88 protein-coding genes, 2 tRNA genes and 2 pseudogenes (1 of these 92 running past the window's edge) are annotated in these 115,343 nt (G+C 45.4%); 36 read left to right on the forward strand and 56 right to left on the reverse strand.

Annotated features, from left to right (window positions below; genetic code table 11):
• Positions 1-63: 63 nt before the first annotated feature.
• The 7 genes and pseudogenes from ACK8P8_RS19600 to ACK8P8_RS19630 all read right to left on the reverse strand — a co-directional run.
• Positions 64-1,977, reverse strand: a pseudogene (locus tag ACK8P8_RS19600) (TraG family conjugative transposon ATPase); the annotation flags it as partial.
• The gene (locus tag ACK8P8_RS19605; RefSeq protein WP_005800979.1) at positions 1,974-2,300 is read right to left on the reverse strand and encodes a DUF4133 domain-containing protein; all 327 of its coding nucleotides are present in this window, start codon (positions 2,298-2,300) and stop codon (positions 1,974-1,976) included. The gene ACK8P8_RS19605 and the pseudogene ACK8P8_RS19600, both read right to left, overlap by 4 nt.
• Before the next feature lie 11 nt (positions 2,301-2,311).
• Positions 2,312-2,608, reverse strand: a complete 297-nt coding sequence (locus ACK8P8_RS19610) for a DUF4134 domain-containing protein (protein ID WP_005800977.1) — start codon at positions 2,606-2,608, stop codon at positions 2,312-2,314.
• 162 nt (positions 2,609-2,770) lie between these two features.
• On the reverse strand, positions 2,771-3,397 hold the full coding sequence (locus tag ACK8P8_RS19615) for a hypothetical protein (RefSeq protein WP_007665445.1): 627 nt from the start codon (positions 3,395-3,397) through the stop codon (positions 2,771-2,773).
• Positions 3,398-3,400: 3 nt separating this feature from the next.
• Positions 3,401-3,844 carry a DUF3408 domain-containing protein gene (locus tag ACK8P8_RS19620; protein ID WP_007665444.1) on the reverse strand — a complete coding sequence of 148 codons (444 nt, stop codon included), beginning with the start codon at positions 3,842-3,844 and terminating at the stop codon, positions 3,401-3,403.
• A 1-nt stretch (position 3,845) separates the two neighbouring features.
• Positions 3,846-4,616 (reverse strand): ParA family protein, encoded by a 771-nt coding sequence (locus tag ACK8P8_RS19625; protein WP_005800973.1) that lies wholly within the window; start codon positions 4,614-4,616, stop codon positions 3,846-3,848.
• 14 nt (positions 4,617-4,630) lie between these two features.
• Positions 4,631-4,807: a hypothetical protein gene (locus ACK8P8_RS19630; RefSeq protein WP_157448664.1), complete on the reverse strand. Its 177-nt coding sequence runs from the start codon at positions 4,805-4,807 to the stop codon at positions 4,631-4,633.
• 412 nt (positions 4,808-5,219) lie between these two features.
• On the opposite strand from ACK8P8_RS19630, the gene mobA reads away from it, so the two are divergent.
• The 8 genes and pseudogenes from mobA to ACK8P8_RS19670 all read left to right on the forward strand — a co-directional run bounded on the left by mobA (position 5,220) and on the right by ACK8P8_RS19670 (position 14,550).
• On the forward strand, positions 5,220-5,642 hold the full coding sequence (mobA, locus tag ACK8P8_RS19635) for a conjugal transfer protein MobA (protein ID WP_005800972.1): 423 nt from the start codon (positions 5,220-5,222) through the stop codon (positions 5,640-5,642).
• Positions 5,627-6,862 (forward strand): conjugal transfer protein MobB, encoded by a 1,236-nt coding sequence (gene mobB / locus ACK8P8_RS19640; RefSeq protein WP_007665440.1) that lies wholly within the window; start codon positions 5,627-5,629, stop codon positions 6,860-6,862. Before mobA ends, mobB begins: the two co-directional genes overlap by 16 nt.
• Positions 6,863-6,879: 17 nt before the next feature.
• Complete coding sequence (gene mobC / locus ACK8P8_RS19645) at positions 6,880-8,892, forward strand: conjugal transfer protein MobC (RefSeq protein WP_007665437.1); 2,013 nt, start codon at positions 6,880-6,882, stop codon at positions 8,890-8,892.
• A gap of 119 nt (positions 8,893-9,011) precedes the next feature.
• On the forward strand, positions 9,012-10,067 hold the full coding sequence (locus ACK8P8_RS19650) for a hypothetical protein (protein WP_007665435.1): 1,056 nt from the start codon (positions 9,012-9,014) through the stop codon (positions 10,065-10,067).
• Positions 10,068-10,070: 3 nt separating this feature from the next.
• A complete protein-coding gene (locus tag ACK8P8_RS19655; RefSeq protein ID WP_005800967.1) occupies positions 10,071-10,637 on the forward strand; it encodes a hypothetical protein in 567 nt (188 codons plus the stop codon).
• 177 nt (positions 10,638-10,814) lie between these two features.
• On the forward strand, positions 10,815-12,272 hold the full coding sequence (locus ACK8P8_RS19660) for a DUF3945 domain-containing protein (protein ID WP_215710454.1): 1,458 nt from the start codon (positions 10,815-10,817) through the stop codon (positions 12,270-12,272).
• Between the two features lie 4 nt (positions 12,273-12,276).
• A pseudogene (locus ACK8P8_RS19665) lies at positions 12,277-12,472 on the forward strand (hypothetical protein).
• A complete protein-coding gene (locus tag ACK8P8_RS19670) occupies positions 12,469-14,550 on the forward strand; it encodes a type IA DNA topoisomerase (protein ID WP_007665430.1) in 2,082 nt (693 codons plus the stop codon). Before ACK8P8_RS19665 ends, ACK8P8_RS19670 begins: the two are co-directional and overlap by 4 nt.
• A 113-nt stretch (positions 14,551-14,663) precedes the next feature.
• Here ACK8P8_RS19670 and ACK8P8_RS19675 read toward each other — a convergent pair whose 3' ends face one another.
• The 14 genes from ACK8P8_RS19675 to ACK8P8_RS19740 form a co-directional block, all read right to left on the reverse strand.
• The gene (locus tag ACK8P8_RS19675; protein WP_215710453.1) at positions 14,664-15,182 is read right to left on the reverse strand and encodes a dihydrofolate reductase family protein; all 519 of its coding nucleotides are present in this window, start codon (positions 15,180-15,182) and stop codon (positions 14,664-14,666) included.
• Positions 15,183-15,581: 399 nt separating this feature from the next.
• Positions 15,582-15,860, reverse strand: a complete 279-nt coding sequence (locus ACK8P8_RS19680; RefSeq protein ID WP_007665427.1) for a helix-turn-helix domain-containing protein — start codon at positions 15,858-15,860, stop codon at positions 15,582-15,584.
• Between the two features lie 12 nt (positions 15,861-15,872).
• Positions 15,873-17,915, reverse strand: a complete 2,043-nt coding sequence (locus ACK8P8_RS19685; protein WP_215710452.1) for a bifunctional DNA primase/helicase — start codon at positions 17,913-17,915, stop codon at positions 15,873-15,875.
• Entirely contained in the window at positions 17,878-18,237 is a 360-nt protein-coding gene (locus tag ACK8P8_RS19690; RefSeq protein WP_044155343.1) for a helix-turn-helix domain-containing protein, read from the reverse strand. The genes ACK8P8_RS19685 and ACK8P8_RS19690 overlap by 38 nt, the downstream gene beginning before the upstream one ends.
• Before the next feature lie 210 nt (positions 18,238-18,447).
• Complete coding sequence (locus ACK8P8_RS19695) at positions 18,448-19,308, reverse strand: RteC domain-containing protein (protein ID WP_410026161.1); 861 nt, start codon at positions 19,306-19,308, stop codon at positions 18,448-18,450.
• Between the two features lie 142 nt (positions 19,309-19,450).
• The gene (gene arsB / locus ACK8P8_RS19700) at positions 19,451-20,497 is read right to left on the reverse strand and encodes an ACR3 family arsenite efflux transporter (RefSeq protein WP_007216076.1); all 1,047 of its coding nucleotides are present in this window, start codon (positions 20,495-20,497) and stop codon (positions 19,451-19,453) included.
• 12 nt (positions 20,498-20,509) lie between these two features.
• On the reverse strand, positions 20,510-20,938 hold the full coding sequence (locus tag ACK8P8_RS19705; protein ID WP_041505344.1) for an arsenate reductase ArsC: 429 nt from the start codon (positions 20,936-20,938) through the stop codon (positions 20,510-20,512).
• A 4-nt stretch (positions 20,939-20,942) separates the two neighbouring features.
• Positions 20,943-22,655, reverse strand: a complete 1,713-nt coding sequence (arsA, locus tag ACK8P8_RS19710) for an arsenical pump-driving ATPase (protein WP_410026162.1) — start codon at positions 22,653-22,655, stop codon at positions 20,943-20,945.
• A gap of 25 nt (positions 22,656-22,680) precedes the next feature.
• Positions 22,681-23,007, reverse strand: coding sequence for an arsenite efflux transporter metallochaperone ArsD (gene arsD, locus ACK8P8_RS19715; RefSeq protein ID WP_005655270.1), 327 nt, complete (start codon positions 23,005-23,007; stop codon positions 22,681-22,683).
• A 34-nt stretch (positions 23,008-23,041) separates the two neighbouring features.
• Positions 23,042-23,749, reverse strand: a complete 708-nt coding sequence (locus tag ACK8P8_RS19720) for an aromatic aminobenezylarsenical efflux permease ArsG family transporter (RefSeq protein WP_007665416.1) — start codon at positions 23,747-23,749, stop codon at positions 23,042-23,044.
• Position 23,750: 1 nt separating this feature from the next.
• Entirely contained in the window at positions 23,751-24,194 is a 444-nt protein-coding gene (locus ACK8P8_RS19725) for a nitrophenyl compound nitroreductase subunit ArsF family protein (RefSeq protein WP_007665414.1), read from the reverse strand.
• Positions 24,195-24,203: 9 nt separating this feature from the next.
• Positions 24,204-24,437 carry a thioredoxin family protein gene (locus ACK8P8_RS19730; RefSeq protein WP_005800948.1) on the reverse strand — a complete coding sequence of 78 codons (234 nt, stop codon included), beginning with the start codon at positions 24,435-24,437 and terminating at the stop codon, positions 24,204-24,206.
• Between the two features lie 77 nt (positions 24,438-24,514).
• Positions 24,515-24,841: an ArsR/SmtB family transcription factor gene (locus ACK8P8_RS19735; protein ID WP_005800946.1), complete on the reverse strand. Its 327-nt coding sequence runs from the start codon at positions 24,839-24,841 to the stop codon at positions 24,515-24,517.
• Positions 24,842-25,261: 420 nt separating this feature from the next.
• Positions 25,262-25,843 (reverse strand): DNA-3-methyladenine glycosylase I, encoded by a 582-nt coding sequence (locus tag ACK8P8_RS19740; RefSeq protein ID WP_186978569.1) that lies wholly within the window; start codon positions 25,841-25,843, stop codon positions 25,262-25,264.
• 138 nt (positions 25,844-25,981) lie between these two features.
• On the opposite strand from ACK8P8_RS19740, the gene ACK8P8_RS19745 reads away from it, so the two are divergent.
• Positions 25,982-26,509, forward strand: a complete 528-nt coding sequence (locus ACK8P8_RS19745; protein ID WP_227215084.1) for a GNAT family N-acetyltransferase — start codon at positions 25,982-25,984, stop codon at positions 26,507-26,509.
• A gap of 508 nt (positions 26,510-27,017) precedes the next feature.
• Here the strand turns inward: ACK8P8_RS19745 and ACK8P8_RS19750 are convergent.
• Positions 27,018-28,100 carry a trypsin-like peptidase domain-containing protein gene (locus tag ACK8P8_RS19750; protein WP_227215082.1) on the reverse strand — a complete coding sequence of 361 codons (1,083 nt, stop codon included), beginning with the start codon at positions 28,098-28,100 and terminating at the stop codon, positions 27,018-27,020.
• Positions 28,101-28,121: 21 nt separating this feature from the next.
• Positions 28,122-29,480 carry a type III secretion system chaperone family protein gene (locus tag ACK8P8_RS19755; protein WP_227215081.1) on the reverse strand — a complete coding sequence of 453 codons (1,359 nt, stop codon included), beginning with the start codon at positions 29,478-29,480 and terminating at the stop codon, positions 28,122-28,124.
• A gap of 188 nt (positions 29,481-29,668) precedes the next feature.
• On the opposite strand from ACK8P8_RS19755, the gene ACK8P8_RS19760 reads away from it, so the two are divergent.
• The 8 genes from ACK8P8_RS19760 (at position 29,669) to ACK8P8_RS19795 (ending at position 44,389) form a co-directional block, all read left to right on the forward strand.
• Positions 29,669-32,995, forward strand: a complete 3,327-nt coding sequence (locus tag ACK8P8_RS19760; protein WP_369860910.1) for a TonB-dependent receptor — start codon at positions 29,669-29,671, stop codon at positions 32,993-32,995.
• Positions 32,996-33,000: 5 nt separating this feature from the next.
• Positions 33,001-35,244: a sensor histidine kinase gene (locus ACK8P8_RS19765; protein ID WP_303178441.1), complete on the forward strand. Its 2,244-nt coding sequence runs from the start codon at positions 33,001-33,003 to the stop codon at positions 35,242-35,244.
• 164 nt (positions 35,245-35,408) lie between these two features.
• Entirely contained in the window at positions 35,409-38,273 is a 2,865-nt protein-coding gene (locus ACK8P8_RS19770) for an ATP-binding protein (protein WP_369860909.1), read from the forward strand.
• A gap of 29 nt (positions 38,274-38,302) precedes the next feature.
• Positions 38,303-39,502 (forward strand): class I SAM-dependent methyltransferase, encoded by a 1,200-nt coding sequence (locus ACK8P8_RS19775; protein WP_369860908.1) that lies wholly within the window; start codon positions 38,303-38,305, stop codon positions 39,500-39,502.
• 128 nt (positions 39,503-39,630) lie between these two features.
• Positions 39,631-40,839 (forward strand): MFS transporter, encoded by a 1,209-nt coding sequence (locus ACK8P8_RS19780; RefSeq protein ID WP_099291974.1) that lies wholly within the window; start codon positions 39,631-39,633, stop codon positions 40,837-40,839.
• Between the two features lie 114 nt (positions 40,840-40,953).
• Positions 40,954-42,492 (forward strand): glutamine/gamma-aminobutyrate antiporter GadC, encoded by a 1,539-nt coding sequence (gene gadC / locus ACK8P8_RS19785; RefSeq protein WP_099291973.1) that lies wholly within the window; start codon positions 40,954-40,956, stop codon positions 42,490-42,492.
• 114 nt (positions 42,493-42,606) lie between these two features.
• Entirely contained in the window at positions 42,607-43,569 is a 963-nt protein-coding gene (glsA, locus tag ACK8P8_RS19790) for a glutaminase A (RefSeq protein WP_186978564.1), read from the forward strand.
• Positions 43,570-43,711: 142 nt separating this feature from the next.
• Positions 43,712-44,389 carry an ion transporter gene (locus tag ACK8P8_RS19795; protein ID WP_369860907.1) on the forward strand — a complete coding sequence of 226 codons (678 nt, stop codon included), beginning with the start codon at positions 43,712-43,714 and terminating at the stop codon, positions 44,387-44,389.
• Between the two features lie 15 nt (positions 44,390-44,404).
• Here the strand turns inward: ACK8P8_RS19795 and ACK8P8_RS19800 are convergent, their stop codons facing one another.
• The 3 genes from ACK8P8_RS19800 to ACK8P8_RS19810 all read right to left on the reverse strand — a co-directional run bounded on the left by ACK8P8_RS19800 (position 44,405) and on the right by ACK8P8_RS19810 (position 48,304).
• Entirely contained in the window at positions 44,405-45,922 is a 1,518-nt protein-coding gene (locus ACK8P8_RS19800; RefSeq protein ID WP_369860906.1) for a PAS domain-containing sensor histidine kinase, read from the reverse strand.
• A gap of 174 nt (positions 45,923-46,096) precedes the next feature.
• Positions 46,097-47,494, reverse strand: a complete 1,398-nt coding sequence (gene gad, locus ACK8P8_RS19805; RefSeq protein WP_369860905.1) for a glutamate decarboxylase — start codon at positions 47,492-47,494, stop codon at positions 46,097-46,099.
• Positions 47,495-47,629: 135 nt separating this feature from the next.
• Entirely contained in the window at positions 47,630-48,304 is a 675-nt protein-coding gene (locus tag ACK8P8_RS19810) for a pentapeptide repeat-containing protein (RefSeq protein WP_369860904.1), read from the reverse strand.
• Between the two features lie 232 nt (positions 48,305-48,536).
• On the opposite strand from ACK8P8_RS19810, the gene ACK8P8_RS19815 reads away from it, so the two are divergent.
• The 3 genes from ACK8P8_RS19815 (at position 48,537) to ACK8P8_RS19825 (ending at position 52,899) form a co-directional block, all read left to right on the forward strand.
• Positions 48,537-50,183 (forward strand): AMP-binding protein, encoded by a 1,647-nt coding sequence (locus tag ACK8P8_RS19815; protein WP_369860903.1) that lies wholly within the window; start codon positions 48,537-48,539, stop codon positions 50,181-50,183.
• Positions 50,184-50,475: 292 nt separating this feature from the next.
• The gene (locus tag ACK8P8_RS19820; protein WP_369860902.1) at positions 50,476-51,057 is read left to right on the forward strand and encodes a DUF4251 domain-containing protein; all 582 of its coding nucleotides are present in this window, start codon (positions 50,476-50,478) and stop codon (positions 51,055-51,057) included.
• A 192-nt stretch (positions 51,058-51,249) separates the two neighbouring features.
• On the forward strand, positions 51,250-52,899 hold the full coding sequence (locus ACK8P8_RS19825; protein WP_099291966.1) for an AMP-binding protein: 1,650 nt from the start codon (positions 51,250-51,252) through the stop codon (positions 52,897-52,899).
• A gap of 40 nt (positions 52,900-52,939) precedes the next feature.
• Here ACK8P8_RS19825 and ACK8P8_RS19830 read toward each other — a convergent pair whose 3' ends face one another.
• The 8 genes from ACK8P8_RS19830 to ACK8P8_RS19865 all read right to left on the reverse strand — a co-directional run bounded on the left by ACK8P8_RS19830 (position 52,940) and on the right by ACK8P8_RS19865 (position 64,972).
• Positions 52,940-54,067, reverse strand: coding sequence for a metallophosphoesterase (locus ACK8P8_RS19830; RefSeq protein ID WP_369860901.1), 1,128 nt, complete (start codon positions 54,065-54,067; stop codon positions 52,940-52,942).
• A 67-nt stretch (positions 54,068-54,134) separates the two neighbouring features.
• On the reverse strand, positions 54,135-55,502 hold the full coding sequence (locus ACK8P8_RS19835; protein ID WP_369860900.1) for a DUF4302 domain-containing protein: 1,368 nt from the start codon (positions 55,500-55,502) through the stop codon (positions 54,135-54,137).
• A gap of 5 nt (positions 55,503-55,507) precedes the next feature.
• Positions 55,508-56,368: a zinc-binding metallopeptidase gene (locus ACK8P8_RS19840; protein WP_227215065.1), complete on the reverse strand. Its 861-nt coding sequence runs from the start codon at positions 56,366-56,368 to the stop codon at positions 55,508-55,510.
• A 25-nt stretch (positions 56,369-56,393) separates the two neighbouring features.
• Complete coding sequence (locus ACK8P8_RS19845; protein ID WP_369860899.1) at positions 56,394-57,953, reverse strand: RagB/SusD family nutrient uptake outer membrane protein; 1,560 nt, start codon at positions 57,951-57,953, stop codon at positions 56,394-56,396.
• Between the two features lie 33 nt (positions 57,954-57,986).
• Positions 57,987-61,598, reverse strand: coding sequence for a SusC/RagA family TonB-linked outer membrane protein (locus ACK8P8_RS19850; protein WP_369860898.1), 3,612 nt, complete (start codon positions 61,596-61,598; stop codon positions 57,987-57,989).
• Between the two features lie 147 nt (positions 61,599-61,745).
• Positions 61,746-62,936, reverse strand: a complete 1,191-nt coding sequence (locus ACK8P8_RS19855; RefSeq protein WP_410026163.1) for a FecR family protein — start codon at positions 62,934-62,936, stop codon at positions 61,746-61,748.
• A 99-nt stretch (positions 62,937-63,035) separates the two neighbouring features.
• The gene (locus tag ACK8P8_RS19860; RefSeq protein ID WP_099291959.1) at positions 63,036-63,599 is read right to left on the reverse strand and encodes an RNA polymerase sigma factor; all 564 of its coding nucleotides are present in this window, start codon (positions 63,597-63,599) and stop codon (positions 63,036-63,038) included.
• A 443-nt stretch (positions 63,600-64,042) separates the two neighbouring features.
• Positions 64,043-64,972, reverse strand: a complete 930-nt coding sequence (locus ACK8P8_RS19865) for a calcium/sodium antiporter (RefSeq protein WP_369860896.1) — start codon at positions 64,970-64,972, stop codon at positions 64,043-64,045.
• 156 nt (positions 64,973-65,128) lie between these two features.
• On the opposite strand from ACK8P8_RS19865, the gene ACK8P8_RS19870 reads away from it, so the two are divergent.
• The gene (locus tag ACK8P8_RS19870) at positions 65,129-66,391 is read left to right on the forward strand and encodes an Nramp family divalent metal transporter (RefSeq protein WP_369860895.1); all 1,263 of its coding nucleotides are present in this window, start codon (positions 65,129-65,131) and stop codon (positions 66,389-66,391) included.
• A 5-nt stretch (positions 66,392-66,396) separates the two neighbouring features.
• Here ACK8P8_RS19870 and ACK8P8_RS19875 read toward each other — a convergent pair whose 3' ends face one another.
• The 8 genes from ACK8P8_RS19875 to ACK8P8_RS19910 form a co-directional block, all read right to left on the reverse strand.
• Complete coding sequence (locus tag ACK8P8_RS19875) at positions 66,397-66,954, reverse strand: RNA polymerase sigma factor (protein ID WP_099291954.1); 558 nt, start codon at positions 66,952-66,954, stop codon at positions 66,397-66,399.
• Between the two features lie 430 nt (positions 66,955-67,384).
• Entirely contained in the window at positions 67,385-70,069 is a 2,685-nt protein-coding gene (locus ACK8P8_RS19880; RefSeq protein WP_369860894.1) for a zinc-dependent metalloprotease, read from the reverse strand.
• 87 nt (positions 70,070-70,156) lie between these two features.
• Positions 70,157-71,032, reverse strand: a complete 876-nt coding sequence (locus tag ACK8P8_RS19885; protein ID WP_369860893.1) for a putative zinc-binding metallopeptidase — start codon at positions 71,030-71,032, stop codon at positions 70,157-70,159.
• 20 nt (positions 71,033-71,052) lie between these two features.
• On the reverse strand, positions 71,053-72,438 hold the full coding sequence (locus tag ACK8P8_RS19890; protein WP_369860892.1) for a RagB/SusD family nutrient uptake outer membrane protein: 1,386 nt from the start codon (positions 72,436-72,438) through the stop codon (positions 71,053-71,055).
• A 29-nt stretch (positions 72,439-72,467) separates the two neighbouring features.
• Entirely contained in the window at positions 72,468-76,094 is a 3,627-nt protein-coding gene (locus tag ACK8P8_RS19895) for a SusC/RagA family TonB-linked outer membrane protein (protein ID WP_410026164.1), read from the reverse strand.
• Positions 76,095-76,178: 84 nt separating this feature from the next.
• Positions 76,179-77,318, reverse strand: coding sequence for a FecR family protein (locus ACK8P8_RS19900; protein WP_369860890.1), 1,140 nt, complete (start codon positions 77,316-77,318; stop codon positions 76,179-76,181).
• A gap of 235 nt (positions 77,319-77,553) precedes the next feature.
• A complete protein-coding gene (gene rocD / locus ACK8P8_RS19905) occupies positions 77,554-78,765 on the reverse strand; it encodes an ornithine--oxo-acid transaminase (RefSeq protein WP_369860972.1) in 1,212 nt (403 codons plus the stop codon).
• A gap of 128 nt (positions 78,766-78,893) precedes the next feature.
• Positions 78,894-83,336, reverse strand: a complete 4,443-nt coding sequence (locus ACK8P8_RS19910) for a translocation/assembly module TamB domain-containing protein (protein ID WP_369860889.1) — start codon at positions 83,334-83,336, stop codon at positions 78,894-78,896.
• A gap of 299 nt (positions 83,337-83,635) precedes the next feature.
• Between ACK8P8_RS19910 and tsaD the strand changes: the two genes are divergently transcribed.
• From tsaD to ACK8P8_RS19965, 11 genes are all read left to right on the forward strand, one after another.
• On the forward strand, positions 83,636-84,682 hold the full coding sequence (tsaD, locus tag ACK8P8_RS19915) for a tRNA (adenosine(37)-N6)-threonylcarbamoyltransferase complex transferase subunit TsaD (protein ID WP_369860888.1): 1,047 nt from the start codon (positions 83,636-83,638) through the stop codon (positions 84,680-84,682).
• Positions 84,683-84,913: 231 nt separating this feature from the next.
• A complete protein-coding gene (locus ACK8P8_RS19920; RefSeq protein ID WP_186978544.1) occupies positions 84,914-85,843 on the forward strand; it encodes an NAD(P)-dependent oxidoreductase in 930 nt (309 codons plus the stop codon).
• Complete coding sequence (locus ACK8P8_RS19925) at positions 85,843-86,472, forward strand: SagB/ThcOx family dehydrogenase (protein ID WP_369860886.1); 630 nt, start codon at positions 85,843-85,845, stop codon at positions 86,470-86,472. Before ACK8P8_RS19920 ends, ACK8P8_RS19925 begins: the two co-directional genes overlap by 1 nt.
• A 444-nt stretch (positions 86,473-86,916) precedes the next feature.
• On the forward strand, positions 86,917-88,104 hold the full coding sequence (locus ACK8P8_RS19930; RefSeq protein ID WP_186978542.1) for an MFS transporter: 1,188 nt from the start codon (positions 86,917-86,919) through the stop codon (positions 88,102-88,104).
• Positions 88,105-88,303: 199 nt separating this feature from the next.
• Positions 88,304-89,056: an outer membrane lipoprotein-sorting protein gene (locus ACK8P8_RS19935; protein WP_099291944.1), complete on the forward strand. Its 753-nt coding sequence runs from the start codon at positions 88,304-88,306 to the stop codon at positions 89,054-89,056.
• Between the two features lies 1 nt (position 89,057).
• Positions 89,058-90,272: an ABC transporter permease gene (locus ACK8P8_RS19940; RefSeq protein WP_099291943.1), complete on the forward strand. Its 1,215-nt coding sequence runs from the start codon at positions 89,058-89,060 to the stop codon at positions 90,270-90,272.
• Complete coding sequence (locus ACK8P8_RS19945; RefSeq protein WP_410026165.1) at positions 90,269-91,501, forward strand: ABC transporter permease; 1,233 nt, start codon at positions 90,269-90,271, stop codon at positions 91,499-91,501. The genes ACK8P8_RS19940 and ACK8P8_RS19945 overlap by 4 nt, the downstream gene beginning before the upstream one ends.
• Positions 91,502-91,591: 90 nt before the next feature.
• Entirely contained in the window at positions 91,592-92,275 is a 684-nt protein-coding gene (locus ACK8P8_RS19950; protein WP_410026166.1) for an ABC transporter ATP-binding protein, read from the forward strand.
• Positions 92,272-93,429 carry a hypothetical protein gene (locus tag ACK8P8_RS19955; protein ID WP_410026167.1) on the forward strand — a complete coding sequence of 386 codons (1,158 nt, stop codon included), beginning with the start codon at positions 92,272-92,274 and terminating at the stop codon, positions 93,427-93,429. The genes ACK8P8_RS19950 and ACK8P8_RS19955 overlap by 4 nt, the downstream gene beginning before the upstream one ends.
• 105 nt (positions 93,430-93,534) lie before the next feature.
• Positions 93,535-93,616: transfer RNA gene (locus ACK8P8_RS19960), tRNA-Tyr, on the forward strand.
• A 5-nt stretch (positions 93,617-93,621) separates the two neighbouring features.
• A tRNA-Gly gene (locus tag ACK8P8_RS19965) sits at positions 93,622-93,694 on the forward strand.
• Positions 93,695-93,825: 131 nt separating this feature from the next.
• Here the strand turns inward: ACK8P8_RS19965 and ACK8P8_RS19970 are convergent.
• The 3 genes from ACK8P8_RS19970 to ACK8P8_RS19980 form a co-directional block, all read right to left on the reverse strand.
• A complete protein-coding gene (locus ACK8P8_RS19970) occupies positions 93,826-94,023 on the reverse strand; it encodes a hypothetical protein (protein WP_099291938.1) in 198 nt (65 codons plus the stop codon).
• A 202-nt stretch (positions 94,024-94,225) separates the two neighbouring features.
• Entirely contained in the window at positions 94,226-95,260 is a 1,035-nt protein-coding gene (locus ACK8P8_RS19975; protein WP_410026168.1) for an AI-2E family transporter, read from the reverse strand.
• 116 nt (positions 95,261-95,376) lie between these two features.
• On the reverse strand, positions 95,377-96,045 hold the full coding sequence (locus tag ACK8P8_RS19980; protein WP_410026169.1) for a Crp/Fnr family transcriptional regulator: 669 nt from the start codon (positions 96,043-96,045) through the stop codon (positions 95,377-95,379).
• Between the two features lie 221 nt (positions 96,046-96,266).
• On the opposite strand from ACK8P8_RS19980, the gene hcp reads away from it, so the two are divergent.
• Positions 96,267-97,910, forward strand: a complete 1,644-nt coding sequence (hcp, locus tag ACK8P8_RS19985; protein WP_099294445.1) for a hydroxylamine reductase — start codon at positions 96,267-96,269, stop codon at positions 97,908-97,910.
• 155 nt (positions 97,911-98,065) lie between these two features.
• Here the strand turns inward: hcp and ACK8P8_RS19990 are convergent, their stop codons facing one another.
• The gene (locus ACK8P8_RS19990) at positions 98,066-98,851 is read right to left on the reverse strand and encodes a C40 family peptidase (RefSeq protein WP_186978537.1); all 786 of its coding nucleotides are present in this window, start codon (positions 98,849-98,851) and stop codon (positions 98,066-98,068) included.
• A gap of 133 nt (positions 98,852-98,984) precedes the next feature.
• Here ACK8P8_RS19990 and ACK8P8_RS19995 point away from each other — a divergent pair, with 133 nt between their 5' ends.
• Entirely contained in the window at positions 98,985-99,680 is a 696-nt protein-coding gene (locus tag ACK8P8_RS19995; protein ID WP_099291934.1) for an SIR2 family NAD-dependent protein deacylase, read from the forward strand.
• A gap of 118 nt (positions 99,681-99,798) precedes the next feature.
• Complete coding sequence (rlmD, locus tag ACK8P8_RS20000) at positions 99,799-101,202, forward strand: 23S rRNA (uracil(1939)-C(5))-methyltransferase RlmD (protein ID WP_186978536.1); 1,404 nt, start codon at positions 99,799-99,801, stop codon at positions 101,200-101,202.
• A 57-nt stretch (positions 101,203-101,259) separates the two neighbouring features.
• Here rlmD and ACK8P8_RS20005 read toward each other — a convergent pair whose 3' ends face one another.
• Complete coding sequence (locus tag ACK8P8_RS20005) at positions 101,260-103,275, reverse strand: LruC domain-containing protein (protein ID WP_410026170.1); 2,016 nt, start codon at positions 103,273-103,275, stop codon at positions 101,260-101,262.
• 381 nt (positions 103,276-103,656) lie between these two features.
• Between ACK8P8_RS20005 and ACK8P8_RS20010 the strand changes: the two genes are divergently transcribed.
• Positions 103,657-104,226 carry an AAA family ATPase gene (locus ACK8P8_RS20010; protein WP_186978576.1) on the forward strand — a complete coding sequence of 190 codons (570 nt, stop codon included), beginning with the start codon at positions 103,657-103,659 and terminating at the stop codon, positions 104,224-104,226.
• A gap of 224 nt (positions 104,227-104,450) precedes the next feature.
• On the opposite strand, the gene ACK8P8_RS20015 is transcribed toward ACK8P8_RS20010, so the two are convergent.
• From ACK8P8_RS20015 to ACK8P8_RS20055, 9 genes are all read right to left on the reverse strand, one after another.
• The gene (locus ACK8P8_RS20015; protein WP_186978534.1) at positions 104,451-104,894 is read right to left on the reverse strand and encodes a LytR/AlgR family response regulator transcription factor; all 444 of its coding nucleotides are present in this window, start codon (positions 104,892-104,894) and stop codon (positions 104,451-104,453) included.
• 133 nt (positions 104,895-105,027) lie between these two features.
• On the reverse strand, positions 105,028-105,171 hold the full coding sequence (locus tag ACK8P8_RS20020) for a hypothetical protein (RefSeq protein WP_176554903.1): 144 nt from the start codon (positions 105,169-105,171) through the stop codon (positions 105,028-105,030).
• Positions 105,172-105,266: 95 nt separating this feature from the next.
• Positions 105,267-107,270, reverse strand: a complete 2,004-nt coding sequence (locus ACK8P8_RS20025; protein ID WP_186978533.1) for a TlpA family protein disulfide reductase — start codon at positions 107,268-107,270, stop codon at positions 105,267-105,269.
• Positions 107,271-107,314: 44 nt separating this feature from the next.
• Entirely contained in the window at positions 107,315-108,241 is a 927-nt protein-coding gene (locus ACK8P8_RS20030) for a hypothetical protein (RefSeq protein WP_186978532.1), read from the reverse strand.
• 12 nt (positions 108,242-108,253) lie between these two features.
• Entirely contained in the window at positions 108,254-109,738 is a 1,485-nt protein-coding gene (locus ACK8P8_RS20035; protein WP_186978531.1) for a RagB/SusD family nutrient uptake outer membrane protein, read from the reverse strand.
• Positions 109,739-109,760: 22 nt separating this feature from the next.
• Positions 109,761-113,336, reverse strand: a complete 3,576-nt coding sequence (locus ACK8P8_RS20040; RefSeq protein ID WP_255469647.1) for a SusC/RagA family TonB-linked outer membrane protein — start codon at positions 113,334-113,336, stop codon at positions 109,761-109,763.
• A 105-nt stretch (positions 113,337-113,441) separates the two neighbouring features.
• Positions 113,442-114,611: a FecR family protein gene (locus ACK8P8_RS20045; protein WP_186978530.1), complete on the reverse strand. Its 1,170-nt coding sequence runs from the start codon at positions 114,609-114,611 to the stop codon at positions 113,442-113,444.
• 93 nt (positions 114,612-114,704) lie between these two features.
• Positions 114,705-115,256 carry an RNA polymerase sigma factor gene (locus ACK8P8_RS20050; RefSeq protein WP_186978529.1) on the reverse strand — a complete coding sequence of 184 codons (552 nt, stop codon included), beginning with the start codon at positions 115,254-115,256 and terminating at the stop codon, positions 114,705-114,707.
• 22 nt (positions 115,257-115,278) lie between these two features.
• On the reverse strand, positions 115,279-115,343 hold the 3' portion of the coding sequence (locus ACK8P8_RS20055; RefSeq protein WP_186978528.1) for a lytic transglycosylase domain-containing protein. 1,516 nt of this gene lie beyond the right edge of the window; 65 of the gene's 1,581 nt are visible here — the last part of the coding sequence; its start codon lies off the right edge, out of view — the gene reads right to left on this strand; its stop codon occupies positions 115,279-115,281.

A 115,343-nucleotide genomic window follows, 5' to 3' on the forward strand; every position in this document is an offset into this window, starting at 1 on the left:
ATGTACACTTACCTAATCCCTTGCTAATGGGATTGTTACTTACGCAGCCTTGACGGGCGCACCTTTGATATTGTCCAACTCAAAGACTATAAAGCGTTTGTGCAGCAAATCCAGTTCTTGGTCGGAGTTTAGCAGGTAATCATATTCGCCACCCCGGTAGTAGGGTTCGAGGACATTCAGGAAACCGTCTATATCGAAGTCCTTTTCCCGAACGTTCTTTTCTGCCAGCTTTTGGCGGTATTCGTCCCGTACATACTCATAAAAGGTGTTAAAACAGGGCTTAACCGTCCGGTTGCTGGTAATCCGTTCGATATAGGCACTTACAGCGTTGGACAGGGCGACTTCTTCCGAACGTGTCGGTGCTTCATCGTTCCTTTTCCACAGGGTAAGTATTAACGTCTTGATGCTTTCCTTTTTCTCGATGTCGAAAATGCCATCTTCCACGTAAAACGGGTTAAAGGCTATCGGGTTTTCGTTGGTATAGGTGAAGTAAACCCCATCTTCCCCGTGTGTGCGGTTGTGTATCAACTGGCACAACCCCAAATAACTGTTACCCGTGTCCACCAAAAGCACGTGCGCCCCTTGCTCGTAATATTGCCTTACCATGTGATTGGTGAAGAAACTTTTGCCGCTACCACTCGGCCCCAAAATAAATTTGTTGCGATTGGTCGTAATACCTTTTTTCATGGGCAGGTCTGAAATGTCGATGTGCAGCGGCTTTCCGCTTACCCTGTCCACCATCTTGATGCCGAACGGCGACAACGAACTTTTGTAATTTGTTTCTTCGGTGAAGAAACATAGAGCCTGCCCCAAAAAAGTGTAGAAACTTTCTTCCGCCGGGAAGTCCGCTTCGTTTCCGGGTATTCCCGCCCAAAACAATGTCGGTGTGTCGGTGGTATTGTGGCGTGGTTTACATTCCATCAGTGCCAACTGGCTGCCTACATCGTTCCTGATACGCTTTAGTTCGTCCCGGTCGTCCGACCATGCCATAACATTGCAGTGGCAGCGCACAGAGATAAGCCCTTTGCTATGTGCTTCGTTTAGGTATTCTTCTATCCACTGTTTATTCACCTGATTGGCACGGGAGTAGCGGGAAAGCGAGTGCATATTCCTTGCGGTTTGCTCGAAGTTTTTCAGGTTTTCGGTGTGGTCGTCCAAAAAAATAAACTGGTTGTACACGTGATTGCAGGAGAGCAACACGCCAACGGGTGCGGCAAATGACAGGCGGCAGTCCGAACGGTCGGTGGACAGTTTTTCATAACGGCTGTCCGTACCGACCTTTCCCGGCAAATCTTCCACGTCCGAAAGGGTATGCAGGCATAGTATATCATCCCCGATACGCATATCTTCCGGGTTAAGCTGCATATCTTTCAGGGTGGTGGTGTCCGTTTGTGAAAGCGAGAAATATTTTTCAATAATTCCCGCTTGCCCGTTCTGTCCGGTGATTTCCGGCGTTTCCAGCCGTGTAAGGGTGATAAATCCGCTGTCGTTCATAATCTTTTCAAACTGTCCGACCGCTTCGAGGAACTTATTTACCGTTTCCTTATCTTCTATCTCTTTAGGTATAATCCTACCCCGGCAAAGGGTGGAAAAGTCGCTTTGTCGGCGGCTTTTCTCCTTTGTCGTTTTTGTAAGGAACAGGTAACAGTAATGGTTCAGGAACGGGCGTTCGTTAAAATGACGTTCAAACGAACGGCTTAAAAAACTAAGTTCATCCTTTTGTATATCCGGCTGGTAGTTCTCTTTGATGAAAAAATCCTGTTTGTGGATGATGGAGAAGTCCGGCAATACCTTGATAGCCTTGTACCAAGCCGAATGTATCGCTTCATATTCCGTACTGGTGACGGTGAACAGTTCCGGTAGTTCTACCGAGAAAGCGACCGTAATATCCGCATCTTTGGACACGATGCAGCCGTTTTCCACCGCCAAAAGCGGGAACTTCCGTTCCAATGTGGTAGCCTTTAATGTATTTCTCATTCTTTCTTGCTTTTATAGGTAAATAGTCGGGGAATAGTCCTGCGGTTGATGATAAAGCGGGGATGCCGTTTGCGGGCTGCAATTTTCATCAGCCCGTGTGTGCCGTAGCGTTCATTTAACCGAAAAGTCTGCCATACGAGCAGCAGGGCGGCAGTAACGCCGAACCCGATGCACACCCACTGGTTTACACCTGCCATGAACAGGATAATGAACACTACGAACACGGCAAGCAAGCCGCCCGCAAAGATGAAAAGGTACTGGCTTTTCAATCCTTTAAACTCCACAGGTTTTCCGATACCCCGGTTTACTGGATATTCAGACATAATACATTCTTTTATAAGAAGAAAGAACGTAGGATAGTGGCTGCCACGATAAGGAATATACAAGCCCCAAACCAGCTTGCGGCGACCTTGCTGGTGTCGGGGTCGCCTGATGAAAATTTGTTATAGACTTTTACGCCACCAATCAATCCGCAAACCGCACCCACGGCATACACCAACTTTGTTCCGGGGTCAAAGTAGCTGGTTATCATATTGGTAGCTTCTGTTATACCCGCTTGTCCGTTTCCTTGCGCATACGCACCCATAACAGCGGCAAGGAGAGCCGCCGAAAGAAAGATTTTCTTTTTCATTTCAATTTTGTTTTTAAGCACCGGGCTGGCAGGTGGATAGTCCGCCATGCCCGGCAAGATGAATAAATAAGAATTTTAGTGGTTGGGATAAATCCCGTTTTTTTGCTGTTGGCTGCCAATCAACCGTAATCCCGTTCTTTCATGCTGTTGTACATTTAGAGGTTATAAAAACTCGTTCATATCGAATTTCCGGTATTCTTCGTTTGTCCCGGCTGTTTGCGTGTCGGTGGTCGGTATTGCCGCCGCTTCGTTCCGTTTCAGGAGTTCCGCTACCTTTTCCAATTCGCCGTTGATGTTTGCCACCACTGCATCGTAAAGGTTTGTTCCGGTTATTTGTCCGAGTGTTTCGGCTGCCTGCTGTTTGTCTGCTTCGGCAGGGTTCGGAGTATTTACCGTGCGTACAGCTTCGACCAGTTTTTCAAACTCTACACCCGTAGCCTGTCCCGTTTCATCGTCTGCCATGTACCCGGCGATTTCCTCGTCCTCGTAGTCCGGTTCTTCCGCCGCTTCAAAGGTCATTTCAAAGTCGGTTTCTTCGTTTTCTCCGCCAGCATCGGGCGCAAATGTAGTATCATTTTCAACCGCTTGCGGGAAGTGTCCCAAGATGTCCCCGTTTGTCCTCATTAGTCCACTGCGGAAATGGCTTTCACCCACCAGCGAAGCGGTATTTTCCCGCTTTTTCCTTTCCGGCTGGGGAGCTGTCCGGTTGTTTACAGCCACACGGCGATACCATCCCCACAGGGCAAGGTAATAAACCGCCAGTCCGATGATGATGCAGTATAAGACCATATGCTAAAAAGGTTTGTGAAAATGACTTTCGTACAAGGTGTTTATTTCATCCTGAAATTGCTCGAAATGGCGCAGCAGAATATTTTCCACGTAGCTGCTGGCAGTCGCTTTGCGCCCGCCGATAACCGTTACAATACGCATCAGCTTTTCATGCGTGGTGCGGCTGACGTACAAAGGCTGTCGGTCGGACAATTCCACTTTTTGGAAATAGGTTTCCCGATAGTCACCCGTTCCATTTTTCCGTTTGCGGGCGGCTGGTTTTTCCGTTTGCGGTTGTTCTGTCACCTGTACGACTTCTGCCTGCCTTGTTTCTTTCTCCACTTCCGGCGCATCTTCCTTTGGTGTTGCATCCGGCTGGTCATCCCGTTTAGCGGGTATGCCTTGCGAGATAATTTCTTTCATGAAATTTTCGTCTATCTGCGGTTTTCCGCTGTTCTGTTTTGCCATATCATTTCAATTTGATGTAATACGCTATTTCTGTTACCAGTTCTTCCAAGTTGCTGCCCCTTACCAGCATCCGGCTGGCAGGAAAGAGCGTGGAACGGAACACTGCTTTTTTATCCGTCACCAGTTCTTTTTTGTATCTTTTGGTATCGGGTATAAAAGTTTTCATCAGGGGCAGTTCCAATTCCCGTATAGTGTTGTCATACACGGTGTACAGGTCTGTTTTTTCCCTACCGTCCACCATGTTCCAAAAGAGGTACAGCCCGGCAAGGCGGCAGGCTTCGTTCCGTACCAGCAGCTTGTTGATAGCCACCGCAAACGACAGGCTGCTTTCCAGCACCACTTTGTCGGCGGCTATGGGGGTGAAAATGTAGTCCATACCGGACAGGGAGTTTATTACACCCTCACTGTTTACCGTTCCGGGCAGGTCGAAAAAGACAATATCCGGCACGTTTGCGGCAGCGGTTATATATTCGTCTGCCGTGGCTATCGCTTTTTCGGGGGAACTGCATAGCACGGGATAGGCTTTCTTTCCCAACCGGGTAAATTGTTCATACGCCATGCGCTTGTAATCTTCATCTTCGCCCACCATTTCAGCATCCCGTTTGCGCATCCCGGCGATGGAGTGCTGCGGGTAGTCGCAATCCACGACCACCACGTCATACCCTTTCAGGTAATACAGGTAACTTGCAGCCAGCACGGTAAAAGTGGTTTTGCCTACTCCGCCCTTTTGGGTGGAAAAGGCTACATAAAGGGGTGTTTTCTCGTTTTCCATAATGCTTTCACTTGTTAATGACTGATTATTATATTGTTTTCATTTTTCCTTTCCTGATTGACAGCTTTCTTTCTTGTGTTCACGCTTTCTTGCCATCCATCTTGCTTTGCAGCCATTGGGAAAGATTGTTTTCTTGCTTTCATTCTTTCCTGAAATCCTGCTATCCTGATGTCTTGAAATCTTGTTGCCAACCTTTTTTCCTATCCGGCTTCAAAGGCTGCTTTCTGTCTTTCAATCCAGTTTTCAATCTTGAAATCTGCTACAAATAAAAGAAGAAAAAACACCCGTTTCGAGAAGTGTCCGCAGATGTCCCCATTTGTCCTTATTTGTCCAACAATATGCTATTTTACAGCATTTTAAATCACCGTTACTTTGCAACGGAGTAACAAACCGGAAAGGGCAGGCAGGTGAAAACGGGCGTGTGTGCCGCAGGGTTTACCGTTGCACGCTAACCCCAATCCGTCCGTGACGGATTTTGATTTTCGCAGAGAAAATAGCAAGGTGTGTTTCGTGGCACACGAAACCGTTTTTCGTGCCTCAAAACGCCTTGCCCCTGTCGGGGATAAAAATTACTCCGAAGTCGTAATTTTTAAAGAAAGAAGTATGGAAACAAAGAAGCAAAACAAGGGCGGTCGTCCCACCCTTGATGACCCGGCGAAGCATCGCCATGTGTTGTACCTGAACGACCGGGAGAATGCCCGGTTTCTCTCCCAGTGGGAGCAGTCCGGCGTGACGAGTAAGTCCCGTTTTATTGCCGCCCGTCTTTTCGGCGAACCGTTCAGGGTGGTGAAAGTGGACAAGTCGGCAGTCGAATATTGCGCCCGGCTGACTGAATTTTACGCCCAGTTCCGGGCGGTGGCTGTCAATTACAACCAAGTGGTAAAGGCATTGCACAGCAATTTTTCCGAGAAAAAGGCACTGGCTTTTCTCTATAAATTGGAGAAAGCGACTACTGAACTGGCAGTGTTGAACCGCCAAGTGATTGAACTTACCAACGAGTGTAAAGAACTATGGTTGCCAAAATAAGCACGGGCAGTTCCATGTTCGGCGCACTTGCGTACAACCAAAACAAGGTGGATAACGAGGATGCCAAAGTGCTTTTTTCCAATCGTATGTTACTGAACGAAGATGGAAATTTCAGTATCGGCGAGTGTATGCACAGCTTTGAAATGCAGATGCCCGTTCAGCTTTCTACCAAGAAACCAATCGTTCATATCTCTATCAACCCGCACCCGGAAGATGTACTTTCCGACCAGCAACTTACAGACATTGCACAAGAGTATATGCAGAAATTGGGTTACGGCAATCAGCCTTATTTGGTGTATAAACATGAAGACATCGACCGCCACCATATACACATCGTAGGCTTACGGGTGGACGAGAACGGCAAACCGCTGAATGACAAATTCGAGCATCGGCGCAGCAAACAAATCACCCGTGAACTGGAAAAGAAATATGACCTGCATCCGGCAGAGCGAAAAGAGCGAACCGAACGCCCCGAACTTAAAAAGGTGGATTATGCAGCCGGGGACGTGAAGCACCAAATCGGTAACGCCGTGAAAGGTGCTTGTTACGGCTACCGTTTCCAGTCGTTCGGGGAATATAAAGCCCTGCTTGCCTGCTATAATGTTTATGCCGAGGAAGTCAAAGGGGAAATAAGCGGAAAGCCTTATCAGGGCATTGTTTATTCCGCCATGAATGACAAGGGCGAAAAGGTCGGTAACCCGGTGAAAGCATCCCGTATCGGTAAATCGGTGGGTTATGAAGCACTGGAAAGGCGTATGCAGAAATCCGGTGAAGTGATAAAGGACAAGAACCTGAAAGAGCGTACCCGCCGCACGGTCGCAGCCGTGATGAAAACTGCCGATAACCGTAAGGAACTGGAACGGCAGCTAAAGCAGCAAGGCATAGACGTTCTGTTCCGGCAGAATGACAGCGGACGTATTTACGGTGTTACGTTCATAGACCATGATAATCGGGTAGTGCTGAACGGTTCACGCTTGGGTAAGGAATTTTCGGCGAACGTGTTTAATGAAACGTATTCCGCCGATACCCATTCGCAAAAACCGGAACTTACCTTGCCGCAGGAACGGCAACCGTTTGCCCCCAAAGAGCAACCGACACCCGGTTTTTCCTCTGTCGGCATAGGTGGACTTTTAGGCGGAGCATCCGGCGGGGACGAGCCGCAAGATACCACCAGCCAAAAGAGAAAGAAGAAAAAGAAACGCAACAGACGAATTTACTAATTTAAAAAATTATAATTATGCAACAAGAAGATGATTTGCGGGGACTTGCCCGTGTGATGGACTTTATGCGTGCCATCAGTATTCTGTTTACCGTGATAAATGTTTACTGGTTTTGTTATTCCAGTTTGAAAGACTGGGGTATCACCATCGGCGTGGTCGATAAAATCCTGTTGAACTTCCAGCGGACAACCGGGTTATTCTCCACTATCCTTTGGACGAAACTTTTTGCAGTGGTGTTCCTTGCCCTTTCCTGCATCGGTACAAAGGGAGTGAAAGAGGCAAAAATAACGTGGACGAAGATTTATTGTTTTCTTTCGGTCGGTTTTATCCTGTTCTTCCTGAACTGGTGGTTGCTTGACCTGCCACTGCCACCAGTGGCAAACACAGCTTTTTATATCGCCACGCTTGCAGCAGGTTTTCTTTGTTTATTGGTTGCAGGAATATGGATGTCCCGTTTGCTCAAAAGCAACCTGATGGAAGATGTTTTCAATACCGAGAATGAAAGTTTTATGCAGGAAACAAGATTGATAACCAACGAATATTCGGTAAACCTACCGACACGTTTCTATTATAAAAAGAAATGGAATAACGGGTGGATAAACATTGTAAATCCATTCCGGGCAAGCCTTGTATTGGGTACGCCCGGTTCGGGAAAATCGTATGCCGTGGTAAACTCGTACATAAAACAGCAAATAGAAAAAGGCTTTGCACTCTATCTCTATGACTACAAATTTCCCGATTTGTCGGAGATAGCTTACAATCACCTGCTTAACCATTTAGACGGGTATAAGGTGAAACCGAAATTTTATATTATCAATTTTGACGACCCACGGAAAAGCCACCGATGTAACCCGATAAATGCGGCTTTCATGTCGGATATAGCGGATGCCTACGAAGCCAGTTATACTATCATGTTAAATTTGAATAGAAGCTGGATTGCCAAACAGGGCGACTTTTTTGTAGAAAGTCCCATCATCCTGCTTGCCGCTATTATATGGTATTTGCGTATTTACAAGAACGGGAAGTATTGTACATTCCCGCACGCAATCGAGTTTCTGAACAAGAAATATGCCGATATTTTTACTATCCTGCGCAGTTATCCCGAACTGGAAAACTATTTAAGTCCGTTCGTAGATGCTTGGGAATCAGATGCACAAGAGCAGTTGCAGGGGCAAATTGCATCGGCGAAAATTCCGCTTTCCCGTATGATAAGCCCTGCCCTGTATTGGGTAATGACAGGTGATGATTTTTCGCTGGATATAAACAACCCGGCAGAACCCAAAGTGCTGGTAGTGGGTAACAACCCCGACCGTCAGAATATCTATTCCGCCGCTTTGGGATTGTACAATAGCCGTATTGTGAAGCTGATAAACAAGAAAGGACAGCTTAAAAGTTCCGTAATCATAGACGAGTTGCCGACCATCTATTTTCGGGGATTGGACAATCTGATAGCCACCGCAAGGTCGAACAAGGTTGCCGTACTTTTGGGCTTTCAGGATTATAGCCAATTAACAAGAGACTACGGCGACAAGGAAAGCCGGGTAATCCAAAATACAGTCGGTAACGTTTTCAGCGGTCAGACAGTAGGCGAAACGGCGAAAATACTTAGTGAACGTTTCGGAAAGGTACTTCAAAAACGGCAAAGTATGACTATTAACCAGCGGGAGAAATCAACGTCCATCAGCACACAGATGGACAGCCTGATACCAGCCAGTAAAATAGCCAATTTGACACAGGGAATGTTCGTGGGTGCAGTGGCGGATAATTTCGATGAACGCATTGAGCAAAAGATTTTCCATTGTGAAATCGTGGTGGATAATGAAAAAGTGAAACGTGAAACCGCCCGTTACGTGAAATTGCCGCAGATAATCGACTTCACGGACAAGGACGGCAACGACCGGATGCAGGAAGAAATACAAGCCAATTACGACCGCATCCGGCAAGAAGTCCGACAGATTGTAGAGGATGAAATCACCCGTATAAAGAATGACCCCGATTTATGCCACTTGATTAAAGACTGTGAGGAATAATATACTGATTTAGTTGATTTTGTACTTATATACCTTATTATCAACAAAAAACAAATACAAAAAAATGATAATGACAGAAATATGCCTACTTTTGTATTATAAATTTATAGATATATACTATGGGCTTTGAAAATAAAGAGGAATTTAGACCAATTCTTACTACTGCTAAAGAATTATTAATAGCCAGTGGTGAAGTGGAGCTTGTGAAAATATTGAATAGTGCAGAATTATCGGTAATACAGACAAGTTATGATAATTGGAATGGTGGTATATATTACTATACCATGTATGTAAATGTTAGTGTTCCTGATTTTGTAAGATTGCAATCTTGTAATATTGAAGATATAGAGAAACGCATTTTAGAAGCTATAAACACTGCTTCTCGTTCTATTGATGATGAAGTGGTGGGGCAAGTTTTGATAACACCAAAATCTGTTGCTAAAGTGGATTGGAGTTTATTAGATGGTATATCAAAAAAAGATTTAGAAAATAAAATTGAATATTTAAGAAATGTAATGGTTTCTGTTGCAACAGGTGGGCAGAGAATACAAGATGTTGAAAAAGAATACTCTCAAATATACAATCAGGTTGCTATTTCTCTTAAAAAAATAGATGTTGAAAATCCTAATCCATTTAAAAGTTTATGGGACTGGTATGGAAAATGGCGTAATGATTTTCCTAAATACCAAGAAAGAAGAGATTATATTAGAAAAATGTACGAACCTGTTGTGTCTTTATTTTCAGAAAATGAAGATAGCAGAATAGTCGATATAAAAATTGATTTATCAGACTGGGATAAAATAAAGCGTAATATCATAGAAATTAAGAAAAGAGAAGCACAAGCGGTTGTTGAAGAACAATATCAGGCGGTTGGAATGCTATGTCGAGAGGTGATAATTTCATTAGCGCAAGCAGTATATATTCCCGAAAAACATATTTCTTTAGATGGGGTAGAAATAAGTAAAACGGATGCAAAAAGAATGTTAGACGCATATATTGCTGTAACTCTTGCAGGAAAAGAAAGTGAAGAATTGCGTTCTTATGCAAAAGTTACCAATAAATTGGCTAATGTATTAACACATAAAAGGACAGCGACTAAGCAGGAAATGTTATTATGTACTTCTGCCACATTAGCATTGATTAATTTAATAGGTGTTCTTGAAGAAAAATTTTAAGTTATGGGATTATATGTACAATCTTTAAATAATATTCCGCAATCAGCACATAGAGATTATTATATCTATTTGTTAGATTATGGGTGGAGCGAACCATTAGGAAATGCTTTAATGAATAACTACGAAAAAATGGCTCAATTAGCGGCTGAAAATGATGCAGTTGTTATTCGTGGAACTCATAGAGTTCATTTTGAAGATGAAGTTTTATCGTGGCATCATATTAATGGAGAAAATGCAGAAGATTTACTTCCAGCTATACTTATTACTAATAGACATCCTTATCTGTTTAAAGAAAGCTATGGAAATACAAATTCATGTATTGAAGATGATTTAAAGATGATATTAGTTCCTTTGAAGAAATTTTGTTCGACAACAACTGATGTAATATCGTTGGTAGAAAAAATGTTTAATGATATAAAAGCACATAAAGACCTTAAAGATTTTAGGGTATATAAAGAAATGAAAAAAGGGTTGGGGCATGCCCTTGCTGATGCTATTATTCTTGAACCAAATTTTGGTGGTATAGGTTTTAGCTTTTCTAAAATGATTAATTATTTTAGAAAAAAATAAATTTTTCAAATGTTTATTAGAAAAGCAGCTTGATACATTCAGGCTGCTTTTTTTGTGGACTTCTGCGGACAAGTAAAGACTAATGCGGACACCTGCCGCCTGTTTCTCAAATATAGCATATTTAGTCCTTACTTTTGACCGGGACTTTTCCCGTAAACCACTAAAATTCCTGTAATTATGGATGAAAACAGAATGAAACCGTCCGTTTCGGACGGACAAAAAAACGATGTCCTGCTTGTACATGACAAGCGGGCAGGTACGGTGAACGTTGTTAAAGGAGTAGATACGGACGGCAATTTACAGACCGTCCCACCTACGCAAAAACACGCCAGCGAGTTTATGCGGGTAGATAACAATTCCGACCCGTTTACCAATTTCTTTTCCAATTTTTACCGAAAAATCAACGACACCGAGGGACTGGGCTTTTTCCGGTGTAACTTTTCGGTGGTGGAACAGAACGCCGAAGCCATCCGGCAAGGCAACAAACAAGGTGAAATGCTTCGTGTCCCGAAACCCGATTTCCACGAGTTCCCCAAGAACCAGTACCGCATCGACCCAGCAAAAATTGACTGGGAGAGCCTGAAAAAAATCGGCATTACCGAAGAAACCCTGAAAAAAACAAAGAACCTTGACCGGATGCTGCGGGGATATAAGTCCCGTAATTTATTCCGGGTATCAGGTCAGGCAGGCGATTTCTACCTGACACCTACCGATGCAAAAATTTCATTGTACACGGCACAGGACGGTACGGTCAAATTCAAACTGCACGGCATCCAAAATGATGAAAAGCAACTGCAACGCCCGTTCCATGAATACAAGTTCAATGACAAGGAACAGAAAAATTTACAGGAAACGGGTAATTTGGGCGAAGTCGTAAAAATCAAAGACCCGAAAAGTGGAGAACAAATTCCGGTATTCATCAGCCGGGACAGGGAAACGCACGAACTGGAATATATGCGTGCGGATAAACTGCGCATCCCGGACGAGATTTGTAAAGCTAAAATTACCGACCAGCAAAAAGAAGATTTTGCAGCAGGTCGCCCCGTAAAAGTGGACGGTATGACAGACAAGGACGGTAAGACATTCTCTGCCACCTTACAGGTCAGTGCCGTGGAACGTGGCATTGAATTTTTGCCGAAAGGGTTTCAACAAAACCAGCAGCAACAGCAGGGACAAAACCGCAAACCTTATCAATGGGTGGATGAAAACGGGAATATCCGTGCGCCGAAAACCATTGGCGGCGTTCCTCTTACTGAAGAACAACAGAAGAAATTCGCCGCTGAAGAAGCCATTTATGTAAAAGGGATGGAAAAAGACGGGCAAGACCAGCCTTATAACGCTTATATCAAATTCAATCGGGAGAAAGGCAAACCGGACTTTTCCCGTGCCAACCCGGATAAGGCACAAGCAAAAGAAATCGTTCCGGCAACAGAGAGCCGCACGCAGGTAGCCGTCAATTCAGACGGTAAAACCAACGAAGCGACTAAGCACCAAAAAGAGCCGCTAAAGCAGGGACAACAGAAACCTACTGCCGGGCAAAAACAGAACCGGGTGAAGAAAGAGCAGCAGGAACAGAAAGCGGACAAATCGCTGAAAGCCGACAAGCCCAAGAAGTCCAAAGGAATAAAATTATAAAGGTATGCAGCTAATCTATATTATAGCTATTCTGTTTGTCGTTCCTGATTTTCTTTATAGTCTTTTCTCTGAAAATCGACTGGAAAGAAATTGACAGGAACAACCGACAGTATTACGTGAATGGCTATCATATTTATTATGACCGTAAAATTTTACGGAAAATCAATTCAGTAACAAACCATAAAAAAGAAACGATATGATTGCATTGATAGCAGAAAAACCGAGTGTTGCCAAAGATATAGCCCGTATAATCGGTGCTACGCAGAAAAATGACGGCTACCTTTCAGGTAACGGGTATCTCGTTACCTGGGCGTTCGGTCATTTAATCCAGCTTGCCATGCCGGAAGCCTACGGCGTTGCCAACTTCCGCAGGGAAAGCCTGCCGATTATCCCGCCAGAGTTCCGGCTAATTCCCCGGCAGGTGAAAGCCGATAAAGGCTATAAAGCAGACCCCGGTGTATTGAAACAACTGAAAGTAATAAAAGAGGTGTTCGACCAATGCGACAAGATAGTTGTTGCCACTGATGCAGGGCGAGAGGGAGAACTTATCTTCCGGTATATTTACCTACATTTGGGTTGCCGTAAACCTTTTGTACGCCTATGGATTAGCAGCCTAACCGACAAAGCCATCCGGGAGGGCATGGAGAAACTGCAACCGGGCAGCCAGTACGATAACCTTTACCGTTCTGCACAGGCACGCAGCGAAGCCGATTGGCTGATAGGTATAAACGCCACCCAAGCGTTAAGTGTTGCAGCCGGGCAGGGCGTGTTTTCACTGGGACGTGTACAGACCCCTACGCTGGTAATGATATGTAACCGTTTTTTGGAGAATAAGGATTTTGTACCGACCAAATTTTGGCAACTAAAAGCCGCCACTGCCAACGGCGGGGTCAGTTTTTCCGCCCAGTCGTGTGCCAAGTGGGAGCAACAGCCGGAAGCCATTGCAGCATTGCAAAGGGTAAAAGCTGCCGGACAGCTTACGGTAAAATCCGTTGAAAGAAAAGAAACGAGCCAAGAACCGCCGCTTTTGTATGACCTTACCACTTTACAAAAGGAAGCCAACAGTAAACTGAACTTTTCGGCAGATAAAACGCTTTCCATAGCGCAAAGCCTTTATGAAAAGAAAGTGATGTCCTACCCAAGAACCGGAAGCCGTTATATATCGGAAGATGTGTTCGAGCAGATGCCGCAACGTGTCGCCCTGTTGGAACAATACACCCGGTTTGCCGGGTATGCTGCCAGCCTGAACGGTTGCGCCCTTAACCGCCATAGTGTTAATGATAGAAAAGTGACCGACCACCACGCTTTAATTGTCACCGAGAACTTGCCGGGTGACCTTTCCACGGACGAACGAGCCATTTACGAACTGGTTGCAGGGCGTATGCTGGAAGCCTTTTCAGGCAAATGCGTAAAAGATGTTACTTCCGTCCTGCTTTCAGCGGATGATACCGATTTTACCGTTAAAGGGTCAGTGATGAAAATTCCCGGTTGGCGTGGAATATTCAGCGAGCCGGAAACGGCAGAAGATGGTGAAAACGCCATGCTGCCGGAACTCCAAGAGGGTAACATATTACCGCTTTCCGGCGTGGACTTGTTGGAAAAACAAACCAAACCCAAACCGCTGCACACAGAGAGTTCACTATTGGCGGCTATGGAGAATGCAGGCAAGGAACTGGAAGATACCGAATTGAAAGCCAGCATGAAAGATGCCGGGATAGGCACGCCAGCAACAAGGGCGGCTATAATTGAAACATTGTTCGCCCGGCAGTACATCGTTCGGGAAAAGAAAAGCCTTGTTCCCACAGATAAGGGACTTGCTGTTTATAAAATAGTAAAGGACAAAAAAATAGCTGACGTAGAAATGACGGGTATGTGGGAAAACGCCCTTTCCAAGATTGAAACAGGCGAAACCGATGCTGCCACATTTCATAAGGGCATAGAAGTGTACGCCCGGCAAATCACAGCGGAACTGTTAGACGTGCAGCTATCCTTTGCCAGTGGCGAAACCTGCCCTTGTCCTAAATGTGGAAACGGTCGTATTCTTTTTTACCCTAAAGTTGCCAAATGTTCAAATGTAGATTGTACGCTTACCATTTTCCGGAACAAATGCGAAAAGGTACTGACGGATAAACAAATTACCGAACTGGTATTAAAGCGGAAAACCGGAATAATCAAAGGTTTCAAAGGCAGGAACGGGAAACCGTTTGATGCTTCGCTGATGCTGGACGAACAGTTTAATATAGGTTTTGTGTTCCCTGACAAGAAAGGGAAGAAATAACTAAAAAACACTATCTTTGCCACCGAAGTTCCGTTACCAATAGGTTTTTAAGCTATGAATAACAGGAATTTTAGTGGTTGCGCCCGGAGGGAAACCGGGCGCATTTTTTTTTATTACAAATTTTTATCAAACTGATATGTCGAGCAAACCACACCGCCATCCAGTACCTTGCTTTCTGACAGCTTCCATTCTGAACCGAATGTTTCTCCCAAAAATCCAATGCCTTTTCCCAACATAACAGGAACAGTGTACACCGTTAGACTATCCAACAATCCCGCTTTTATCAGCGAGGTAAGCAATTTTCCGCCACCTATCACTAATATATCACTATCCTGTTTTAGTTCATCTATTTTAAAAAAAGGATTGTCTAACAGAAATTCCACATTGTAATTTCGGGTAACATTATTGTGGTAGTGGGACACCACAAAAGACCGTTGGCTTTTGTACGGCCAACCACCCCAATGTTTGAAAAGATATAGATAAGTATTTGCCCCCATCAGCAAATTATCCGCCATTTCATATTCTTTATTCAATAAAAATTTGACCTCTTGGGGTATCCAATCCAATTCTTTGTCGGGCGGTGCAATAAATCCATCGAGAGATACGGCAATATAGCTTTTTATCTGCTTCATATAATAAGGTATTAAACAGTTGATAATCTTTATCCAAACTGCCCGCCAATACCTCAAAAAAGAAGCGTGAACTTACACTGCTCCAAAGTAGAGGTACTGGCAATACCTTTGAAACGGGACAGGCAAGCCCACGCTATGACAAAGCATAGCATAAGCATTGCGCTGAAATCTCGTTTCATTTTGAAAAGTGCCAGTTTTCTACTTTGAGATATTCGGCGAACGAATATGTTATATATAAAGACGACTTCCCAGTTATTTGTTCAATCGCCGTTATTCTCTTATGTTACTTTTGCAAAGTTAAGGAAAAGCCCTGATATTCGCAGTATAAAATAAAGAAATCCTGCCTTAATCGTTATATAAAGCAGGATTGGAATATAACAAAACAATCTGTCAGAAAGCCTAATCCGTTCGTTCACGGATTAGCTGGTGTACATCACTTTCACGGTAATAACATCGTCCGTCCAGTGTCAGATAGGGCAATATCCCTTTCTTGCGGTAACGTTGCAAAGTTTTAGCACTCACTTTCAACAGTAGGCATAAATCCTGATTGTCCAGTAAGCGTTCGCCGTCTAAATAATTATGTCCGCCTACCAAGCGGTCTATCTTTTTGTCCTGCATATCGAACCTATCCATGATACGTTCCATCCATGCTACGAAATCTTCTCTATTTATATACATAGGGCTGCCGGATTAAATTAAACCAATCATGTAATAACTTTGGTTGGACGGGTCTTTAATGATAATGTCCCGTTCCCGCATAAAGCGGATATAACTTTTTGCGGTACGTTCTTTTACGTCCAAAACCTGCTGCAACTGTTCGCAAAGGTCTATATAGGTGATATGGGTTTGCCGCCCGAAAATATCACGGGCAACGCTTACCAACTCCTTTTCTTTGCGTTTTTCCTTTTCTTCACGTGGCTTTTCTCCTTTGTAAACGTGCATCCCGGCTACCTTGTCCCAAGCAAAGAGCATCAGGGGAACGTCCAACGGGCTGCCGTCCCTTACTTTCAGTGCTTTCACCACCGACTGCGTGGGTTCTTCGTCCTTTTCTATCGACAAAATGGTAGCTGCTTTGCGCTGTAATTCACTACCCAAGTGTCCACGTAGTTTTAATCCGTTTGGAACGAAGTGCAGCACGCAAAGAATACAGGTATTATAAATTCCAGCTAATCGGTATAATTCATCTATTACTGCTACACTTTCCGCTTCATCATTCGCACTTTTTACAAGGTCGGCGATGCCGTCAATAACTACCAACTGGATGCCGCCGTACTGGTAATAAAATTTATCCATACTTTGAACAATAGCGTGCAGGCGTTCTTTACGGGACATACCCGTCAGGCAGAATGCTTTCAGTTCTTCCGGCTTATCCGGTTGCTTGGCACGGGCTAACAAGTTGCTTACGTTCTTGAATAGTTGCACTTCCGACTGTTCCGTATCATATAACAAAACCGCCTTATGTTTGCCGTTAGTTGCTATCTGTATGCCGAGTGTGTCCACTTCTGCCCCTGCCGGACAGATACACCCTGCCACCATTGCAGCAACATAATTACTTTTTCCTGTACCTTCGCCGCCAGTGATGCCGAACAGGTTGCCTTGTGTTCCCAGCGGAACGTCCCCGGCGGAGATTATCACCTGCGCTTTTGCCGGTGGATTATTAAAGTCTATTTCGCACGATTTAAGCATAATCAATGTATCACTATAAAGGTTGTCTAAAAAATCAATGAACAGTTTAAGGAAATTTTCACGGGTATTTCCCGCTTTGAAATAATCGGAAATATCCTTTTCCTCTTTCGTGCCGGGAAGTGGCAAAAGCAGCCGTTTTACCCCAAATTCTTCCAACTGTTTTTCCTGCTTTCGTGCGCTTTCCTTGCCCGTCTTATCGGTATCATATAGCAAGATTATATGTTTGAAGCGGAACGTTAGTTTATAAATCAGGGTAGGCGGGATAGTCACCGTTTCACTGTTAAAGCAGATAGCGTGAAAACCGTGTGCTGCCATTGCCATGACATCTTTTTCACCACCCGTGATAAATAATGTATCACCTTTTGCGGGTAGTTGTTCCAGCCCGAAACAATAATTTTCACCGAAGCTGCCGCCATACAGAAAGCGGGTTTTCGAGAATGGACGATATAGTTTTATATATCGTTTACTTTTATACCCGTACATCGGTTCTGCCACGGACGAAGTATAAGTAAACGGTGTACCATCCGCCGTTTCACTTTGAAAATCCCGCAGAGAACAAACCTTATACAGTTCTAAAATCTCCGGGGTGATGCCGTATTGTTGCCAGTACATCAATTCGGCAAGCGGAAATTTTTGTTCTCTGAACTGATAGGGTTTACTTTCCTTTTCGGGTGTTTCTTTCGATATTAGTTTCTCCGTCCGGTAAGAAGTACGGGTAACAGGTATCGGGTTGCCTGCTACCAGCCCAAGCCCCAAATCCCGGTCGATGGTTTCCAATATTTCCACAAAGTCCACCGGATTGTTACAATCCAGTCCTTTGAGTTGCCCCACGAAAAAGAAACAATCACCGCTATAACTGTCGTTGCCGAAGTCTTTCATTTTATAGTTACCATTCCGGCGGTCGAAATAGATATTGCACGATGCCTTGTTATCCTCATAAAGAGGGTTCAGGAAATTGCGACCTATCCGCCAGTTACCCGGTATATAGTGCTTGAACACGGATAGCCCGTTATTTGTCCTTTCTAAGATTTCTTCTTTCCTTAACATATAGCTGATGGTTGGTTATCAGGTCTTGAATGTTCTCTTTGTTACTTCTTATCAGGCGTTCTTCCAGCATCCGTTTTACTTCGCTGATTTTGTAGAAGTAACGCCCTCGGATATTGGAATACGCAATAGTTCCAGCCACCCGCAGGCGTTGAAGTGTCTTTTCGCTGATTTTCAGGAAAGTGCAGACTTCGTAACTGTCCACCCAAATTTCATCCTCATTAGTGCTTTCCGCTTCCATGTGGTTGAAAATGTAATCCGCAATAGCGGTAATTTTGTTGTCTAATTCCTTATAGGCTTTTGACTCGAATGTTATTATCTCCATATTGCTAACTAATTGATTTGCCGCAAAGTTGGAGCGTTTGAAAAAATAAATCTTCCAACCTTTTTCCAAGTTGGAAGATTTATTTTTCGGAGTAATTACAGGTAAAACAAGGAAAAAATCACCTGTTTTTCGCAATAATAAAGAAAAAATAGAGTATGGAGCGAGTGAAAACAAAAACAACCAAGTTGGCAGGAACTTGGTTGTTTTTATTTATAGGTTATCATCTTCATCCATCTTTTTAAGCAGGCTTTTTATTAAGCTGTTTAGAAATGAAGTCCGGTCTTTTTTTCTGTCTTTCATGGTTATGTAAGTTCGGTAATAGTCGCCTAAGTCGATTTGAAACGATGCTTCCATAAAAGTCATAATTTCTTTTATATCCGCTTGTCCGTTATTCAGAATACCCGCCGCATATATAGCGTAGCCTAATTCTACGGCTGCTATTTTTGTTGCAGTCCACCGGAAAGGGTGTTCCGGCAAGAAAGACCGACTTTTTGCGATGATTACTTGCTTATCAACTCCATGTAACTTTTTATTCAGATAAATACAAAGCATATCATTCGCTAATATTTGTGCTGCTTTGTGGTCGTAACAAGTGGAAAATTCCGGGTCACGGTCATAAGGTACACAATTCGGACATAGCTTAAAATCAATATGCCCCCGTACAAAATAATGACTATCTAAGTGGGTCGCTTTAGAACGGTAATATTGGTAAAAATCCAAATTACTTTCAAAATAGGAAGTCAATTCATCCAATCTGTCGTTATAATACTTTTTTAAGACTTCAATGCTTCCATACGGTTTTCGCATTTCGGTATTGTAAATCTCTGTAAAATATAATAATCTACTCAATACTTCCGGTTTGATGTGTTTGAAGAAATAAATTTCTTCTTCCTTGTTACTGAAAGGATGATTGACAATACAAGTTCTCATATCTTCGAGTGACCGTTGCAGAAACTCTACGACATCGAGAACTACCTCTATTGAAATATTCCAGTTATCAACATCTATTTTTTCATAGATAGTACAGTCTATGTTTTTTATAAATTCTTCAAAATTAATTTCATTGTTCATGTTATTACGGTTGTCTTAATGCCGAAAAATGTATCTTTATTCTGACTTTTGTAAAAGGCAGAATGCCGGAAACGTTAGGAACAAACATTTCCAGCACCAAGCCTTTTTACGATAAAGTTAGATTAGGACTTTTGCCCTATTGTTATTTTGTAGCCGGAAACCAGCTTCGTGTGTTATTGGCAATCCTTACTAACATCAACATCACCGGAACTTCGACCAGCACGCCCACCACCGTAGCCAATGCAGCCCCGGATTGTAAACCAAAAAGAGAAATAGCCACAGCAACCGCCAATTCAAAGAAATTACTTGCCCCAATCATTCCGGCAGGTGCGGCAACATCATGGGGTAATTTCCACCATTTCGCCCAACCGTAAGCAACGAAGAATATCAGAACCGTTTGCAACACAAGCGGAACTGCAATCAATAAGATATGCAGGGGATTGTTCAGTATCGTTTCTCCTTGAAATGAAAACAGGATAATAAGCGTTAATAGCAATCCACCTACCGTATAATTATTAAATTTCTTAATAAATACGTTATTGAAATATTCCACACCTTTGCGGCGGATAACCATTATTCGGGTAATGACCCCGGCAGCAAGTGGTATCACAACAAACAGCCCCACGGATAGCAACAGAGTGTCCCACGGGATAGATACGCCACCAACTCCCAGCAGGAAAGCAACGATAGGGGCAAACGCTACCAATATGATTAAATCGTTCACTGCCACTTGTACCAGCGTATAAGCGGCATCCCCTTTAGTAAGGTAACTCCACACGAACACCATAGCTGTACAAGGTGCAGCCCCCAATAATACCGCCCCGGCTAAATATTCTTCGGCTAATCCGGCAGGTATAAAGGCTTTGAAAACCACATAGAAGAACAAATAAGCTATTCCGAACATGGTAAATGGCTTTATCAGCCAATTTGTAACGCAAGTGACTATTATTCCTTTCGGACGCTTGCCAACATTCTTAACACTTTGAAAATCCACTTTTAGCATCATCGGATAAATCATTAACCAAATCAGGATTGCCACGGGTATAGACACGTTGGCATATTCAAATTTGCTTAATGTTTGCGGAATTGCCGGAAGCCATTGTCCCACGGCAATTCCAATAATGATGCACAAGGCAACCCAGATAGTCAGGTATTTTTCAAAAAATCCAATTCCTTGTTTCTTTTCCATAACAACAACTATTTAGCTTAATTGTGGTCTTAATTCTTTCAGGTAGAAGTCATAGAAACGGGCTTTTATCTCATCCCGTACCCGATGAAATTCACTGTTTATAAACTCCGGCGTTCCGGTTGCTTCCGAGGGGTCGTCAAATCCTATATGCAGCCTATTTCTTACTTCACCCGTAAACATCGGGCAGCTTTCGTTTGCCCCACCACAGACCGTAATAACATAGTCCCATTCCTGCCCTATATATAGGTTTACACTTTTAGGGGTATGGTGGGCTAAATCTATACCCATTTCATCCATAACCTTTACCGCCATCGGATTAACCTTTTCAGCAGGTTTTGTTCCTGCTGAAAAGACATCCAGTTTATTGTCAAATGATTGTAAAAAGCCATGTGCCATTTGGCTGCGGCAGCTATTCCCTGTACAAAGAATTAAAATCTTCATGTTTTTAGTTATTTTTCCAAGCTATCAGGGCAGCATTTCCCTTTGACAATTCTTCTACTTTCTTAATCCAAACCAATTCATTTTGCGCCTTTGCCCGCAAGAAAGAATTTTCGGTGTCAGTTAATGACAAGCAAGCATTCACGACCCACCATTTATTATTAATCCCGGCACGTTGTAAATCCATTTGCAAACGTTCGGCTTCAAATACGGGTGTTGCTTCGGGCAGGGTCACAATAACGACTTCTGTTTCCTGCTGGTTTCTCAAACGTGGTAACAGCTTTCTTACGGAAGCGGGAGTGTCGCCATGTGTACGTTGTACTTCTTTATGGTAACTTTCCGTTGCATCCAGCAATAACAAAGTGTGTCCGGTGGGTGCGGTGTCAATTACTACGACTTCATTTTCTGCTTTATCGACAATTTCAGCGAAAGCCCGGAATACTGCAATTTCTTGCGTACACGGTGAACGTAAATCTTCCTCTATATATTCCATATCTTCGGCAGTCATTGTTTCCGCAGCTTTACTGCGAACCTCGTTTTTATAGGCTTCCAACACTTCCGCTTCGTCAATCCGGCTTACCGTAATGCCAGCCTGAACAGCAAGGTTATAATTCAGATGGTTTGCCGGGTCAGTGGTGGTAAGATGCACCTTTGCACCCAGTTTTGTTAATTTCAGGGCTATTTCAGTGGCTAAAGTGGTTTTTCCCACGCCGCCTTTTCCCATAGTAAAAACAACCCTTTTTCCTGATTGATAGAGGTCGTTTACCAGTTCATCCATCCCTTTGGCATCGGTAATCCGCTGATAGTTCGCATCATTTATTAAATTATCATTGTAAAGCATCCGGCGGATATTCGCAATATTAGATAAATTGTATGACCGTAAAGGAACATAATAAGACGGATATTCCAGCAGTTCCGCAGGGGTCTGTTTCAGGGCATTTTGCTGCCTGTCATATATCTGTTTCGATACGTTATCGGCTTCATCTAATTGCAGCAAAAGCCCGTTGATTACCAATAGCTGGTTTTTAATTCCCAGTAATTGCAATTCATGTGAAGAACGGGCGGCTTCTTTTAATGGTGCGATTTCAGGACGGCTAACCAATACTAAGCGGGTTGCGTTTGCATCCGAAAGTGTTTCAACTGCCTGCTTATAGATACCTTTCCGTTCTTCCAAACCGGATAATTGACCTAAGCAAGATGCACCGTGCGTACTCTCACTAATAAATGTACTCCACGCTGATGGTAGTTGTAACATTCGTAACGTGTGTCCCGTGGGGGCTGTATCAAAGATAATATGGTCGTATTCTTTTGCTTTATCGGCATCCGTGATAAAATCGGAAAACTGGTTGAAAGCCGCAATTTCTACCGTACAAGAGCCTGAAAGTTGTTCTTCCATATTCTGAATTACACTTTCGGGCAGTTGTCCCCGGAAAGGAGCAATAACGCTTTCCCTGTATTCGGCTGCGGCTTGTTCCGGGTCGAGATTAACGACCGTTAAGCCGGGTACTTCTTGAATATCCGTGCCGTGTCCGTTCAGTGTTTGATTAAACACATCTTGCAGGTTTGAAGCCGGGTCTGTACTGATAAGAAGTATTTTCTTTCCATTATCTGCCAAGCCTACCGCAGTAGCACAAGCAATCGAAGTTTTTCCTACACCGCCCTTTCCGGTGAAGAAAAGGTATTTCGTCAAATCTATATCTGATAAATTAAATGTTTTCATTTTTATATAATTAGCTGGTGAATACTCATTTTACTGGCATAAAATCCAAATTGATACCCGTCCATTCACTCATTTGTTTGGTGGTAGGATAGGTTTTTGAAACAGCGATTTCGCCGTCCACTAAAGTAATAGGCAGTGCATCCGCCCCATGTTTTTGCAGATGCTCGTTTACTGTTTTATTACTTACATACACTTGCGGTTCGTCACGTAAATTGTGACGGGTAACGATGATACCCTGTTTCTTCAATGTTTCAATAACAACCGCAATACGCATTAATTCAGGGTCAATATTTGTTCCACAAAGACCCGTAGGGCAACACATTGCCGGGTCGAAAATTTCTATCTTTTTCATACTGTTTTTATTTAAAATGATACTCTATGTTTATTTATAGATAAAAGACTACTGCATAATAAATTCCTACCGCAATAAAGAGGATGGCAACTATTTTACGAAACCATTTCTCGAATATTTGCATCCGGTTATAAAACTTACCCAGTCCGGCAACACTGTACGCTAAAATCCATGCAACAAGGATTACGGGTAATCCCGTAGCAATAGCGTAAATTACAGGTAAGAGATACCCACCCGTTTCCGCTGCTGACAAAGGCATAAGCATACCGAAATAAAATACTCCACTGGTAGGACAAAAAGCAAGGGCGAATAAAATACCCAATAGCATAGCCCCCCAACCGCCTTTCGTCCTCTTTTTCAAACTTTCACCGCCGATATTGATTTTCGGTAGATTGAGTTTTATTATATCGAGCATAAATATTCCAATGATAATTAACGCCGGAGCAATCAGCATTTCCCCGTACTTGCTTACGGCTTTTTGAACCATAAACATACTTGCTCCCTCACGGAGAATAGGGATAAGGATAAAGCCAAGAACCGTATAGCTTACTATTCTGCCGAAAGTATAAAGCAATCCGTTTATAAATATCCGGTGATGGTTTTCTATGTCCTTACTAATAAATCCTATTGCCGTTATGTTGGTCGCTAACGGACACGGGCTGACCGCCGTTAAAATCCCCAATATAAAAGCTGTAATAGCAGGAATAGAACTGTTATCTAATAGCGATTGAAGAAAATCCATCTTACAACTGTTTTAACAATTCGTCAATCTTGCTTTTAATTCCCTCTTTAAACTTGTCCGGTGCATTTTTCGCATTGGAAAAACTAAACTCGGTCATGTTGTTTACATTCTCTTTGCCGTCTTTCCAGCCGTTTACAAACAAAGACGACCATGTAACTTCGTACTTGTCTGCAATCGCTTCATTTTCTTTCTTTGAAATATCTATCACTTTATAGATAATTTTACCGTCTGCTTTTTCTTTTGAATAAAGGCTATCCAAAAGGGCTACTGTATTTGTTTCTATCGCCCGGCAAGTGATACACCGTTGCGCTCCATGAAAATAAAGAACCTCTATGCGGTTAGACTGTATTTCTTCCGCTTGATTTTCTCCGGTCTTTTTCTTTGAACCGTTACCACAGGAAACTAAGACCAGCGTTGCAATCAGTAGATAAAATAATTTTCTCATAGTTCATTTTTATTTGGTTATCAACTCTTTTACTTCTGCAAGGGATAACTTTTTCCCGGCTGATACGACTTTCTCGTCAATCACCAAAGCCGGAAGCCCTAAAATGTTATACTCCATGATTTTCAATAAATCTTCCTCTTTGATAAGGGTTGCATCGCAACCTAATTCTGAAATAGCTTGTTTGGTAGTTTCGTACAAGGCTTTACAGCTTGAACACCCAGTTCCTAATACTTTAATTTCCATTGTCATTCTACTTTAAAGTTAATATAATAATCGTAGTTCGTAGAACTACGAACAATTATTCCAAAAAAAAGGTACTGCTATTCACAGCACGATGTACCTTTACATTTACAGTCCCCTAAAAAAGCTGCAAACAATTTTCGGGCAAGTTCCCAGTTCTCCCGGTTTATACAATACCGGACTTTGGGCGTTTCTATTTCCCCCTGAATTAAGCCAGCTTCTTTCAATTCTTTCAAATGCTGCGAAACGGTTGCTTTAGCAATAGGTAGTTCTTCGTGAATATCACCGAAGAAGCAACTATCTTGTTTTGCCAAGAAAGCAAGAATAGCCATCCGTGCCGGATGTCCCATTGCTTTGGCAAACCGAGCAATCTGTTCCTGCTCTGTTGTGTACTGTTTCTCTTTCACTCCAATTCTCCTTTCTTCTTTGTTGTTCGCAAAACTACGAACAATATTTTGAATAGCCAAATAATACGGCATATTTTTTCGGATAGGTGCAAGGTGCAAGTATATATCTATATATATAGCTTGCACCTTGCACCTAAGCTGAAACATTTATATACAGAGATTTGCGTAATTAAAAAATGTGTTGTATCTTTGAACCCGTGAGATAGGCAGACAAACAGCGGACAAAGCCGGACAAATAACCCTGCAAAAATCGTTACTGTTTCGTTACCTATTTGAAATTTTGGAAAATAAAAAGCTGATTTATAGGCGGTTAGATGTTTGGGTTCAATACCCAGTCTCTCCGCGAAAGCAAGTCACTGAAAGAGAGTTAGTACACGAAAACTGACTCTCTTTTTGTATCTAAAGGGATTCGAACCCTTTCTAATTCATACATCTTTTCCGGCAAATGCAATCCGTCAGGTGGTCGTTGATAAACCCCGAAGCCTGCAAGTGGGCGTAACAAATCGTCGTTCCGAAGAATTTGAAGCCGCGCTTTTTCATATCCTTGCTCATCGCGTCGGACACGGGAGAGGACGCCGGGATATCACTCAATGACCGCACGGTATTGATAATCGGTTTTCTGTCGGGAAAGAAAGAGAGCGTATAGTCGTAGAAACTCCCGAACTCCTTTTGCAACGCGAGGAACAATCTCGCGTTGGTAATTGTCGATTTGATTTTCAGGCGGTTTTTCACGATGCCGTCAAACTGCATCAATCGCTCGACATCTTCATCAGTCATTCGTGCCACCCGCCCGGCATCGAAATCACAAAAAGCCTCACGGTATCCTTCCCGCTTCCGAAGAATGGTTATCCAACTCAACCCGGCTTGGGCACTCTCCAGTACAAGAAACTCGAATAGCTTCTTGTCATCGGTTACTAACCTTCCCCATTCCTCGTCATGGTATTTCACGTACAACTCATCGGTTCCGCACCAACCACAGCGTTCGTTTACTATATCTTGCATAATCATATTACATGTTTTCGAGTTTAATTATCCGGTAAATATAGCGTATATTTACCGGATAGTAAAAACAATTACCGAATAGCGAGTAATTTCCCTACCTTTGTCCTCAAACTTGTAAATAATCAACGTCAGGCAAACATGGAAAATATAAGTATTCAAAGAGTGACTTCCGGTGATATCCGTCGGTTACAGGAAATCGGCAGGCAGACTTTCTCCGAAACATTTGCCGAGGTAAATACTGCCGAAGACATGGAGAAATACCTGCAAGAGAGCTTCTCTTCAGAAAAATTGTCGGAAGAACTTCATGACCGGAACTCGGAGTTCTACTTCGCGGCTGTTGACGACCATATTATCGGTTATTTGAAACTGAACTTCGGGGCGTCCCAAACGGAACTGAAAGACTGCAAGGCGCTGGAGATAGAACGGATTTACGTGCTACGAGAATTTCACGGGAAAAAAGTCGGGCAACTACTTTACGAAAAAGCCATACAAGTGGCAAAGCAGATGAACGTCGATTATATCTGGCTGGGAGTCTGGGAAGAGAACCCGAGAGCCATAAAATTTTACAAGAAAAACGGCTTTGTCGCGTTCGACAAACATATTTTCAAGTTGGGTAACGACGAACAAACCGATATTATGATGAAACTGCAATTGGAAAAACACTGAACGCGAAAAACTGTCGGACTACAGCCTCGCTAAAAAACGATAACTTGCCGAAGACAAAATTCGTCCATTCGTCGATAAAATCAGCCTATTCGTTGATTATATTTTGAAGATCGGGTATTCGGTTATACTTTTACTACACAACTAAAAATAGAAACAAGAGAATAGTGTTTATCATTAAACTTAGACGGCAATAAAGTTTGCAACCACCAGAGGCGGGCGGCACACACAACCCCTCCAATTGATATTCATCCCAACACAAAATTGGTACCTGTGCCACCGCCTCATTTCTTTTCAAAATAACACGGCGAGCCGGGAGGAAGTTCTTTGATTAGGTGATTTAATAAAGCGTTGCTCGTGCGGCAGGAATCATTCAATCTAAAATCTCTAAATCTAAAATTAATAAACTCCTCCGTCTGCTTCGCAGCCACCTCCTCTATAAACAGAGGAGGAGCTGGAATACAGTCTTAAACGCCAGAGAAGCAACTTGTAACTTGCCGAAGGCGCCCCCCTAAATGGCGTCCTTCTTCGCGTATTCGGAGAATTCACAACCGAAGGTGTCGGCGAGGTAATTATCCAATTCGTCGGCTTTGAAAGCCATATTTGTCAAGTTTTTCTGAACTTCCTCGCCGTATTCGGAGAAAACATCCGAGATATGTACCCGATAGGAAATGTAAATCTGATTACCGTCCAAACCGAATTGATAGGGACGTACGTCCGCGTTGAGCAAGTACGAAAGCACAGGTTCGAGATTCTTTTTCGGCAACACGTTGAGCGGTGAAGTACAGAACAGGTATTGGCGATTGTAAACAAACATACGGATCTCGGAACTTCCTTTATGGAATACCCAACTCTCGTATCCCACGCGGGCAAGCACGGGATTAATGCCCATCGCCCCGATGGCTTCCTCGCAGAACACGGCAAGGTCGGTCAACGTTCTTTCCTTGAACACGTTTTCCGGCAATTTGTCACCGCAAGAGGGGCAATATTCTTCCTCCTCGGATATGAACTCGTCGCAACTGTTACACTGCACGTTAAATATCGAGGTATCGAGGTCGGCAATCTGCTCGAGCAACTCGCGCAAAGAGGCAACCGGAATACCGAATCCCATGTTATCGGCATTATTGAGTTTACTTACCGTGATAGCCACCAGCTCGTTGCTGTCGTTGAACATCGGTCCCCCGCTGTTACCGGGATTCACTGCCGCGTCGGTCTGGATATAGTAACTGTCGTTCATCAACTGACGGGGCGAAGATACAGTACCCTCGGTAACCGTGAAAGGCATACCGAAAGGATATCCAGCCACGTTGATTCTCTGCCCGATAGAAACTTCGTCGAGGGCGGATAACGCAATCTCGGGAAGCGCGGAGAAATCACCGTCCGCTTTCAGCAAAGCGATATCGCGCGCGGGATTGACCAATACCACACGGGCGTAAAATCTGTTTTTGTCGTTATCTTGCAGAGCCACTTCACGGAACCCTTCCACGACATGATAATTTGTTACAAATAAATCATAGTTTTTCAGGTAGAAACAACTGCCTGATCCGCCGGCATGGTTTACTTTATAGACGGCTTTAAATATATTCTGTTCCATAATGTCAAAATTTCATCCTTGTTATTGATTGTTTCCCAACCCGGCAGCCAGTTCCTGTACTCTACGCGTGTATTCCTCCACGCTGATCTGCCCTTGCATCATCTGCATCTGCAAAGTCTGCACGTTGGCCAGATATTCCTGCATACCACCCTGCATGGCTTGTTGCATTGCCTGTTGCATATTCTGGGCTACCTGATTCATATCCACGTTAGCGAAAGCGTTGTTCACCATCGTTCCGAAATCCACGTCCTCGTCATCATCATCCGCATCGAGTTCTCCTTCCATGATGTTATCCATTGCCTCGTGAAGAATTCGCGCCGCCTCATCCCACGGCATGGCCGAAGTCTTCGTCAACGCTCTCGTTACAACAGTATTCACGTCGTCCTGCACGTCATTGTAGAAATACATCTCGTAGAACTTGTACACGATCATCAAGCAACACGTCTGGTAATCCCTCGCCTCGAACGCTTGGGTGGCGCGGTCGTATGTTCCCTCGAAATTCTCCTGTATATTCTTTAGATTGGAACGACGTTTCGGAGAGATAAAAGTTTCCACGAAATACAAGTCTTCCGCCAATTCTTCTTTCGTCATTGCTTGGACACGGGCAACCACGGACTTACCGTAATTCACCACTTCCGGCAGCGGGATGTCCTCCCGGTCCATTTCCCTAACCGCTTTATTCAAGTCATTGAGTAACTGTCCTTGCGGGTGAGCGTAGTAAAGGATTTTCAACAGGGTAGTGTCGAGCACGTTCCACGCGAAACCGTATTTACGGTCAGCCTCGAAGCCTTTCACCGCGTCCATACATTCCCGACAACTCAACTGAATGACCTCGTACACGTTATCAAGCGTTTCCGCATCGAAAGGCGTTACCTTGGGTTCATAAATACGTACTGCCCCGAACTTCGTTTCGAACTCGTCGTCGTATTTATCTCCCGTGCGGCATATCTCTTCCAACACGTAATACATCTTGTAAGGCTGTGCTAACGCAAGCGGGCAGCTGTATTTGAAGAACAGTTTTTCATCCCGCAACTCGATCTGTGCCAGATCCATGTCATTAAAATTCAAGCCTGCTACCTGACGCAACAAAGGTACTCTGCCTTTGTCCGGCAATGCAAGGAACGGCGCCATAACGTTTACTTGTCCGTCCTCGATCTTTATCGATACCACGATCGAACCGTGCGGAACGTTAAACTCTGTTCCTGCCGAATTACCGTATTTCTCCCGCAAGTCCGGGTTCACGTAATCGAGCAAGGTATGGAAAGCTTTCAGGTAATCTCCGTTCTCGAAGGCTTCCAAGCTTTCGTCGAAGGCATCGACGTTGATTTTACTTTCCGTTGATGTTATCGTGGAAAGATTAAATGTCAAGGTTTGTTTCATGACTTATAAGGTATTAAATAATTAATAACAACTTCACGCACTCATCCACGCCATACACGCAGAAAGTGCGATAAAAGTAGGGAAAAATCTTTTCCCTTCACAGACTGGCGAAAGTTTTTTTGTTTTCTCTGTAAATATTCATCATATTTGCAGTGTGTAAAATGGTGTAATCAAGAGAATATAAATCAATGAAAATGCAAGAAGGGGAACATGGCAACAACAAGTCAGTATTTACGTACTTGATTGACAAGTTTCTCGTGTGTGTTTTGTTTTTATCATTTTACATAGGCAGTCAGGCACAAGTAACTACCTCGTCTTTGAACGGGTACATTTCGGATGGCAGAGATTCCCTCCCGGGAGCAACGGTAATCGCCACTCATACCCCGTCGGGAACCCGCTACGCCACTACCGCGAACATCCGGGGACGGTATCAACTGGACGGCATGAGGACGGGAGGCCCTTACACGATAGAAGTTTCCTTCGTGGGATTCCACCGGGCTGAAATCACGGGTATATATATACAGTTGGCAGGGAAACACACGTATAACGTCACGCTAACACCTTCCGCGAATCTGGATGAAGTAATTGTAAAAAGTTCCAAATCCAAACACTCGAACGGTAAAACAGGCGCAAGCGTTTACATCGACGCTTCCCGCGTGAATATGTTCCCGAATATTAGCCGCAAGTTGACCGATATCATCAAACTATCGCCTTACGCCAACGGAAACGGTATCGGCGGACGGGACCAACGCATGAATAATTATAGCGTGGACGGGGCGAATTTCAATTACAACATGGGATTGGACGGGAGCGTCCTGCCGGGAGGCGGAAACCCGATATCGCCGGATGCCATCGAGGAAGCCATGATAAACATCGCCACGTATGACGTCCGCCAGACGAACTTCATCGGGGGAGCTATCAATATCGTCACGAAAAGCGGGACGAATCAATTTCAAGGTTCGGCATACACCTATATTAAAAACGAGTACTTGCGGGGCAATAAGGTGGACGGTTACAATTTAGGCGAACGGGAGAAAGAAGCCCGGAATATATACGGTTTCACGTTCGGGGGACCTGTCCTCAGGAACAAACTCTTCTTCTTCGTCAGCGGGGAACGCGAGAACTCTCCCGCCCCGATACACAAGTGGAAACTCTCGACGGACGGAAAAGAAGACCCGCAAAACATGATTTCGCGGGTGACGGCGGAAGATATGAGCCTCTTCTCGAAAGACTTGAAAGAAATGTACGGGTATGACACCGGGTCGTGGACGAACTTCGACGGGAATACCACCGTGTACCGCCTGCTGACACGCGCGGATTGGAATATCAACGACCGGAATAAGATGATGCTCCGATTGAACTATACCGCGTATAAAGATGATAACAATCTGGTCGGGAATGCCCTTTCCATCAACGGAAATCCCGTGAGTCGATATTCCATGAGTTTCCGCAACTCCACTTATCAAGAAGAGAGTGACGTGTATTCGCTCACGGGGGAATGGCATAGTTATTTACGCGAGAATATCACCAATCAGTTGCTGGTGAGTTTCACTTTTAACGACTGTAACAACCGGAAATGTAAGGGGGATTTCCCCACCGTGGATATCATTAAACCGGACGAGGGAGGGGCGGAATGGGCTTTCATGAACGCGGGATACGAGCAACACGCGTGGAATAACGGTATCAAGGAAAGAGTATGGGCAGTCACGGACAACCTTTCCATCCAGACGGGAAAACATTATATCACGACCGGATTCAGTTTTGAATTACAGGATTTATCCAATAATTACATGCGATACGGTGCCGGGTATTACCGGTATGCCAGTTACGAGGATTTCGCGAACAAGGCAGCCCCGGTAGCCTTTGCCCTCTGCTACTCCCTCACGGGCGGTAAACTCGCCCCGGCAAAGGTTAATTACCGCCAGTTCTCTATTTACGCGCAGGACGATTATCACGTCACAAGCAGATTGCTGCTCACGTACGGCATACGTATGGGCATACCGATATACGCGGGTAAGCGCCTCGAAAACCCGTCCATCGCCGACTACACGTTCAACGGGGTGAAATTAAGTACCGCTTATTGGCCTGAATCCACTCCTTTATTCTCTCCCCGTATCGGTTTCAACTACGACATATCGGGCACCAACACGCTAAGCCTTCGCGGGGGTACCGGAATCTTCACGGGACGTTTCCCGATGATATTCCTCTCGAAGATGCAGGAAGGCAGCGGGATGTTGAAGAATACCGTATCGACCGCGAAAGCAGGGGATGAATTACTTGCCGCGTTAGCCGGGGGAATACGCACGCGGGAAGAGATATTGCGGGATATTGCCCCGCTGTTTCCCGACCGTTTCCGGCTGGAACCGGGAAGCGTGAATAATATCGCCACGATAGACCGTCATTTCAAGATACCGCAAGTATGGAAGAGTTCGTTGGCCGTTGACTACCGGCTGCCTCTCCCCTTCAACTCGCTGCTCACGCTGGAAGGTATGTTTATCAAAGACCTGAACGCCATCGTGCAACGGGATATGAACGTGATCAGCAATGACGACGGGAAGATGTCCCGCTTTACCGGAGCGGACAACCGATACCGCTACCCCGGCAACACGGAAAAACGGATACACGAGGAAATCACGAACGCCATCTTAATGGACAACAGCGGAAAGGGATACAGTGCCAATTTCAACGTGACGTTGAACATGGAACCAATCGCGGGACTCGGCTTCATGGCCGCCTACACGTACACGACCTCGAGAACCATGACCGACAACAGAAGTAATCAGGTAGACAACGCGTGGATGCAGGAACCTTCCGTGATGGGACCTAATAATCAAGAATTACATCGCCCGCAATACATGCAAACACCCCACCGGGTAATCTCACAAATCAATTACACGAGAACGTACGCGCGTCACTTCACGACCTCGGTAGCCATTTTCTACGAGGGACAATATGCCGGAAACTATTCCTACCTGTACAACACGGACATGAATAACGACGGGATAAATTACGACCTGATTTATATTCCCCGCAACCGGAACGAACTTCATTTCGCGGATAACAAGGTGGGCAACGCAACCTTCACGGCGGAAGAACAACGGGATGCTTTCTGGACATTCGTCAATCAAGACCCGTACTTGAAAAAACACAAAGGAGAATACGCGGAGGCTTATGCAGCTTACCTACCGTGGTTCAACCGCTTTAACCTGCGGGTTGTACAGGATTTCAAGATACGAACCGGAAAGGTGAACAACACGTTGCAGGTGTCGGTAGATATCATGAACGCGGGCAATTTAATCGACAACTCGTGGGGAGTTTCCAAGGTGGCTACCGCGGGTAATAACGGTAAATTACTCCAACTGAAAGAAGTAAACGAGGCGGGAGAACCCGTTTACACGATGTGCACGATAAAAAAAGACGGACAAGATATATTGCCTTACAAAACCTTTGAAACCAAGCGGTCGTCAGACAATTGCTGGCAATTACAGATCGGTATCCGTTACATTTTTAATTAAGAACTATGAAATTCAGAGTCTATATTATTCTATTTCTGTTATCGCTCGCGACAGGTTGCTCCACCCCCGCGAAACACGTTCTTGTTATCCATTCATACGAGGAAAGTTTTCCTTTATACCCGGAGTACGACGAGATGATAGCCGATAATTTCAGTAATAAAGGGATAAAAGCGAATATTCGTACTTTCTACCTCGATTGCGAAAGTCACCGGGAACAGGAAGAAATCGACAGGATATCGCACCTGCTTGATTCCCTGTACGATTGGCGACCGGATATTATCCTCGTGAATGACGATCAAGCGACCTATTCCCTGCTTATGACCGGACATGAATTGCTAAAGATGACCCCTGTTGTTTTCGCCGGAGTCAATTATCCCAACTGGTCGCTCATAAAGAAATTCCCGAATGTCACCGGATTCCATGACAAGATAGATATCTTGAAAAACATGGAAGTCATAAAAGAATTCAGTCATCGGTCCACGTGTTTCACGTTACTCGACTCCACGTTTCTGGACCGGAAGATTCGCGCCGATATCGACCAACACTTGAACAATTACACGACACTCAAGCACGTGGAGGATTTCGTGGACTCTTTGAATCAGGATGCAGAGAATAATTACAAGATAAACATCTATCTGGCAAGAAGAAAAACCAAGGGCGAAACCCCACCCGCGGAGAAATACATCAGCATGGATTATCTTTGGGAAATGAGTAAGTTCAACACGGGAAATCCTTATTTACAATTGAAATACGATTTCTCGACCGTGACCATCGCTAATTTCTACATGAACAACCGTTATTCGGCGATATACGAGATGTTCGGGTGCGGATTCAGTTTCCGCGGCGGATACATGACACCCCTGTCGACACAGGTTAAGGAAGAAGTTGACCTTGCCGTCCAAATCCTGAACGGGACAAGACCGCAGGATATCCCCGTCCGTGAAAGTGCCAAGGCCTACGTCGTGGATTGGCAAACCATGAAGAAAGCGGGTTTCAAGCAAAAGGATATCCCAGCGAAGTACATGATTATCAATTTGCCCTTCAAGGAACACTATCCCAAGACATGGTTTTTTATCATTTTCAGTTCTCTTGCTATTTTACTCACCTTGTTCACTTGGTTGACCTTTTTATACATGCGCGAAATAAAAATGCGCCGTCAAGTATTGTATGATCTGGAAGAAGAAAGAGAGTCGTTGGCATTGGCAATTGAAGGCGGAAATACTTTCGCATGGAGAATCAAACGTGATATGTTGCAATTCAAAAATGCTTTCTGGAAATCTTCCCATATAGGAAACGCTTCCCTATCCGTGGACGAGTTTACCGCCTTTATCCACCCGGACTACCGGACACTGTTCAGGCAGTATTGGCAAAAAGTTCTGACACAAGGAACTCACACGATAGAGCTTTTGTGTGATTTCACGAAGGAAGGTTACCAATGGTGGGAATTTCGCAGCAGTACCATGGATAGTATGTCCGGTCAACAGAAGACAACCGGATTGATCGTGAATATCGACGAGTATAAAAAACGGGAACAAGAATTGATTGAAGCCAGAGAACTGGCAGAAAAAGCCGAACTGAAACAATCTTTTCTGGCAAACATGAGCCATGAAATACGTACACCGCTAAACGCCATTGTCGGTTTCTCCAACATCCTCGTGTCCGGGGTGGAACTCGACGAAGATGAAAAGCAACTCTACATCAACACGATCAACACGAATAGCGAATTACTGCTTAAACTTATCAATGATATTCTGGAAATCTCCCGTATCGAATCGGGATACATGTCTTTTGATTTTCAAAAATACCCGGTTGCCACATTGATAGACGAAGTATATAACACGCATCAGGTCATCGTACCGTCTCACTTGCAATTTCTGAAAGAATGTGATAAGGCACAACCGGAAATTTACGTCGACAAGAGCCGACTCACGCAAGTGCTGACGAATTTCCTCAATAACGCGGGCAAATTCACCCCAAGCGGATACGTCAAATTGGGCTATCAATATTTCCCGAAAGAAAAACAAGTACATATATTCGTGGAAGACAGCGGAAAAGGCATCCCGAAAGCGGAACAAAAGATGATATTCAGCCGTTTCTACAAACAAGATGAATTCGCACAGGGTACCGGATTGGGACTATCTATCTGCCAAGTTATTATCGAAAAACTGGGCGGACGTATTGTCTTATGGTCCGAACCCGGTAAGGGCAGCCGTTTCACGGTAATATTGAGTTGTGACGTGATAGGTTAGAGCGCTTTCAGCGCAATATATACGTCCGCAGGACAGGGCAAAACACGGAAGATTAATAAAAGCCTTTTCACAACTAAATAGTGGTATTTTGAGATTAATTATTTACTTTTGTCGGGAAATAGATTGGCAAAATAGAATAGATCCCATTTCCAAAAGACGTGATTATGTCAAAAACAGGTAATACCACTATCTCGAATAGCGAATTAGAGAGTTTGCGAGAAAAAGAACTTATACTCCAAGAACTGCAAAAAACAGCCAAGATCGGGTGGTGGAAAGTGAATTTCGAAACACATGAAATCCAATGCTCGGATTACGTGGTGGATATACTGGGACTTAAAGGGAACACGCTAACAACAAATCAAGTTCTGAACTTGATTAACGAGAAATACCGTCAACGGGTGAGCGCAAACCTCCCGCACTTGAGAAACCAGAACTTCTACGATGAAATATTCCCTATTATGACAAGATTCGGGGAAATGTGGATACATTCCAAAATCGGGAATAGAGTCATTGAAGAGGACGGGACGGTCACGGCTACCGGTTATTCCAAGATTCTGGAAGAAGAAGAGAATATTCTCATATCAAAAGCAAGAGAAGAGAACCAGTTGAAAGAACTGATGTTACGCCAGTATTCCCTGTCACAATCCTTATCCAAATTTCTTAAAAACCCGGATTCAGACCAAGTGATTACCGATACGTTGAAAGAGGTTCTTAAACAATTTGACGGGGATAGAACCTATATTTTCAAGTACGATAAAAAAAAGGACACGCAAAGTTGTATATACGAGGCGACAAAACCCGGCGTGCAACCGGAAATAGATACATTACAAGACATGGATTCCAATCATATCGGGTGGTGGAGCAAACAGATACTCAATAATATCCCGATTATTATCAATCATCTCGACGAGTTGCCCCCCGAGGCAGAAACGGACAGACAAGTACTGGCACGTCAGAATATTGCCTCCCTGTTGGTCATTCCCCTCGCCTCCAGCGACGGGATATGGGGATACATGGGCATCGACATCGTCAATCGTCCCCGCTTGTGGACTCACATCGATAAAGAATGGTTTTTCGCCATATCGAATATCATCAATATTTGTATAGAATTACGCACCTCGGAGAGAGAAGCACGGGAACAACAACAATATTTACAAAAACTATACGATCACATACCTATCGGCTATCTCCGTTTGCAACTGATTTATGACGAGAACGGACAACCGTGCGATTTTAAATACCTTGACTCCAATCCCGCTTTCAACAGAATATCAGGAACACCCCCGAATTATTTCGACGGTAAAAATGCCAAAGATTTCGGAATAGAAGATCCAGAGAGTTTGCTCCGCCTGCATAATATCGTTTTGCAAAAGCAAGCAACGGAAAGCACCCGATTCATGGAAAAAACAGGTTTACAATACCGCCTGACTCTTTATTCGCCGGGAGAAAACGAGGTTGTGGCCTTATTCACGGATATCACGGAGCAACAAAAAGCGATCAAAGCACTCCGGCATAGCGAGGAAGCCCTGCGCAATATATATAAAAACATCCCCGTGGGTATCGAAATATATGACAAGAACGGTGATCTGCTCGACTTGAACGACATAGAGGCCGAGATGTTCGGTTTCAACCGGAAAGAAGACGTGCTCGGGGTGAACTTGTTCGAAAACCCCAATCTTCCGGCAGATAAACTGGAAGAACTACGGCAGGGTAAAGAGATCATGTTTCCGCTTATATACAAATTCTCGAAGATCGACAAGGTATATTACAGCACAAAATACACGGGAAGCAAGAACTTGACCGTGAAAGGTACCTGCCTTTATGACACAAACCACAACGTTGAGAATTACTTGCTTATCGTGATAGACAACACGGAAGCGTTCGAGAACTACCGGAAGATCGAAGAATTTGAAACCTTATTCAACAATATCGCTGAATTTTCCAAAGTGGGTATATGCAGGTGGAACCCGTTACAAAAGACATTCTTCGGCTCGGATGTCTGGTTTTACAACCTCAACCAACAACCCCGTCATGTTCAGGATATCGAGGATGTCCACGAGTTCGTATGCCCCGAGGACACCGTAAAATTGCAAGGGTTTCACCAGCAAGTACTGGAAGGGAAAAGCCGGGAATTCGCAGACGAGGTGAGAGTGCGGGTCGGGCAAGAATGGCGCTGGTTACGTGTCCGCTTTAAAGTCAAAGAATACAACCCGCAAAACGAGATAATCGAAGTGATCGGGTTGAATATAGATATTACCGAATCGAAAGAAACGGAACAGCACCTTCTGAAAGCCAAGTTACGGGCGGAAGAATCCGACCGGTTGAAGTCCGCGTTTCTCGCTAACATGAGTCATGAAATACGTACCCCGTTGAATGCCATCGTGGGGTTCTCGGCTCTCGTCGCGGAAACGGAAAGTATAGAAGAACGGGAACAATATCTTTCCGTTATCCAGAAAAACAATGAACTGCTCCTGCAATTGATTTCCGATATATTGGATCTCTCGAAGATCGAAGCCGGGACATTTGATATTTCTCTCGCTGTTTTTGATGTCAATAACCTGTGCAAGGAAGTCGTTTGCCTGCACACGATGAAATTAACGACAGAGGACGTGACACTCTCGTTTGAGGAGCATATTCCCCGATGTTTTATTTATAGTGACAGAAACCGGATCGCTCAAATCTTATCCAACTTTATCAATAACGCGATCAAATTCACGGAAAAGGGAAGCATCCGCCTCGGGTACCATGTCACGGGCGAACGCATCGAATTTCACGTGCAGGACACGGGAATCGGCATCCCGGAAGAAAATATCGGGCACGTGTTCGAACGTTTCGTGAAACTCAACTCGTTTATACGAGGCACGGGGTTGGGGCTGCCTATCTGCAAAAGCATTATCGAGAAGTTGGGCGGAGAAATCGGGGTGGAATCAACCGTGGGCAAAGGATCACGTTTCTGGTTCAGCTTACCCTATAATCCGACAATGGAACCCAAAGAAATTGATGAGCAAGCGTTGTTTTTACCGGATTAATTTCCCTATTTTTGCACGAGTAAAAAACAATGTCCGACACGATGCTATTGTCTTCCGAAATACTTGACTTCGTCAGGGAACATCTCGATGATGAGCCCGCTCGATTGCAATTTCAAAGAAAGAACTACCCGGATAACCGGGTGGATATAGCTGTCGAACAAATCCATGCCCGTGCGAGAATCAAAGACAAGCTTCCCTCGTGGTTCGCTCATCCCGGTATATTTTACCCCTCGGCATTAGCAACGGAACAATGTTCGTCGGAACTTACTGCCGGCTACAAGGCATGCTTGATATCGGGCAACACGCTCTGTGACCTCACGGGGGGAATGGGTGTCGATTCTTATTTCTTTTCCCGTTCGACGGGTAAAGTAACCTACGTGGAACAGAATCCCTCGTATTGTGAAGCTGCACGTTATAATTTCAGCATACTGGGAGCGAATAACATAGAAGTAATACACGGGAATGGCACACAAGTAGCGGGGACTCTCGCGGCGGACACGTATTATATAGACCCCTCCCGCCGGACTCATGATAACAAGCGTATCTTCGCTCTTGCCGATTACGAACCTAACGTACTGGAAATAAAAGAGAACATACTCTCCCGCGGCAGCCGATTGATCGTGAAAATATCTCCCATGGCCGATATCACGGCAGTCCTGCGCCTCCTGCCGGAGACGACCGAGGTACATGTGTTGTCGGTGAAAAACGAGTGCAAGGAGCTTTTGTTTGTACTGAACACGACGCCGGAGCAACACGCGTTAACGATACACGCCGTCAACTTTCCCGCTTCACGAATCGTGCAGAGATTCACTTTCACGCCGGAAGACGAGAGAGAAGCGCAACCCGACATGACGGATACGGTCGGTCAATACCTTTATGAACCCAATAGTTCCATATTAAAAAGCGGTGCGTTCAAGATTCCGGCAAATCGTTATGGGCTAAAGAAATTACATCGGCACAGCCATTTATATACCGGAGATACGTTAATCCATGATTTCCCCGGTAGAATATTTCAAGTGGAAGAAGTCTTCGACTTCTCCAGCAAATGGCTGAAACAGATAGCCAGAACAATCCCGAAAGCAAACATCACTACCCGAAATTTCAAAATATCGGCAAACGAAATCCGTTCCCGAAGCAAGATGAAAGAAGGTGGAGATATATTCCTACTAGCCACGACATTGAATAATGAAAAGGCGGTCGTCATTCGATGCCGCAAACCCGAGAATTGACGATTTCTCGATTTATGATTAGCCCAAATAAACGGAGCAAGCGGGGAGAAATCTAATATTTAAAATCTAAAATTAATAATCTTTTCCTTCTCTCTCCCGTATAGGGACTAGAACTAAACGATACCAAAATGAAGATACAAACAGGTCATGGTACGATCACGCTGACTGCGCTTCTTGCCATTTATTCTATTTCTATGGTTACTTCCCTGCCGGGATTAGCCATATCCCCTATCTTGGGCGATCTCGAACATATTTTCAAAGGAGCAAGCGATTTGGAATTACAAATGCTGGAATCCCTTCCCTCGTTTATTATTGTACCCTTTATCCTGCTGGCGGGACGACTTTCCCTGCACGTGAACAAGAAACGGATTCTCATTATCGGATTAGCTATCTTCTTCGGGTGTAGTGTCGTGTACCCTTTCAGCAATTCTCTCGCGCTATTACTTGTTATCAGCGCATTGTTGGGAATTGGTGCCGGAATGATCATTCCTTTTTCCACGGGACTTATCGCGGATAACTTTTCCAAACGCTATCGTACCCGGCAATTGGGTATTGCCTCATCAATCACGAACTTAACGCTCGTGTTGGCGACATTCCTCGCCGGAGTCCTTGCCGATATCAACTGGCATTACGCCTTTCTGGTATATTGCCTGTCGGGGATTTCTCTGTTATTCGCCTTTAAACTGGACTCCACACCACATACTGTTGCACCCAAAACGACGACCGCCTCCACTACCCCATCCGCATCAAGCACGAAACACAATTGGCCTGTTTCTTTGATGCTTCTTTATTATTTCATCACCTTTTTGGTTTTAACCGTACCGTTCAATCTCTCCATTTACATGGAAACAATGAAACACTACAAGGATCCGGACATTGCCGGTACGCTTATTTCCGTGTTCTTCCTCGCCATGACAATACCGGGATTTTTTATCAACAACATTATTTCAGTTTTGAAAACATACACGAACTTCATTGCCCTTTGCGCTATTGCCGTCGGTTTTATTTTATTCATACTGAAAGCAGGTCCCGTTATACTGACGATAGGCATTATACTCATCGGGTTAGGTTACGGAGCCATGCAACCGATCATATACGACAAAACTTCCTCAAGCACGGTGGAATCACACGCGACATTTGCCCTTGCACTCGTTATGTCAATGAATTACGTCGCGATTATCACCTATCCGTTCATCACCCAATGGCTGCAAGACCTCTTCTCCACGGACGCCTCCTACTTCCCGTTCCTGCTAAGCATGATACTGGGTGGAGCCTTTACCGTGTACGCTTATTTCAGAAGAAACAGTGCCGCCCTCGGTATGCAAACTCAAAGTTAAATATTGTGAGTAGAACAACCTTCATTTCCCTACTCCCGTATTTATCCCATGCAAGAGAGCAAAATGAACTAACCATCATATTAAATATAACATTCTAAACTAAATTAATTTAAGATGACAACAAATTCAAACACGAAAAGTACCGCGATGAAACTCGGCGTAATGACCTTGGCGATCATGAACGTCGCGGCGGTAGTGAGTCTCCGTGGACTTCCGGCAGAAGCCGTCTACGGATTGAGTTCCGCGTTCTACTACTTGTTCGCGGCCATCGTATTCTTAGTTCCAACAGCACTGGTAGCGGCAGAACTTGCCGCCATGTTCTCCCAAAAAGAGGGTGGAGTTTTCCGTTGGGTCGGAGAAGCTTACGGGAAAAGAGTAGGATTCCTCGCCATATTCCTACAATGGATCGAGAGTACGATATGGTATCCTACCGTGCTGACTTTCGGTGCCGTGTCTATCGCTTACATCGGTCTGGACACGTCAGAGGATGCTCTGCTTGCTTCAAACAAGCTCTTCACGTTGATAACCGTGTTGGCTATCTACTGGATTGCCACGTTTATCTCCCTGAAAGGTTTGGGCTGGGTTGGTAAAGTTTCCAAAATCGGTGCCATGGTCGGAACCATTATCCCGGCAGGGTTACTGATTATCTTCGGAATCATCTACATCTCCACGGGCGGACACAACAACATGGACATGAGCCAAGGTTTCTTCCCTGACCTGACCAATTTCGACAACCTCGTACTGGCATCGGGAATCTTCCTGTTCTACGCGGGTATGGAGATGATGGGTATCCACGTCATGGACGTGAAAGCACCCGCCTCCAAGAATTACCCGAAAGCCATCTTCATCGGCGCGGGTATCACCGTTATTATCTTCGTGCTCGGTACTTTCGCCTTGGGTTTGATCATTCCGGCAAAAGACATCAATTTGACGCAGAGTTTGCTTGTCGGGTTTGACGGTTATCTGAAATACCTGCACATCAGTTGGGCTTCTCCCGTTATCGCCATCGCTTTGATGTTCGGTGTGCTGGCAGGAGTATTGACATGGGTTGCCGGTCCGTCCAAAGGTATCTTCACCGTGGGTAAAGCCGGGTATCTGCCACCGTTCTTCCAAAGAACCAATAAAATTGGCGTACAAAAGAACATTCTTTTCATACAGGGGGCTGTCGTTACTATTCTGGCTCTCTTGTTCGTGGTTATGCCTTCCGTGCAATCATTCTACCAAATTCTGTCACAGTTGACCGTACTATTGTACCTCATCATGTACCTGTTGATGTTCTCCGGGGCTATCGTACTTCGCTACAAGATGAAAAAAGCCGAGCGTCCCTTCGCTATCGGTAGAAAGAGCAACGTAGGCATTTGGATCATCGGCGGACTCGGTTTCTGCGGTGCTTTGCTGGCATTCGTGTTGAGCTTTATCCCGCCTTCCCAGATCAACGTGGGTAGTAACACGGTTTGGTTCTCCGTATTGATCATCGGTTGTATCGTGGTAGTAGCCACCCCGTTTATCATCTACAGTCTACGTAAACCGTCATGGAAAGACCCGAACGCCCAGATCGCTCCTTTCCACTGGGAAGAACAACCGGTACAAGCCGCAACCACGGCTCAAACCACGACCGGAACCACAACTCAAACAACAAACACAACAAAATAGTCTATAAGGTCCATAAAGTAGTATTCCAGCTCCTCCTCTGTTTATAGAGGAAGAGATAGAATACTATCTTACCAACCACTTTACAAACCTTATAAACTATAATAAATTACAGGTATGAAAAAGACAATTACAATGAATGACCTCAAGAACTTAGTTCAAGAGGCACACGCGCAAGTGAAAGATTTGAAGGGAGGAAAAAACGCGAATTACATACCCTTCCTAGACAAGATTGATTCCAACCTATTCGGTATTTCCGTCTGTCTTCCCTCGGGAGAAGTAATCACGGTTGGCGACACGGACTACGTTTTCGGTATAGAATCCGTGTCCAAGGTCTACACGGCAATACTCGTGCTACGTCAATACGGGGCTCAAGCCGTTCTCGACCAGATCGGGGCTGACGCCACGGGATTACCTTTCAATTCCATCATGGCCATATTACTCGAAAACGATCACCCGAGTACCCCGTTGGTAAATGCCGGGGCTATCTCCGCCGACAGTATGGTGAAACCTATCGGTAATAGCGACGCCAAATGGAAAGCCATCACGGATAACATGAAAGAATTGAGCGGTAGTGACTTGCAACTACTGGACGAACTATACAAGTCCGAATCGGAAACCAATTTCAATAACCGTTCTATCGCGTGGTTGCTGAAGAATTTCAACCGGATATATGATGAGCCGAATATGGCTCTCGACTTGTACACCCGTCAATGTTCCATGGGAGTAACGGCAAAACAATTGTCTATCGCAGCTTGTACCATCGCTAACGGGGGACTGAACCCGGTAACAAAACAACAGGTATTCGATGCCTCTTTAGCCCCGAAAATCACCTCTCTAATCGCCACCGTCGGATTCTACGAGCACACGGGCGATTGGCTGTACACGAGTGGTGTCCCCGCTAAATCGGGTGTCGGCGGTGGAGTCCTTGGAGTCGTTCCGGGCATCTTCGGCATCGCCGCTTTCGCTCCTCCATTGGATGAAGCCGGTAACTCCGTGAAAGCACAAGCCGCTATCAAATATATCGCACAAAAGTTGAATATCAACGTATTCGGCGGTGACTATTTGGAAATAAAATAGAAATTGCCCGCGACAATTTCTAAGTTTCAAGTTGAATTTGCCTACGGCAAGTTACAAGTTGCATTTGCTTTCAGCAAGTTTAAATGTTCAAGTGAAAAACAACTTATAATTTGCCGCGGGCAAACTTATAAATTCATTTATCATGGAAAGAAGTAAAGTTCTGGAAAAAATCCTCAATGCTCTTGTTTTAATAGGTAGTATGGCTATCATCGTGGTGGCATCTATTGAATTATTAAAAGGCAATAACGCGCTAAGTGAAACATTCATACTAAAATTCCACCTGTGGGTATGTTCCCTGTTCCTCGCCGATTTCTTCGTGAGGTGGCACACGAACGGTTGGACGTCTCGTTTCTTCCGGGATAATTTCCTTTTCTTGCTCGTGTCCATTCCTTATTTGAATATCGTGTACGGTTTATCGACGCATATATCCCACTCGGCATGGATCGCCTTGAGGCTTATCCCGCTTGCCCGGGGCATATACGGTGTATCCCTTATCGTCAGTTGGATGACCCGCAGCAAAATCACGAATTTGCTTATCACTTATCTGACCATTTTATTCACGACAATATACTTTTGCAGTATCATCTTCTACTACATGGAACATGACGTCAATCCACCCGTGAAGACCTACTGGGACGCGTTCGATTGGGCTCTCATGAACGTAACGACCGTGGGTTCCAATATTTTTGGCGTCACGAAACTAGGGCAAGTCCTCGCCGTCGTCCTCGCCGCCGCCGGAATGATCTTTTTCCCCATATTCACTGCCTACGTGACAACCAAGTTCCAGAACAAAAGACAAGGAAAAAACGAGAATCAATAAACCGGACAAAACACATCATGCACAACATGACAACGGATGCCGTGCCACGAAACAAGTTCCTTGTCCCAGATCGAAATTCAATTCGATATTGCCACCAAAGTACCTCATGATCGTCTGGCTGATAGATAACCCCAGTCCGACTCCACCTTTGAATGAATCCGCTTTATAGAAACGTTCAAATATTTTCTTCCGGGATTCTTCCGGGATTCCCGGTCCCGTGTCTTGAACGTACAAGCAAACCTCTTTCCCGTTTCTCGCCACGCGATAACCGAAACTGATATAACCTTCGGCGGTAAATTTGATCGCATTATTAATCAAATTGTTTATCACTTGTTTCAATCTCATCGGATCGGTTCTCAGATAGAAACTATTCTCCGGTATCTCCATCCTAAGCTCCACGTTCGGGGGCATATTCAACACTTGCGCGTGATAAATATCCGTGAACAAATCATTTAATGACTGTTCCGAGTAATGAAATTCCATCGTATTCGCCTCAATCTTCGACAAGTCGAGGATATCCGAAATCAGCAATAACAACTGCTCGCTATTGGTATTGATTAATTTGGCATACTCCTTCTTCTCCTCCGTATCAAGTCCCGCATCAGGATCGGTCAACAAATTGGAAAAACCAACGATAGCGTTCAACGGGGTACGTATCTCGTGACTCATGTTCGCGAGGAAAGCACTCTTCAACTTATCGCTCACCAATGCCTTATCCCGCGCATCCATCAGGTTATTCTCTATCATCTTGTGTTCGTGTATACTTTGGCACACACCCACGATACGGTAAGGCATCCCGTTCACTTCTCCCAAGTAAACCGACTGAGCCTCGAACCATTCCCATGTGCCATCCGCACGATGCAAACGGTAGGTATACGGCTTCTTGTTCAAGCTACCCGCAACTTGCCCCGCCAAGGCTCCAAGTAACGTTTCCCGGTCATCGGGATGCACCATATCCGAAAACTCCGCCGAGGATAGATAATCGCTCGCGGGATACCCCAAGTGTATAAACCAACGGGGATCTATAACCATTTTATTCCGTTCCAAATCAAAGAACCAAGGGAATATCTTCGTTTTCGCCAAAGCAAGGTTCAACAGGTATTCTTGCGTCAGTTCACGCTCGTAATTCCGGAAAAGAAAAATAATCTTTGACAAATATCCATTTTCCCTTAACCCGAGGAATTGCCCGTTTATATAGAACTTATCACACCCGTTTAAAACACGAATATAGGTATTAGGTACAAGTTCTATAAATTTCGTCCCTTGATTCAATCGATGAATAATCTCGGGCAAAACATTCCGCGTTTCCGAAAACACACCTAGTATTTCAAAAAGATTCTTACCGATAACCTCTTCCCTCTTCCAATTCAAATCCTCCAAAGCACGGGTATTCATTTGTCTGACAACACCGTCATAATTAAAAATAATACTGCCTACAGATAAGGCACTAAAAATAACATCATTAGCGATCATCTGATCACAAACTTGTGACAAAAACACATTTCCCTCTTTTTCGGAATAATGATCTTCCATTACAACAAACGCATTAAAAAAACTTCACATGAACTGTTTATCAAAAGTATATAAAAAAAAGCATCCAACTATTGATTTATTTAAATTAACAGTGTTATTTTATATTACACGCTACATACTAACAAAGGGGACTTGTAACAAGTCCCCTTTGTTAGTATCATCGAAATGTCCTGATTAACGAGAGTGGTTGAATACTCTTGGTTTCTGCGGTTCTTTCTTGCTCCACATAATAGCACTGTTGGTCGGTTCTTTCAACGTATCGAGTTGTTTCACGCAACGTTTGATGTCTTCCATCAACAAATCGGCAAGGTCAATACCTGTACCTTGACGAACAACGACACGCATGATAATCACGTCTTCCATCGCTTTCGGCATCGTGTAAGCAGGCACTTGCCATCCTTCCACATGCAGGGCGTCGGATAAATCGTAAAGCGTCCAGTTCCGTTTCTTGTCTTCTTTCAATTTCCAGATAAACAACGGGTTCGGCATATCGTCACTGAAGAACTCGAATATACCCATGTCTTGCAATTGTTTTTTCAAGTACAAGCACACGTTGATACAGTTCTGTTGAACTTTCTTGTATCCCTCCTTACCCAAACGCAGGAATTGATAGTATTGAGCCAATACTTGATTACCCGGACGAGAGAAGTTGATAGAAATACTCGGGATATTGGCACCAAGATAATTCACTGCAAAGTTCATCTCCTCGGGCAAATATTGCTTGTCTTTCCATACCACCCAGCCCACACCGGGATACACCATACCGAATTTGTGACCGGAAGTACTGATAGAAAGTACCCATTTCAGACGGAAATCCCACAATGTGTCGGGATCAATGAACGGGTGAATGAAACCTCCCGTGGCAGCATCCACGTGGATACAAATTTCCCACCCCTTCTCGACATTCAATTTATCCAACGCATCGTTGATCTCTTTCACGTTATCGTTCAAACCGGTAATCGTTACACCTTGAATAGGCACGACACAGATCGTGTTCTCGTCACACATCTTCACCACATCCTGCGGGTCAAGCGTGATCTTATCCATCGTCACGGGCACCATACGCATCTCCACGTCCCAATAAATAGCGAATTTCTCCCATACCACCTGCATACAAGTTGAAATAATGAAATTCGGTTTATCGGTGGGAAGCCCTTTTGCCCGACGTCTTTTTTGCCAACGTTTCAACGCGGAGATTCCACCCAACATACAAGCCTCGGAAGAACCGACGGTACTCGTACCCGTGCAATACGGTTTCTCCGGGGAGTTCCATAATTTAGCAAGGATATTCACGCAACGACGCTCGATTTCAGCGGTCTGCGGGTATTCCGTCTTATCGATCATGTTTTTATCCATGTTCTCGGTCATCACTCTACGGGCGTAATCATCCATCCAAGTGGTTACAAATGTCGCCAAATTCAAACGTGAATTCCCGTCAAGCATGGCCTCGTCATGAACCATTTGATAAGCCACTTCGCCCGGCATCATTCCCTCAGGCATCTCGTACTTAGGCGCTACTCGTGCCTCTTCATCCGTCCCAAAAACCGGTGTGATAGGATTTTCTGTCTTCATAATTTAATTAGTTTAGTTTATTTTATAACGAAAAATAAATCGTCGTTCTTTCCGACGGTCGCTAATAATTACGTGATGAAAGCCCGAAGGTTTCAGCCTCGCGCCACATTTAACACCCCTTGTTATTTATTGATTCTACTCGTCCTTCACGACAAGCCCTAACAAACGGGACAAATCCAACGCCTGCAATGAAGTAACAACGACTCCCCGCAAATCCTCCGGGTTCAATCGGATTCCCGCCAACTGTGAAGAACGAAAATCCATCCCCCGCAACGTGGCACGGGAAAACTCCGCCTCGGTCAAGTTGCACGTGTCAAAATTCGCCGGGGAAAAAGAACAATGCTCGAAACTGCCGCTCTGCATATCACTATGGGCGAATAACACCTGCTTCATCTTCCCCATGGAAAAATTCACGTACCGGGCATTACAATGATGCAAAAGCACGTGATTTAGACTGCACTCCCCAAAATTCGTCCCCAATAATTTGCAAGCAACAAATTCCACCCGATAAAAGGAACTCTCGAAAAAAGAGACATTCGACAAATCACAATTCTCGAAACGCACGTCACTCACCTGCGCCCCCCGGAACTGGCAACCACTAAACGTCACCCCGTTAAACACACAGTGATTTATTTCCAAATCTCCCGCGTTCGCCCCCTCTACAATTTCTTTCCTGAATATCCGGTCACAAACCTCTTCTTCCGCCAATAACTCGCCCAACATCTCCCCACTCTCCCTTGCGCTCTGCACCATAGGCGGGGCTATCTTCACTTCTCCTTTTTCTTTACCGTTCTTCTGTCTTAATACCATAACTTCTTCGTTCTACCAAGATTTATTTTCCATGGAACACGTTCCAAAAATACGAATAACAATTGAAAATACAGTCCCTAACGCTAGAAAAGCAACTTGCAACTTGCCGAAGGCAAATTCAACCTGTAACCTGCAACTTGCCGAAGGCAATCTTTATCACCTCCTCGAACTTTTCCGTGCTATTTTCAGTATAACCAAGGATAACATTCTTAACCGATTAATTAGATTTGTCATGGAACAAAGTTTCTTAAAACTAATAGAACACAGCATAAAAGAACACTGGCACCTCCCCTCTCTCACGGATTATCAAGGTGCGGAACATAACTATAAAGACGTGGCTCGTTGGATCGAAAAATTGCATATCTTGTTCGAGAGAAGCGGCATCCGTCCGGGTGACAAAATCGCCTTGTGCAGCCGCAATACTTCAAACTGGGGAATAACCTTTCTTGCCACGCTGACTTACGGTGCCGTAGCCGTGCCCATATTGAACGAATTCCGACCGGACACCATACACCATATCATTAATCACTCCGAGGCTCGCCTGCTCTTTGTGGGTAAATCCGTGTGGGACAACATCGACCACGAGCAAATGCCTAATCTCACGGGAATAATCGCCATGGCGGACTATTCCGTTATCTCCTCGGAGAATGCCTCTTTGCGGGAAACGGCTCTTATCTTGGAAGAACTGTTCAAGTTAAAGCACCCGGAAGGTCTTCAATTAAAAGACATACACTACCGGGTGGAACGTCCCGGGGAACTGGCAATGATTAACTATACCTCGGGGACAACCAGTTCCCCCAAAGGCGTGATGCTACCTTATCGCAGTATGTGGTCGAATCTTCGCTACGCCCTCGACCAGATGGGATACACACCCGGCGAGAAACTCGTGTCCATCCTTACCATGGCACACATGTACGGGCTTGCTTTCGAGTTTATTTACCCGTTCGCCAGCGGCATACATATCTATTTCTTACAGAAAATGCCCTCCCCGAAGATTCTGGGTGAAGTCTTTGCCGACATCCGTCCGCACCTCATCGTGGCAGTACCGCTGATCATCGAGAAAATCATCAAGAGTCGGGTATTACCCCAGTTGGAACGCTTCCACATCAAATTGATGCTGAAAATACCCGTGATCGGCGGTAAAATCCGTCACAAGATCAAACAACAGATACTTGACGCTTTCGGCGGACGTTTCAAACTGCTCGCCGTCGGCGGTGCGGCATTGAATAAAGAAGTGGAAGCCTTCCTCCATTCCGTGAAATTCCCTTACACCGTGGGATACGGCATGACGGAATGTGGTCCGGCAATTGCTTTCGACCATTGGCAAACCTTCCGTCCCACCTCTTGCGGCAAAGCCGTCGACCGGATGGAGATCAAAATTGACTCTGATGATCCTTTTAATAAAGTGGGTGAGATATTCACGAAAGGAGCAAACGTCATGGACGGTTACTATAACAATCCCGAAGCGACAGAAGCCGTACTCGCCCCGGACGGCTGGCTTCATACCGGAGATCTGGGGGTATTGGATGCGGACGGTTATCTCTATATCAAAGGACGTAGCAAAAGCCTTATCCTCGGTCCCAGCGGGCAGAATATCTACCCGGAAGAAATTGAAGACATCTTGAACGCACAACCCTACGTGGCGGAATCACTCGTCATTGAACGGGAAGGCAAACTCGTCGCCCTCGTCTATCCCGATGCGGAAGCGATGAAACAGAACAAAGTCACAAAAGAAGCCCTTAACAAGATTATCAACGAGACACGCAAGACTATCAACCAGCAACTCCCTGCATACAGTCAGCTTGCCCGCGTACAAATCCACGAGGAAGAGTTCGAGAAAACCCCGAAACGAAGTATAAAGAGATTTTTATATCAATAACGGCAAAACCGTTATTGATAGTTACAAGTTTCATTCGCCTTCGGCGAGTTGCAAGTTACATTTGCCTTCGGCAAGTTGAACTCAACCTGCAACCTGTAACTCGCCGAAGGCGAATGTAACCTGCAACTTTGCCGAAGGCAAAAACATCATTTGCAAAAACCAAATATATTTCGTAACTTAGCAAAAGTAAATATAAACTTGCCACAGGCAAATGCAACTAGCCGAAGGCGTATGAAACCTGAAACTCGCCGAAGGCGAATGTAACTTTGCCTTCGGCAAAACAAGTAACACCATGAAAACATTGAAAAGAATCATTCCAATAGGAATACTTTTATTCTCCTGCCTTTTCGCGGTAGCAGAGAAAAAACAAAAAGCGGCCACGGCTGCGTTGAACAAGATCGAGAAACTGATGAAAAGCCGGATGTTCTACATCGAAGTAGACGCGGCATACCCTAGTGGCAGCGGTAGCATAACCATCAACTCCAAATACGGGCAAAAACGTATCGGTGGTGACGGCTATGTTTCTCTGGCAACCAACCAAGGGCAAATATTCATGCTCGACACGGTGGCCACGGGACGCCTGCCGTTCTTCGGACGGGCATATTCGGTACCTTACGGTGAAGGCGGTGGCGTGGAATTCGAGAAAGCCGAAATAAAAGACGAGTCGTTCAAAGTAATCAACAAGCGGAAAAAGAACTATATCGAGTACAAGTTCAATGTCCGCAATAATAACGATGTCTTCAATTTCTATATCGAGGTATACGGCAACGGGAAATGCACGGTCAACGTGACCAGCAACAACCGGGCATCCATCTCTTACAGCGGCAAATTAACCCCGATACCTGAAGACAAGAAAAAAGCGATGGGGCTATAAGGTTTGTAAGGTTTATAAAGTTTATAAGGTTCATAAAGTGACGGGAGTCCTTCGGACAGTGTTTATCGGCAGCAAACGCGGCCGTAGACAAAGCGCCCCGCAGAGGTCTATGAACCTTATAAACTTTACAAACCTTATGGACTTTACAAACTTATTCGTACCTTTGCTATTTGTTTGAAAGTTACCTGAGAGATGGAAGAAAGTTTTATCTATTATATTGAAAGTAGTATCAAGGAAAACTGGGAACGTCCGGCACTGACGGACTACCAAGGAGTAAATTGCAACTACAAAGACGTTGCCCGTAAGATCGAGAAGTTACATATCTTGTTCGAACACGCGGGCATCAAGAAAGGAGATAAAATCGCACTGTGCGGTAGAAACTCCACGAACTGGGGAATCGCGTTCCTCGCCACGCTTACTTACGGGGCGGTTGCCATTCCTATCCTTAACGAATTTAAACCGGATAATATCCACAACATCGTCAACCACTCGGAAGCTCGTTTGCTTTTCGTGGGCAGTGTCGTGTGGGAAGGTCTGAACGAGGCGTCCATGGAAGCGCTGGAAGGGATCCTTGCCATAGAGGATTATTCGACAATCGTATCACGCAGCCATACATTGACGCATGCGCGGGAACGATTGAACGAACTGTTCGGGAAGAAATATCCCGATCGGTTCCGACCGGAAGACGTTTCGTACACGTATGACAAGCCGGAAGAACTGGCGATCATCAACTACACGTCGGGAACAACCAGTTTCTCGAAAGGAGTTATGCTCCCCTACCGCAGTTTATGGTCGAACTTGGCGTTCGCGTTCGGCGTATTCGGGAAAATGCCCGGCGAACAAGTGATCTCCATGTTGCCCATGGCTCACATGTACGGGCTAGCTTTTGAGTTTATATACGAGTTTGCCAGCGGGGCACACGTGTTCTTCCTGACACGTACCCCTTCCCCCAAGATCATAGCGGATGCGTTCTCGACAATCCGCCCGAACCTGATTATTTCAGTTCCCCTGATTATAGAAAAAATCATCCGGAAGAAAGTATTACCTTCTTTGGAAAAGCCGCTGATCAAACTTATGCTGAATCTGCCGTTACTTGACAAGAAAGTAAAAAACTCCATCCGTCAAAAGGTGATCGATGCATTCGGGGGCAACTTCAAGGAATTGATCATCGGGGGTGCCGCACTCAACAAAGAAGTGGAAGAATTCCTTCGTTCCATCAATTTTCCCTACACCGTGGGTTACGGGATGACGGAATGTGGCCCAATACTCTCCTATGCGGGATGGGAAACCTTCAAAAAAGGCTCCTGCGGACGGGCTGTACCCCGCATGGAATTGAAAATTGATTCTCCCGATCCCGCCCATATTGTCGGTGAGATTCTTGCCAAGGGGGACAACGTGATGCTCGGGTATTACAAAAACGAATCGGCAACACACGCCGCATTCACTCCCGACGGATGGCTGCGCACGGGTGACCTCGGGTTAATTGACGAAGAAGGCAACCTCTTCATCAAAGGACGTTCCAAGAACATGATTCTAGGTCCCAGCGGACAGAATATCTACCCGGAAGAGATCGAAGACCAATTGAACAACCTGCCCTACGTCTGCGAATCCATCGTCGTGGAAAAAGACGGAAAACTGACCGCCTTAATCTACCCGGATTTCGAGGCAATCAACGCCGATCACAAAAATTCGGACGAGATGATTGCCGCCATCATGGAAGAGAATAAAAAGCAAGTAAACGAAACACTCCCGGCATACAGCCAAATCACCAACGTGAAAATATACAACGAGGAGTTCGAGAAAACCCCCAAGAAAAGCATAAAACGTTTCTTGTATCAATAAAAATATTAAGGCTGCCCGTGCATGGGCAGCCTTAATATTTTTATTCAAATTCACGAGGTTTGCCTTTGTCGTACACCACGTACAACTTATCACCTTGCATCAAAATCCCCCTTCCTTTACCCGCTTCACGGTTCTTTCGGTTATTCACGTTCACGGCAACGACCTTCCCGTCAAAGAAAGAAGTCACGTCGTCAAATATCGTGTGTCCCACGAATACACGCCCTACACCATATCGAGATAAAATCCGATCAACATCGGCGGGCGTAGACGGGCGGTATTTTTCGTCGTCTTTCACCATGCCCCGGAACCAGAAGGGCCCCCGGTCACAATAAATAGAATCGGATAGCGCGGACAAAACCTTCCGCTCCTCCTTATCCAAGAAAACAGAACACCCCATCTCCTCGTTTACCTCCATCACGCTATTCCCCATACCGGTAAACTCCTTGCTTAACCCGGCATGCACGAAAAGATTATTGCCCACGATCTGCATCAGGTTGCGGGAACGCAACCAACGCCCCAACTCGCTATTCCCGTGCCATAAATCAGCATACTTCATGCCAAGAGAATCCGCCAGATTCTTGTATTTACCACGGGTATATTTCAGATTATTGCGCAACACCATTTCTTCGTGATTCCCCAGCATGAAAGTCATCACCCCTCCGGCTTCACGTGCTTCCTGTTCCAGTTTATAGATCAGCCAGAAGATAGGCAACACGTCTTTTCCCCGGTCAAACACATCACCAATGATGATAACCTGATTTCTCCCGAATTTCCAATTATAATCTTTCCCGATCACGCCATTGTTACGTAACACGGAAATAAAACTTTCGAGATCACCGTGAGGATCCGAAATAATCAACGTTTTCTCCTTCTGTCCCGTCTTCCATGCCGGGCGTTCTATCGGATGAAGCGGTACCCGAAAACGATGCCCGCCTTTCTCGGACACCACTTCAAGGGTAAACCCCGCGGGCAGGTCGGCGTACACCGTATCCCGCAAAACTCCCCGTTCGTCTACCCGCACCACACGTACTCCCCCGGTAGAATCATACATCACGTAAGGTCCGTCAACCGACAACCCGTCCTGCTGCTTTTCTTTATCTTGGGCAATACACAACCCGCTACATAACAGGAAAAATAAAAAAAATATATATTCTCTAAACCATTTCATAATTCAAGCTTTAAAAAACTACCGGGAATCCTCCGTACCCTAATTCCCGGTAAGATATACAAAAAAACTAATCGGCTTCCAATTTCATCCACTTGTTCGGGTCTGCAATACTTCTGATCCAGAACACCTCTTCCGTATCCCGGATAACCGTGAAACCTTTGCTACTAAAAAATGCATCGTAAATAACTCCCACGTGCTCGTTTTTATCCTTGTCATACAAATCTTTATCCGTGAAACCGGAAGACGTGGAATGACTCTTCTTGCTGTTATCGAACCGCACTTGGTTTATCGCGTTATTCAATAAAGTAAATGTACCGAAATCGTAATTATGGCTCTTCTCCTTTCCGTCCGCACTATTAACAGCCGTCACTCGGAATGATCCCTCGTAACCGGATTTACGATCCATCTCCAGCGTAAATTTAACGAAATTCGGATATTCTTCTTTCAAAGCCTCCCATTCCGCTTTCAAGCCATCGCTCATGTCCGTGATAATATACTCGTTATTATTCTTCAACATATCGACAGAAGCGATATACTTGTTAGGGACAAATGTCGGCACCTGTTCGGGAGTCAAGTTCAGAGGAGAAAGATCCATGATAAAGAAACGAATCGCCCCGTCGGCATCGTTAGACACGAACTCCCGATTGGTAACGCCATTGCTCAAATCAATTTCCAACCCGTTGAATTTCACCCCGGCAACTTCCACGTCATTATCGAAGCGGCATCCCTCCGCCGTGATGATATACGGGACAGACACCGTGACGGTATTCCCCTCCCCGTCTTTGTAAGCCATCGTGCAAATATGGAATATATCATCCAGTTCCACGTGTCCGCCAACAACCAGTTCACCGTTTACCATCATACCCAATCCGGCATTTCCCAACACGAAATACCCGGCCATTTCCGCCAACTTCTCCACGGTACTCCAATCCGCGGCAGTGGCTTTCTCCATGTTCAACTCCACCCGTGTCTTTTTCCCGATCAATTCAATCACACCGTCCCCCACGTCTTTCACGATAAACTCGAAATCTCCCTCCAGACCGAACCCTTTATTACCGTCCCGGACGGGAGACGCATACCCCGGGTTCGCCAGACGGTGTATCGGACTGTACGAGTCGAACGTCAGCACCAGCCCCTCCGAGAGATTAAGATTGTAAGAATAATCCCCCACCTCCGTCTCGAAATCACTCGTCATTTCCACCCGGTTTTTCTCCTTGAACCGGAACAGGAAAGTAAAACCGCCATAACTCCCTTTCTGGGGATAATAAACAAACTTCCACCCGTCGGCAGCCCCCCTCAAGGCTGTTTCACATTCCGTCCGAAAAGCCTCTATCCGCTCGCTCGGCAACTCGGAAAACACGTACTCATCATCGTCCGAACAAGCTGTCGCCAGCAACATACCGGCAATCATACATAGATATATCAATTTTTTCATACTCATCAAGGATTAACAATTACACCATTCACCACGTCATTCAAAGCCTGCTCGCATCTCGCCTGTAAAGCGTATAAATCAACATTCCAGTTATCCCGGTAATACACGACCACCATTTCCACCTTCTGTTTCAACTTATCCTTCGCCTCCTGCGAGGAAGGCAAATCCAACATGGCCTCCCAATCCTCCACGCTGTTGGAAAGCATAAACCCTACAATCTCCGCGAAATCCTCTCCCGGTTCACTCATCGCGTAACCGGAAAGAAATCCTTGGTCATAAGCATCCTGATCTTTAATTTTATCCCACTCTTCCACGTAATTGGGCGTGATCGTTTCAAACTCTTTCGGGTACTCGATCGTCTGTGCCGCAATATGGGCAAACTCGTGGTGTACGGTCTTCATGTACCGTTTCAGACGAGTCGCGTTCGTCCGGTCGTACTGGTCTACTTCAAAAATCACGATTTTACGTCCTCCCTCGGCAGTACCCTTGGTCACCGTTCCGCTGCTCGTGTAGCGCGAAGAACCGATAAACAACAATTGTTTCGGCGATACGCTCTTGAAAAAGGTTGCTCCGCCGACCTCCATGTAAGGTTCACACCAGATATTCAGCAACACATTTGCCAATCCTTTCGCGTTCTCCTCCTTGGGCGGAGTAAGATTATACCCCATACTGGTCTCGACATCCTTCCACTTGTAAATCACCTCTATGTTATAAGGATCCACAAATTTCTCCTGCAACCAAAGGTCCAACTCTGTCAACTCATCACCGGAAGTATCAAAAATAGAGGGTCCCAGATCATCATCGGAACACGCCGTCGCGAAAGCCAGTAACACGAACAACAACAAGCTAAATATATACTTTTTCATAATCTACTGTTTTTAAATTAATACACTACCGGGGATTAGCCTCTACCCCGAAAGCCTGCGCCTCGGACGGAATCTGTATGGCTCGTCGTAAATCATCTCCCGTGAGCGTGATTGCCGGTTCGCCGGAAACCTCGAACGTGTGAACCACGGGCAAATGGAAACGCTTGATATCGAACCAGCGCAAACCTTCCTGCATAAATTCTTTCCTTCTCCAATCGACCACGCACTTCAACATGGACATCTGGTCTTCGGATATCGTACCGGAATAAAAAGGCTGCAGATCGGGATACGCTTCCTGACCGTCGTAGAAAGCCTTAATCTTTGCCAAGTCCACCTGATAACGCGTGAAATCGGCGTACGCATCATCATTGTTCACCCGAACCCGCTCGCCGAGATACAGGTTGATATCTTCCAAAGCCGAATCGAACTGCCCCTTCATGATATACGCCTCGGCACGATTCAACAGAGCCTCTTCGCCCGACAAAAGAGAGGAAACGACATATCCCTTACCTGAACTGGCACCTATCGCATCACGAATATACAACTCATCGTATTTATACATACGGGCGCTCCCGGACGAATTGGTAGAAATCACAAAGAACGTGGCATACGTCCCGGTCACGGGACTACCCGTCACGTTCTTGTTCATGAACAAAGAACCATGTTCTTCCTTTTTCATGCCGAAATGCAAGCTAAAAGATTGTGCATCCCTCGCCCACCAACTTTTGGCAGATATCATCAGGAATGGTGACGGTTGTTCAACTTTAAAGTATTTCGAAGCATACGCGTCCTTGTCCCCCCATCGCCCGTTCGCTTGAGCGGGATTCCTCAAATCGCGTAACTTGCTTTTCGGACTGTTCCCCAACGCAGCCGTCGCATGCACGATAACACTATCCCATTCCGCCTTATACTGGTAAAAACGAGCCGCGAAAGCGTGAGCCGCCGCCTTCGTGAAATGATACTTCGGCACCTCGTACGATTGATCCTGCAACAAAGGCAACCCCGCTTGCAAATCCTCCTCGATCAGATCATACACCTCTTTCAAACTATTCCGTTTATAATGCACGATTGCTTCCGTTTCCGGTTTCACGCAATACGGGATTCCCAACATCCGTCCCGCCTTATCCGGATCATAATGCTCCGCGAAAAGATTCACCAGAAGAAAATGACAGAATGCCCTGCACACCAACGCTTCACCCTTGATGGCAGCGTACTCCTTCGTGTCCTCTTCATTTTCCAGCGCTTCCAGCACGATATTGGCAGCCGCTATAGACTCGTAATAATTTGTCCACACGTAAACGGGATTATCCGTTCCCGTTTCCGTCCCCTCCTCCCACATGTACATCTGCCTATTCAACGTGGCACGGCTATGCGTTCCGGTTACGAGACGCTCCGCGACATTGTCACTCATCACCTCGCACACGTGATAATAATGTGCCCTCGGGTACGCCGACACCAGCAACTCCTTCATCGCCTCGGGACTGTCCAATTCAGTACGGTTATCCGGGGTCACATCCAGAAACGAGTTACACGCCGTTGCTGACAAGGCTAACATCCCGACCGTTAATATTTTATATGCTTTCATCTTATCTATTTTAACGATTTACCAATCTTTTCATCAAAATCCCACTCTCAAAGAGAACGTCACTTGCCGAGGGACAGGCAGCGCCACACCGCCCGAACGGAAGAACTCCGGATCCTGCCCGTGCAATTTCTTGTCACTGTACAACAACGCCACGTTGGACATGATGCACTTCAACGACATCGAACTCAATCCGATATTTCTCACCCATTTATCATCGAATTTATACGTCAGGCTGATATCCTTCAACCGGATAAAAGAACCGTCGGCAATCCGTTCCGTGGAATAATTATAAGCATTATAAACTTTCTTGTACTCACTGTTCTTCCGCTCATTCTGGCGAACGGAAAGAATAGCGGGTACCGATGTAATATTCTCGTCACCCGGAATCATCCACCGGTCGAGAAAATCTTTCGGCATAGCCGACAAATCATTATACTCGCTCTTGAAATAATCGTGTAACCGCACCTTGTTCCCGAACTGATAATTCAAGAAAACGGCAAAAGAGAAATTCCCGTACTTGAACGTGTTTTCAAAACCACCTGTGATCTTCGGGTCTACCGGTCCCTCATATTTCAAGAAGTCCAACTTATTTGTTTCTTGAAAATTAATATCACCAATACAAGGATTACCATCGGAATCCATCACCGTGGGAATACCTTCACTCGTCAACCCGAGGAAAGGAACAGAGAAAATAGCCCTCACCGGATATCCCTGTCGGGGAGCCCCCTCCGCCTTTACCAGATCCATCACGCGGGGACGGGACTCCAGATTCGTGATCTTATTCTTGTTATAAGAGAAAGTCCAGTTCGTCGTCCAACTAAAAGAAGAATATACCACATTCTTCGTGTTCAATGTAAATTCAACCCCGTGGGACCTCATATCCGCGTAGTTCGCGCTCTTCGACTGCTGTCCGCCGATGCCGGAAACCCGTACTTTACCGATCAGATCGAATCCTTTTCTCCAGTAGAAATCGGCACTCAGGCTAACCCGGTTATCGAATACGCCCAAATCCATCCCCACGTTCGTCTCGTACTGCTTTTCCCATGTCAGATCCTTGTTTTCCAAGGCACCGATATAAATACTGTTCTCTTTTTCCTGCTGCGTCGGACGTTTTGTTACATCGTTATACAACACCACCCGCGAATTGCTCGACGGTCCCATGCTTGCCGTCAACCCGTAAGTGGCACGCAAAGTCAGGCGGGAAATCTTCTCCAGCGGCTCCATGAACGCCTCGTTCGATATATGCCATGCCCCGCTGACATTCCACGTCGGCAACCAACGGGCGGAAAGCGATTTCCCCAAACGGTTGGAACCGTCATAACGCCCCGTGGCATTGAAAACATACGTCCCGTTGTAACTATACCCCACCGTGGCAAAAAACGCCACGAAACGATCGAACTCCTCTTCCATGCCGTAATAAGACATTCCGGCTTCAATCTGTTGCTTCAACAAATCGGGGTCAAGAAAAGGTACACCCCCGCGATCCCACTGGTAACCGAATCCCTGATTACTGGATTTCGTGCGGTTCGTGTAACGCAATTCCTCCCCTCCCATCACGTTCAACGTGTGTATTCCTTCATTAAAAGAAGTGTTATAATTCACCATTACCCGTTGGTAATAATTCAGCATCGAATTTTCACTCCGGTTATAAAGTCCCCCCTTGGGCATCACCACCTTGGCAGGATATCCCGGCATATCCGGGTCCTCGTACAAAAGCTTGTTCCCGTCCCGAATCGTGGCATCGCCTGCCGCCCGGTAAGCCTCCGCCGCGTTGGAATTATCATACACCCGGTGTTCCCGTGTCGTCTTCACGTAACGAACAGCCCCCAGCACTTTCACGTCCAACCCTTTCAACGGCCGGAATTCCAATTCCGTCTGGAATTTCGTATCCAACATATCGATCTTCAACTTGTTCGTTTCCAACTCGTGCAGAATACTGAACGGGGCATAATTCATCGTGTAATACTCGTAATTACCGTCATCGTCATAAGCCCGCAATGTCCGGCTCGTGTTCAACGCATAACTGAAAGGGTTGATATCGAAATCACGTTCCACCTCTCCGCTAACGGCATTCGTTCTACGGCTGTTCGTACCCGGTGCATCCTGCATACGCAGTGAACCATTCGTCAACAAATTCACGGTCAACCATTTCTTTATATCAAAAGAAGCATTCATATTCGCCGTGTACCGTTCCACCTTATCCGCTACCGACCAACCGGCATCGTTGAAATAACTCATGGAAGCGTAGAAACGGGATTTATCCGTACCGGAAGACAAACTCACGGAATGCACCTGTTGCAAAGAATTACGGAAAAGAACATCAAACCAGTCCGTGTTCGCCATTTCATACTTTTGCAGGAAAGCGTTCTTCGCTTGTCGCGTATTCTTCAAGCCGAACTTCCCGCTCGTTTCATCGTACATGGAAACCATATCCGCCATCTTCTTGTAAACACCGCCATTTTTCTTCCGGGACACGTCCGCGTAATTCAACCACCCTTTCTCCTCCATCTCCTTGTACACCATCATCTGCTCCTGCGAGTTCATCAAATTATATTGCTCGTAATCCGGCTTCATCCGTATCGTGAACTCCCCACTATAATTCACCTTCATCGTTCCCTTCTTCCCTCTTTTCGTCGTGATCACCACCACGCCGTTCATCGCCCGTGCCCCGTACAACGCTGTCGCCGAAGCATCCTTCAATATCTGGAAACTCTCGATATCGTCGGCATTCAAACCCGCTATGGCTGAACTGATCAGGGTCTCCGAGTCGCCCGAGGATAAATCGTCTGCAGAAAGCTCCACCACGTCCTCCAGTACCAGACCGTCTATCACCCACAACGGTTTCTGGTTACCGTTGATAGAAGAAGCACCGCGTACCCTCAACTTCGGGGATGCCCCGAAAGTACCCGAAACATTCTGTATCTGCACCCCGGCAGCTTTTCCCTGCAGCATACGGCTGATATCATTCGATCCTTCCACCATTACATCTTCCGCCTTCACGATGGCTGCCGCTCCCGTGAACAACTTGCGGTCGATTCTCTGGTATCCCGTCACAACCACCTCCTCGATACTCTTCAATTCCTCTTTCAACACCACCCGTTTCAACGCCGTCGTGTCGGAAGCCGCTATCAACCGCATCACGTAACCCACGAAAGAAAACTCCAGCATGGTTTTCGGATCGGTTACCTTCACCGTAAACTTCCCGTCCGCATCCGTCACCGTTCCCCGCACAACACCCTGCCCGTCGGTACCGTTCTCTTTCACCTTTACCGTCGCTCCCGGCAAAGGCTCGCCTTCCTCGTCAACGACCTTCCCTTTCACCGTGATCTCTTTCTTTACCTTCTCGTCCGCACCAAACAGGATAATCGTGTTGTCCTTGATCCGGAACGAAATCCCCGTACCCTTCAGGCAAGCCTCCAACACCGTTTCAATAGCCGACTGCTTCACGTGCAGGGTAATATTCTTCACCCCCATGATCATGCCATCGTTAAAGAAAAAGGTAAAATCCGACTGGCGCTTCACCTGCTCCATGAATTGCGCGAAACTCCCGTTATCCAAGCTAATATCCAGCTTGACCTGTTGCGCATGTACCGTTCCGAAAGACTGGTACATCGTGAACAAGAGGAGTAGCATTGTTACTTTCATAATTCTGCACATTTTTTTTAATGACCCGTTTTTAGGAGGGTCATATTCTCCATTTTTTTTCATACCTTTGTTTCGTTTAAGTTATTATTGCTGATTAACTTACTCTTGAAGCAAACCGCGTGCCCGCGCAGTTTGCTTCTTTTCTATTTATTTTAATACAATTACAATCCTGTCCTTCACTTGAAAGTGAGCGGTCCGGGTAGATTCGATTACCTCCAGAATCTCCGTGAAATCCTCGTACTTCTTCACCTCACCCGTGAACGTGACATCCTTCAACGACTCCTCGCTGAACACGACATCCACGTTATACCAACGTGCCAAGCGTCGCAACATATCCTCCAGTCGCACGCTCTTGAACACCAACCGCCCCTTCATCCATGCCGTGTAGATTTCCGTGTCCACTTCCCGTTTTGTTATTTTATTCCCGACCAGACAAGCCTGTTCACCGGGTTCCAAGCGAACCCGTTCCTTCGTTCCTTTCACTTTTATCCCCACGGATCCCTTCACGAGTGTTGTCGTGATCTCCCGCTCGTCCTTGTACGCCAGAATATTAAATTCAGTACCGTAAACCCGTATTTCCGCGCTCTCCGTTTGTACCTCGAAGCGTTTCTCCGGATCGCGGCTCACGTCAAAGTAAGCCTCCCCCTCAAGATACACTTTCCGGTGCTTCCCGACGAACTCCTCCGGGAAGCGCAAACGACTCTCCGCGTTCAACCACACCCGTGTTCCGTCACTCAATTCCAACGAAAACTCGGCGCCTCTCGGAACCGTGATCGTGTTGAACCGTTCTTTCTGCCTCATCGTGCTACCATCCACTTTATACTTGATAATACCGGAGTCCTGCTTTATCGTCACCCTGTCACCCCGGGCAATATGCCGGGAGGACTCCGGCGTCAATTCCACGACCTTGCCGTCAGCCAGTTGAAGAATCGCCTTACTCTCGCCCGCGGGAAGTTCCACCCGAGCCTCTAACCGGGGTTCTGCCGGCAGTACGCCTCGCCCCGGACGGATGTAGAAATAAAAAACAACTGCCAACGGCAATAATATAGCGGCGGCATAACCGACAACACGTGTTACCCGACGCCGTCGAACGGAGCGCTCCAACTGTTTTTTCCGATTTAACAACTCTTCCAGAGGCTCTTTCCGGTTAATCCGCCCGTATGCCCGCACTTTCTCCGAGAGCATCTTCTCCCCGACAAGCCTGTCAAACAACTCCTTATTCTCCGGAGATACCCCTACCCACTTTTCCAACCATAACTTCTCCGCATCGGTCAACTCCCCCAGTATACACCGGGAAATCATCTCCGACACGCGAAAAACTTCATCTGCCCTGTTCATATTTCTCTAATTACGTTTCTATAGAAGAAACACCTCAGAAAATAAAACGGGGGGATGAAAATCAAAAAAAATAAAAGAAATTTACAAACTTATTAGAAATCAAAGAAAAACATACACGAACATACCCATTCCCAACGCCTGCAAACGGGCTCCCAGCCGTTTCTTCCCCTCCTTCTTGTACTCTTTCGCCGTATCGAGCGCTATTCCCATCCGCTCCGCCACTTCCGATATCTTGTACCCTTCCAGTGAAAGCGTCATCACGTTCCTGTATTGTTGCGGCAACTCCTCTACCACGTGCATCACCCGCGCGTACACGTCTTCCTCCATCACCCTGTCCCAAAAAAGATCCACATCGTCAAATTCCCGTGTAACCATCGCCTCGTATTCCTCCCTCACCCGTTCGTGCCGGAGATAATTGAAACACCTGTTTTTCACCGAATTATAAAGATAGACTTTCAACGCAATCATGTTCTCGAAACGCTTCTTCTGCCCCAGCATCGAAATAAAAAACTCTTGAACCACATCCTTTGCCGCCTCCTCGTCCCGAATATACTTCCCGGCAAAAAGCACCATCGGAACATAAAACTGCTCGTACAATATCGTATAAGCCATGTCATCTTCCTTGGCTAAATGTTCTAATAATATTTTTTGCTCATTCTGCATGATCCCTCTTTCAAACACTCGGTTAACAATAAAATATCCGCCATAAACACACGCTCAAATTTCGAAACCAAATTTAAGAAAAATAACTCATACTCTCCAAACAAAGTTTCCTTTTTTGTCCTATATCCGGATTTATTTACCGTCACTTCAAGATACACGTACCCGTGGTTCCCCCGTGGGAACTCCAGACCAGATCCTGACTAAGTCCTGACCAAGTCCTGTATACACAGGAGTTAGTCAGGACTTGGTCAGGAGTTAGTCAATACCTGATAGCCGGGAAACACCCGAAGAACTCCCGTTGAGATAAGGAAGTAATAAGGGAACAAAGACGTTTCACCTTCGATACAAAGACGTTTCAAAGACGTTCGGGGACGTAAATGTATTGTCATTGATTAGAGAGTAAAAAGGATGTAAGAAATGATTACCCCGGTTATAGTATCTGATTACACGAGCAAGTAAACCGTATATGCCGCGTAAATGGCAAACAACACGATTCCTTCCCCCCGTCCGATACGGAAACCCGTGCGCATAAAAGGCAAAAGGAGTAAGGAAGAACCCACCATAACCCCCATGTCCAGCCAATTGATCTGGTTCGTTTCCACGGGAGCGATAGTTGCAGTCAATCCAAGTACCGCCAGTAAATTGAAAATATTCGAACCGACCACGTTGCCGATAGCTATATCCGTCCGCCCCTTGACAGCTGCCACCACGGAAGTTGCCAACTCCGGCATACTCGTGCCTGCCGCCACGATCGTCAACCCGATGACCGCCTCACTCCAACCCAAGGTTTTCGCGATAACCACGGCATTATCCACGAGTAATCCCGATCCCCAGACAAGCAATCCCAACCCCGCGACCATAAACACGATATCCAACACCCAACTCTTTGTCGGTCGAATCTCTTCATCGGTTTCAGCCACTTCACCCCGTTTCGCCTTGTAAATACAATACACCATATACGCGCAAATCCCGGCAAAAAACAATATTCCCGCCCATCGGGCAAATACCCCGCTACGGAAAATGACAACGAACAGAACCGTCGCCAATAACATCACCGGCATATCAAACCGGATCAACCGGGGATTCACCCGCAAGGGATAAATCATCGCCGAAATACCGAGTATCACGCATATATTGAAAATATTCGATCCCATGACGTTCCCCACGGCAATCCCCGGCGTACCGTCCAACGCGGACTGCACGCTCACGAGTAACTCCGGGGCACTCGTCCCGAACGCCACGACAGTCAATCCCACCACCAGCGGTGAAATTCCCAAACGAACGGCAAGCGAAGAACTCCCTTTCACCAAAAAGTCCGCCCCGAAATAAAGCACCGCGAGCGAAGCAACTACAAGAAGAACCGGTACAAGCATAAAAGCTAAAAGTTAAAAGTTAAAAACTAAAAGTTCATGTTCACGGAACAATTATTCATCGTTATTCGTACTTTTGAAGTTTCAAAAATAGAAATAAATTTACACTATCAGCTCTTAACTTTTAGTTTTTAGCTTTTAGTTTTTAACTCAATCGGCATGTTAAAGCATTTCAAGGAATTACTCAACACGGCAAAACATACCCCGAAACTGGGGGGACTGGAAATATTCAAGTATATCGGACCGGGGCTACTCGTCACCGTGGGATTTATCGATCCCGGTAACTGGGCGTCCAATCTTGCCGCGGGAGCTGAATTCGGTTATGCCTTATTGTGGATGGTTACACTCTCGACAGTCATGCTTATCGTCCTGCAACACAACGTGGCGCACCTCGGGATTGCCTCCGGATTGTGCCTTTCGGAAGCCGCCAGCGAACACTTGAAGCCCCACTATGCTAAGGGGATTCTCTATTCCGCCATGCTCGCCTCCATATCCACCTCGCTCGCCGAGATTTTGGGCGGCGCCATTGCCTTGCAAATGCTATTCGATATTCCCGTACGTGCCGGCTCCTTACTCGTGTTGGTGTTCGTTGTCATCATGCTTTTCACGAATACTTACCGGGTGATCGAGAAATGGATCATCGCTTTCGTGTCAATCATAGGCTTGTCATTCATATACGAACTTTCACTGGTAGACATTGACTGGAACGAGGCACTTCCCGCGTGGGTAACGCCCGCTTTTCCCGAAGGCTCCATGGTCGTGATCATGAGCGTGCTCGGTGCCGTGGTTATGCCTCACAATCTCTTCCTGCACTCGGAAATTATCCAGAGCCGACAATGGAACATACAGGACGATAAAATCATCAAGAAACAACTGCGTTACGAGTATGCCGATACGATACTCTCCATGGTCATCGGTTGGGCAATCAACAGCGCTATGATACTGCTTGCCGCCGCCACGTTTTTCCGTAGCGGAACACCCGTCACGGAGTTAGAGCAAGCCAACTCGCTACTCACGCCGCTGTTGGGTAATAACGCCGCCGTGATCTTTGCCGTGGCACTTCTGTTTGCGGGAATTTCCTCGACCATCACTTCCGGTATGGCGGCAGGCTCTATCTTCGCCGGCATATACAAGGAGCCTTATGATATTAAAGATAGTCACTCCAAAATCGGCGTACTGTCTTCCCTTATTCTCGCCTTTGCACTAATCATGCTAATATCCAACCCGTTCCAAGGACTGATTTACTCGCAAATGGCTCTTAGCGTACAACTCCCGATCACGATCTTCACGCAGGTACACCTTACCTCGTCCTCCAAGGTCATGGGAAAATACAAAAACTCCACTTACACGAAATGGCTGCTGTACGTCATCGGGGGAATCGTCACGGCATTGAACGTGATGCTGTTGATCAGTTTCTTTTAAATCATTCAGAGCAGGAACAACAACACGGAATCTTTCAGTTTTTCACGCAAGAATTTAAAACTACGACTCTTTTGCGTTTTCACCGTGTGGATTGTTATGCCCAGCTTTATAGCGATCTCCGGACCGGTAAACCCTTGAATACTCAACTCCATAATCTCCCTAGCTCCCTCGGGCAACTCTTTCATATAATTGTAAAGCTGACGTAATAACTCGTCCCTCACGGTGACGGCAAACATCTCGTCAGAAAACTCTTCTTCTGTTTCCTGTATGATTTTCTGTTCTATCCCCTTGCGGATTTGTAGATTTCTCAGATAAATCAACGCATTATTGTAACACGCCCGGTAAAAGTAAGAGGTCAACTCTTTCATATCCGGAAAGTGCCTAGAAGATTTCCAAACAGCCACCAACACCTCCTGCACGATATCCTGCGCCTGATCTTTATCCCGTATAATACCGTTCACATACGAACAGAGAACTGAATAATACTTCTCATATAATTCTTCCCATGCCCGTATATTCTTTTTATTAATACCTTCCAGTAAAGAATCAAAATCAAACGACATAAATAGATTTTAAAGCTCGTAACAAAGATATGGATAAAATCAATATCTTCCATTATGATCTCCACAAATATAAACCAATAAACACGGCTCTTTCATTTAAGAAAGATTTGCGCAATCTTTCTTGACATTAAATAATTGAACTAACGAAATTTAGCTACAAAAAGCAACAAATAAAACTACACTTTCCTTGCTCTCTCGTATCACTCTCTTTTCCCCCTCGTTCCCGAAGGTCTTTGAAAGGACTTTAAAACGAGTTTAAAAGGACTTTGTTCCCTAACTTCACCGGGAACTCTACGGGAATATCATGGGAATACATCGGAATCACCCCGGTGAAAACTGGGCATGATTCCAAAAAACTTCCCCTTCTGTACAGAGAGTTGGAAGGGGAAGTTTCAACATCAAACTTTAAATTTTGAACTCTAAACTTCTACTATTTGCTAAATGAATAACTCGTATCCAAACTAGTCAGTATATACTCGTAAAGTCCCCTGTCCGCAGGATCAGCTGTTGCAATCTTACTCTTTACCAAAGCATAGATTTTTTTTAACATAGGAACGATCTCGTTTTGCATATTTGCCAGAAACATCGAATTTATATCACCTTGGAAAGGAAATTCATTTTCTCCAAAACGATTCTTTAGTATTGAGCAAGCCACGGTTCCTTTACCTTCACGATTTTCTATCTCTTTCAACTTGTTATAAACCATATCACTCATTCTTATATCACCTATTCCATAGGCACGAATCTCTTCTAACGAGGGGTACAACATCTTGGTGAAGCACGGGTCGCTTTGTGCCGAAGTGACACCCACCATATTGTTACGTACGACACGATAAAACATATTCACATGCATGACCGTCCACTTTTGCATAATTTGCTCCTCTTCCGACAACTTTTTTCCCAGCCGAGTAGAAGCAAATATTCCCGTGTACAAATCATCATAATATTCCCGAAGCGAGTAAGCCTTCTGGTCCCCAGCGATATGTGACGACCGTATCACATTCGATGTGTAAGTCCTTTGTAATAATGTCATAAAATGTCCACAAAACTCGCTTGAAATATTCGCGTGTAAACCGAACTTGCCAGTCAATTCGGGAGCGTTAATCCAACCACAATCACGCAATTGCCCGATTACCCAAGCTACAGCTTTCTTTTGCACCTCTCGGTCTACCGGTTTAACAGCCTCCCCCTTCGTACCATCTTTCACCTGTGTCAATTGAATCCCGCCAATTTGGTAAGCCACGTTCATCAAGTAACGCATATATTGCATAACTATATTCCCGTAAATCTCTTTCCGGTACCTGAAATCCGGGTCATCCGTGATCCACTCGTCGAGATGTGCCAAAATGTATTTCAAATTCTTAATACCGTATTCACTGGCTTTTAAAGGGTCATCCCCCAAATCTTCCTCAAGGGACGAAGGGTCGCACCGAATTATAATCTGCTGGCGACCGTAACGGTAAAAAGGATCGCCCGCCTTCTCGTCTATCCACCGCTCGGCGATTGCCGCCTCTTCCCACTTATCTTTTGCATCGGGAATCGGGGTATAGAGCCACTTGATAACATACTCGTCATACACACCCAACTCGGGAGGTGTCAACTTCACACCCCGGTCCCCCGGTTGCGCCACGTAATTGTAACGGGCGTAATCCATGATAGAAGCCGTTGTCCCGTATTTTTGGGTAAAGGAAGCAGAACGCAACGAATCGACCGGGATAGCGGCAGAACCGGCCATATTGTGCATCAGTCCCAGCGTGTGCCCGATCTCGTGCGCCACGACGTAAGTCATCGATTCATCAAAGATCTCTTTCGGCATCTTCTTTGTCCTTACCCGGGGATCGACTTGCGCGGTCTGCACGAAACGCCAGTTATTAATCAACTTGACGATATCATTGTAAATAATCACAGAAGCATTGATAATCTCTCCGGTTATAGGATCCACCCAAGAGGGTCCCATAGCGTTCGCTACCGCCGTAGGAGAGTAACGCACGCAGGAATACTTCAAGTTATCCGGGTCAAAAGTCGTATCGGCTACCGGAAAATCCCGTACCTGCACCGCATTCTTGAACCCGATCTTTTCGAAAGCCTTGTTCCAAGTCAAGATACCAGCCTTTATGGGAGCTTTCCACTCTTCCGGAAAAGCATCGTCCACGTACCACACGATTGGCTTCACGGGTTCTACCAACTCCCCCCGTTTCCATGCTTCCATGTTCTTGGGCTCCAAACGCCAGCGGTTGGCAAGATAATAAGGGCGCAATCCATCCTCTTTCTGCGACAACTCGAATTTTGAAAGAGCAATCTCCCCGTATTTATCATTCATGGTTGGGAACACACCGACTCGGGAATCCTGTATCCTTGGTTTCATCTTATCCTCCGGCAGCAGAAGCATCGAAATATTGGAACGCACGGAAATCTTTCCAAGCTGTGCCATATACATTCCTAGACCTAATTCCAACGAAACCCGCTGATTTATCTCCACGGAAACATTATCATCAAAAACTTTTATTTTCCCGAAATAAGGCTTCTCGTTCTCTTTCTCGTTCTCCACTAAAGAAAAATTTCCCAATAGCCCTCCTCCTTGCGGAGAGAGCTCCGGATTATTGTACAACAAATCCGTCACCTCGAACACGATAGCCGTGCTATCGTCATTATAAGTCTTCACGGGGAAACGCTTGTAAAAATCCGACATATAATTCTGTTCCAAGGCTTTCTTCGCCCAAGGCTCGTCAGTCCCTAACGTAACTGCCCGGTTCGGGATATTGAACAACACGGAAGAATCCTGCAACTCAATTTTTAAATGCAAGGGATTGAGGTATTTATACCCCACGTTCACAGCCATTGCGTCTGAAGAAGCCGAGATCGTTCCGCCCAACAGAACTTCCCGCCCCAAGTGCTTCAAAGGATACTCGAAATAAATCTTTTCTCCCACTCTATGGATGGTCATCAGACCGCCCTTCACTTCCACTCTTCCAGGCTCCTTGAGAAATTCCGCATATTTACTTAAAGGTTGCGGACTTTCCGCTTTCTTGTTCTTTTTCCTGTTGCCCGTTCCATCCGCAGCAAGACAAGAGAATCCCAGTGCTACTAAAAGTAGCATCACATACAATCTTTTCATTTCAAACATTTTTAAATTAAACAATGATTATTGCCGCACAAGGCGACGTTTATTCCGTGATTCTATGATTCCTTTAATTGGCAATCGTTAATCCTTTTTATTTTCAATTGTTTTATTTCCGATCTCTCGTAAATCAATTTTGTAATTTTCCAATATATATTCCCGCAAAATATCGTATTTCTGTTGCACCAGCGGGTATTCCAGATCCGACGCCCACTCCTCCGCAGTTCGGCTGACCATGCTATCAATAAAATATCTCAAGTCTTCACTTTCCGGCAACATTCCTGTCTGCCAATCCACCCGACCGCACCACTCGGCACCGTTACTCATCGCGACAAACCCTCTGGCACGGGCATAATCAGGAGAATCAGGGTTATCAGTGTCCGCCTCGTAAGAATAATCACTTACCGCATAAAACTCGTCCGGTATCGTGATTATTCCCCGGGTAATCCAATCTCTCAACAATACTCTTTGAAGCTCGGATTTAAAAGCCTGCTTCATTTCCCCCGGCATATCGACCAACACGCTCGAACAGCAACCGACCGCGATCTGCCCCTGGGCTACACGAGCGTAAATAGTGCCACTGCCACTCTCCAGCGTTCCTGCCAGAAAGACCTTCCGGGGCATATACTTTTTATGAAATTCCTCCGGGTAAAACCTGAACCAGATTTCATCCAGCAAATCCAGCATATTCCCCGCGTATAGCGGGTCGGGAGCCGTGTAAGAGTAAATCAAACTGCCGCCCCCCTGCCGCCAACTGAAATCAGCCTCCGTGTACTCGTACAAGAAATAAGTCCCGTACTTGTCAAATAAACTCACGATGCGGTCATCCGCCGGGGATTTGCCTTGCGGCAACACGTAACCCTGCTCCAAAGGTTCGACGTCCCCGAGTTGCTTATCCTCGGCACAAGCACCCGTTAAAAGGGCACTCCATAATATCAAATACAATCTTATCGCTTTCATAATATTTTCAATTATCAGTTTTACTCTATGACACCTTTCCTTGCCGGGACATAAGCCGACGGGTTCTGTTTTAACAGGACATTATTACTTATTGCCGTATTGGGAATCGGTATCGTGTAAAGCGGATCCCTCTCCTCCAACGTGTAGACAACCCACGGGTCGTATTCTGTCACTTTGTATTTATGCGATATGGAAGGCATCCCGTAACGGCGCAAATCAAACCAACGCAGCTCGTCAAAACAGAGTTCCCGGCGACGTTCCAGACGGATTTCATCCAATAGGACTGCCTCATCCGTGATAGACACATCCTCGTATCCCTCTATCCGGTAACGACGCAATGTATTCAAATCCGACAAGGCATCCGTTTGCTCTTTCTGCTGCGCATAAGCCTCCGCCCGGTTCAGGTAAGCCTCCGAAAGCCGGATCGTGTTCACCGGGGCTCCCCAGTCCATAACCATTTTCTTCGTGCACGTCCCCCACGGGAACCATAAATCCAGACGCCTGTCCTCACCCGAGAACTTCGACATCAAATCCTCGGACGGAACATACCCGTAGGGAATCTCTATCCAAGCATTATACACCCACTCCACCTCGGTATGCTTGTAACTTGCCATCTCGAACTCGGAATACATCTCCACTCTCGTGTAATCCGTCAATCCCGCTCCGGTCTTTATCGCCGCCGTGGCTGCATCTATCGCCTCCTGCCACTCCTCCATATACAGGAACACCCGGGACAGCAGCACCTGTGCCGCGGAAATATTGATCCGGAAACTTCCTCTCTTCTTCGGGTATTTCTCGAACAATTCGATAGATGCCTTCAAATCTTCGACGATCTGCCGGTACACGTCCTCCACCGTACCCCGGTCTATCCCGTTTTCCGTCAGATCGGCAGTCAGCTTCAACGGTACCCCAAGAGCATTTTTATTGTAATTATAAGGCTCGCTGTACAAATTCACCAGCATAAAATAGTAGTACCCGCGTAACGCATAAGCCTCCGCTTTTACCTGTTCCTTCTCTTCCGGGGAACCTATCGCCCCGTCAATCCCATCTAGGGTTGCATTCACACCCACAATCTTTTTGTAAGTCAGCGTGTACGCATCTACCGCATAAGACTCTCCACCCCACATATCCGGCTGCCACGTGTAATGACCGAAAAGCTGTGTTGCGAAAGTATTCTCTTCGTCGCCCCAATAATAAGACGGGTCCAGTTCCAAATCATCATCAAAATAATAAAGCGCATCATAAGCAACATCCACGTACCCGGAACCCAGCAATAACTGGCTAAAATCAGACACGGTCGTCACGATTACCTCGTCCTGTGACTTTTCCTCAAGGAAATCAGAACACGCCGCCAACAAGAACACGCCCATCCATGCTATATCCTTTATAAACTTAAATCTTTTCATGATCTTATCGTTTTCCATTATTCAATCCACTAAAATACCACTTGCAATGACAACGAGGTCACGCGCCGTGCCGGCCAATTCCGCGTTTCAGGATCCAGACCGTCCCATTTCTTGTCCGAAACCCACATAAACGGGTTCGTCATACTCGCTTTTACCTGCATCCGCCGGATGTAAGCCCGTTTTAACCATTCAGGATTTATCTCGTAAGACAGCGAGAGTGAACGGCAACGGATAAAATCCGTGTTAGCGACCCATACATCAGACATATTATACATCTCGTACAAATTCTTGTTACCGTAACCGCCCCGCTCTACCACCGGCAACACGATCTGCTCGTTGCCCGCACCCGGGAGGGAAGGGATGCTCGTGTAAGCATCATCACCCGGTTTCTTCCAGCGACCGAGTAATTTCCTGGACACATTTTGTTCCGGCTTAGGCAATCCCGAACCATCTGAAAAAGAAGCCGTGTACAGCTCCGGCAAACGATCATGCCCGCCCCATTGCACGGCAAACAAAGCGTACAACGAAAGCCGTTTATACTTGAACAGCATATTGAAACCTCCCGAGAAATCCGGCACAAACTTCCCGGACTTCACTAAATAGGCTGTCGGGTCAAAACCGTTCTCCACGTCCATATTTTTAAACACCGGCAATCCGTTCTCCGGGTTCAATTTATCAAACTCGAAAGAATAGAACGTGGAAAAAGGACGCCCTTCCATCACGGCGGAACCATTCAAGTAACTATCAACAGAATTCCAACGGTCATTCTTGTCCACCTTATTGCGTGTCACGGAGGTATTAACCGAAAGCTGCCACGTGAAATTCTCCGTCCGGACAGGAACCACATCAATCACGAAATCATACCCGTAATTCTTCATCGAAGTACCAGAAACAACTCCACTCGATGTTCCATTCTCGACAGCCACCCCACGGGCTGCAAGCACGTCGCTCACCTTTTCAAAATAATTAGCCGTAAAATTCAACCTCCCCTCAAACAAGGAACCATCAATCCCGATATTATAAGTTTTCGTCTTCTCCCATCCCAAATTCGGGTAGGGCAACGAGCTCACGCTCAAGACATAATCCTTGTACGCCCCGTCAATTCCCCCGTCCCTTGCTGTCAGGTAAGGCGAAACCGAAGAAACAGCATTTCCCTGATAGCCATAAGAACCGTACAAATCCAGATTATCGATCCAAAGTTGTCCCAATAGGAAACTCTCCTGCCCGAGCCGCCATTTCGCCCCGATCGACCACGTCGGTTCAAAGCGTTTATTCTTATCCTGAGCGAAACGGTTGGAAGCATCCAAGCGGGCGCTAAAATTCATCATGTAACGTTCCTGGTAAGTATAAGCCGCCAACATATATTCGCTGAGTTTATTATCCACCCGGTTAATCACCCGTGTTTCCCCATTCACGTAAACACTGTTATCCAAACGTTCACCCTCGCTACTTTCAAAAAAGGAAGGAGGAGTGGTAAATGTCTCACCCCGATTCGGCAAATAACCGTAACGCTTTTGCGTGTTTCCCTTGGTCGTGAGAGCATTGGTCTCGATACCCACTTGCAACGTCATCCGGTGCTTTACCCCGAACAAACAGTCATACACCAGACTATTCCGGATCATGATAGAAGTATTGTTCGTCAGGTCTGTTTCCAGAATACCACCATTAGGCAGAGGGGTCTGTTTTGCCATATCATCCGTCGTGGCAATCGAACCGAACTCGTACCCCCGGATCTGCGTGATATAGAACGAACGTTCATCCGCATACTTCTTGGAATCGGCAGAAGAAGACGTGTAAGAAACCAGCCCCTGGTATTCCAATCCCGGCAGTATCCGCCATTTCAAATCTATCGTCGTACCCCATGTCCTCGTGCTATTCTTGCTTCCCGTGTTTTCCAACTCGTTCAGGATATTATAATTATACTTGCCACTCATATGCATAACCCCTTCATTCCGTGCTCCCTCTTTCTCGTGGTAATAATAAGAACCGTCCTCGTTATACGCCGGGATAACCCTCGTCGTGTTGTACGCGTAAGAGAAAGGATCCACCCCGTAAGCAAAACCCCGCACGTCCCGTACCGTTCCTTTCAACAACATATTGATCATCAAACGTTCCCCGAAATTCACGGTCGTGTTGGATGTCGCCGTGAACGTCGTCATATTATTTCCTTTTGCTTCCCCTTTTTCTTCCGTGTACCCGAAAGAAGTCCGGTTCTGTATTTTCTCCGAACCACCGCTGATACTCACGTTATGCGAGTGATTGAACGAATTGCGGAACAACAGTTTAAACCAATCTGTGTTCTGTTTAGCCATCCTTGCGTACTCCTGCTCCATCGCCTCCTCCGTGATCTCCTTGTTCAGCCATTTCTGGAGCAAACCAGCGTAACCGACAGGCAAAACCGTGGAAGGATATACCCGCCGTTCATCATATATCTCCTTCGAGAACTGCATCATCTCCCGGGAATTCATCAAATCGTACAACCCGTAGCGAGGTCTTTGCCCGAGCGAGAGATTGCCGCTATAATTCACGTTTATCTTTCCCGCCCTCGCTTTCTTCGTGGTAATCACGATCACCCCGTTCGCCGCCTTGGAACCGTAAATAGCCGTGGCAGAAGCGTCTTTCAACACCGTGATTGTTTCTATATCATTCGGGTTCAACCACGAGATGGCATTACCCGCCAATTGCTTGATGTCATCCGCATCCACGGAAAACTTCGTGTTGTCCTCCGAGTTAAAAGGCTGCGGGTCTTGCTGGATCACCCCGTCGACCACCCACACAGGTTCCTGACTCCCGAGCAACGTGGAAGTTCCCCGCACCCGGATCTTCGAGGTTGCCCCCACCTGTCCCGTCGTATTCCACACCAGCATACCGGGCACAACTCCCTGCAGCATCTGGTCAATAGAAGAAACTCCCGCCATCAGGACATCCTCTGCTTTTACCGTCGTGGAAGCTCCCGTGTAATTACCTTTCGACACGTTGCCATATCCCGTCACCACCACCTCTTCCACCGCCTTCACGTCCTCCTTCATGACGACATCAAGTGTCTTTTGTCCCGTGTACTTGATCTCCCGCAAAACCATTCCAACAAAAGAAAAGATCACGAAGACATTCTCGCCCTCCGGCACCATGATCGAGTATTTCCCGTCCATATCGGTAGCGGTACCCATGACGACCGACATCCCCGCGGTATTCTCCGTCTTCTGGCGCACTAAAACAGTGACACCCGGTAATGGCACACCTTGTTCATCTTTAACGCTTCCCTTCAACACGCTTTGCTGCTTCACGACCGCTTGTCCCTTGCCGGGACGGATCAGTACCGTGTTATTCTCGAACTCGTACACGAGATTGGCTTTTTTCAACACGGTGTCCAACACACTCTTCAACTCCATCTTTTCCACCTTAATCGTGATTTCTCCCGCGGCGGCAACCAACGACGAGTTGTACATGAAGTTGATGTTTGTCTGTTTCTTCACCGCTTGAACGAACTCGTCAAGGTTCACGCCCTTCAAATCCAGCGTCACCGGATTTGTCTGGGCATACACGCCCAAATTCAGCGTGAGCAAGAAAACAAAGACGACACAGCACTTCATAATCCTTGAATTGTTCCTGTACCTACCCATTAGGTCAAGAAACTTGATTACTCGATTTTTTTTCATACTTTTGTATTGTTTATTTAAAACATGGACTTAAAGGGGAATAGGTTTAAAACCTGAGAAATTTGCGACCTATCCCTCTTTTTTTTATTTATATAAAATAATCACATCTTCCCTTATTTCATAATGTACATCGTTTAACTTCTCCAACAACCGCAGGAACGTGTTGATATTATCGTACCGTTCAAGGCTTCCCGTGTACTCCAATTCCTTCACTTCCTCATCTTTAAATACCGCCTTTATCCCGTACCAGCGTTCCAGAACGTGCATGATATTCCCCAAAGATTTATTCTTGAAGACAAACTTTCCATCTTTCCATCCCACGAACTCCTCCACGTCAACGGCACGTACTTCAACCTCTCCGGACAAAAGGACGACAGCCTGCTCTCCCGGGGATAATATCACGCTTTCCTTATTCTTCGACGTGAAACTTACCTTGCCGGAAACCAACGTCGTGTACCCGACCTCTCCCCGGTAAGCGGTAACGCCGAAAGACGTACCGAGTACCGTAATATCTCCCGTTTCCACACCCACGATAAAAGGCAAGGTATCTTTCTTCACCTTAAAGAATCCCTCCCCACTTAATTCCACCTTCCGTTCCTTTCCACTGAAGGCAACCGGGTACTTTAATTCAGACCCCGCATTCAACCACACTTCCGTCCCGTCGTTCAACACCACGTAGCACTCTCCCCCGATAGGCACTTTCAATTCATTGTAGAGCTCTTTTTCCATCGGATTCACGGAAGTATAGGAAAGTTGCCCATCCTCGTACTTTACCACATTCCCGTCGTCTTCCATGATTGCGACAGGTTCTTTCCCAATCCTCACCATCCGTCCGTCTGCCAGTTTCAATACTGCCGCAGTTTCTCCCGGCGGAACAATTTCTCGGTTGACGACAACCAGCTCCCCGGTTGAAAGACTGAAGTTCTCCAGGATCATGAACCCCAAGACCAACACTGCCGCCACGGATGCCCCCCATGCCATCCAACGCCGGAAACGCCCCCGGTACACCTGTTTCTTTAATGCCTCGAAAGCTGGCTTATACTCGTAACTCTCGAACTCCTTAAACTTCCCGGTTACAAAAGCCTCGTCAAACAACTCTTCGTACGCTTTCCGTAAAGAATTATCCTGCAACAAAACATCCATTTCTTGTCGTTCATCATCGGAAAGGGCATTCCCAAAAGACTTCTTAAACAGTTCTATGACCTTATATAAATCCCGCTTCATACTTATTCCATGTTATTACCACTATACCATTTCATCGCACATCCGGTTTTTATGAATGAACTTTTCAATTGTATAATACATGAACTTACAAAGAGTATGACAAAAAAAGGAAAAAAATTCAACTACCACCGATTTATTTTAGATTCCGACAAGAAAATATACCGGAATAAAAAAAGAGGTAGCTATCAAATAAACTTGTTAGCTACCTCCCCTCTAATATTCAGTTTATCGCAAACTACTCAAATTCCTTCAACGTCTTCTCGATAACTCCGATTGCTTCCAACAACTGTTCCTCGTTGATAACCAGAGGCGGGGCGAAACGGATGATATGATCGTGTGTCGGTTTTGCCAACAAGCCGTTGTCACGGAGTTTCAAACAAACATCCCAAGCGGTCTTGCCATTCTTCGGGGTAACCACGACGGCGTTCAACAAACCTTTACCGCGCACGAGTCCGATCATATCCGATTTGATCTGTCCCACGCGTTCACGGAATATCTTACCCAATCTCTCGGCATTCTCGGCAAGTTTCTCGTCTTTAATCACTTGCAACGCGGCCATGGATACCCGACAAGCGATCGGGTTACCGCCATAAGTGGAACCGTGTTCTCCCGGTTTGATCGTCATCATGATCTCGTCGTCCGCCAACACGCAGGAAACGGGCATCAAACCGCCGGAAATAGCTTTACCGAGGATCAACACGTCGGGACGTACCCCCTCGTGATCGCACGCCAGCATCTTACCCGTGCGGGCAATACCGGTCTGCACCTCATCGGCCATAAACAACACGTTGTGTGCCTTACACAAATCATAAGCTTTCTTCAAATAGCCCTCGTGCGGCACGTAAACCCCGGCTTCTCCCTGAATAGGCTCCAACAGGAATCCCGCCACGTTCGGGTCTTTTAAAGCCTCTTCCAACGCGGGAATGTCATCGTAAGGAATACGCACGAATCCGGGTGTAAACGGTCCGAATCCGGCATACGAAGAGGGATCGTTAGAGAGCGTCACGATAGTAATCGTACGACCGTGGAAATTGTTCTCGCACACGATAATCTTTGCCTGATCGGCAGGAATACCTTTCACGTCATATCCCCAACGACGACAAAGTTTCAGAGCTGTCTCGTCCGCCTCTGCACCGCTATTCATCGGCAGCACCTTGTCGTACCCGAAATACTTGGTGATGTATTCTTCCCACTCTCCCAACACGTTGTTGTAAAAGGCACGGGAAGTCAGCGCCAGCGTTTTCGCCTGCTCGGTCATAGCCTCGACGATCTTCGGGTGGCTGTGTCCTTGGTTCACGGCAGAATAAGCCGAAAGGAAATCAAAATAACGTTTCCCGTTGACATCCCACACGTAGATTCCTTCTCCTTTTTCCAACACCACGGGTAGCGGGTGATAATTGTGGGCGCCATATTTCGCCTCACGCTCCATGTACTCTTGTTCGGTCATTTTTTTCATAATATCATTTTAGTTAGGTTCGACGTTTTCACGTAACGAGCCCAATTTCACGAAAAAAAACCAAAAAAACAATGACAAACAATTGAAAATTGAAAATTGAAAGTTGAAAATTACAATTACTACTTATTATCAGATGATTGCGAAGACTTCTTTTTTCGTTTAAAAATAGCCGTGTACTTGCGGAAGAGTTCCCGGAAGGTATCAAAGGCTTCCTGATAGGAAACACCGACACCCTGCACGGTTTCCGTGGCGTTATACGTGATCTTTTCGTTCGTGTGGGAATAAGCCTTCAGCTTCAACGTTCCCTGCTGGTTCAACTTCACGTCCACGTCAAAGTCACCCGTGATAGAGGTATTCGAGTTCGTTTTCGACCCTTCTACCATGTTGCCGTTAGCAGAAATGGTCACGCGGTTGTTCCATATCTGGGTAGACAATGCCAACTCGAACTCGTTCGTCGTTACTTGGTCACCCGGGCGGTACGAGAAACCGATATCCAGATTATTGCTGATCTGCGACAACCAACGGGACACTTGATTCGACAGCAACTCGCTCGCTGTCGTTACCCCCATCTGGTAGCCCGTGTTGCGCTCCTCCTGCTCCGCATCCTTATCCAAATAATCGGGCGTGTAGAACTTGTTCAACAACAAAAGCGAGAACATTTGTTTGTTTACCTCGTCCTGACTGGAGAAAAGACTCTGCATCAAACTCCGCATCTGCACGTCGAGGGAGGGAAAATTAATCCCGAATTGCACGTTCGGGTTCATCAGATTGTCCCCCAGCTTCAACACGCATTCCACGGGAACTTTCGTGTTCTTGTCCATTGTCGTGTTCGTCCCCGCCAACAAATCACTCAGAGAAGTACGCAGGTTATAAATCGCATTCACGTCAATCGTGGCGTCGTAAGGCGAACCGTTCCATTTGATACTTCCGCCGGGAGTCAACACGAACTTCTTGTTTATCAAGTTACTCAACGTGAAAAGATAATCTCCTTTCGCGATCTTGTACTCCCCGAACAGGTCCAACTCGTTGTCCTTACCCAAGGTAAAACGCAGATTACCGCTTCCCACGGTTTTCAGTATATCCCCGATCGTGGGGTCGAATATGATCTGCACCTCCAGATTGTCGTTCACCTCGATATTCGCGTTCAAGTCGAAATCGGATATCAGGGAAGACCGTTCCTCGAGCATCGCGGACTGTTCGCCGGGTTGACGGTTATTTATAAACCGCAGGATACTGCCGTCCTCCTCCGTCAAGGCGGAAGTCAAGGGTATATACAGCACGGAATGGGGTTCCGGCTTCAAATTGACAGACAGTGCGGAATTACCCGACAGATTATTCATCCGGGTTTGTCCCGTGATATACAACTGCCCGTAAAACGTCTCGCCTTGGGATTGCTTCGTGTTCAACACGCGGAAATTATTAAACTTCAAGTTTACATCATACTTGTTCTGTTGCAAATCGTAGAACCCGGAACAGACGGACGCCCGCCCCTTGGCATCGTATATTTTGAAATCATCAAGCACGATCCGATTATCTTTCACTGGAATACGGTCATGAATCATAAACGGCGTGTTCAGCATACTCAAGGTCAAAGCCACCGAGTCCATGGCCAGAAAACCGTTGATCGCCGCCGTCCGGCTCGTCCCTTTCATTTCCAACTCGCCGGACAATGTACCCTCCCCGCTTTTCAACATATCCGGGAAATAACGGGTCAGGTAATTCACGTCTATTCCCGAAAGCACGAGATTCATGTTCAGGCTGTCCGTGGACGGTTTATAATAACCGAACACGCTGAACGGCGCCTCATCGTTCTTCATCTGGTTGATCACGCTGACCTGCAAGGCACTGTTCGCCGCATCCCACTGGGACATCAGGTTCAACGTCCCCAAAGTATCCCGGTTAAGCCCCCAGCGGTCGATCTCCATATTCGCGTAAATAAGACGGTCGTTGTACGCGTCCTGTATCGTGGCTTTCCCGTTTACCAACCCGAAAAGCTTCACTTTATTGTCAAAAAGAATATTATTGAACTCCGCCAGATTGAAATTATGGAACGCCATGGAGAGGGTATCCCGCTTGTTCCCGCTCACCCGTCCCCGCAGGGAAAAACTTTGCTCTCCCCGGCTGATCTTGAAATTATTCACGAAAATATCATCTCCCTCTTTCAATATCATGGAACGTCCCACCTGCCACACGCTATCCGCCATCACGATCGTGCTGGGCTGGATAAGCACCTGTGTCATGTGCCTGCCCCTGTAATTCAACAACCGGAGATTGGCGACCAGCGAGCCGCAATACGTCTCTTTCTCCCAGTTACTCCACGTCAGACGGTTCGTGACATTGTTCGTGTACACGTTCATCGTGTTGCGCACGTTATACAGTTTCCCGAAATTCAAGTATTTCAACTCGTCGGCAGCACAGGTACAGATCAAGTTGGTACCGTTGCCCGCTACTTTCACCCTCGCGTCCCGCGTCTTCAGATCCCCGAAAGAGATCGTATCCGCTTCCAGTAACAGATTCGTCCGCCGGTCGGCATAATTGTATTCACACGATAAATTGACACCGCTCGAAAGTTTCAATCGCGGGTAAGCGACCCGCAGCAAAGGATTGACATTCTTCAACCGCACTTCGGCAATCAGATTGGTTCCTTCCGGCAATGGTTTATCCACCGCGTAGCGGTAAGCGGGCAAATAGGTCATGACAAAACTATTCCACAAATCCGACAATTCCAGCGAATGGAAAAATCCCTCCATGGTGACATCTCCCACTTCCGATTGCAGGTTCGAGTAACTGTATTCTCCCAGCACGGTATTCGTCAATCTCACCGAATCCGTCGTGAACACCCCCCTCGTGTTCTCGTATTTCAAACGAGGTATGATTGCCTCGAACCAATTGTTGTCCTCTTGCATTTTCAGGTTCCCCGAGAAATCAAATTCAAACGATTCCTTTTCCCCGCAAACGGACGGTCCCCATGAATCCCATTGCCGGACATTCACGTACCCCCGCGCGTCCGCGATTTGAAGAGAATCCCCCATGACATAATTCAATTCGAAATCAGCTTGCAAACTATCGTTCTTCACGGACGACAGCAAATACAGGCGATCGTTTTCCGTCCCCACCGAGAGGCGTACCCCCCGTAGCCGACCGTCGTACACGTCGAGGTACCCTAACGCACTCGACATCCCGAAACGAGAGGTGGAGTCACCCAGTACCCCGTTAAAGTTCGCAAACAGCGAACCGTTCTTCAAGAAAGACTGCCCCGTCAGAAAACCGAAATTCACCCGGAACAGGTTAGCCCGTCCCCCGTAACGATAATCTCCCACGCTATCCAAAACATAGTTGAACACGAGAGAACCTTCCATTCCCGGGGTAACGCTTTTCGCGTCCACGACAAAATCCTCGATCTTCCCCTTGAAAGTACCATCAAAAGTGAAATAATCATACTTGTGCAGCATTTCCGGTATCTTCACGTAACGGCTTTCCAGCCACGGCATATAAATAGCTTCCAGTTCGGGCGGCGAAATCCGCGTATCGGTAAATTCGATAGTGAAGTCCGTATCAAAAAAACGGGGCAACCCCTTGGAAACAAATGAACCGTGGAACACACTTTTCTCTCCCAGATACACTTCCAGATTCTCGCCCTGCAAATTACTTATCGTGTTGAAAACCACGCCGCTCCCGTACAACACATTATTCATTCCCAGCAACTTGCCGTTAAAATAAGCTATATCATCGAAATGTACCCTTGAAGAGGTGAACACGTATCGTTGTTGCATCTTCGTGGTAAAATTACGCCAGTACTCCTGATCCGGAACCCAATTATACTCCAACGTATCCAGATGAGCCTCACTCCGTTCGGTCTGAATCAAGGTATTCGTGACCAACAGGTTATTATTCGTGGCGACAACCCTTCCCCCCATGTTAATCACCTCGAATCCGGATTTCTCCCTGAAACTCAACCCAGTAACCGTGGCCTCGTAACGTCCCTCCTTCGAGAACCTGATTCCGGAAATCATCACGTTTAAATCCCGGCAATCGACATCCGTCCAGTTAATCCCGTAGTCCACGGGTTCATAATCGTTCTCTATATACCGGAAACGACTGTTGAACAACGATATTCGGGTCAGGTTCACTTTCCACCCCAAAGGAGAGGCGGGCACCGTGTCCGTCATCGAGGCGGAAAGGGAATTGATTAACTCCTCAACGTTCGTGACGCTCTCCCCCCCGTCTTTCTTGCGCTCAATCCACAAGTTAAACACGGCATTGTCGAAAGTCGCCTCCGTGATCGTGAATTTCCGTTTCACGAAACTCACCGAATCCACCCGCATCACGAGCCGCTCGCAAAACATCAGCGTATCCTGACGGCAGTCTTTCACGAACACATCACTCAGTATCAATGATTCTATCGGGCGAAATTCCACCCTCCCGATCGTGATCGTCGTTCCCGTCCGATCCTCCAAAATACGGGTAAAATAATCCACCAACTTCGTCTGAACGTACGGAGTCATCAAGGCAAAATAGGCCGCAAATGCCAAAAGCACAAGCACCATTACACACCGGGACAATATGGAGATTATTTTTTTTATACTTTCACCATTTAGTTTGCTTGCAAATTTAGTAATATTGCAGGAATAAATTCAATTGAAAATGGAAAGAGTTTATAAAGTTCATAAAGTTTATAAGGTTTATAAAGTTACGGGAGTCCTTCGGACTGTGTTTAACGGTAGCTTACGCTACCGTGGACAAAGCGCCCCGCAGGGGTCCATTTACTTTATGAACTTTATAAACCTTATAAACTTTATAAACCCCAAAGCCCGTGCGGCTGACAATCTAAAATCTAAAATCATTAAATCTAAAATATACCATGGGCGTTGTTATTCTAGGAATTGAATCATCTTGCGACGATACCTCGGCCGCGATACTAAAAGACGGGGTGGTACTCTCTAATGTCATTGCCAGTCAAAAAGTACACGAGGCTTACGGGGGTGTCGTTCCCGAACTGGCATCGAGAGCGCATCAACAAAACATTATCCCGGTCGTGGCGCAGGCCTTGAAAGTCGCAGGCGTCAATGCCGACGAAATCAATGCCGTCGCTTTCACCCGCGGACCGGGACTGCTGGGCTCTCTCCTTGTGGGAACTTCCTTCGCCAAGGGATTCGCTATCGCGAAACAAATTCCCATGATCGAGGTCAACCACTTGCAGGCACACATCCTCGCCAACTTCATCAAAGAACCGGGAGTGGAAGCCCGTCACCCGAAATTCCCGTTCCTGACGCTACTCGTGTCGGGCGGTAATTCCCAGATCATCGTGGTTCGCAACTATCTGGACATGGAAGTCATCGGGCAAACAATCGACGACGCCGCCGGCGAAGCCTACGACAAATGCGCCAAAGTCATGGGATTGTCCTATCCCGGGGGACCCGTGATCGACCGTCTGGCGAAAGAAGGGAACCCGGACCGTTTCACGTTCAACAAACCCAATATCCCGGGACTGGATTACAGCTTCAGCGGGTTGAAAACCTCGTTCCTGTACTTCATCCGAGACGAACTCAAAAACGATCCGGACTTCATCCGGCATAACCTGAACGACCTTTGTGCCTCTTTACAGAAAACGATCGTCGATATACTCATGGCCAAACTTAAAAAGGCCGCCAAACAAACCGGAATAAAACAAATCGCCATCGGTGGCGGTGTGTCGGCGAACTCCGGGTTGCAAAAAGCCGTGTACGACGAGGGAACCCGCGCAGGCTGGGACGTATTTATCCCCCGCCTCGGCTTCTCGCTCGACAACGCCGGCATGGTCGCCGTCACCGGGTACTACAAATACCTCGCTTCGCGATTCATCGGATTGGACGCACCTGCTGACGCGAGGATGAGCCTGAACAATGGGAAATTGAAAATTGAAAGTTGAAAATGAAAAAATTCCCGAAGAATATTCCAGCTCCTCCTCTGTTTATAGAGGAAACCGGCGAGTAAGCGAGGGCAATAGGGAAGCTTGCTTCCTGATTGCCGAGCGTGAGCCGGTTCGAGACCGGCTTCCGGGCTCACTTGGACGCAAAGCGGACGGAGGAGTTTAATCTAAAATCTAAAATTATAAATCCTTCAATTTAAAATTTAAAATCTAAAATTTAAAATCAAAAATATGAAAGTTCTTGTTACTTACAACATTCCCCGCGAGTCATTCGCGAAACTTGGAAAAGAGCATACCGTAACTATGCCCGACGGCGAGTATTTCACCACCGAAGAATTAATCAAACTGGTACCCGATCACGATGTCATTCTCGGGATATTCACCCGCCCTATTGACAACAGCGTTATCGAGGCGGGCAAAAAACTGAAACTGATCAGTAATTTCGGCGTGGGCTACAACAACATCGACATTAAATTTGCCCGCTCGAAAGGAATAGCGGTATGCAATACCCCGAAAGCCGTTTGTTTCCCGACCGCAGAAATGGCAATGGGGCTCATGCTGAGCGCCGCCCGCCGTATCACGGAATGCGACCGCCGCATACGGGTAGAGAAAGAGAGCATGTGGGGCGTGATGAAAAACCTAGGCTTCACGCTGGAAGGACGCACCCTCGGGATCATCGGCATGGGAAATATCGGCAAGACCGTGGCACGACTGGCAGAAGCGTTCCACATGAACGTGATTTATTACAACCGCCGGAGCACGGTAGAAGGATACGAGAGAGTCGATCTTGACACCCTGCTGAAAAGATCGGATTTCGTTTCTATCCATACCCCGTTGACGGACGAAACCCGCCACATGATCGGCAAGCGGGAAATAGAACTGATGAAGCCGACCGCTATCCTCGTGAACACCGCCCGCGGAGCCGTCATTAACGAAAAAGAACTGGCAACCTGCTTACAAAACAAAACGATAGCCGGGGCAGCCCTCGACGTTTTCGAAGACGAACCACACGTGACGGAAATGCTCTACGGACTGGATAACGTGATCCTCGCCCCACACAACGCAACAGGCACTATCGACACGCGTATAGCCACCGGGCAGGAAGCTGTCGATAACATCCTGAATTTCTTTAACGGTACACCAACTAACGTAGTAAACTAATGAAAACAATTATTACAATGCTCGTGCTTACATTCATGGGAAGCGCCATGAATGCTCAAAACATCAAGTTACCCGCACCGCAGAAAACCGGGGGAAAATCACTCGCCGAATGCCTGAACGAACGGCAAACATCCCGTGATTTTGACACGAAAAAACTATCCCTGCAAGACCTTTCCGACCTCGTGTGGGCAGCGAACGGCCTTAACCGCCCGGAGATCGGCAAACGTACCGTTCCGACCGCCACGAACTGGCAGGAAATGGTACTCTACGTGGCGACAGCCGACGGCATCTACCGCTACAACGCCGAAAAACACGAACTGGAACTCGTGAAGAAAGGCGACTACCGGAAAGAATGCGGCCCGCAACCTTTCATGACGGTAGCTCCCGTGTGTTTCATCTATGTAGCCAACCACGACAAAGAGGGACGTATCTCCGATCCGGAGCAAAAGCTACTGTACTCCAACCACCACACCGGGTACATGGCTCAAAACGTGTACCTCGTTTGTGCCGCCAAGGACATGGCAACCGTGACAATCGGTTCCGTCAACAGAGAGGCTCTAGCGAAAGTGATCGGTTTACCCAAGAACAACTTCGTGATCTACACCCAACCTATCGGGTACAAAAAGTAGATTTTCAAGTCGCCTTCGGCGACTTGAAAAGTTGCAGGTTACATTCGCCGAAGGCGACTATAAAAAAGTTCGCATACAATAGGTTTTCCCCATATATATCCTATTGATTCACAGTGGATACATGCCTTGTTATTCTATTGTCATTCTATTGTTATTTTATTATTATACTATTTTAATAGAGTAATAGTAGAATAACAATAAAATAATTAGTAAATTACAACCAGAGATACCTTAGAATATCCCTAGGGATACACGGGGAAAAGATATAAAAAATGAAAGAAGCGTTGGTAGGTGGGAAGCAATCTACAATTGTTAAATCTAAAATTAATTCCCCTGCTTCCATCACTAGATTAAAGTTCTTTTTCGCCAAAATACATTATCTTTGTCCCCCGAACAATGCCCTCCGCCCACCACAGGACCCAAGGACAAAATAAAACAGCAAGTATGTACACGACACAAACACGGGAGAAGCTATGGACTTCCAATTTCATTTTAGCGTTCCTCGGGAATTTCTCGATTTTTTTCGCGTTCTACCTGCTACTGCCTGTACTTCCTTTCTATTTGATAGAAAAATTTAACGCAGACAGCGCATTAATCGGTACGATTCTCGCTTCCTACACGTTGACAGCACTACTCACTCGTCCGTTTTCCGGCTTCCTCGTGGATTACTTCTCCCGGAAACCGTTGCTCGTCACCTGTTATTTCGTCTTCGTGGGCTTCTTCGCCGGGTACATCGTCGCGGGGACACTCCTGCTTTTCGCTATATTGCGTGCCGTCCACGGGTTCTCGTTCGGCATGGTCACGGTGTCGAACTCGACCATGGCGATCGACGTGATGCCTTCATCCCGGCGTAACGTGGGGATCGGGTACTACGGGCTGTCCACGAATATCGCGATGGCACTGAGTCCCACCCTATCCCTTTTCCTGCATGACAATTACGGGAATTACGACTATATATTCCTGTGTTCCCTGTTGACCGGAACTTTCGGGCTAATCTGTGTTTCCCTCATCAAGGCCCCGGAGAAAATCACGTCCGCGGGGGAACCGATCTCGCTAGACCGTTTCTTCCTTCTGAAAGGCATTCCCGCGGGAATAAACATCGCTCTCCTGTCTTTCATCTACGGCATCATGTCTACCTACGTCGCTATCTACGGCGAACAAGAGGTACACATTAAATCGGGTACCGGGTTTTTCTTTATGCTAATGGCATTCGGGCTTATCACTTCCCGGTTACTGTCCGCCGGCCAGATGAACCGGGGACACTTGACGCGAACGATTCTGCTGGGCATCTTGTTCATGATCACGGGATTCTCGTGCTTTATATTCCTTAAAACGATACACTTCTTTTACCTGTCGGCATTCTTGATCGGAATGTCGTACGGTTTCGTCTGTCCGGCATTCCAAGCCATGTTTATCAACCTCGCGAGGCATAATCAGCGAGGCACCGCGAACTCGACTTACCTCACGTGCTGGGATATCGGTTTAGGCGCGGGTGTATTCCTCGGCGGGTATATCGCCAAAGCCTCGAACTACACGACGGCCTATCTCGTGGGATTGGGACTGGTCATTCTGGGACTCATTTTATTCCAAACGCTTACCGCGTCATACTACACGCGCCATAAATTGCGTTGAGGTCCACGAGACGGAGAAGATAGTCTTTTCCATTTTCAACTTTCCATTTTCAATTTTCAATTAAATCTTGTCACCCGTTTTCTAATTTTTCCTGTCGTAAATAAGACTTTAAAAATTAATGTAAATGAAGTACCCTATTTTAAGACCTCGTTCGTTATAGACGAGAAAGACGAAATATAACTAAACTAATAACAGCAAGATGACTAGAAGATTAATCATTACCTGTTGCGTGTTGCTATTCGGCGGAAGCCTGCACGCACAAGAACTCACCGCGAAGGAAATCATGGAGAAAGTGACGAGTAACAAACAAGGAGAAACTCTTTACTCGGAAGTCACCATGACAATCGTACGCCCGACGTGGACAAGGGAAGTCGGTATAAAAAACTGGACGAAAGGAGAGAAATATTCACTCATCCTCATCACCTCACCAGCGAAGGACAAAGGACAAGCGTTCTTGAAAAGAGAAAAAGACTTGTGGAACTGGATGCCGAGCATCGACCGGATGGTAAAAATGTCCTCGTCCGTTATGGGACAATCGTGGATGGGAAGCGATTTCACGAACGACGATATGACGAAACACTCGTCCAAGATAGAAGACTACACGCACGAACTGAACGGAACGGAAGAAGTGAGAGGACACGAGTGCTACAAACTGACGCTGGTTCCCAAGGAAGACGCCGCCGTGGTGTGGGGCAAAATCGTGGTGTGGATTACCAAGAAAGACTTTATCGAGGTCAAATCCGAATTTTACGACGAGGACGGCGTGCTGATCAACACGTACAACGGTCATGACATCAAAGAAATACAGGGACGGAAAATTCCCACCCGACTGGAAGTCATCCCGGCTGACAAGCCGAACCAGAAGACCGTTCTGACCGTACACAAGAACGAGTTCGACAAGCCCATGAGTGATAGTTTCTTTTCCCAACAAAACATGAAAAAACTCCGGTAACATGATAAAACTCGCTTGGCGAAATATATGGCGTAATTCCCGCAGAACGGGAATCACGGTGGCATCCGTGTTTTCTGCCGTGTTATTCAGCATTTTGACAATATCCTTGTCCGATGGCAGCTGGAACAAGTTAATGGATAACTTGTTGCGCACGCAAGTCGGACACATCGAAATTCACCGGCAGGGATACTGGGAAGAGAAGAGTATCGACAATTACATGACCATGGATGCCGCCATGATCGAACAACTCCGCACCCTCCCCCACATCACGAACGTATCGCCCCGGGTAGAAACGTTCGCCATGATTTCCTCGGACAAAACCACGAAAGGCGTCGGTATCGTGGGCATCGATCCCGCGCAGGAAGAACTCAAATCGTCGTTGTCACAACGAGTGACACGAGGGAAATACCTCCGGCAAGACGACGACGGGATACTGCTCGGCAAGGGGTTGAGCGAATACCTGCAAGTGGAAGTCGGCGACACGGTAGCCCTCATGGGACAGGGATACCACGGGACGAACGCTATCGGGTTGTTCCCGGTACGTGGGATCGTGTCGATCATCATCCCGGAAATGGACAAAGGATTCCTCTACATGACATTGCCCGCCGCCCATGCGTACATCAATATGCCGGACGGGTACAGCGGGATGCTCATATCCATTGACGAGGACGAGAACCAAGAGGAAGCCTTTGCCGCCGTGCAGGAGCGGGTGGCGGGCGCACCGTACGACGTGATGCGCTGGCAGGAATCAATGGAGAGCCTGCTGACACAGTCGAGAGCAAACAAAGTATTCTCGAAAATCATCATGTTTATCCTATACGTGATCGTGGGCTTCGGCATCCTCGGGACGGTGATCATGATGACGAACGAACGCCGGCACGAGTTCGGGGTGGTCGTGGCACTGGGAATGAAACGGCAAATCCTGTCAAACGTGGTATGCCTTGAACTGTTTTTCATGACGCTGCTGGGTGCATGTCTGGCTATCGCGGTGAGCATTCCTATCACGTATTATTTCAGCTATTACCCGATACAGCTCACGGGAGAACTGGCGGAAATCGCCCTCGGTTACGGCATGGAGCCCGTGATACCCACGGCGACAAGCACGTATATTTACGTGAACCAAGCCTTAGTGATCTTGTTTATCACGTGCCTAACAAGCATTTACCCCATCAGTAAAATACTCCGTTTAAAAGTCAATAAAGCCATACGCCCATGAAAATAACTTTAATGCTCGTGCGCCTGTCATGGAAAAACATCTGGCGCAATAAATTCCGCAGTATACTTATCCTTAGCGCAATAGCTATTGGGTTGTTCGCGGGAACCTTCACCATAGCATTCGTCACGGGTTGGGGACGGGCAACAATCGAGACAGAAATATGCAATCAACTATCGCACACGCAGATACACACGCCGGAATTTAGCTACAATTACGACATCAACTCATACTTCATGCGGGATAGGGTGAAACCGATAATAGATTCCGTGACGGGATTGGAAAGCGTCACGTATCGCTTGAAACTGTACGGGGTGCTTGCCTCCGCCTCGAATACCGTGGGGGCTTTCGTGCACGCTATCGACCCGGCGGAAGAAAAAGCAACCACAACGCTCCACCAGTATATCCCCGATTCGCTGGGGACATTTCTGGAAAGCGGCAAATTACCTGTCGTCATCAGCCAACGGGTAGCCAAGAAACTGAAAGCGCGCTTGCGGTCAAAAGTAGTACTTTCCATTCAAGACGTGAACGGTGATATGCAAAGCATGGCGTTCCGCGTGGGCGGAATATTCAAAACAAATAACAGCATGTTCGACGAGTCCACGATCTTTGTCAGGAAAAGCGACATCCTCCCCTACACCGGTCTGCCGGAAGGCGCCGCCCACGAGGTCGCGATACTCGCCGCCAGTGTTGACGAGGGGAAAAAGGTCACGGAAGCCGTGACTGCCGCACTCCAGGACATGGACGTGCAAGGATGGAACAAACTCCAACCCGCCCTCGGGCTGATGTACGCATGGACAGACCTGATCAACGTGATTATTCTGTCGATATTCTTGATAGCCCTCTCGTTCGGTATCGTGAACACGATGCTCATGGCTGTACTGGAACGGACGAAAGAACTGGGTGTACTCGCCTGCATCGGGATGAACAAACGAAACATATTCAAAATGGTGATGTTCGAGACACTATGCCTCACCGTCGTGGGGAGTGCCGCCGGTATCCTGCTGGCACTCTGGGTAATCGGGTACACGGGGCAACATGGCATAGATCTCGGGTTCATGCTCAACGCGAATTACGAACGATTCGGGTTCAGTTCGGTCGTCTACCCGTTCTTATTTCCTAAAGCCTTCATGGAAATCGTTATACTCGTGGTTATCACGGGCATCGTGTCAGCGATCTACCCCGCCCGAAAAGCGCTGAAGATCAATTCATGGGAAGCTACAAAGAGTTAAAGAGAGCTTGAAAGACGGTAATAGAAATTAAGAATGTAGAATGAAGCGTTGGCAAGTGGGGAGAAATTTAAAATCTAAAATTAATGTGTCATGCCAATTATAGAAACTAAAAACTTATACAAGACTTACAAAGACGAAATGTCTGAAGTACACGCTGTCGATGATGTCAATATCAGTATCTCCGAGGGAGAATTCACGGCCATCGTGGGACCTTCGGGTTCCGGGAAGACCACCTTGTTGAACCTGATCGGGGGACTAGACACGCCGACCTCCGGCAACTTATATATCGACGGGCAGGATATCTCGCTATTGAAACCCAAAGAAATGGTCGATTTCCGTTTACACAATATCGGGTTTGTATTCCAGTCTTTCAATCTTATCCCCGTGTTGAGCGCCAAGGAAAACGTCGCGTTCGTCATGGAATTGCAAGGACGCAAAAAAAGCGAACGGGACGAGCGTGCCCAAGAATTGCTGGAATCCGTCGGTTTGGGAGATCGCTCCAACAGCCGCCCCTCCAAGCTTTCCGGGGGACAACAGCAACGCGTGGCAGTAGCCCGCGCGCTAGCATCAAAACCCAAATTCATCCTCGCCGACGAACCGACAGCAAACTTGGATAGTAAATCCGCGGAGAATCTTCTGGACATGATGGAAAAGCTGAACGAGAAGGAGAATATCACGTTCGTGTTCTCCACGCATGACCCTCGAATCATGGCAAAAGCAAGGCGAATCATTACCCTTGAAGACGGTAAAATCATAAACGACATCGTGAAATGAAAAAATATATTGTTCTTTTTTGTGTTATCATTTTGTCAAAGAACCTCTTCTCGCAAGAGGTTCAAAAACCCGAATTCTCGGGCTACGTGAACGAAATGTTTTCCATGTTCACCGAGAATCTGGACGATTCATGGTACTGGCAAAACATCGTGCACAACCGCCTGACATTCGGTTGGCAACCCGGGGAGTGTTGGAGAATCGACGCAGGAATACGAAACCGATTGTTTAGCGGCGACTTTCTCGACATTCCCGGGTACGCCCAAAGAATGGAAACGGACAATGGCTACATGGATTTATCGTGGAACATCATGGACGAGAAGAATGCCCTGTTGAACCTAACCTGCGACCGCCTCTATTTCACTTTCGAGAAAGGGAGATGGTGCCTGAAACTGGGCAGGCAACGGGTAAACTGGGGACAAACTTTCGTGTGGAACGCGAATGATCTCTTCAACAGTTACTCGTTCTTCGACTTCGACTACATCGAGCGTCCCGGTTGCGACGCGTTCCGGGGAACGTATTATCACGACGAAACTTCTTTCAGCGAAGTCGTTGTTTCTCTCGACAACTCGAAAAAGGTTACCGCCGCCTTTTTACACCACGGTACGATCAAAAACTTCGACTTCCAAGTCATGGTAGGGATTCAATCGGAAGACGACTTTGTCATCGGCGGGGCCATGACCGGAGATATCAGGGGCGTGAACCTGCGCGGGGAACTCGCTTATCGCCAACCACTGGACAACTTCGGTAAATCGAGCGGTATCATCGAGGCTTCCTTCGGTGCCGATTACCTGTTTTCCAATAAAATCATGTTACAGGGAGAAGTGATGTACAATAATAAAGAGAGTATTTTCTCGTTGAAGAATATCCTCAAATTCGTACTCAATCCCTCGTCGGCAAACATCATGACCGCCATGAACGATTGGAACGCCGTCGCGATGGTCTTCTATCCCCCAACCGACCGATTGTCACTATCCCTGTCGGGGATGTACATGTCCGGACTGGAAACTTGTTTTGCCGGATTTATCATGGATTATTCCCTGTGGAACAACCTCGATTTCTCCATTATCTCACAGTATTTCACCACAGTAGGCGACACCATCCCCATCGACGTGAGAGCGTGGTTCGGTTTCGCCCGCCTAAAGTTTTCATTCTAACCCCAAGATTTATCGCTAAAAACTACAAAAAAAAATAACTCTAACTATTGCGTCAAAACCAAAAAGCTGTATATTTGCAGCCGAAACAAATGTTCTTTGAACAAAGGGGAGATACCAAAGTGGCCAACTGGGGCTGACTGTAACTCAGCTGACATCGTCTTCGTAGGTTCGAATCCTGCTCTCCCCACATTCGCGGAAATAGCTCAGTCGATAGAGCACTAGCCTTCCAAGCTGGGGGTCGCGGGTTTGAGTCCCGTTTTCCGCTCTCATTTTAAAGCACTTACGAAGGTAGGTGCTTTTTGCTTTTAAACGGTTTTCATGAAGTTTTGAGCATTTATTTAAACCAAGGTTTAAACCGAGATTTAGGATAGTACAATGCCTCCTGAAATATAATATTCACGGATGCCTTTTTTTATAGTTCTCTATACGAATATCTCTTTCTTCTTGAGGCATATCGGCAGGAAATTCAAAGGTTGTTCGTGCACTGATCGTCACGTGAACTACCTCTCCGACTTTTTTCTTGTACTCTTTAAGTACGTTATCTACTGACTGCATAGATTGATATTTCTCGGGACGCACGTTATCACTTTTCATTTCTTGAATTTTATATATTAAAATACATTACCTTCATCAAGTACAGATTTTTATTTGTACTTGGTCTAAAACCACGGATTAGAGAAAGAGGACAATTAAAGGTGAGCGCTACTTTATAATAATAAAAAGAAGGACTGAAACAATAATGATTCAAAACTCTAAATCGTATCAAAGATAATACAATATTTGAATAAAACAAATTCTATTCCTTGATTTTATGAATATAACGTGAATCACCACCCAAATACTCTTCTTTAAATATATTCACGCAGAAAGCGAAAATAGCCAACAAGAGGGGACCGAAAATCACACCCATAAAACCGAATAACGAAAGCCCGATAATCACACCGAAGATCGTGATCAAAGGATGCGTGTCCGCCATTTTCTTTTGCAGCATAAAACGCACGAGATTATCCACGTTGGCAATCACGACAACCGCGTAAATTGTCAAACCGATAGCGGCTCCCCAGTGTCCCGACAACCCGAGAAACAGAGCCAGCGGTATCCATATTAATGCCGTCCCCACGATCGGGATAATCGTGGCAAAACAAGAAAGGAATCCCCAAAGAAAAGGGTTCGGCACCCCGAAAATAAAATACCCAATCATCGCAACTATCCCTTGTATCAATGCCAACAACGGAATACCGATGGCATTGGACTTCACGATCATGTTGAACTCGTGCAGAATATTCCGCTTATTCCGTTTATTAAAAGGCAGAATATCACTCACGTACTCTTCCATTCGGGTTCCCCCGATCAGCATAAAATAAAGCACGAAAAGAAGCACGACCACGTTAATGGCGAAACTACTGATACTCCCCATTAACATTTGCCCTATCTTGGGCAACATCGCAAGTAAAGAATCCACGTTTTCCTTACTCATCACGTCATACCCGACACGTTGTTCGATAAGATCCGCCACGTGTTCGACAGGCGCAATCAGGCTATGGGGATCGAGATTGATTGCCTGCAACTTGTTCACGAATACCCAAACCACCAGAGACAATGGCACGAGGAAGCAAAGAATGGTTTCCATAAGCAAGAGCACCGCCATCCAACTCCGACGCATACGTTTTTTTACTGTTAGGTATAACATCTGACCGCGTAACAAGATATAAATAGTCATCGCTCCCAGTATACCGCTGATAAACGGTAACGCTTCAAAAAATATAATCGTCCCCAACAACAGAATAATGATCACGAGGGAATATCTCCAGTATTGTTCTTTCAAGCTCATATTACTTTATTTACAGTTAATCAAATCGTCAGCAAACAGATGAATCATACTGTCCGCCTACACCGTTTTTTAACGAAATAAAGAATAAAAATGTTATTATTAAACTGCTGAAATTATTACATCATTGCCCGGCGCAAAGCTTGTCGGTCGAGAATGGTTATCTCCCGGCGATTCACAACAATTAATCCCTCGTCCGCCAACTCGTACAATACCTTTGCCAACGCGGGACGGGTAACCCCGAAATACTCTGCCAGTTCTTGTTGCGATTTATCCAACACGACGTTCTCGTTCCCGGCAGAAGCCAGCTCCAGTATGTAATGGATTAATTTTCCCCGAATCGTTTTGAAAGAAAGGAATTGCAATCGTCCCGTCAAGAATGTTGTCCGGTTGGAGTTGACGGAAAGAAAGTTCCGCATGAAGACTTCGTAACGCGCCAACTGTCGGAATACCGATTCTTTCGTGGCGATAAAAAACTCGGTTGCTTCTGCCACCGTTGCAGTCACCGGGAAATGGTTGTCCCCGGCGAAAAGGAACGCGGGAGCAAGAGCCCGCGGCGCCCGTATCGTTTCAATACGCAACATAGCTCCCGAATCGTCGGTCATCTCCGCCTTTACTTCCCCTTCCAACAGAATATACAGAAAACGGCAAGCTTCCCCCTGCCGGAACACGACCTCGTCCCGACCGTAATTTTTGACCGTGTAATCAAACCCCTCTAAAAAGCGTTCCCGTTCATTCTCCGGGATACCGACACATAGCGGACAATCAAAAAAACGAACTAATGCCATACCTGTAAACTTTTGATACTCTCGCGAATATAGTACTTTATCCCCGGCATTCCATTTTTACCCGTCCTCTTTTTTAACCTTTACACGAATTCACCGTACAAATTATTGAAATTTAAACTCGGTTTGTAATTTATATTACAATTATTGTTTCCTCGCACCCTTACATTCGCGATAAACAAGAGAAAAATAATATTCATTTAACACGCTAGACTATGGAAAAAATGTTTTGTTATCAATGCCAAGAAACCGCGAAAGGTACGGGATGCACCGTACGCGGCGTATGCGGAAAAACTCCCGACGTGGCTAATTTACAGGATTTACTGTTATTTGTACTGAAAGGAATTGCCCATTACCGGGTACAATTACGAGCTTTAAACGCCGTGGACCACACTGCCGACCGTTTCATGCTCGATGGTCTTTTCATGACAATCACGAACGCCAATTTCGACAAGCAACGTTTCATCGACAAGATCAAAGCGGCACTCGAATTGCGGGAGCAATTGAAACAAACCTTCCTCGCGAAAGGCGGAAAAATCGAAAACATCACTTTTGAAGGTGCACACTGGACAGCCTCCACGCCGGAAGAAATGGAAGCAAAAGCCGGAAACGTCGGGGTATTATCCACTGAAAACGAAGACATCCGTTCTTTACGCGAATTGCTTACCTACGGCATGAAAGGCATGGCAGCTTACACGGAGCACGCTCACAATCTCGGTCACGAGAATCCCGGCATATACGAATTTATAGACCGGGGATTGGTTGCCACGACCATTCCGCTCTCCGCAGACCAACTCGTGCAGATGGTTCTGGAATGCGGTAAAAACGGGGTGGACGCCATGGCATTACTTGACAAAGCAAACACGGACACGTACGGGAACCCGGAAATCACGAAAGTGGACATCGGTGTCAGAAAGAACCCGGGCATATTGATTAGCGGACATGACTTGAGGGATTTATACGAATTGCTGGAACAAACCGAAGGCACAGGAGTTGACGTGTACACGCACAGCGAGATGCTTCCCGCCCACTATTATCCCGCTTTCAAGAAATACAAACATTTCGCCGGGAACTATGGTAACTCGTGGTGGCGTCAGGTATATGAATTCCAACACTTCAACGGTCCGATGCTTTTCACCACGAACTGTATCGTTCCCCCGCATCCGGATGCCAACTACAAGGATCGGGTATACACGACCGGCTCAGCCGGATTCCCCGGCTTCAAACACATCGAGAGAAAACCGGGACAACCCAAGGATTTCAGCGAGATCATAGAGCACGCGAAGAAATGCCCGCCACCGGAAGAAATCGAAAATGGCAGCATCATTGGCGGATTCGCCCACAACCAAGTATTCGCTTTAGCTGACAAGGTTGTAGAAGCCGTAAAATCAGGTGCTATCCGCAAATTCTTTGTTATGGCAGGATGTGACGGTAGAATGAAGGGGCGTGAATACTATACCGAGTTCGCGCAAAAACTCCCGAAAGATACAGTAATCCTTACCGCCGGGTGTGCCAAGTACCGTTATAACAAACTTCCCCTTGGAGATATCAACGGGATACCCCGTGTATTGGACGCCGGACAATGTAACGACAGTTACTCGCTCGCCGTTATCGCACTCAAATTGAAAGAAATATTCGGCGTGGAAGACGTTAACCAGCTTCCTATCGTTTACAACATCGCGTGGTACGAGCAAAAAGCTGTTATCGTACTTCTGGCGCTACTTTATCTTGGCGTGAAGAATATCCACCTCGGACCGACTCTCCCGGGATTCCTTTCCCCGAACGTGGCAAAGGTTCTGATCGACAAATTCGGCATCGCCGGTATAACCACGGCAGACGATGACTTGAAATTTTTCTTGGAGAACTAAGAAAGAGTTTATAAAGTTTGTAAGGTTTATAAAGTTTGTAAAGTTAGGACCCCACGGGCGCTTTGTTCACGGCTGCTTTGCTGCCGATAAACCTTGTCCGAAGGACACCCGTCACTTTATAAACCTTATAAACTTTATAAACCTTATAAACTCATTTATATCATTTCCTTTACCACTTTCAACGTATGCGTGTATCTTTTTATATCCTCGTTAAAGATACCATGGTGATCAATTTTATCTATTCGTACCCGTCCCGAAGCATGGATGATTCTTCCTTGTTCCCATAGAATACCGACATGTGTAATACAACCGGAAGTATCCCCGAAGAATGCCAGATCACCGGGTTGAGCTTCTTCCAGAAAAGATAAAGTCTGTCCCTCGTTTACCTGTTTTTCCGCTTCCCGGGGAATAGTGATTCCGGCAAGCCGATACACCATTTGCACGAAACCGGAACAGTCAATTCCCTTTGGAGTCCGCCCCCCCCAAAGGTAAGGCGCGTTAAAATACATCAAAGCATATTGTATCAATAAATCTCGCACACTCTCGATGCCCACTTCACGCGGCCCCCCAAGCACAACATACTCCTCATCCCCCAAAAACATTCTTTTCGTGTAAGCATCGTAAAAAGGAAGTACGCTTCCGGCTACAATCAGACGGTTTTCCCAATCTCCTTTCTTCATGACCAAATTGAAAACCTCCCCCATAATCAGCTGGTCGGAAGCCCTATAGTTTTGCACGTAAGCCTCGTCCACTTCCCTGAATACCTTTTTCTCCACCCAACCTTCACAATTGTCATGCAACAAGCGGATGTAGAGCCACTTCTCGTCTGTTTCCAACACCTCGTATACCTCACCGAACAGCATCTGGGAAACCATCTCGCTTCGCTCCGACCGTTCCCTTCGCATGGGGGTAATACTTAAATCCGCTATTCCATAACTCATAATAATGCAAAAACCATTTTCAATCCCGCAAAAATAGGGCAAAGTTTTGAAATATCATAACGGAACATCTTTCATCGGTAAGATTTTTTAGCTAACTTGCTGACGCATTTTAGAAATAAAATCCTATTTGATTATGAAGAAGTTAGTCATTTTAACCGGGGCAGGCATGAGTGCCGAAAGCGGAATCCGTACTTTTAGGGACAGTGACGGGTTATGGGAAGAATACAATGTTATGGATGTATGTACCCCTGAAGCATGGGAACGTGATCCGGAATTAGTAAACCGTTTCTATAACGAACGCCGGAAGCAACTCTACGAGGCGCAACCGAATAACGGACATTACGGGCTTGCCGATCTGGAAAAAGACTATGACGTACAAATCATAACGCAAAACATTGACGACTTGCACGAAAGAGCCGGGAGTACCAAAGTATTACACTTGCATGGTGAACTCAAGAAAGTAAGAAGCAGCCGGAATCCCAACCTGATTTATGACCTTGACGGTTGGGAATTGAAATTCGGCACGAAAGCCGACGACGGTTCTATCCTCCGTCCCCACATTGTTTGGTTCGGGGAGGCAGTTCCCAACATAGAACCTGCCATCGACCTCGTCCGTCAAGCTGACATTCTGGTCATCATAGGGACTTCCCTAGCCGTGTACCCCGCGGCAAGCCTGTTGCATTACGCACCCGCCGGATGCCGTATCTTGTTGATCGATCCGAAAGTCCCCGAAAGCGTCAGAACCAGCAAAATCGAATTCATCGAGAAAGGTGCCTCCGAAGGCGTCAAAATCCTAAAAGAAAAACTAGCAACAATTTCAGATTTATGAATTACGATTTATGATTAAACAAAAACATTCACGTTCAAAAAAGAATCATAAATCCAAAATCATAAATCAAGAAATTGACCAAATCGTAAATCTAAAATCATAAATCTAAAATCAATTTATGTCTCGCGGTAAAAAGCCCTTACTAGAAAACGTTGAAATAAAAAAAATAGCAGCAGAAGGAAAATCCATAGCTTACGTGGATGAAAAAGTACTGTTCGTACCGAACACCGTTCCCGGCGATATCGTGGACGTGCAAGTCACCCGGAAACGTAAAAGTTTCATGGAAGGCTTTATCGTCAACTTCCGGAAATATTCCGATATCCGGACAGAACCCTTTTGTGCCCACTTCGGCGTGTGCGGCGGTTGCAAATGGCAAAACCTGCCATACCAACAGCAAACCGAGTTCAAACAGCAGGAAGTTATCGACAACTTGGAAAGAATCGGTAAAGTCGAATTACGCGACATCGCCCCAATCATCGGTTCGCCCAAAACAACCTATTACCGGAATAAACTGGAATTCACGTTCTGCAACAAACGCTTTCTCACCCGTGAGGAAATAGCAGAGGGGAATGACTTGAACCGTACTCCGGCAGTCGGTTTCCACGTTCCGGGACTCTTTGATAAAGTCATAGACATTAATAAATGTTACTTGCAAGCGGAACCTTCAAACGCTATCCGCAACTTTATCCGGGAATACACCCTCGCACGGGGTCTGAACTTCTACGACATCCGGGAACAAGCGGGATTCCTGCGCACATTGATTATCCGCACCTCTTCCACGGGAGAAGTGATGGTTATCGTTACTTTCGGCAGAGAAGACCGGGAAACAAGAGAAGCCCTGCTCCATGCTCTCGTGGAACAATTCCCGGAAATCACCTCGTTGATGTACGTCATCAACGAAAAGATGAATGACACGATCACGGATCAGGAAGTCGTGTGTTTCCACGGGCAAGATCATATCTTCGAACAAATGGAAGACTTGAAATTCAAGATAGGCCCTAAGTCTTTCTACCAAACCAACTCGGAACAGGCCTATAACCTATACGCGAAAACGAGAGAACTTGCCGGACTTACCGGAAAGGAAATCGTTTACGACTTGTACACGGGTACGGGAACCATCGCCAATTTTATTGCCCGCGATGCACAAAAAGTTATCGGTATCGAATACGTGCCGGAAGCCATCGAGGATGCGAAAATAAACTCAGCCCTCAACGGTATTGATAATACATCCTTCTATGCCGGCGACATGAAAGACGTGCTTAATGAAGAATTTATCGCCCGTCACGGTCGCCCGGATGTCATCATCACTGACCCTCCCCGTGCCGGAATGCACAAGGATGTCGTGGACACGATACTAAAAGCCGCACCGGAACGCATCGTGTACGTGAGTTGCAATTCCGCCACGCAAGCCCGTGACTTGAACCTCATGGATAGCGATTACAAAGTCATGGGAGTGCAAGCTGTTGATATGTTTCCTCACACGCATCACGTGGAAAATATCGTTCTCTTGCAACGCAGGTAAGATAAAAAGAGAGTGTGTCACTTCACACACAGACACACTCTCTTTTCATTACTTCATTTATTCTTTCGGATTCAAATACCAATCAGAATTTTCTTTACCGTTGGTTTTTACCCAATTCAAGAAACCGGGATACTTGATATTTATCAAGGCTGATTCTTCAGGAATCACAAAAGAATCCATATCCTCATCATTTTCAAAAACGAGATTTATAGCAAACGGCATTTGTTGCCCGTTCTTATCGTAAGTAATATAATAAAGATTTGCATCCGGTTCCGATCTGTCATGCCCATATCCTAAATTTTCTGTATTCAATTTTTCAGTAGGACGCATATTAGTCAGGTGCACCTCTATATCTTCCCTAGTCGTTGTGATAAAAGGATTATAAGGAGGCAAAATAAAATCTTCTTTAGATATTTTACGCCCCATGTACTTGGTCACAACAGTAAATGTTTCCTTCTCCAGATTATTTGCATATCCCGATACCTTATTAGCCAAACGAATCGTAGCCTTATCCAACTCGGGATCGACATAAGCACCTCCATTTCCACCCAAAGAAGATAAAATAGTCACCTCAACCTCACTACGCCTTACATCCAATTGATAAGCAAAACTATTATCATAAGCCGCACCCGACCACAATATGGTATAAACATCTTTCGTCTCAACCACTTCATTTTTTTGATTATAACCCACAGATGAAACATATTTCACCACGACATCATTCATGTCAAAATCACCTTGGTAAGGCCAAACATCCTCAAAAGATAATATTCCACGATAGGTCACACTAGCCGCAATGTCATTATCATCCGGCTCTTCTGGCTTCACCTCGGGAATATCCGGGGTGATCGCCTCTATTGGATCCGATTTCACGTAAAATACGACATCATTATAATCGTAATCATTCGTCCAATCTTCAAAACCAAACAATACATTATCACCACTTTTAAATAAGGCTACATGCTCTTTCTTATCGCTATTTAGTACTTTTGTGGAATAAAAATGTTTTTTTGACACATTGATTCCCCCCTTTTCATTTATTCCTGACTCGTAGCCATTATTGTATATAACCCAACCAATAGAAGTATTCTCGGGGAACTCATCTCCTAAATCTTTTCCGTCTTTCCAATAATGCAACCGAATTCCCTCACCTCTTTCCAATGCTCCATTATTTCCTTTGGGATAATGATCATGATTTTTCAGAACTTTTGAATTGGGAAATGCAATTACAATATCCTTTATATCCACAACTTTCTTGGGAGGATTTGCCGTCTCGTAACAATAATAAGCTAAAGTACTGTTTGCAGACGTATTTTCATCCACCAAACAAAGATCTATATGCGCCTTTTCAGTCACATGAATGTCCCCATTCTTGATTAAATCAGGCTTAACACCTCCACCTTCAGGCACGGCTCTATTAATCACTTTCAAAATATCGCTTGAAATCGTAACACCTTTTTCGCTATTCAAATAATCCGGACGCCCGTAAAGCTCATAGGTTTCACCATTCAACAGGTACGTCCCTTTCGTATTTTTCCAATACCCTAAACGTTCTAACCCACCGGTCTTATTGTAAACCGCATCTTTATAACCTTCATCTCCCGCACGGGCAATTAAAGATCTAGCACCAGACACTTCATCGGGATACCTTGCTTCAGATAACACTCCATTCGTAATCTCAGCAACCAATACACGGGGAACTCCCGCATAAGGACTGTAAATATACAAGTATTTTGCCGTAGCAGGAACCACAATTTTATGACTATATCTACCATTTTCATCCGTGAATCCAACGTCTACAGGTTCGATATCTCTCTTTACCACCTGTCCGTCAGCATCCAACTGCTCCGGGTCCCGCGTGTAAACCTCAAAATAAACGTTATAATTCTCCGGGACATCATACTTCACATTTAACGTGTAAGATACCCGCGTAGAGAAATCAAATACATTGTCATAATCAGGCTCGTCCGGATCATAAACTTCCTTTTTCTCACAACCTGTCATCGCCAGTAAAATTACCACCCCAGCGGCAATTACAAGCATTTTCGATTTTTCACATACACCTATATTCATTGTGTTTTTAATGTAGTATCCCCTAAAATTTTGCACAAAGGTATACAAAAAAAAACAACCAATCATCAACTATTTAGCTAAATTTTAATCAAATTCAAATATTCAAAACGAGGATAACAACCATTCACGAAAAACAAAAGAAAAAAAGAGGAAGAAATGGTGCTTACGGTCCCCCACTCGATTGCACCAGAACTTCTACCGCAATGGACGTGTCCGGTGTTAATCGGGTGTCATTCGGGAGTATTACTGGTGTTGTAGCCCGTTCTCTCCCTCTTCTCTTCCCATATTCTTCCTCTTCTCTACATCAAAGCTCTAAAATAATTAACACACAATCTAAGGAACACTGTTTCTGTAAAAATCAACCCATCAACAAAATTCTAAATTTATGCCTTTTACTCGGTATTGAAAACTGCCGACCCGTGGTTGCGTTTTATCTTTATCACGGGAGTGACGAAGTTCACGCAGATGGGGATATTCAGCAATCTCAACCAACTTGCAGATATCAGCCTCACGCGACCTTATGCCACGCTCTGCGGGTTGACACTTGCCGAGATAGAGGAGAACTTCGCACCGGAAATAGACCGACTGGTGGAGTACCACGGGGGTACCCGCAACAAAATGGTCGGGGAATTGGCACGCCGTTACGATGGATATCATTTCAGCGGTGGCAACGTGCCAGATGTCTTCAACCCGTTCAGCCTATTGAGCGTGATGGCCTTCATGGACTTCCAGAACTACTGGTTCGCCACCGGTACGCCAACATTTCTGGCACGCATGCTACAGCAGACGGATTTCGACTTACGGGAACTGGACGGCATCGAGATAACCGCCTCATCGCTCACAGACGACCGGGTATACCTCATCCCCTACTCCGCCGATAATCGAAAAACCGTAAAAGTGGGCGTGGAATTCAACGCCGAAGAACGCAATATCGGGAAATGGATTCATTAATTTCTCCCTTATCCTCGCTAGCTATTCTCTCTCTTTTCATCGGTGAAAATAGCACGAAGCGCATCGATGCCAAGCCACATTGCATTCAAATCACGGAAACAGACTATTGCATTCCAAAGAATCCATTGAAAAAAGATGAATTCGTCAATATTAAACGTGAAAACAACCAATATATAATATTAAACCTGCCCGGGAGGTTGCCTCTCGGGACGGGTTATACATGTTTATTTATTATTTTTCACGAGTTTAGATTTGTGCAAGCCTTTTACCTTTCCTAAAAAGCGGAAACGGGAGTGTAAATCCTCCCTGTAGGCAGGACTCACGGGAAAATCCTGTTTGCCGATATAGATCGTGTTCCCGACCAACCGATCCACGAGGTCAAGGCAAACGGCGTAACTCCGGTGAACCCGAACGAAATCTTCCGGGGGAAGCATCGCCAACACGTCCTTCAACGGGTGAACCACGAGCATTTTAGTACCATTCTTGAAATGAAGGTAACAATAATCACGATCCGCTTGCAACCAAGCGATATTGGAACACAAGACAATCCGGTACGCGTCATTGTACCACACGAAAAATCGATCGTTACGATAACGATCACTTACCACGACGGCAATATCTGCCGGGAGGTTGTTTTCTATCTCGACGTTAGTTTGTTTTTCTGTCATAATATTTAAATATTATGTCCCGAGAAATAAACCTCCCAACAGATTACTATTTGTATTAAAAAAGCGGCACCACAAGTAGTACCGCTTTATCTCGAACTACATCGAGGTGATTTATAGAAAAGCACGCATCGAGTTAATTTACTTGTCCCCGAATAATCTCCACGATTCGTTCGTTATTGACAACAATCATCCTGCGTTTATCACCAGTAACTCCCGACTCCAAACGATAAGTACACATCGGCACGTTGCCCCGCATCATTGTAGATAAGTACCACATATCCCTTCGTTTCGTCAATCTCTCCCAATGTTTTCCAACATTCCCCCTCCCTTCTTGGATATAATTCTATTGATTCAATGTATTTTTCAATCTCATTATTTCTCATTCCTTAACATCTCAACCACATAAATTATCTCATCCATCAAAGCGCTGGGACTTCCAGCATAGCCTTCCGAACGATAACGAATTCGCCCATTCTTGAGTATCGCTTTTTGAGGGATCCCCGAAGTCCCTGCAAACATTGATTTATATACAGCATTTCTACTATTCTTTTTGCCTGTTTGATCAACATCATAAAGAACTTCCATATTTTCAAAATTACTTCTCTTCCATAAAGCATTGATTTTATCTTTCTTGGGTAAATCTTGTGTCATAATGAAATAAAATTTCACATTACTATCCTCCTTATAATGATTAACAGCCATTTGCATTCCATCCAATGCTGCAATACAAGGTCCGCACCATAATGCCCAAAAATCAATAACTACAATATCATTCCCGAAATCTTTAGAATTCACAATACCTCCATTATGAGATTCCAAAACAAAAGGTTCGTAAGGTTCATTCACCATTTTTGCCCTAAGTTTCTCCTTTATCTTTTCCACTTCTTCTTCAGATTTTAATGACGTAAGCCACTCTTCAAAAGTAGTTGCGGGCTTCTTTCTCAAACTGCCATAATAAGCCTCTAGTTTTTTGTATATATGTGGTGTCATCTTGGATGCTTTTGCACATTCTATCATAGCCGAGGCTGCCCTCTTTTTTTGACCCAATTTTTCAAGACTTTCTATATACGCCTCATTCCCATGAGGATAAGAACGATACCTTTCTTTTTCATCGAGTAATTCCATTACATTTACAACATCTTTATATCGCCCTGCTTTTCCTGCAATTTGGGCGTACACGGCAATATTGTATCTTAAATTTAAGCGAGCAAAAATTCCCGCTTGCATAGGAGTATATTTATTATCCTGCATATATGAATACGAATTATCATTTACTTTGAGCAGCATTTGATCTATGAATTTTTTAGTGATATCAACGTAAGTTTTAGCAGGTGTAGGCAATTTCCGAATAGAATACTCTGCCGTTTTATGAAACAAATTACAAAGCATCACCATATTCATTTCCGGCAAGACTTCCGCTAATTTCTCGTACTCTCCATTTTTGTAATAATCCGCACCCATACACGAATAAAGGTTACGATAAACAAACCCTTGAGGGTAAGGATTTTTATACCATTCCGTAACTGGGAAATCTTTCCTAAATTTATCAAAGGCGTTAGCACGTTCTTCCCCTTGTAAAGAATTTATCGCTAGCCCTTGCACACGACAAGCTGTTTTACCGAATGGGAAACGATTTAAAATCAAACGATCTATACTATCCGCTTTTATTTTATCTTTCAAATCTTTCCGATACACATCACTTATCAAAATATATTCATCTTCGGATACTTGAGGCTGCCCTTGTACCGCCTCGATAAAACGTTTCACATTATCAAGATAATGCTCACCTTGAATTCGCTTCATAATCGCCCTAAGTACTCCTATATAATGTTTCCCGTACGCCCCATAATTAGAAGTTTCTTTCTGAAGCCTAAAATAAATTGCCTCATCCGAGATTTCCTTATAACTTCCATTAAAATAACTCGGTATACCAAAACCAAGCGACGGCATACGGGTTATTCCCCAAGCTAAATGCGTACCCGGCATGAAGTTTCCCGCATGCTTCCGAACAGAATAGAAAAAACCTTGATCATCATTATTATCTGTTGTATCCGGTTTTATCGTTAAAGTAGATTGAAACTTGAAAGCTACAAAACCACAATTTTCAGGAAGCGTGTACGTACCTTTCCAAATATCTCCCTCTCGTTTTAATACAACATCACCAATTGTCCACTTGTAACAATCATACGTATAAACGATTCCCACGATATCATGCTTCCCTTCCAAGGGACCACCTTTAGGATTATACGCCAAGTTTATCACACAACCTGCTACCGGTTTTTGCGGTTCGACTTCCAAACGGGAATCTTTTTGTTGCCCGAACGCAGTTGCGATTACCAGTAAATACACAATTGAAATACAAACAATTCTTTTCATTACATCCATATTTTAATTACATAATTTTTTCTTTCATTTCGCTATTACTCGTAAGTTGTATTACCTATCTTTCGGATATCTATATTGTATTTCTCCTTATAATAATTAATTAACACATTCCATTTGTTCTGAATTAATTTATACTCGGAGTTATTTAAATAGATTTCCATTTGTTCATCACTCCGGGAGAATAAATGATACAAAAAGGATTTTAGATCATTTGTTACTGCATACTTCCAAGAAGAAGGATACACGTACCATTCTTCCGCATAATTATCCCCATAATAACGACTAGGGAGAAAACCTCTTTTTCTATATGTATCCAGAGTCTTTTCTGTTAAAGGTAATTCTGGAGCTGTATTATAATCTGTTCCATCGTAAAATTCTTCAGGGATATCCAATATACCTTCTGCGATATAATAATCCCACATGGCAGTTATCAATTCCAGTTTTCTCGCCCTTTTAGTCTCGGCATTCATGGTAGTCAAATTCGCATTCATTCCTGATATCGCAACAGAATTACCATTTAACATGTAATTGTAGAGTATAAGACGTGTCATCTGAGGGGTGGAGCGATCCAAATAAATAGAATCTGCTAAAAACACGCGATAAGGTAATCCTCCTTTCTTCAAAAATTCAGGAGGAAAAAATTGCAACCAAATGGCGTCAATATAATTCAACATGGCGTCAACGTATTGTACGTCTCCCATGCTAATAACATATTTTTGAACAGCACCCGTTCCCGCTGCTTGTTTCCATAACGCATCTTTTTGTGTATAGTTATAAAGCACGTATGAATCATATGTCTCATATATCTCTTGAATACGGGCATTGGCTTCTACCGATGCATTACCCTGCGGTAACTTGTAATCCTCTATAATTTCAATAGGAATTCCTACTTCCTTGTCTTCATTACAAGAAAAAATATTCATCGAAATCAATCCTAAAATAAAATATATAGTTTTTTTCATGATTTTTACTTTTTATATTATAGTATTTCCTTGTCTATCTCCATTTTCTCTTGATGAATTTTGCAAAAGCCCAGAATTTTGCAGAAGTAAACTATTAGGCAAAGGAATCGTATAGAGAGGATCTTTTGCTTTCAACACGAAATTGTAAAGAGTACCTCCTTTTTCAAATTTATACGAATGTTTAATTTCCGGCATTCCTTGACGGCGTAAATCAAACCAACGATGTCCTTCAAAACAAAGTTCCTTTCTACGTTCCAATCGAATTTGTTCAAGAAGCTCTTTCTCGCCATAATTCTCGTCCGTGTATCCGATAATACGCTTTTTTCTGAAATTGTTTAATTCTGCCAAAGCAGATTCATTATCTCCCAGCAAAGCGTATGCTTCCATCCTATTCAAAACAGCTTCCGCAAAACGGATTGATTGTCCGAAATTATTTCCCCCGTATGGTTTAGTCATTAACACATTATTAGTAGGTATATCATTATAATCCTTTTGGGATTTGAAATTATTAGCTAAGAAACGTTGGTCATTTATTTCATCCCATAATTCCCTGAATTCGGGAGCTGTACCAGGCTGATAAGCGTAAGCACTGGAAACGGCAGATGGACCAAAAAGCCATTCTACTTCTGGATTATCATACGTGATGGGATAATACAGGTTACCACTGGCAATATAATCCAGCGCATTTACCATATCCAATAAAATAGCTCCTTGTTCAATCGCTTTATCCACTTCCGCAATACATTCCTCGTAACGTTCCATGTAAAGATACACCCGCGAAAGAAGAATGTGAATCGCTGGTTGATTTACGCGATAATTTTTACGAATAACCGGAAGGGGATCCATCAATCGAGCAGCCTCTTCTAAGCCTTTCGCTATAACTTCTTCATAAATATAAGCTACGGTTTCCCGTTTCAAATGCTCTTCTGTCAAGTCTGCGGTCAGGCGAACCGGGACTCCTAAAGCTTCCTTGTTATGATTGTACGGTTCCCCGTAAATATTCACCAGTTGAAAATAAAGCAATGAACGTACAGCTAAAGCTTCCGCCTTTACCCGCTCCTTTTCGTTATCTGGACCGACAGCATCATCAATATAATCAAGAACCGCATTACAACCTAATATTTTCGCATAAAATGCCCCGTATGTAGTAGAACTTGGAGAAACATTTATTTCATTTCCATAGCCATCATAATCCGAAGCATAAGGTTGCCACGAATAATACGGGAAGTTTAAAATTGCCGAATTACTACCCGCATATTGGTCACTCTCTCTTCCCACGTATGTTAGGAATAGTGCACAATCATCATCCATTAGCGAGGTAAAAGAAAAACTTGGTGAATTCACATCTGGATATCCCGTACCTAACAAGAGTTCCGAGAAGTCTGCCGTTGTTTTCGGAATTACCTCGCTTTGAGATTCTTCTTTCAGAAAATTACTGCAAGCTCCAGTCCCTAGCCATGCAACAATTAATAATAAAATAATTATTTTATTTCTCATAATTTCGTTATTACAAGTATTATTAAAAACTAAAACTCAAAGAACAAGATGCCGTCCGACGGGCAGGCCAATTCGCCGTTTCCGGATCTCGTCCATCCCATTTCTCATCAAAAGCAATAAAAAATGGATTAGAAAGACTTAAAGAAAAAGAAGATTGCCTAATGCCTATTTTCTTCAACCAACCAGAAGGAAGATAGTAATGTAGAGAAATCATTCGACACCGAATAAAGTCTGTTTTCGCCACTCGTAAATCCGATTGATTATACATATCATATGGATTCAATTTTTCTCCCGTGGGTAAAGTCGTACTCATCGAGTTCGGGTTTCCCGCTGGAATTGATGGGATATTGGTGATATTTTCGTCTCCCGGTTTACGCCAACGCTTGAATAGATAACGAGGAGCATTTCGCTCTGGAGCCGGAGCACCGGAGGCGGCAAAAAAAGTTGGAAGAAAAGTTTTTGCCCCGAATGACATAGCGAAATTAGCCCGCAAACACCACTTCCTGTAGCGCAAAGAAGTACTAATTCCACCTGTGATATCCGGCTCTCGGCATCCCACTTTAACTAGATAGTCCAAATCATTTTCCGTATCCTCTACATCCATATACTTAAACAAGGGACGTCCATTTTCAGCATCTAACCCTTCGAATGCGTAAGCATAAAATGTTTGATATTTTTCATTTTCCACGATAGCATTACCTTGAATATAATCAAGTCGCGTATTTACTCGTTCATTTTCTCTAATAGAATTTTTCACTTTACTAGTGTTGAAGGAAAGTGACCATGAAAAATCTTTTGTCTTAACCGGTGTCACGCTCACGTATAATTCATATCCTTTGTTTTTCATTTTCGTGCCATCTACATAAGCATTCTCCACCCCATTCTCTATAACCACATTGCGTGAAGCTAAAACGCGACTTATCTTATTATAAAAACTTAATCCCGCACTCACACGTCCTTGAAAAAATGAAAAATCAATACCCAAATTCCAGTCTTCCGTTTTCTCCCAACCCAAGTTAGGATAAGGTAAAGATTTCAATTTTAACGTGTACTGTTGAAAATAGGAATCCAAACCTCCGTCTGAGGCTATCATATAGGGAGATACAGCTTGAACTGCATTACCTCTCCAACCATAAGAAAACGAAACATCAAACATATCATACCACGAGGAAGCCCATGCCATAAAAGGTTCATTACCAATACGCCACTTCATTCCTAATGACCAACTTGGATTAAATTTCTTATTCTCATCCTGCCCAAATCGATTAGAGGCATCCAGCCGCGCATTAAAATTCAAAACGTAACGTTGCTGGTAACTATACACTAGTGTAAGATATTCACTTAAGGTGTTGGACGTTGTTGTTGTCACGGTACTTCCGGCACGCATATTCTCGTGCAAATCATTAGTATTCTCTCTCAACCCATCTACAGCTGTAACACTTTTGGGCACCGTCGCAAACTTTTCTCCCCGGTAATAGAGGTAACCATATCGCATATTCGCACTTCCCTCCATATTTGTTGAATTAACCTCAAACCCAATGTTCGCTATTAATTTATGTTGTACCCCGAATACTTTATCATACACAAGACTTGTCCTAAAAGAATAATTATTATTTTGCCCATGTTCTTGTCGCAACAATCCCCCAAACGGCAAGATACTGGCATGCTGCTCAACTGAATTGGGCAATACTTCTCCAACCTCATAACCGCGAATATTGGCAATATAATAAGAATATTCCGTCGCCCATGACTTTACTTTATTAGAAGCCAACGAGTAAGAACCTCCAACTTGCCATTCTAAATCTTTCAACAAATTCAATCGAATATTTAACGCAGCCTGCAAATTAATCCCATCTGTTTCAGTCCCAGTATTATCCATTTCATTGATGATATTGTAGTTGTATGCGTATTTATCAAGTATAGACCAACTTGTACTTCCTGATTTTTCATGATAATACAATCCACCATTTTCATCTCGTACAGGTATAGCACGTGTCGTATTCATCGCATAATCATAAGGACTAACCCCAAAAGCAAAATTTTCCGTCGTGCGATAACCACCATTCAATTGAAAATCTAGACTAAATCGATCCTCCTGTCTAAAAGTGGTATTAGAACTTACAGTGAAACCCGACATATTATTTCCCTTCGCTTCTCCTAAAGTACGATTCACCCCCATGGAAAAACGACTCGATAATTTTTTCCCGTTACTAGAAATACTCACGTTATGATTATGACTAAAATTGTTTTTAAACAAAATATCAAACCAATCCGTATTCATATTTTCCATCTTGCGAAATTCCTGTTCAAATTGTTCTCGAGAGATTTCTTTTCCTTGCAATTTTTGGATTAGACCAGCATAAGCAATTGGCAAAACATCCAATCTATAACTTTCCCTGTCTTCCCACAGCTCCTGGGAAAATTGCATATATTCCTGTGAATTCATCATATCGTACATACGATACGATGGTTTCTGCCCAACACTGATACTACCATTGTAAGAAATACTAAAACCTTCACCTTTTGCTTTTTTAGTCGTAATCACAATTACCCCATTAGCAGCTTGGGTACCGTAAATAGCCGTAGCAGAGGCATCTTTCAACACGGTAATTGTTTCAATATCATGAGGGTTCAACCAAGATATTGCATTACCCACGGTTTCTTGCAAACTCTCCATTTCTGATGAAAGAGGGCTTGCATCATCGGGAAGCGGAAGAGGATTCGCTTGTATCACGCCATCCACTACCCAAAGCGGTTCTTGATTACCCAATAAAGTCGAAGTCCCCCGGATACGAATTTTCGGGGTTCCTCCCACTTTACCAGTCTTGTTAATAACTGACATTCCCGGCACCCATCCTTGCAACATCTGGTCAATTGTGGACTCTCCGGCTACCTGTATTTCTTCCGCCCGCAATTGCGTTACTGCCCCCACGTAACGACTGCGATCAATCGTTGCGTATCCCGTCACCACAACCTCTTCAATAGTTTTTACATCCTCCCGCATGATCACCCGCAAAGTATCCTTTGCCGTTTCTTCTGAAAAACTTATAATTTGATTTTGAAACCCTACAAAAGAAAATTCCAGTTGCCCTTTTGTTACTAGTAATTCTAACGAGAATCGGCCGTTAACATCCGTTGCTGTCCCCACAGAAGTTCCTACCAACTTCACTGTCACGCCCGACAAAGGCTGCTTTTTTGTATCGTACACAAAACCTTTCACACGAACAGACTTTTTGGCACTCGTATTATCTTTCCGCGGAACAATTAAAATTATTTCCCCTTGTGCAATAGCAACCAAACGAGTTCCTTGCAACACGGCTTCCACGGCTTTAATAATCTGAACGTCCTTTAGCTCCAAGGATACTTGTCGAACTTCCTTTTCAAGTTCTTCCCGCTTGTAACTGACCGAATTTCCACTCAAACGATTGATTTCTTTAATCGCATCAAGAACAGTTACCTTGTCCAATTTCAACGAGATTAATTTACCATTCTGCTGCCCGAATACCAAGGGCGAGGTAAGCATCATCCAGACCAGAAGACAGATTCCTATCACAGATAATCGCCTACACGAAGCAGAAAACATCTTCGGATGTTTCATTTCACGATTTTTTTGCATAGATTTGTAAAACATTAAATTAATAATTTCTTGGTTTTCCAAGAGGTTGAATGACCGGGGCATCTTCCACATGCCACCGGTTATTTTTTAGTATATATACACTGTCGTTCCTTTAATCTCGAAACGGGGACCTCCCAACAATGTCAATGTACTTAACACGCTTCCCAAATCCTCGTTACGATTAATTTTCCCGGTAAAGGTATGTTTCACGTTCCGGTCGCCCCGCCACTCGTAAGTCACGTTGTACCAACGTGCCAACATACGCATCACACTCTCCAAATCATCATCATCCAACATGATAATGCCATCCCGCCAAAGCGATTGTATATCCATGCTTACCTTTTTCACCGAAATATCATCAGCCCCCACTTCCCAATTAGCTTGCATCCCCGGTGCCAATACTTCCTTCAATGAAGTTTGTTCCACGGACACCTCAACCCGCCCGGTAAACAAAGTAGTCTGTATTGTAGGCTCATCGGTATAAGCCATGATATTAAACGAAGTCCCAAGAACACGGGTCCGCATCTCTCCCGCCTGCACGACAAACGGGTGCAACGAGTCGGGAGTCACTTCAAAAAAAGCCTCTCCCTTCAAATCGACCATCCGATTTTTCCCTGTAAATTTCACAGGATAACGTAACTCCGAATCGGAGTTCAAAAATACTTCCGTCCCGTCACTCAACACCAACGAATAAATACCTCCGCGAGGCACCACTATCGTGTTGTACTCCATGACAGTATCCTGCATCTCTTTCTTCATCTCGTACGCCACTTGTCCCGTCCGGATATTAATACTCGTACCAGATGTGGCAACCGAAGTATCCCTATCTCGCAAGGCAATCTTCTGCCCATCGTTCAGAATCAACAATGCCTGTGTCTTTCCCGGCTCTATGACCGCCATCCGTACAACTGTTTCGTCCTTGCCCGCCCGTTGCAACCCGAACCACAAACCAAGCCCCAGTAACAAGACCATTCCCGCTGCATATGCCAACCAAGTCCTCCTCCCGATAGATTTTCTCTCCCTCGTAAGCCGCTCCAAACGCCGCCATTGTTCTTTCCGGTCGGACAAACGCACGATATTCTGAAATTCCTCGTTCTTCTTCCCGCCCGACACTTGTCTGAACAATTCCTCGTGTTCCTCGGATTCCTCCAACCACTCCCGCAACCGCCTTCCCTCTTCCTCGTCCAACATCCCGCCTCCCAACAGCTTCTTCACCACGACATTCGCAATACTTATTTCTTTTTCTATATCACTCATAGTATATCATTTTTCCGTAAACTACACCCTATAATTGCGTAACTCGGAAAAGCGGGTGAATAGAAATGTGATTTTTTTATTTTTTTTACAAAATCACCCCACGGACAAGAAAAGCAACAACGCCCTCAAATGTTTCAACCTCTCTCTCAACGTCTGGTATCCAACTTTTTTCAAAGTCTTCACCGTGTTAGGAGAAACACACATCTCTTCGGCTATTTTTTCGACAGTCATATCCTGCATACTTAACTCGATAACCCGTCGTGTTTGAGCGGGAAGTTCATGAACGGCTTGTTGCACCTGTCCACAGATTTCGGCAGTAATTAAAACATAATCCCCGGTAACGCTCTCCTCCCATTCGATACTTTCAAGAATACGTTTCCGATTGGTTGTATCACGCAGAAACGCCAATATTTTGTTTTTGATAACCGTGTATAAATAGGTCTTTACCGCTAACAAATTATCAAAATTATTCCGCTTACTCCAATACAAAACAAAAGCCTCCTGAATGATATCTTCGGACTGTTCTTTATCGTGCAACATCTTGTACACGTAATAAAACATCCGCTGATATAATCCCTCGTGAAGCTCTCCAAATGCCACACGATCGCCCTTGGAGATTCGTTTTATATGTGAGTCATCAAGCACAACTTTATAGACTTTCGTCCGATTATATCTTTATCTTTAATTTTTGTCCCGGTTTCAGGTTCTTCACCATCTTCTCGGAAAGCCCGT

Origin of the sequence: Butyricimonas muris, assembly GCF_046365375.1 — a bacterium.
GTDB lineage: Bacteria > Bacteroidota > Bacteroidia > Bacteroidales > Marinifilaceae > Butyricimonas > Butyricimonas muris.

Excerpts from the sequence above, each read along its gene's own strand:
- ACK8P8_RS19605 (WP_005800979.1), bottom strand. The coding sequence starts at position 2,300 with ATGTCTGAATATCCAGTAAACCGGGGTATCGGAAAACCTGTGGAGTTT.
- ACK8P8_RS19610 (WP_005800977.1), bottom strand. The coding sequence starts at position 2,608 with ATGAAAAAGAAAATCTTTCTTTCGGCGGCTCTCCTTGCCGCTGTTATG.
- ACK8P8_RS19615 (WP_007665445.1), bottom strand. The coding sequence starts at position 3,397 with ATGGTCTTATACTGCATCATCATCGGACTGGCGGTTTATTACCTTGCC.
- ACK8P8_RS19620 (WP_007665444.1), bottom strand. The coding sequence starts at position 3,844 with ATGGCAAAACAGAACAGCGGAAAACCGCAGATAGACGAAAATTTCATG.
- ACK8P8_RS19625 (WP_005800973.1), bottom strand. The coding sequence starts at position 4,616 with ATGGAAAACGAGAAAACACCCCTTTATGTAGCCTTTTCCACCCAAAAG.
- mobA (WP_005800972.1), top strand. The coding sequence starts at position 5,220 with ATGGAAACAAAGAAGCAAAACAAGGGCGGTCGTCCCACCCTTGATGAC.
- mobB (WP_007665440.1), top strand. The coding sequence starts at position 5,627 with ATGGTTGCCAAAATAAGCACGGGCAGTTCCATGTTCGGCGCACTTGCG.
- mobC (WP_007665437.1), top strand. The coding sequence starts at position 6,880 with ATGCAACAAGAAGATGATTTGCGGGGACTTGCCCGTGTGATGGACTTT.
- ACK8P8_RS19650 (WP_007665435.1), top strand. The coding sequence starts at position 9,012 with ATGGGCTTTGAAAATAAAGAGGAATTTAGACCAATTCTTACTACTGCT.
- ACK8P8_RS19655 (WP_005800967.1), top strand. The coding sequence starts at position 10,071 with ATGGGATTATATGTACAATCTTTAAATAATATTCCGCAATCAGCACAT.
- ACK8P8_RS19660 (WP_215710454.1), top strand. The coding sequence starts at position 10,815 with ATGGATGAAAACAGAATGAAACCGTCCGTTTCGGACGGACAAAAAAAC.
- ACK8P8_RS19670 (WP_007665430.1), top strand. The coding sequence starts at position 12,469 with ATGATTGCATTGATAGCAGAAAAACCGAGTGTTGCCAAAGATATAGCC.
- ACK8P8_RS19675 (WP_215710453.1), bottom strand. The coding sequence starts at position 15,182 with ATGAAGCAGATAAAAAGCTATATTGCCGTATCTCTCGATGGATTTATT.
- ACK8P8_RS19680 (WP_007665427.1), bottom strand. The coding sequence starts at position 15,860 with ATGTATATAAATAGAGAAGATTTCGTAGCATGGATGGAACGTATCATG.
- ACK8P8_RS19685 (WP_215710452.1), bottom strand. The coding sequence starts at position 17,915 with ATGTTAAGGAAAGAAGAAATCTTAGAAAGGACAAATAACGGGCTATCC.
- ACK8P8_RS19690 (WP_044155343.1), bottom strand. The coding sequence starts at position 18,237 with ATGGAGATAATAACATTCGAGTCAAAAGCCTATAAGGAATTAGACAAC.
- ACK8P8_RS19695 (WP_410026161.1), bottom strand. The coding sequence starts at position 19,308 with ATGAACAATGAAATTAATTTTGAAGAATTTATAAAAAACATAGACTGT.
- arsB (WP_007216076.1), bottom strand. The coding sequence starts at position 20,497 with ATGGAAAAGAAACAAGGAATTGGATTTTTTGAAAAATACCTGACTATC.
- ACK8P8_RS19705 (WP_041505344.1), bottom strand. The coding sequence starts at position 20,938 with ATGAAGATTTTAATTCTTTGTACAGGGAATAGCTGCCGCAGCCAAATG.
- arsA (WP_410026162.1), bottom strand. The coding sequence starts at position 22,655 with ATGAAAACATTTAATTTATCAGATATAGATTTGACGAAATACCTTTTC.
- arsD (WP_005655270.1), bottom strand. The coding sequence starts at position 23,007 with ATGAAAAAGATAGAAATTTTCGACCCGGCAATGTGTTGCCCTACGGGT.
- ACK8P8_RS19720 (WP_007665416.1), bottom strand. The coding sequence starts at position 23,749 with ATGGATTTTCTTCAATCGCTATTAGATAACAGTTCTATTCCTGCTATT.
- ACK8P8_RS19725 (WP_007665414.1), bottom strand. The coding sequence starts at position 24,194 with ATGAGAAAATTATTTTATCTACTGATTGCAACGCTGGTCTTAGTTTCC.
- ACK8P8_RS19730 (WP_005800948.1), bottom strand. The coding sequence starts at position 24,437 with ATGGAAATTAAAGTATTAGGAACTGGGTGTTCAAGCTGTAAAGCCTTG.
- ACK8P8_RS19740 (WP_186978569.1), bottom strand. The coding sequence starts at position 25,843 with ATGCAAGATATAGTAAACGAACGCTGTGGTTGGTGCGGAACCGATGAG.
- ACK8P8_RS19745 (WP_227215084.1), top strand. The coding sequence starts at position 25,982 with ATGGAAAATATAAGTATTCAAAGAGTGACTTCCGGTGATATCCGTCGG.
- ACK8P8_RS19750 (WP_227215082.1), bottom strand. The coding sequence starts at position 28,100 with ATGGAACAGAATATATTTAAAGCCGTCTATAAAGTAAACCATGCCGGC.
- ACK8P8_RS19755 (WP_227215081.1), bottom strand. The coding sequence starts at position 29,480 with ATGAAACAAACCTTGACATTTAATCTTTCCACGATAACATCAACGGAA.
- ACK8P8_RS19760 (WP_369860910.1), top strand. The coding sequence starts at position 29,669 with ATGAAAATGCAAGAAGGGGAACATGGCAACAACAAGTCAGTATTTACG.
- ACK8P8_RS19765 (WP_303178441.1), top strand. The coding sequence starts at position 33,001 with ATGAAATTCAGAGTCTATATTATTCTATTTCTGTTATCGCTCGCGACA.
- ACK8P8_RS19770 (WP_369860909.1), top strand. The coding sequence starts at position 35,409 with ATGTCAAAAACAGGTAATACCACTATCTCGAATAGCGAATTAGAGAGT.
- ACK8P8_RS19775 (WP_369860908.1), top strand. The coding sequence starts at position 38,303 with ATGTCCGACACGATGCTATTGTCTTCCGAAATACTTGACTTCGTCAGG.
- ACK8P8_RS19780 (WP_099291974.1), top strand. The coding sequence starts at position 39,631 with ATGAAGATACAAACAGGTCATGGTACGATCACGCTGACTGCGCTTCTT.
- gadC (WP_099291973.1), top strand. The coding sequence starts at position 40,954 with ATGACAACAAATTCAAACACGAAAAGTACCGCGATGAAACTCGGCGTA.
- glsA (WP_186978564.1), top strand. The coding sequence starts at position 42,607 with ATGAAAAAGACAATTACAATGAATGACCTCAAGAACTTAGTTCAAGAG.
- ACK8P8_RS19795 (WP_369860907.1), top strand. The coding sequence starts at position 43,712 with ATGGAAAGAAGTAAAGTTCTGGAAAAAATCCTCAATGCTCTTGTTTTA.
- ACK8P8_RS19800 (WP_369860906.1), bottom strand. The coding sequence starts at position 45,922 with ATGGAAGATCATTATTCCGAAAAAGAGGGAAATGTGTTTTTGTCACAA.
- gad (WP_369860905.1), bottom strand. The coding sequence starts at position 47,494 with ATGAAGACAGAAAATCCTATCACACCGGTTTTTGGGACGGATGAAGAG.
- ACK8P8_RS19810 (WP_369860904.1), bottom strand. The coding sequence starts at position 48,304 with ATGGTATTAAGACAGAAGAACGGTAAAGAAAAAGGAGAAGTGAAGATA.
- ACK8P8_RS19815 (WP_369860903.1), top strand. The coding sequence starts at position 48,537 with ATGGAACAAAGTTTCTTAAAACTAATAGAACACAGCATAAAAGAACAC.
- ACK8P8_RS19820 (WP_369860902.1), top strand. The coding sequence starts at position 50,476 with ATGAAAACATTGAAAAGAATCATTCCAATAGGAATACTTTTATTCTCC.
- ACK8P8_RS19825 (WP_099291966.1), top strand. The coding sequence starts at position 51,250 with ATGGAAGAAAGTTTTATCTATTATATTGAAAGTAGTATCAAGGAAAAC.
- ACK8P8_RS19830 (WP_369860901.1), bottom strand. The coding sequence starts at position 54,067 with ATGAAATGGTTTAGAGAATATATATTTTTTTTATTTTTCCTGTTATGT.
- ACK8P8_RS19835 (WP_369860900.1), bottom strand. The coding sequence starts at position 55,502 with ATGAAAAAATTGATATATCTATGTATGATTGCCGGTATGTTGCTGGCG.
- ACK8P8_RS19840 (WP_227215065.1), bottom strand. The coding sequence starts at position 56,368 with ATGAAAAAGTATATATTTAGCTTGTTGTTGTTCGTGTTACTGGCTTTC.
- ACK8P8_RS19845 (WP_369860899.1), bottom strand. The coding sequence starts at position 57,953 with ATGAAAGCATATAAAATATTAACGGTCGGGATGTTAGCCTTGTCAGCA.
- ACK8P8_RS19850 (WP_369860898.1), bottom strand. The coding sequence starts at position 61,598 with ATGAAAGTAACAATGCTACTCCTCTTGTTCACGATGTACCAGTCTTTC.
- ACK8P8_RS19855 (WP_410026163.1), bottom strand. The coding sequence starts at position 62,936 with ATGAACAGGGCAGATGAAGTTTTTCGCGTGTCGGAGATGATTTCCCGG.
- ACK8P8_RS19860 (WP_099291959.1), bottom strand. The coding sequence starts at position 63,599 with ATGCAGAATGAGCAAAAAATATTATTAGAACATTTAGCCAAGGAAGAT.
- ACK8P8_RS19865 (WP_369860896.1), bottom strand. The coding sequence starts at position 64,972 with ATGCTTGTACCGGTTCTTCTTGTAGTTGCTTCGCTCGCGGTGCTTTAT.
- ACK8P8_RS19870 (WP_369860895.1), top strand. The coding sequence starts at position 65,129 with ATGTTAAAGCATTTCAAGGAATTACTCAACACGGCAAAACATACCCCG.
- ACK8P8_RS19875 (WP_099291954.1), bottom strand. The coding sequence starts at position 66,954 with ATGTCGTTTGATTTTGATTCTTTACTGGAAGGTATTAATAAAAAGAAT.
- ACK8P8_RS19880 (WP_369860894.1), bottom strand. The coding sequence starts at position 70,069 with ATGAAAAGATTGTATGTGATGCTACTTTTAGTAGCACTGGGATTCTCT.
- ACK8P8_RS19885 (WP_369860893.1), bottom strand. The coding sequence starts at position 71,032 with ATGAAAGCGATAAGATTGTATTTGATATTATGGAGTGCCCTTTTAACG.
- ACK8P8_RS19890 (WP_369860892.1), bottom strand. The coding sequence starts at position 72,438 with ATGAAAAGATTTAAGTTTATAAAGGATATAGCATGGATGGGCGTGTTC.
- ACK8P8_RS19895 (WP_410026164.1), bottom strand. The coding sequence starts at position 76,094 with ATGAAAAAAAATCGAGTAATCAAGTTTCTTGACCTAATGGGTAGGTAC.
- ACK8P8_RS19900 (WP_369860890.1), bottom strand. The coding sequence starts at position 77,318 with ATGAAGCGGGATTTATATAAGGTCATAGAACTGTTTAAGAAGTCTTTT.
- rocD (WP_369860972.1), bottom strand. The coding sequence starts at position 78,765 with ATGACCGAACAAGAGTACATGGAGCGTGAGGCGAAATATGGCGCCCAC.
- tsaD (WP_369860888.1), top strand. The coding sequence starts at position 83,636 with ATGGGCGTTGTTATTCTAGGAATTGAATCATCTTGCGACGATACCTCG.
- ACK8P8_RS19920 (WP_186978544.1), top strand. The coding sequence starts at position 84,914 with ATGAAAGTTCTTGTTACTTACAACATTCCCCGCGAGTCATTCGCGAAA.
- ACK8P8_RS19925 (WP_369860886.1), top strand. The coding sequence starts at position 85,843 with ATGAAAACAATTATTACAATGCTCGTGCTTACATTCATGGGAAGCGCC.
- ACK8P8_RS19930 (WP_186978542.1), top strand. The coding sequence starts at position 86,917 with ATGTACACGACACAAACACGGGAGAAGCTATGGACTTCCAATTTCATT.
- ACK8P8_RS19935 (WP_099291944.1), top strand. The coding sequence starts at position 88,304 with ATGACTAGAAGATTAATCATTACCTGTTGCGTGTTGCTATTCGGCGGA.
- ACK8P8_RS19940 (WP_099291943.1), top strand. The coding sequence starts at position 89,058 with ATGATAAAACTCGCTTGGCGAAATATATGGCGTAATTCCCGCAGAACG.
- ACK8P8_RS19945 (WP_410026165.1), top strand. The coding sequence starts at position 90,269 with ATGAAAATAACTTTAATGCTCGTGCGCCTGTCATGGAAAAACATCTGG.
- ACK8P8_RS19950 (WP_410026166.1), top strand. The coding sequence starts at position 91,592 with ATGCCAATTATAGAAACTAAAAACTTATACAAGACTTACAAAGACGAA.
- ACK8P8_RS19955 (WP_410026167.1), top strand. The coding sequence starts at position 92,272 with ATGAAAAAATATATTGTTCTTTTTTGTGTTATCATTTTGTCAAAGAAC.
- ACK8P8_RS19970 (WP_099291938.1), bottom strand. The coding sequence starts at position 94,023 with ATGAAAAGTGATAACGTGCGTCCCGAGAAATATCAATCTATGCAGTCA.
- ACK8P8_RS19975 (WP_410026168.1), bottom strand. The coding sequence starts at position 95,260 with ATGAGCTTGAAAGAACAATACTGGAGATATTCCCTCGTGATCATTATT.
- ACK8P8_RS19980 (WP_410026169.1), bottom strand. The coding sequence starts at position 96,045 with ATGGCATTAGTTCGTTTTTTTGATTGTCCGCTATGTGTCGGTATCCCG.
- hcp (WP_099294445.1), top strand. The coding sequence starts at position 96,267 with ATGTTTTGTTATCAATGCCAAGAAACCGCGAAAGGTACGGGATGCACC.
- ACK8P8_RS19990 (WP_186978537.1), bottom strand. The coding sequence starts at position 98,851 with ATGAGTTATGGAATAGCGGATTTAAGTATTACCCCCATGCGAAGGGAA.
- ACK8P8_RS19995 (WP_099291934.1), top strand. The coding sequence starts at position 98,985 with ATGAAGAAGTTAGTCATTTTAACCGGGGCAGGCATGAGTGCCGAAAGC.
- rlmD (WP_186978536.1), top strand. The coding sequence starts at position 99,799 with ATGTCTCGCGGTAAAAAGCCCTTACTAGAAAACGTTGAAATAAAAAAA.
- ACK8P8_RS20005 (WP_410026170.1), bottom strand. The coding sequence starts at position 103,275 with ATGAATATAGGTGTATGTGAAAAATCGAAAATGCTTGTAATTGCCGCT.
- ACK8P8_RS20015 (WP_186978534.1), bottom strand. The coding sequence starts at position 104,894 with ATGACAGAAAAACAAACTAACGTCGAGATAGAAAACAACCTCCCGGCA.
- ACK8P8_RS20020 (WP_176554903.1), bottom strand. The coding sequence starts at position 105,171 with ATGTGGTACTTATCTACAATGATGCGGGGCAACGTGCCGATGTGTACT.
- ACK8P8_RS20025 (WP_186978533.1), bottom strand. The coding sequence starts at position 107,270 with ATGAAAAGAATTGTTTGTATTTCAATTGTGTATTTACTGGTAATCGCA.
- ACK8P8_RS20030 (WP_186978532.1), bottom strand. The coding sequence starts at position 108,241 with ATGAAAAAAACTATATATTTTATTTTAGGATTGATTTCGATGAATATT.
- ACK8P8_RS20035 (WP_186978531.1), bottom strand. The coding sequence starts at position 109,738 with ATGAGAAATAAAATAATTATTTTATTATTAATTGTTGCATGGCTAGGG.
- ACK8P8_RS20040 (WP_255469647.1), bottom strand. The coding sequence starts at position 113,336 with ATGAAACATCCGAAGATGTTTTCTGCTTCGTGTAGGCGATTATCTGTG.
- ACK8P8_RS20045 (WP_186978530.1), bottom strand. The coding sequence starts at position 114,611 with ATGAGTGATATAGAAAAAGAAATAAGTATTGCGAATGTCGTGGTGAAG.